The organism is Halobellus inordinatus (assembly GCF_024498335.1).
GTDB classification, from domain to species: Archaea; Halobacteriota; Halobacteria; order Halobacteriales; family Haloferacaceae; genus Haloquadratum; species Haloquadratum inordinatus.
This window is the reverse complement of sequence record NZ_CP101825.1, coordinates 1,675,867-1,787,570: the sequence shown is the minus strand read 5'-3', so window position 1 is coordinate 1,787,570 and position 111,704 is coordinate 1,675,867. Positions and strand designations below refer to the sequence as shown.

Here is a 111,704-nt window from a genome sequence, read left to right as displayed (position 1 = left end):
CCCGCTGGCGGCGCTGGCCGGCGTCGGTGCCGACAACATCCGCTGGCGCGAACCGGTTGCACCGGGCGACCGACTGCACCTCCATACCGAAATTATCGACAAACGTCCGTCCTCGGAACACGACGACCGAGGCTACGTCACGACGTACTTCGAGGGGCTGAACCAAGAGGACGACGTCGTCGTCAGCTACGAGGCCACTGCGCTCGTCAAGCGGCGGAGTTACGAGTAGCGTCTGCGCTGTCGTGCCACCACAGAAACGGGACTCCCGTTCGTGCACTACCCTCTAGCGGCGTTCCCCTGGGCCAGATACGAATATCAGCTGTGAAAACTGTGCGAATCAGTTAAATAGTGACACGGATACGCACCTCGCAATGACACAATCACCCCCGATCGAGACAGCCTCTCTCGCTCCGGACGTCCCGGACGACTACGACGAGGCCGAGCGGTATCGCGCAGAACGCGATTACTGGCGACACCTCTTCGACGAACTCGCCGCGGAGTTTCCCGAGCCGGTGCTCGTCGTCGACGACGACGGCCGACTGACTCACTGGAACGACGAGCACGCGGAGTTTATGGGTCTCTCCCCTGAGGAAGTGCTCGGGCGACCCGCAAACGAAATCATCGGCACTGAGAGCACGACAGAAACGCTCGCCGAGGAGGTCGCTCGCACCGGCGAAACCGTCCGCGAGTCAGAGATCAGGTCCGGGACCAACGAGGAGGGAGAGGAGTGGCACGTCCGCGCGACCGGCATCCCGCTGTCAGCTCCCGACGGGGACGTCGTCGGCGCGTTCGAGGTCGTGAGCCGCGTGACGGACATCGTCGAACAGCGCAAGTCGATGGAGCACGTCCAGAAACAAGTCAGTGAGGACCTCGAAGATACGGTCGGCGAACTCGAAGCGGCGTCCTCACAGGTCACGACGAACGTCGACGTGATCGCCGACGTCGCCGAACAGGAAGCGGCACACGTCAGAGAGGTCGACGACGACATCCAGACGTTCAGCGCCACGACCGAGGAAGTCGCCGCCAGCGTCGAGACGATCAGTTCACAGAGTTCCGAGACGGCCGATCTCGCGACCGAGTCCGAGGAGTCGACCGCGGAACTGCTACGGACCGTCGAAGATGTCGCCGACGCGAGTGACCGGATGGCCGACGACGCCGCGAACCTCGCCGAACGCGTCGAAGAGATCGACGACGTCGTCGCCGTGATCGACGACATTGCGGATCAGATCAACATCCTCGCGCTGAACGCGTCGATCGAAGCGGCTCGGGCCGGCGAAGCGGGCGACGGATTCGCCGTCGTCGCGGACGAAGTGAAGTCGCTTGCGGCCGAGTCGAAGACCGAAGCCGATCGGATCGAAGGGCTCGTCGAGTCGATCGCGACGATCGCGACCGACACGATCGACGGCATCGAACAGACCACAGAACGGGTCGACGAAATCGAACGCCAGATCGAGACGGTCAACGAGAACCAACGGGAGATCCAGTCGGCGATCGCGGACGTCTCAGAGCAGTTAGAGCAGATCGCGACCGCGACCGACGAGCAGGCGACGAGCGCCGAAGACATCTCTGCGATGCTCGGCACCACGGTCGAAGGTGTCGAACGGATCGCCGACGAAGTCGCCGAACTCGCGGCGGCGAACCAACAACAGACCGAACAGGTCGCAGAGATCCGTCGGAGCGTCGAGGCCCTCGAACGGAACCTCGACTCGGCGATCGGCGACCAGTAGCGACGGTCGTCGTCGGATATCTCGGACGAGCGGCGAACGGGACCGGGGTCGATCGACCCTGCGCCGAGTTACTCTTCGTCTTCCTCTTCGCTTCCGCAGACGAGCACGGGTTTGTGTGTCCCGAGAATCACGTCCTGCGTCACGCTGCCGAAGAGGGCTTTCCCCGCTGGCGAGCGCTTTCGACCGCCGACGCAGATCTGATCCACGTCGTACTCCGCTGCGTACTCCAGAATCTCTTCGGAGGGTGACCCGCTCGCTTCGAGCAGTTCGACGTCGACGCCGAGGGCTTCGAGTCGGTCCTGGGCTTCGCGGACGGCTTCGACCTGCTGGACTGACGCGCCTTCCGGATTGTCGCTGAAGACGTGCAGGATGAACACTTCCGCGCCGCTGGCCGTCTCGACCATATCTTCGATCGCGTTCGTCTGTGCGTGCGCCTGCGGGATGTCGTCGTCGAGTGCGAGTAGTACTCGAACCATACCCTCTCTGCATCGGCCACCTACTTATATTTCGGCGGTGAGTTCGGTGATTCCCCGCCTCGGATCCGACGGCCGTACCGCACTCTCCCGAAGGCTGTTCGACGTGGCCGAATTTCGTTCCGGATAACGGGACGGTAGAGCGACACCTCACGTCACCGGACGGCACCTGGGTTTATACTCACGGATCTGGGTAGCAGACGTATGCAACGAGCGTTCGAGGGGTCCGAACCCGAGGTCGCAGACAGTGCCTTCGTCTCCGAGATGGCGTATCTCGTGGGCGACGTCGCCGTCGACGAGCGAGCGAGCATCTGGCCGTACGTCTGCTTGCGTGGCCACGGGACGATGGTCGACGTGGGGAAAGAGACGAACGTCCAGGAGTTCACGACGCTTCACGGCGCGTCGCTGGGCGACAACGTGACTGTCGGCCACGGAGCCGTCGTCGACTACGCCGACGTCGAGGATCACTCGCTGATCGGGATGCAGAGCGCGGTGATGGGTGGTGCGACCGTCGAAGATCACTGTATCGTCGCCGCCAACGCAGTCGTACTGCAAGATCAGACCATTCCCTCTGGACACTTGGCGTACGGCACGCCCGCGGAAACGCGCCCTCTCACCGACTCACAACTGGCGCAGATCGAGGAGACGAACGAGACGTACGTCGAACTGGCTGCGCGGTTCCGCGACGCCGGGTTAGGGCGAGACGCCTCGCCGTGATCTGTTCGATGCTGTCGAACAAATTGCTGTCCCTTAACACGGGACAGATTGTCGTGCAATGAGTGAACATAGCTGAACCGTCGAATTTCGCGCGCCGAGTCGAGAATCCCGTTCGAAAATCTCGAACACGCTCGTGGTAACACCCGTACGGTTGTTATGTTCGCTGCTATACTGCTTCTGTGTTCGATGACATCGAATAATAGTTCTGTCTCCCGGTGAAATTGTAGTGAAGTACCGACTGCCACGTACACGACAAATACTTGTCTATCGTCCAGTGAGAGTTGGTATGGAACAGGGACCGAACGAAGGACGAGGGATCAAGTCCGACGAGACGCTATTCGACATCGTCGAACACATCCAAGATCTCGACGGTGCCGGAGTCACCGAACTGGCTGAGGGGCTCGACATCGCCAAGAGCACGGTTCACGGTCACCTGACGACGCTGCGGGACCGTGGCCTGGTCGTCAAACGAGGCCAACAGTACCACCTCGGGCTGAAGTTCTTCGAGTACGGGCAGTACGTCCGCAGCCAACTCGACATCTTCCAGTCGGGGATGTTCGCCGTCGACCGACTCGAAGCGGAGACTGGCGAGATGTCGTGGCTCATCACCCATCAGAACGGCAAAGCGATCTACGTCTACGGCCGCGGCGGCGACAACGACATCGACGTCAACACGATTCTGGGCACGCAGGTGCATATGCACTTCAACTCCGGCGGGAAAGCGATCCTCGCGCACCTGCCGGACGAGGAAGTCGAACGGATCGTCGACGAGCACGGGCTCCCTGCACGCACGGAGAACACGATCACCGATCGGGAGCGTCTCTACGACGAACTCGAACAGATCCGCGAGCAGGGCTACGCCCTCAACCTCAGTGAGGACCTCGAAGGGATCCAGGCGATCGGCGTCCCGCTGATGGTCAACGGCGAGATACAGGGTGCGCTGAGCGTCGCCGGGCCCGCCCACCGGATGTCGAAAGAGCGGTGTGAGGGCGAGATTCTCGATCACCTGCGGGCGGCGACCGACGAGATCGATCTGACGCTCGCATATCGCTGAGTGTCGTTCCGACCCCATTAGGAGCCGGAGAGCACTTCGAGCGCCCGCTGCAGGAGGTCTAGGCCCGCACACTCGCCGCCGCAGGTCGACAGAAACAGGAGCACGGCGAAGACGTACGTGAGTGCCATCTGGATCTGGACGGCGCGCTCGTCGGTCGCGAGCGCTGTCGCCGCGAGACACCCGACTGGGACGGCCGCAGCGGCGAGCGCGAACGCCGGGACGAGTGCGACCGTGCCGGCGACGCCAGCGGCTCCGAACCCAACAGTGAGGAGTGCGGTCCCACCGAAGACGCCGAACGCGATTCTGTCAGCGTTCGCAGCCCCGTACGCGACGGGGATCGTCCGCTTGTCGATGGTGCTATCGAACGCCGCGTCGAGGCGGTCGATCCCGATCTTGATGCCGGAGAGCAACGCGCCGAAGGCGGCCGCGACGGCGACGACGGCCACGGCGACGCCGCCGGTCTGCGTCGCGTAGCCGCCAACGATCGCGATACCAATCCCGAACGGATAGTCCACTGTCACCGTCAGCGGGTGTCGATCGAGGTATGGCGCGTGCAACAGTGCGAGCGCGAGCAGCGCGATGGCGGAGGCCGCGGCGATCACGCCTCCAGCGACCAGCAGTATCGCGGCGAGCGCGAGAACGACGGCGGCGCCGACACCGATGCTCCAGCGAAACCCTGCGACGGAGAGCAGCGGCGTTTCCTCGCCGCGCTGGTGGCCATCGACGAGTCCGTCCCGAAGGTGTGCGACGAACAGCGCGAGGCCGACAGTTACGGCGTGGAGCACGGCGAGGACGAGAGCGAACGACGACGCGGGAGCGAGCGCAGCACCGTAGGCGGACATCCCGACTGCGGGGAGCATAAACGTCGGTCGGACGTACGCGAGCAGGCGGCCGAGCGCGCCGAAGTCCTCCCACGTCGGTGCCATACGCGCCGATTCCGTGCCGTCGGTGATAAGTGCGACGCGTCGTCTTGGCGTCCCTGCGGGGCCGATATCGCACGTCGTCCGGCGCAAACAATACTGTATACAGCCCGTATCGCGCCGTGTCGGCGGCTGAAACGTGCAAATACTGATATGGGACAATCAAAACAATTAATGTCGCGGTAGGCTTGGTGGTTTCTAACAGACCTACTATGAGACTTGGTGACGCCCTCGAACGGACGGTTCGCTGTTATCCCGACAAACTCGCCCTCGTGACCGACGACGGCCGTTCGTTCACGTACGCCGAACTGGACGAGCGGAGCACGCGGCTGGCGAACGCGCTCACAGAACGGGTCGGTACCGAGCGGTGCGCCGTGCTCGCAATCAACCACGTGTCGGCTATCGAGGCGATGCTGGCCGGCAACAAACGGGGCGTCGCGACGGCGCAACTCTCTTATCGGGCGACCGTTGGCGAACTGGAACGAATGTCCGAGACCGCGGCGGCGGAAGCGCTCCTCTTCGACGACGCCAACGCCGACGACGCGCTGGAACTCCTCGACCGCGGCGCGTTCGACGTCGCCATCCACGCCGGCGACCGGGACGTCGACCACGAGGACGTCGAATCCTACGAGGCGGTCCTCGCCGACGCCGACGCCGATCTCGACGCGTCGCTCCCGGCGGGTGATGAGTGTGCCGTCCTGTACACGAGCGGGACGACGAGCGTCCCGAAAGCCGTCTCGTTCGACCAAGAAAAGCTCTGGTACGGTGCGATCCAGGTGATAATGGAGCACGGCATCGACGAGACCGACGTCGCGCTGTGTACCTCGCCGTGGTACCATATGGTCACAACCGACGCGTGGCTCTATCCGCACTTCGTCGCGGGCGCGACCGTCGTCCTGCACTCGGCGTTCGACCCCGAGGAAGCGCTCGAACTCATCGACGACCACGACGTGACCGGCCTGCTGGCCGTCCCCACACAGCTCAAATCCCTCAACGGCATCCAGCGCGAGGGCGGCGAGCCCTACGACACCGACTCGTTGTCGTACATCCGCACCGGCGGGTCAATCGTCACCGACGACCTCATCGAGGAGACTCACGAGTACCTCAGCGAGCACGTGTACAACACCTACGGGATGACCGAAGCCGGACCGGACCTCACGTTCGCGCACCCGGAGGTTCAGGAGGAGCACCCGGGGACGATCGGCAAGGAGTCGTTCTCCTGGGAGATCCGCGTCGTCGAGTCCGTCTCGCTCGCCGAGGACCCCGACCCCGAGGCGACCGTCGATGCTGGCGAACGCGGCGAGATCATCGCCCGCGGTCCGGGGATGTCGGACGGCTACATCGACAACCCCGACGCCGACGAGAAGACGTACTTCGACGGCTGGCTCCGGACGCGGGACGTCGCCCGCGTCGACGAGGAGGGCTACCTCTACATCGTCGACCGCGTCGACAATATGATCGTCAGCGGCGGCGAGAACGTCTACCCCGCCGAGGTCGAACGCGTCCTCGGCAACCACCCGGACGTCGAGGAGGCGTGCGTCTTCGGTCGGGACGACGACCAGTGGGGCGAGGTCGTCACGGCTGTCGTGGTCGTCGCAGAGGGAGCAGGCGTCTCAGACGAGGATCTCGACCAGTACTGTCTGCAACACGACGGCCTGGCGGACTTCAAGCGTCCCCGCGAGTACGCGATCACCCACGATGCGCTCCCGCGGACGGATACGGGGACAATTATGCGCGAGCAGTTGGTCGAAAAGCACTTCGCCTAACGCGCGTTTTCAGATACAAAATCCGGCTGCGGCGACTGTGTTTTTCCGGGCCGAAGCGCTGCCGACACGGGCGGAATCGGGCGGAGATTCAGAAGAAGAGTACGAACAGCGCGATCTGGATCGGGACCAAGAACACGAGCGTCGCGATCGTACAGACGCTCGCCATCCGGCTCAGTTCGATCGAGTCGACGACGCCGAGGCCGAGGATCGCGACGAGGACGGCCGACTGGTACGGGAAGAAGTAGGCGTTCAGTGCCACGCTCTCGATCATCGCGACCGGCACGAGCGGGATTCCGGCACTGTTCGCGAACGTGACGAAGATGGGCGTGATGACGCTCGCAACGGCCATCCCCTCCATCACGAACGCCAGGAGCATCGAGACGGCCACGACGAAGACGAGCACGAGCGGCAGCGACGGGTCGGCCGGGAGATACGACAGCATCGTCTCCGCGGCGAGGTCGGTGAAGTTCGTCCGCTGGAGGCCTTCGGCGATGGCGAAGATCGCGCCGAGGAAAAAGAGAATCGAGAAGTCCGTCTCGCCGATCGCCTCGTGGTCGATGACGCCGATCCGGGGAGTAAACGAGAGCAGCGCGACCACGACCGCGCCGAAGAGCGGGTGCAGGCCGTGAATGAAGTCTGTCGCCCAGATCGCGACGCCGACGAGCAGGAACACGAGCATTCGGCGCTCCCGCGAGGAGAGCCCCTTCGAGTCGCGCTGTCCGAGCGAGGCTATCGCCTCGCGGTCACTGGGTCGATACAGCAGATACGTGACGGCGACGACGACGACGACGCGCCCGATCCCCATTACAGGTCCCATCCACAGCGTCCACTGGGTCCAACTGATCGCCGGGCCGCCGCCGGACTCGACGAGTCCCGTGACGATGATGTTCGGGAGCGCTCCGGTCAGAATCCCCGAGGCGCCGTAGTACGTCGCAAAGAGCGGGCCGAGGAAGATGCCGACCTTCGCGCCGCGCTCTTCGAACATATCGCCCATCGAGCTGAGGATCGGTGCAAGGATGAGGACGCGCACGAGCGAAGAGGGAACGAGCACCGCGAGAGCGAGGCTCCCGACCGAGAGGACGACGAGCAGATACCGATAGACGGCGACTGCGTCGGTGGCGATGCGATCGGGCATCCACGACAGCGCCGTCCGCTCGACGAGTTCCGCGAGGCCGCTTGCACTCGCCGCTTCGCCGATGAGCAGGCCGACGACGACGAGCCACGTCGCCGGCGAGCGAAAGCCCGTCAGCGCGAGTTCCGTCGAGAAGCCGACGCCGATCAGGCCGATGCCGAGCAGCGCGGTGAACCAGGGGTCGACCGGCGATCCGATCCACAGCACGACACAGAAAAGCGTGATCGCGAGCATCCGCGCGGCGTCGGGCGCCAACGGCGCGAACTGGACGACGCTACCCGCCGCGAGGAGGCCCGCGGGGAGCGTGAGCCAGGCCGCATCGACCGGGAGCGTCTCGGATGCCCGTGCCGAAATTCCATCAGACATACGTATTCGTTGTCACTCGTGTCACCGTGAACCACAATGAGATTGTCGATGCGCTCGCCGTCGCCCGGTCCCCGCTGCCGCCGTCGTCGGTGTCGGTGTACGTTTATCAAGGACGGTGGCGTATGCAGAGACGATGACAGAAGCGCGAGAGATCACAGAGATCGCACCGGACGTGTACGACATCACCGTGAAGGTAGCCGACGACGCGCGCTGGCGCGTCTTCCTCTTCGACGGCGAGACGCCGACGCTCGTCGACGCCGGCTTCGAGGACACCGTCGACGTCGTCGCTGCCGCCGCCGAAGAACTGGGTATCACGCCCGAGCGGGTCGTCATCACGCACGGCGATCCCGACCACGTGGGCGGTCTCGCCGGCCTCGTCGCGCGCTTCGACCTCGAAACGTGGGTCCCTGAGGACGTCGAGGTCGACGTCGACGTGGATCACCGCTTCGGCGACGGTGACCACGTCGGGCCGTTCACCGCTGTCTCCGTCGCCGGGCACGCGACGGGCCACCACTCGCTTGTCGACGAGTCGCGTGGGATCGCCGTCATTGGGGACGCGCTGTTCGGATCGGACGCCCGCGGCCTCCCGGCCGGCTACTTCGTCCTGCCGACGGCGTACTACTCCGAAGACCTCGCGACCGCCGACGCGGAGCTGTCGAACCTCCTCGAATACGACTTCGACGTCGGCCTCGTCTTTCACGGATCGAGCGTGACCGAGGACGCGAGCGAAAAGATCGCGGCGTTCGTCGACTTCGCCGGCAAGCGGTAGTCGCGGGCGACGGACGCGGCTGTCGCCGGACACAACGACGTCCGTTTCGGAACTGAAACCGAGGGGAGAACGAAGAGAAACAGCGACCGCTCACAGTGGTTGCGATAACCGTTATCAGTCGCCAGCGACCGCGTCGGAGAGGTCCTTGCCGGCGTGTTCGCCGAGGTAGGCTTCGATGACCTGATCGTCGTTTTGGATCTCTTCGGGCGTGCCTTCGGCGATGAGTTTCCCGTTGTCCAGCACCATCACGCGCTCGCTGACGGTCATCAGCGCGCGCATCACGTGGTCGATGAGGAAGACGGTCTTGCCCTCGTCGATGATGTCGCCGACGAGGTCGATGATGCCTTCGGTCTCCTCGGGGTCGAGACCGCCGGCGACCTCGTCGAAGAGGACGATCTCGGGGTCAGTCGCGAGCACGCGGGCAATTTCGAGGCGTTTGAGCTGACCGACGCTGAGTTCGCCCGGATCGGCGTGCATCTGCTCTTCGAGGCCGACGAACTCGAGCATCTCGGCCGCCCGGCCACGCGTGTCGTCGAACTCGCGGCCGCCGAACTCGGCGCCGACAGCGACGTTCTCCAGGAGCGAGAGGCTCTCGAAGGGCCGAACGATCTGGTGGGTCTTCGCGAGTCCGCGGTGACAGATCTCGTATTGGGTCTTGCCCGTGATGTCTTCCCCGTCGAAGAACACCTGTCCCTCCGTCGGCGGATGGACTCCCGAGATCGTTCGGAACAGCGTACTCTTTCCTGCTCCGTTCGGCCCAATGAGGCCGACTGCCTCACCCCGATCGACAGTGAAGGAGACGTCTTCGATGGCGACGACCCCGCCGAACTTCTTCGTCAGCCCTCGTCCTTCCAACAACGTCATTATCGATCGGTATCCAAGCCACGCAGATAAACTTACGGAATGTGCAAGCAGGTCACACTGTGGAAAGCACGTCAACCGGATGCCCGGCTGCTTGCTCGTTGACGGTTCGCTCGTCAACGAGTCGGACAGTCGCCGACCGTGAACAGTAGGGAAAACGCTTTGATGGTGTTGAGTATATGTGCGAGCGTGACTCTAACACAGATGTTCGAACCCTCGGCGGTCGCCGTCGTCGGCGCCTCGAAGGTCGAGGGAAAGATCGGGTACGAAGCGATGGCGAACGCCGCCCTATTCGACGGACCGGTGTATCCGGTGAACCCCTCAGCGTCGGGCGAGCTGTTCGGATCGGAGTTCGTCTCGTCAGTGACCGACATCGACGACGACGTGGATCTCGCGCTCTGCTGTGTCCCGGGACCGGCCGTCCCCGACGTGCTCGAAGAGTGCGGTGAGGCGGGCGTCGGCGCCGTCGTCCTCTATTCGAGCGGCTTCGCCGAAGCGGGCGACGAAGGCGAGGAGCTACAGGAGACGATCGTCGAAATCGCCGACGAACACGGTATCTCACTGCTCGGGCCGAACACGAGCGGCTTCCTGGTGCCGGCGCGAAACCTCCGCTGTTCGTTCGCCAGCGGCGTCGAGGAGATCCCGGCCGGGAACACCGCGATCCTCGCGCAAAGCGGTGGCGTCGCGCATACGCTCGCGTACCAGTCGCGACGCCAGGGCCGCGGCATCTCGGCGATGGTTGGACTCGGGAACCGCGCCAACGTCGGCTTCGCCGAGACGATCGAGTACTTCGACGGGGACGAGAACACGGACGCCATCGTCCTGCACGTCGAGGGGACCGACGACGGTCGGGGTCTCCTCGAAGCCTGCCGCGCGAGCGACACGCCGGTCATCGCCTACAAGGTCGGTCAATCCGACGTCGGCGACTTCGCCGAGTCCCACACGGGCGCGCTCACGGGCGATCACGAACTCTACACCGCGGGCTTCGCGCAGTACGGCACGCCGACGGTCGACGCCACCGACGACCTGATGGACGCGGCCGCGGCGCTGGGCGACTGTCCGACGCCGGGCGGACCGAACGTCGGTGTCGTCACTGCGCAGGCCGGCCCGGGGATCATCATCACCGATCGGATCCAGCGCGCCGGCGGCCGGCTGCCGAAGCTCTCGGAATCGACCCAAGAGCGCGTCGACGAGATCCTGCCGGGCGTGACCTACGCCGACAACCCCGTCGACACCGGTCGGCCGATGCCCGAGTTCGGTGAGATCGTGACGGCCGTCGCCGAGGACGACCGCATCGACATCGTGCTCGTCTACGAACTGTTCGAGGAGGCGCTGGGCCTCCCAGTCGAGGACCTCGACGGGCTCGCCGAGCGGGTCGGCAAGCCGGTCCTGTTCGCGACCGAGGGAATCGAGGAGACGCTCGCCGAGGAGCGCGAGGCGCTCGAAGCCGCCGGCGTCCCGACGTTCGCGACGCCCGAGCGCGCCGCCGACGCCGCGGGCACGCTGGCTCGCTACGCGCAACTCCAGGCGGGCCAGCCCGCGACTGACGGGGGGACCGAGACCACGCCCGCTGTAGGCGACGCCGCCGAACCGGAGGTGACCGCCGATGAGTGAGGAGACGCCGGCGCCCATCGCGGCCGCACGGGAAGATGGCCGTCACACGCTGACCGAGGCCGAGGGGAAGGAACTCCTCGCGTCGGCCGGCATCGACACGCCCTCGTTCGCGGTGTGTGCCGACGCCGACGCCGCCGTCGACGCGGCCGAGGATATCGGCTACCCGGTCGTCGTAAAGGTCTCCTCGCCCGCGGTCACGCACAAGAGCGACTGGGCCGGCGGCATCGGTGTCGCGGTCGGACTGGACTCGGCTGACGCGGTTCGGGATGCCGCAGACGAGATCCTCACGACCGCAGACGAGCGCGGGATCGACGCCGACGTCCTCGTCGAGGAGGCGATGGACCTCGACCGCGGGACCGAAGTGATCGTCGGCGGTATCCGCGATCCGTCCTTTGGGCCGGTCGTACTCACGGGGCTCGGAGGCGTGTTCACGGAGATATTCGAGGACACCAGCCACCGGATCGCCCCGATCGACCGCGCCGAGGCCCGCTCGGCGATCGAGGAACTCCAGTCCCTGCCGCTACTCGAAGGGTACAGGGGAAGCGAGCCGGCGGACGTCGATGCGCTCGCGGATGCGATCGCCACCGTCGGCGACCTCGTCACCGAGCACCCGATCGCCGAACTGGACGTCAATCCCGTCTTGGCGACAACCGATGGAGTGATAGCACTCGACGCGCTCGTCGTACTGGAGGATCACTAATGTTCGAACGTATCTGGACAGTCCGGTTCTCGGACACCGATCCCTTCGGCATCGCCCACTATCCGCGTATCGTGGATGCGCTCCACGAGACGTCAGATATGTTTATGCAGGAGATCGGCTACCCATTCTGGGAGCTCTCGCAGGAGCACGACTTCGGGCTGCCGCTGGTCGAGATGAACTTCGAGTTCAGGAACCCCATCAACGCCGGCGACGACGTTCGAGTCACGCTGACGCCGGACGTCGGGAGTCGCAGCGTTCGCTTCAACTACGAGGCCTACGTCGATGACACGCTCGCGTTCGAGGGCTACGAACAGCGAGTCTGTGCGGAGGTCGGCGGCGGGAGCGCGATCGAACTGCCCGAAGACCTCCGAGACTCGCTTCTCGAATACGCCGACGACTAATACTGTCGGTCAGAGCGATGTGAAAATCATCGGCACCCCGTGGGTGCCAAAATGGTTCACGAACCTCCATCCGACAGTATAAGCCCGTCGCGACTCCCTGCTCAGCCATCTCTCGTGTATTCACAAGACCGTACGCCCGACCGAAGACAGTGTTCGATGGGGGGCGCGAAGACCTACAAACGCTACTTTCGCGCCTGCAACTCGCCGCGGATTCGCCGTGTCGATCATCGAAGGTAGCGATACGCTTTTAGGAATTACGTGGGTACGTGAAGGTATGGCGGAGTTCGAGAATCCATACGCAGCGGAGGATCCGTTCGTCGAGGCGCACTTCGATTGTCTGAACTGCGGCGGGAAACTCTGGGAGTACGGGATCCAGCGGCAGATGGTCTGTGAAGACTGCCGAGCGGTCTTCTCGACGGAGGAAGTATTCGAGCAGGCCAAAGCGAACGCGGAAGCAGAAGCGGAAGCCTGAGGGGTCGAAGAGCGGTCGAGACGGGACGATAACCAGACAGCGAAATCGGCATTTGACAGCCTCACAGCCCCCGCAGCGACGGGTCCGTCGATCGTGCAACGTGGCCACGTCCAACACACTTATTATCGCGTTTCACAATTATTTCACTATGGCAGAGCAAGAGCCAGAGGAACTCCTAGAGATGAGTTCTGACACCCGGAGTATTCTCGAGGAGCACGACCTCCAGCCGCTCTGGGAAGTCGAGGACGATATGGGGCACGTCCTCGAGGACCCGGAGGCGGACATCTGGAAGTGGGAAGACATCCAAGAGGCGATCGACGCCATCGAGCGCGACGTCCCGATCGCGGATCTGCCGCCGGGATTCCAGCGACGCGTCGCCGTCCCGATCAACACCGCCAACGCCATCTCGAACACGATCTACGTGGGCGTCCAGACGGTGTCGCCGGGCGAGACGGCACCCTCGCACCGCCACGGCGCTAACGCGCTGCGGTTCACGATCGACGGCCACGAGGATATGAAGACGGTCGTCGCGGGCGAGGAGTTCCCGATGAAGGACAACGACCTCATCACGACGCCGCAGTGGGAGTGGCACGACCACGTCAACGACGGCGACGAGACCGCCGCGTGGCTCGACGTCCTCGACCTCCCGCTCGTCCTCGACTCGCTCAACGCGAAGAACACCTTCGAGTACCACGAACTCGAACGCCAGCCCGTCACGAAGAGCCAGGGCTACTGGGAGTCTCAGTACGGCCGCGGCCGGCCGCAGGAAGACGTGAAGTCCGACGACATCCCCGGCCCGTTCGAGGGCAATATGGAGCCGACGCCGCCGTACCGCTTCAAGTGGGCGGATATGGTCCAGTCGCTCCACCAGCGCGCTGACAACGACGATCCCGACCCCAACGACGGCTACAGCCTCTCGTACGTCAACCCGGCGACGGGTCAGCCGCCGCTGTTCCCGACGATGTCGTTCCGCGCGCAGTTGATGCAGGAAGCGACCGATCCGCACTTCCACAATATGACGGAAGTGTTCTTCGTCATCGACGGTGAGGGCGCGACCCACATCGGTGACGAGGCGTTCGAGTGGAGTCAGTGGGACATCTTCATCGTCCCGCCGGACGAGATCCACCATCACGAACCGGACGGCGAAGCGACGCTGCTCGCGATGACCGATCGGCCGGTCTTCGAGGCGTTCAATCTCTACGCCGAAGCCGAACCCTCCTCGTAATTCCTGGGTAACTCCCTGATCGGACGTCCTCGCTTCGGACGTCCGGCATCGTTTCGGAACGAGCGAACGCGAACGACCGGAGAATAGTCTTTCAGAGATATCACTGGATAGACGCGTTGACGACCTGGTCTATACCATACAGTTTTATATTCCGTTATAATTATTGTCCCACACGGTATGGCTCGTGATGACACATTTCCACGACGGACGTATCTCAAAGGTGCCGGGGCTTCCGGTACGGTCGCACTAACTGGCCTCGCTGGGTGTACGCTCGGCGGCGGCGGTGACGGCGACGGTGGCGACGGTGGCGACGGCGGCGACGGCGGTGGCGATACGGGAACCGGTGGAAGCACCGACAGCGGCGAGGACACCACCCCACTGACGATCGCTGGGACCGTCCCCGAGACCGGGAGTTTCTCTTCGCTCGGACAGGACCTCAAGCGCGGGTACGAACTCGGCGTCGAGCGGATGAACGAGACACTCGACCGCGAGGTCGAACTCATTCTCCGCGACGACGAGAGCGACGCCCAGACGCTGCGCGAGCAGCTTCAGGCCATCGTCAGCAACAACGACGTGAATATGATCTGGGGGAGCTTCTCCAGCCTGCTCGTCACGGCTGGGAGCGCCTTCGCCGAGAATCAGGGCCTCCCGTTCCTCGGCATCGCCTTCGCGTACGAAGAGCCCCACCGCAACAGCAACTACGAGTGGACGTTCGCTCCGTTCCCGAAGTCCCGTGACGTCGCCCGCTCGACGCTCGGGACGATCGAACTCGTCCCCGAGGAGGACCGACCGACCAACATCGGTATCTGGGAGCCCAACTCCGGGTGGGGGAAAGAGCAGGCCGACTACTGGGAAGAGACACTCGGCGACGCGGGCTACGAAATCGTGATGCGCGAGACCTTCGAGATCGGTGCCTCGGACTTCTCGACGCTCATCTCGCAGGCCCAAAGCGCCAACGTCGAGGTGCTGCTGTCGAACCCGACGCCGGGCGGCGGCATCACCGCAGTCAACCAGATGAAGTCGAACAACTGGGCGCCGAAGATGCTCAAGTTCGTCCGCGGTGCCGACCCCTCGGCGTGGTGGTCCGCACTCGGTCAGGACGGCGCGTACGCGCTGATGTGTCCCGGCTGGGTCCCCGGCCTCACGGGCAACGGCAACCAACAGCTCCGAGAGACGTATATGTCGACCTACGAGACCGAGAGCCAGTATATGCCGGCGAACGTCGGCGGCTCGTACAACCTGACGCAGGTCGCCGAACAGGCTGTCGCCGCGGCTGGCTCCGTCGAACCGGAGGCCATTCGGGAGGCGCTCCGCAACGAGGAGTTCCAGACCGTCATCGGCACGTTCGGCTTCGAGGACAACGGACTGCCGACGGAAGGCCAACTGACGGCCCCGACCGGCCAGTGGTGGGAGGGCGCCCAGCGCCTCGCGTACCCGAACACGGACTCCGAACGCGCGCTCGACTTCAAGTACCCCATCCCGCCGTGGAGCGAGCGATGAACGCAGGGGACACCTTCGTACCCACGGCCTGACGATGGTTGCAAGCGATCTTCTGGCGCAGTCGGTCGTCAACGGGCTGCTGTTGGGCGGGATCTACGCCCTCGCAGCCCTGGGCCTCTCGCTCGTCTTCGGGATTATGGACATCGTGAATCTCGCGCACGGCCATATGCTGATGGTCGGCGCCTACGTCGCGATTCTCGTGTTCACGGCGACCGGCATCACCCCGCTCGTCGGGATGCTACTCGCGATGGCGCTGATGTTCGGCCTCGGCGTCCTCTTGCAGAAAGTGCTGCTCAAGCACGTCGTCGACGAGGGGTTAGAACAGCCGATCATCGTGCTGTTCGGCCTCGCGCTCGTCTTGCAGAACCTCGGGCGCGTCATCCTCGGCGGCGACGCCCGAACGGCCGACATCGGGATCCCCGGTAACGGGTTCGACATCGGCATCGCGTTTATGTCGTTCCCGCGGACGGTCACGTTCGTCGTGGCCGTCCTGCTCATCGTCGCCACCTGGGCGTTCCTGCAGTACACCAAGACGGGTCAGGCCATCCGCGCGACCGCCCAGAACCGCACGGCGGCGAAGTATATGGGCATCGACACCGACCAGATCTACGTCATCACGCTCGGCATCGGGACCGCACTCGCCGGCGCGGCCGGCGCGCTGCTCTCGATGCTGTTCCCGATCGACCCCTACGTCGGCTGGTCGTACCTGCTCAAAACGTTCGCCGTGGTCGTCCTCGGTGGGGTTGGCAGCGTCGTCGGGACGCTCGTCGGTGGCCTCGTGCTCGGCGTCTCGGAGAATCTCGGCGCGCTCTATCTCGGTGGCGGCTACCGCAACGTCGTGAGCCTGCTCATCTTCTTGGGCGTGCTGCTCGTCAAACCAGAAGGGCTGTTCGGTAGCTCCGGAGGTGGTGAGTAATGAGCATCTTCCAGCGCGCTCCCGGCGAATCGCTCGCCGAGGACCGTCGCGTCCAGGCGCTCGGCGTCGTCGCCGTGCTAGCGCTCGCAGTCGTCCCGTTCACCACGACCGACTCTCTGACGGGGCTCATCCTGACGGGTCTCGTCTTCGTGATGCTCGGCGTCTCCTGGAATCTGCTCGCCGGATACGCCGGCCAGATTTCGCTGGGGCACGCGGCGTTCTTCGGGATGGGCGCATTCGTTTCGGCGTGGCTGACGACACCCGCCGCAGCGGGCTTCCCCGAATCGATCCAGTTGCCGATCCTCGCGGCGGTCGTCGTCGGGGGAGTCACCGCGGCGCTCATCTCGCTCGTCATCGGGCCGATCATCTTCCGGTTGAGCGGCCACTACTTCGCCATCGGGACGCTCGCGCTGGCGGCCGTCATCGAACTGGTGATGCTGGACCGACGGGACCTGACCGGCGGCGCGACCGGCTACTACGTCAGCGGCGACCTCTCGATCGGCGAGGCCGTCTCCCACGGCGACACGATGTTCTTCCTGACGCTCATCGCTACGATCATCACGGTCGCGGCCACGTACGTCATCGTCCGCGGTCCGGCCGGACTGGGGATGAAAGCGATCCACGACGACGAGGACGCCGCGAGCAGTCTCGGCGTCAACCCGCTGAAGTACAAGATGTACGCGTTCGTCGTCTCCTCGTTCTTCGCGGGGATCGCCGGCGCGCTGTATGGCCACTACACGCTCTACATCAACGCCCAGTCGACGCTCGCCGTCACGTGGACGATCGACTCGCTCGTCATCGTCATTCTTGGCGGGATGGGAACCTTCGCCGGGCCGTTCTTCGGCGCGGCGCTGTTTTTACTCCTCGACAACGGTCTCTCGGCGATCGTTGGTGGGTTCTCCTCTGCGGTCGAGGGGATTCTCATCATCCTCTTCATCATCTTCCTCCCCACGGGGCTCTACGGCCTCATCAAGGAGTATCTCGTCGAGGAAACCACCGACACGGACGCCGCGACCGAGTAGGTCGGCGTGTCACTCCCGACGTCGTTACGAGCCTCTCGTCTTCTCCGTTTGCTCTGCGCTCTCGGTGCGCTATCGCAGCCGCTCTGTGAGATTCGGGGTGGTCTCTCAGGACGATCCGCGAGAAAGCGACTGTGAGTGACGGCCAAACTGATCGCAGAAAAGACTGCTCCGCTCAGGCGCCGAGGTAGGATTCTTCGACGCGTTCGTCGCGTGCGAGTTCTTCGGCCGTTCCTGACAGCGCGATTTCGCCGGTCTTGATGACGTAGCCGCGGTCGGCGACGCGGAGTGCGTTGTAGATGTCCTGCTCGACGAGGAGAACGGTCGTCCCCTCGTCGTTGATGCGCTGGATGGCCTCGAAGACGTCGTCGACGAGGACGGGCGCGAGTCCGAGACTGGCCTCGTCGAGCAGCAGGAGATCGGGTTCGCTCATCAGACCGCGACCGATCGCGAGCATCTGCTGCTCGCCGCCCGAGAGCGTCCCGGCCTGCTGGTTCGAGCGCTCTTCGAGCCGTGGGAAGATGTCGTAGATGTCTTCGAGGCGCTCTTTCAGCCGACTGCGATCGAGATACGCGCCCAGTTCGAGGTTCTCGCGAACGGTACTCTCGGTGAACACCTCGCGGCCCTCGGGGACGTGGGCGACACCCCTGGCGACGACCTCCTCGTGAGGGAGGTCGCCGATCGATTCGCCCTTGTAGCGGATCTCGCCGTCCATCGGGGCGAGGTCGCCACAGATGGTCTTCAGCGTCGTCGTCTTTCCAGCCCCGTTCGCACCGAGCAAGGCCACAGTCTCGCCCTCCTCGACCGTGAGGCTCACGTCCCACAGCACCTGTACGTTGCCGTACGCGACGTCTATCGAATCTACTTCGAGCAGTGACATCGAATACCACGTCATTCGTCGTGACCTTTCTTAAGCCTACCTTTCGGAGATGCAGATCTATGATAGACTGCGCGTCGAGGTAGCGCTGCCGCTCTGTCGGCCGTGCCTGGAAAAAACGAAGAACGGTTCGAACGTCGCCGCGGCGAGCGGCGCGAGGGAGTTACTCCTGTCCGCCCTTCTGGACGTCGGCTTCGGCGTAGCTGACGTCGCGACCGGTGACGTCGACGGTCATCGAGCCGACGTCTTCGATTTCGGCGTCGATGGTGTCGCCGTCGTGGAGTTCGCTCACGCCTTCGGGTGTGCCCGTCGTGATGACGTCGCCGACTTCAAGCGTCGCGCCGAGGGAGGCGTACTGAACGACGTCCGCGCACGTGTAGACCATATCGCCGGTGTTCTCGTACTGGCGGCGCTCGCCGTTGAGCTGGAGCTCCATCTGGAGGTCCTGGGGGTCGTCGATCTCGTCGGCCGTGACGACGCACGGACCGATGACGGTGAACGTGTCGTAGGACTTGCGGTTCGAGCGGTCCTGGTCGCCGCGCAGCGAGATGTCGAGCAGGATCGTGTATCCGAAGATGTGGTCCCACGCTTCCTCGGCGGAGACGTCTTTCGCCTCCTCACCCATTACGAACGCGAGTTCGATCTCGTGGTCCGTCCGACGGTCGTTGAACGGCAGTTCGATGCCGTGGTCGGGGCCGACGACGCTGGAGGGCGCTTTCAGGAAGTAGCCCTTGTCCTTGATCGAGAACCACTCTTCGGTGGTGATGTCCTTGTCGGAGATGGCCTCCTCGATGTGGTTCTCGTAGTTCAGCGGCGCGGCGATGACCTTGCCCGGGCGGCCGACGGGCGAGCCGATCTCGACGTCTTCGACGTCGTAGTCGGGGTCTTCGTCTTCGTACTCGGAGGCGTCGTAGTCGCCCTCCATATACTCGACGAGCGGCTCGTCGCCCTCGAGACCGAGCCGGTCCGAGAGGTCGATGACGCCCTCTCCATCGTCTGTAAGCAGTCCGAGTTTATCGTCGTCGTAGCGGACGAAGCGCATACGCAATTCATCGTCGGAATCAGTGATAAAAGATGCCTTTCGCCTCTCCGAGCGGCGGTGGCTAGAGAGCGGCGTCGGTGCCGACGCGCCCGCACTTACGGGAATAGCGGGCCGAACGCCGGCGTTCTCACAGGTAGCTGTCGGTCCGCGCCAACTCGATGTCCGCGGCGACGTCCTCGCGGAAGTGCTCGACGAGTGAATCGAGCGTCCACCCTTCGGGATTGACACCGACGGCCTCCATCGCCGGGTCCGAGAAGACGCCGACGCGGTCGCCCCCGGCGTACAGCGTACACCCCGTGAGGTCTTCGGCGTGCTCGCTGGCCAGGAACGCGACGAGCGGTGCGACCTTCTCGGGCGGCATCTCCGCCTCGGTGTAGGGGCGGTGCTCTTCGGGCACCGTCTCGGTCATCCGCGTGTAGCCGTTCGGAATCAGGGCGTTGACCCGGACGTCCGAGCGGACCAGTTCAGTCGAAACTGAGCGAACCATCCCGAGGATCCCTGCTTTCGCCGCAGCGTAGTTGGCCTGCCCGAGGCTGCCGCGGGCCGCCCCGGCGCTGACCGCGAGATACGAGCGCTGTCGGTCGAAGCCGTCGTCGCCGGCGGCCTTGTTCGCCTCGCGCCAGTGGGCGGCGGCGGCGCGGAGCGGTGCAAACTGGCCGGTGAGGTTGTTCTCGATGACGGCCGTCCAGTCCTCCGGCGAGAGCTTGTAGCTGAGCCCGTCCCGGAGAATGCCCGCGAAGTTACAGACGAAGTCGACGCGGCCGTACTCCGCGACGGTGTCCGCGATGAGCGTCTCCGCGTACGCGAAGTCGCTCACGTCGCCGTGGTGGGCCATCGCGGTTCCGCCGCGCTCGCGGATCTCGGCGGCGACGCCCTCGGGGACGGACGGGTCGCTGCCTGTCCCGTCGACCTCAGTGCCGAGGTCGTTGACCACGACGCGCGCGCCGTGGTCTGCGAGTTCGTATGCCGCCTGCTCGCCGAGGCCGTTGCCGCCGCCGGCAACGATGCACACCGCGTCTTCGATCATCTTAGAACGGGAACTCGCGCGGCTCGTGCTGCAGCGAGATCCACTTCTTCTCGGTGACCTCGTCGAGGAAGTCCTCGCTGTTGTAGCCGCCGATGCCCGACGCGCCCGTCCCGCTGAACGGGACGTGCGCCTCGTCGTTGACGGGCTGGTCGTTGACGTGGACCATTCCCGTCTCGAGCTGGTTCGCGATGCGCTTGCCCGCGCCGACGTCGCCGGCGTGGACCGAGCCGGAGAGGCCGTACTCGGTGTCGTTTGCGAGTTCGATCGCCTCGTCGACGTCCGAGAACGGAATCACGGGGGCGATGGGGCCGAAGTGCTCGTTGCAGGCGGCCGCCATATCGTTCGTCGCGTCCGAGAGCACCGTCGGCTCGACGACCAGCGAGTCCTCGACGCCGTCGATTTCGACGACGTCGCCGCCGGTTTCGAGCGTCGCGCCCGCTTCGACCGTCCGCTCGACGTAGTCGAGCATCTCGTCGCGCTGGGACTCGTCGATGATGGGGCCGACGACGACGTGCTCGTGAGCGCTCCCGGCCGGGAGCTGGGAGGCGCGCTCGGTTAGCTTCTCGACGTACTCGTCGTAGACGTCCTCGTGGACGAGGTGGCGGTTGATGGAGATGCAGACCTGCCCCTGGTGGATGAACGACCCGAAGACGCCGGCGTCGACCGCGGCGTCGACGTCGGCCTCGTCGGTGACGATGTGGGCGTTGTTGCCGCCGAGTTCCATCGCCGGGACGGCGAGGTTCTCCGCCGCGGTGGCGGCGACCCGGCGACCGACCTCGGTCGAACCGGTGAACGCGACGACGTCGCTCTCCTCGTGGCCGGCGACGCGGTCGCCGATTTCGGAGCCCTTGCCGGTGACGACGTTGACGACGCCCTCGGGGAAGCCGGCCTCCTCGAACAGGCGCGCGAACAGCAGTCCGCCGATGACCGGGGTGTTCGTCGCCGGCTTGAGGACGACCGTGTTACCGGCCGCGACGGCGGGGACGACCGCGCGCGCGGAGAGGTTCAGCGGGAAGTTCCACGGCGAGATGACCGTGACGACGCCCTTCGCCTCGCGCTCGACGATGTTCTCCTTGCCGGGGATGTTCGAGGCGGCGTGCTCGCCTTTCATCCGGCGCGGAAGCGTCGCGGCCTCACCGATCTGGTCCTGCGTGAGCTCGAACCCGGTGTCCGATACACCTTGCATCGCACCCGCTTCGGTGGTGTAGAGCTCGACGATCTCCTCTTTGTGCTCTGCCATCACCTGCTGAAGGCTGTGGATGAGCTGTTCGCGCTCGGCCGGCGGCGTCTGGGCCCATTCGGACTGGGCCTCCGCCGCGGCTTCGTAGGCGGCGTCGACGTCCGCCTCGGTGGCGCGGGGGACCTCCGTGACGACCTCGCGCGTCGAGGGGTCCTCGACTTCGAGCGTCTCGCCGCTCTCAGCGTCGACCCACTCGCCGCCGATATAGAGTTGACTCCAGTCGTCGTCGATACTGTATCCTGACTGGCCTTCGAGTGCCATACTCCTAGAGTCTCGGGATTCACTAATGAAAGTTTGGTCAGATAGCCGTTTTTACCGGCTGTCGTCGGGCTACACTGTCGAATTCTCGTACCGACTGGTGAGACGACGTGTCGAATCTGTCACGCCATTTGGGACACACATCTGTATGGGAAAATAATAAGAGACACTGGAGGGTTCTTACGCCAGAGCCCTCGATTCGCGGTCGCTGTCCGGCGACTCCGCAGCGACGCCCGCGATCGGGATGCGATAGGTCCCAGCGATGAACGACGAACACGACTCCGCGTTCGATTCGGTGACTAGTTGGATCATTGCGGCGCTCGGACTACTCGTACTCGTGCTCGTCTGGGGCGTGATCTTCACGTTTACTGTCTACTCACAGGCACTCGGCAACGCGTTCGGACTGTCGAGTCTCCGGCTCTCGTCCATCTTTTCGATCACGACGGCGGCGTTCTACATCGCGGGCGGGACGATCGGGATCCTGATCGCGCGCGTGCCGCTTCGCCCGGTCGTCGCCACGGCCGGCGCGGTCTTCGGCGTCGCGATCGGACTCTTGCAGATCTCGTCGTCGTATCTCGGACTCGCGGTCGTATTCGGGCTATTGGGGACGGCGGGAGGCACGATGTTCGTGATCGTCATCTCGCTCGTGCCGCAGTGGTTCGAGCAGTACGAGGGCCGCGCAATGGGGATCACGATGGCAGGCAACGGCCTCGGGATTTTCGTGTTGCCGCCGGTCTGGGTGTGGTTGCTCGAACGGACGGGCATCCGGGAGGCGTTCGTCGTCGTCGGGGGCGCGACGGTACTCGTAATTCTCGTCGCCGCCGTCGTCTACCGCCGGCCGCCGGAACTCCGCGCGCAGGGTACCGCACCGGTCGACGTCGCGTGGCTCCGGTCGAACCTGACCGACGGCCGATTCGTGTCCAGCCTCGTCGGCTTCGCGCTCCTGTGGAGTTGGTACTTCCTCCTCTCGGCGGACCTCGTGGGCATTCTCACCACGGGCGGGATCTCCCGAGCGGTCGCCGCCACCGCGTTCGGCATCGTGGGCGGCGTCAGCGTCGTCGCCCGCGTCGCCAGCGGTGAGTTCGCCGATCGCATCGGGATGCGGGTGACGCTGGCCGTCGGAACGCTCCTCGCGGCGGCCGGGATGGTCGTCCTCCCGTGGACGGGCACGAAACCGCTGATGTACGTGCTGCTCGTGACGTTCGGGATCGGACTCGGAGCGATCGCGCCGCTGTTCTCGCCGATCATCATCGAGCGGTTCGGCCCGGCGAACGCGACCGCCATCGTCGGGGTGTTCACGGTCGCCGAAGCGGCGACCGCCTTCCTCGTCCCGATCGGGCTGAACCTCCTCTTGGGAGTGACGAACGGGTACGTCGTCCCGTTGCTTACCGTCGGCGGGCTGACGCTCCTCGGTGCGGGGCTGTTCTACCGGGGGACGGCTCCGAAAACGAGTCCGCAACTGTAACTGCAATCGCACCGGACGAGAACGCCCGCGACCGCGGCCGCGACGAATCGTGTTCCGGCTACCGCCTCTGACCGGCTACCGACCGGCCAGTCCGGCCGCGAGCGCCTCGATCGGCGTCGGCGGCTCGTCGTGGCTTCCGTCGTGACCGGGGAACAAGGCCGGGTCGGCACTCGCCCCGAGATCGTTGAGTTGCGTCCGGCAGGACGCGCCGGGCGCGACGACCGATTCCGCCTCGCTGTCGTCGACTTGGCCCTTGAGCGTCTCGCCGATCGCCTCGCTCATCGCGCGGTGTTCGGACTCGTAGCCGAACGTCCCGGCCATCCCACAGCAGCCCGAGTCCAGCGGATCCACGCGGTAGCCCGCCCGCCGGAGCACGCCGACCGCGTGGTGGTCCTTCTTCGTCGCCTTCTGGTGACAGTGGCCGTGGTACGCGATCGAGCGGTCGGGGGCGTCGAAGTCGATCTGCTCGTCGAGTCGATACGTGTCGAGGTACTCACAGACGCCGTAACTGTTCGCCTGTACCGTCTCGACGTCGCTGCCCGAGAGCAGGTCGCCGTAGTCTGACTGCAGCATCACCGCGTCGGAGGGTTCGGGGACGACGACGTCCCACCCGTTCTCGATCCGCGGGACGAGCGCGTCGACCGTCTCCGCCGCCGTCTCGCGGGCGACGTCGAGGAAGCCCTTCGAGAACGCCGGCCGCCCCACGTCGGTGACGTCTGCGACTTCGACGTGGACGCCCGCGGCTTCGAGCACTTCCACGGACGCCTTCCCGACGTCGGGGTGACTGTAGTTCGTGTACGTGTCCGGGATCAGGAGGACGTGGCGGTCGGCCTCGTCGGCGGTGACCCGGGATCCACCGCGCTTTTTGAACCACTTCTGGACCGTCTCGCGCTCGAACGTGGGGAGCGTGCGGTCGCTCGCGATGCCGATGGTCTGTTCCATCACGGCGCGCGCGCCGGGCACCTTCGACGCCCAGTTCGAGACGGGTGCGAACGTGCTCCCGAGTTTCGCTAAGACGTCGAAGTTGGCGAACATCTTCGAGCGCAGCGAGGAGCCGTGTTCCTCGTGGTAGGCGTGAGTCACCTCGGCTTTGAGCTTCGCGAGGTCGACCTCGCTCGGACAGTCGTTCGCACAGCCCTTACAGCCGATACAGAGGTCCATCACCTCGGTGACGAACTCCTCGTCGGTCGGGTCGTCCGGGAGGTCGCCGCTCATCGCCTGCCGGAGCATATTCGCTCGGCCGCGCGTGGCGGTAATCTCCTCGTCGGCCGCGCGGTAGGTCGGACACATCACGCCGCCCTCGGTCTGCTGGGTGCGGCAGCCACCGCAGCCGTGACAGAGTTCGACCATCCCCTGCATTCCGTTCTCGTTGTCCCACTCCAGCGCCGAGTCGAAGCCGGCGTCGAACTCGTACTCGGGATCGAACCGGAGGTTCTCGGTGAGCGAGACGTCGCCGCAGACCTGGCCGGGGTTGAGCAGCCAGTCGGGGTCGAACGCGGTCTTGAGATCCTGGAACGCGTCCCAGAGCTGATCGCCGTAGAGCTTCCGGTTCCACTGGGTTCGCGCGCGGCCGTCGCCGTGCTCGCCGGAGACCGAGCCACCGAGTTCGACGACGAGGTCGGTCACGGCCTCGCCGATGGCCTGCATCGCGTCCAGATCCGCCTGCGACTTCGTGTTGACGAGCGGGCGGACGTGCAGGACGCCGGGGCCGGCGTGGGCGTAGAACGACGCGAAGGTGTCGTGCTCTTCGAGGACCGACTGGAACTCGGTGACGAACCTCGGGAGGTGCTCCGGCGGAACGGCGCAGTCTTCGAGGAAGCTGATGTGTTTCGCGTCGCTGGTGCGTCCCAGCAGGATCGGGAGGCCGGACTTCCGGAGCTTCCAGAGTTCCTTCCGGTCTGCCTTCTCGTGGGCCTCTAGCGCGTCGAACGCGAATCGTTCGGCGTCGGTATCCGTCGCGTCGTCGCTGTCGCCGCGACCGGGTACGCGGTCTTCGAGGAGCTTCCGAACCTTCTCGCGGCCGTCCTCGTCGTCTTCGGCGTAGAACTCCACGAGGAGTGCGGCCTCCGTCCGGTCGGGGAGTTTCCCGGCGACGTCGGCGAACTCCGTCGTGTTCGAGGCCAGCCCGATGAGTACGTCGTCGATGAGCTCGACCGCCGCGGGATCGTGCTCCAGCACGTGCACGACATCGCTGACGGTGTCGACGACGCTGTCGTACGTCAAGAGCGCGACCGACTTCGTCTCCGGAAGCGGTTCCAGCGAGACGGTCGCCTCGGTGACGACCGCGAGCGTCCCTTCGGAGCCGGCGAGCAGGCGCGCGAGGTTGACGACGCCCTCCTCGCCGTATTCGCCCTCGGCTTCGGCGAGCAGGCGGTCGAGGTTGTAGCCCGAGACGTTCCGCTTCATCTCGGGGTAGCGCTTGTGGATCTCCTCGGCCTGTTCGTCGAGGACCTCGATCACCCCGGCGGCGATCTTCGCCTCGGCGTCGCCGTCGGGGTCGGCCCGCTCGCGTAATTCGTCGACGCTGACCTCACCGAAGGTCGTGACAGTGCCGTCCGAGAGGACGACCTCGACTTCCTCGACGTAGTGATCGGTCTTCTCGTAGACGAGCGAGTGCGCGCCGGTGGAGTTGTTGCCGATCGCGCCGCCGATGGCGCTCCGGTTACCGGCCGCCGGGTCGGGGCCGAACGTCAGGCCGTACTCGGCCGCCTGATCGTTGAGCGTCGCGAGGATGGCCCCAGACTGAACGTGCGCCTCTCGCGCGTCGGGGTCGACGTCGTACACGGCGTCCATATGGCGCGAGAAGTCGAGGACGACGGCCTCGTTGACCGTCTGGCCGGCGAGGCTCGTCCCGCCGCCGCGGGGGAGCACCGGAATCTCCTCTTTGGCGCAGTAGGAGACGACGCTCGCGACGTCGTCGGTCGAAGTCGGGAAGACGACGCCGATAGGCGTCACCTCGAACGCGCTGGCGTCGGTGGCGTACATCTGCCGAGTGTAGGTGTCGAAGCGGACTTCACCGTCGACGCGTTTCGAGAGCGCGTCGACCAGATCCGGCCGTTCGACCTCCTCGGAGACGTACTGGTAGTTCGAACGGGCGTCTCTCGCCGGGTCGGCGGTGGCTACACCGCCGTCGGGAACGGCATCGCTGTCGCGGTCAGACATATGCGTACTACTGAGGGTAACTATCACTTATACCCGCCGTTGTCGGCACACCGTGAACGCTTCTCGTGACGCTCTCTATCACGGACAACCGCCATAGATACTGTTTTCACACGGTAGCGACATTCGGTATGGTACCGTGACACAGTCATCCGAGCCTTCCACCGAGCGGTTGCAAGAACTGGTCGATCAGTTACTCGATCGCGACGCCGACGCGCACGCTGCCGCCATCGACGCGCTCGCCGAGGAGGGCGACGAGCGAGTCGTCCCCCACCTCCTCGAAGTTCTCGTCATCGACGGCATCGCGAACAACTGGGAGCGGTTCGGCTTTCCCGCGGTGCTCCGCGATCGGGACCCACCGCGCTACCTCGAACTCCCCGAAGTTCGGTGGCCGGGCGTTCGCGACGCCCTCGCGACGCTCGCCGAACCGAATTTCGACTCCGAGCACGCGTGGGTCGAGTGGGAGTCGTGGTACTCCCAGCAGGAGATCGACCCGCTGGCGGGGTTCGACGAGTGGAAACTCCGGCTCTATCGATCGTATCTCCCGCCGGTCGGTGGCCTCCTCGATTGTGAGCCGCGTGAGTTCGATCTACAGGGAATCCGCTGGGGTAACTGCGATCGCTCGTTCCTCGCCGCGCTGAACGCCCCATCGTTCGTCCCCGGCGATGCGGTGGAGACCGACGCGAGCGGCGACAGCACGGACCAGCAGGACGACACTCCCGAACGCTATCTCGACGACGACCACGTCGTGTTCGGTTTCGAGATCGAGGGTACGCCGTACGCCGTGCCGCGCTGGGTCCTGTTCCCGCACGAACTGCTGAACGCCGAACTCGACGGCGTGCCGGTGAGTCTCACGTACTGCACGCTCTGTAACGCGCCGATCCTCTACGACCGACGGGTCGAGGTCGACGGCGAGAAGAGAGTCCGAACGTTCGGCAGCACTGGGATGCTGGCATCCGGTAACAAGGTGATGTACGACGAGGAGACCGAGACGCTGTGGGACCAGCACGCCGGCACGCCGATCGGCGGAGAGATGCTCGCCGAGGACCCCGATCGCTTCCTGAATCAGTTCGCCGTCACACAGACCGAGTGGGGCGATTGGAAAGAGCAGTACCCCGACACGCTCGCGCTCGACATCGAGACGGGCTACGGCTACGACTACTCGCACTACGACGGCAACATCGACTTCTTCGAGCACTACTGGAACCGCGAGGAGATCGTCCAACCCGGCGTGCGCCGCGAGGACGGGCCGCTTCCGGAGAAGGCGTCGGTCTACGGGATCACCGACGACGACCCCGACGAGGTGTGGGTCGTCCCGATCGACGACCTGCGTGAGCGTGACGGGGGCGTCCTGGAAGCCGAGGTCGCCGGTCGCGACGTCGTCGCCCTCCTGGATGCTACAGACGACGTCGCTGTCTACGAAGCGCCGTTGACGTCGGTCGAACGCGTCGAAGATGGAGATGGCGTCGCCCTCGTCGGTGTGGACGGGACCCGCTGGGAACTGACGCGCAACGAGCTCCGATCCGACGACGGCGAGACGCGCGCCCGTATCCCCGGCCGCCACGGGCTCTGGTTCGCGTTCCGGACGCACTACGAGACAGCGCACGTGCTCACGTAACGGCTCTACCTCGCCCCCCGATTCGTACCGACTTGTAATCGGAGGAACGCTTATTATGTTTGAGTATTGGAATGTCAGAAGGCGTATGTTCAAAGATAGCGTGTGGTATCCGAATACGCCGCGGAATGCGGCAATCGTCGTAATGCTCGTTGGAATGGTGATTCTGCACCACTCGTCAGTGCTCGGACTGATGGACGCTGGACTGCTGTTCGGCTGGCTGCCCGTTCAGTTGGCCTTCGATCTGGCGTACACCGTCCTCGCGGTGATCCTCCTGTACTGGGTGTACACGGTTGCCCCGAAGGGAGAGGAGCGCGACGACGTGAGCACGCCGAACGACAACCCGATGGATCCCAATCAGTAGGTGACGACGATGGTTGCACTCACCTCCGACATCACGTTGATCCTCGCCATCATCGTCGGATACCTGACTCTCGTCCTCGGGGTCGGGCAGTACGCGTCCAGTCGAACGGGCGGGTCCCGCGAGGAGTACCTGATGGCGAGTCGCTCGTTCGGCACGATTGTCCTCCTGGCCGCACTGTTCGCGACGAATATGTCCGCCGTCGTGATGATCGGCGCGCCAGGGCTGGCTTACAACATCGGCCCCAACGCCTACGGCTACTTCATCGGCCTCCTTGTGTTCACCTTCCCGCTGTTGATGATGACGATCGGTCACCGCATCTGGCTCATCGGGAAGCGTTTCGGCCACATCACGCCAGCACAGGTGTTGAATCACCGCTTCGAGTCGAAGTATCTCGGCCTGTTCGCGATGTTGCTTTTCACGTTCTGGACGGTGCCGTACCTGCTCGTCGGCATCCAGGGCGGCGGCATCGCGTTCCAGTCACTCACCGACGGATTCGTCCCGTACTGGGCTGGCGGCCTGATCATCACGCTCGTCGTCTTGGCGTACGTCTCAACCGGCGGGATGCGCGGAACAGGGTGGACGAACGCCTTCCAGGGTGCGATCTTCGTCGTCGCGCTCGTCGGATTCGCGCTCGTCATCCCGCAGCAACTCGGCGGCTTCCGAGCGGCGACCAGCGCCGCGCTCGAAGTCAATCCAGCGCTCTTGAACCGCGCGGATCTCCCGCCGCTGCAGTGGAAGAGTTACGTGTCGGTCGCGGTCTTGGTCTCGATTGAGACGTTCATCCTCCCGCACCTGTTCATCCGGTATATGACCGGCCGCTCCAGTCGCAAACTCCAGCGGACTGCCGTCGTCTACCCAATCGCGTTGATGCTGACGTGGGGCCCGGCGGTGATGCTCGGATTCTGGGGCGTCGGGCAGTTCCCGAACATCGACAACCCCGACTTCATCCTCCCGGCGCTGATTCAGGCGAACTTCCCGACGTGGCTGGTCGGCCTCGCGCTGGCGGGGATCCTCGCGGCACTGATGTCTACGCTCGACGGCCAGGTGCTCACGCTGGCGACGATGCTCACCGAGGACATCCTCCGGCCGTTCGTCGACATTACCGACCGCGCTGAGGTCTTCGCCACGCGGATCTTTATCGTCCTCATCCTCGCGATCGCCTACGTCGCGGCGCTTCTCACGCGGGAATCGATCATCGATACGACGATCTTCGCGTTCAGCGGCTACGCGCTGATGTTCTTCCCGATTGTCTCGTCGTTCTACTCCGGACGCGTGACGAAAGAAGCCTCGGCCCTCGGGCTCGCGGTCGGCTTCGCCGGGATCTGGGGGTTCCAGTTGGGTCTGCTGCCGGGAAGTCTCACCTTCGGTTTCCTTCCGGTCATCCCCCTCCTGGTCCTTCAGATCGCGTTGATGCTCGTGGTGACGCTTGCGACGTCGCCGCCCAGCGAAGATCGGATCGACGCGTACCGGAATCTGTTCGAAGATTCCTGGTAACCTACTACTAATCCTCTATACTACATTTTATTATACTAAAAACTGGAAAGCGCTACAGAGGCTCCAAGAGTTGAGTTTACAGCGCTCTAATACACTAAGAAAGAGATAAAGAATAACGACGTGTTGTCTAGAGTATCTATATCCAGAGCGAGTTACTCGTGATCCGAAAAAGCGGATTCGAGATCGTCGATTAGTTCCTCGTTGCCAACGTAGACCGGTGTCCGGGCGTGGAGGTCGTCCTTCTCGACGTCGAGCAGCGACTGGTGACCGTCGGAGGTCGCACCGCCGGCGGTTTCGACGATGTAGCCGACCGGATAGCCCTCGAACTGGACCCGTAGTTTGCCCTCTGGGGCGTTCGTCAGCGTCGGGTAGCCGAAGATCCCGCCGTAGGTGAGCACCTGATTCACGTCGCCGATCATCGCACCGCCGTAGCGGAGTTTCATTGACGGGTCTGACTCGATGTCGTCGACGAACGACTGGAACGCCTCGACCCAGTGGGGGACGCGCCCGCCGAATCCGTAGACCGTCGGATCTTCCGGGAGCGTCACGTCCTCGCGAGCGACCTCGTACTCGCCGTCCTGGTGGATGACGTACTCGGTGACGCTGTCCTCACGGGCGACGATCATCGTCGTTGTCGCACCGTAGAGCACGTACGCGGCGGCGACGATGTCGTCGCCGCTCGCCGGCAGGGGACCGTCGTAGATCGCGACGATCGTCCCCATCGCGGCGTTGGGTTCGAGGTTCGACGAGCCGTCGAGCGGGTCGACGCAGACGGAGAGGCCGCTGCCGACGTCGATGCCCTCGGCGCGCTCCTCGCTGGCGTACACGCCGACGTTAGAGATCGAGCCGATCCGATCGAGGAAGAGTTCGTCGGCGTACACGTCGGCCGCTTTTTGGGACTCTCCGGAGGGATTCTCGCCCTCGATGGCGACGCGGCGGCCGGGGAGGCCGCTGCGGACGTCCGGTGCAGAGCGCGCGACGACGTCGAGGACGGCGTCGATGGTGGCGCTGGTCGATTCGGGTTCGGTCGGCGCAGGATTGTCTCTCGTAGCCATCGGATCACTCATTCCGGGGACAGCGGAATCGGTAGTTCAGTGTGCGGTTACAAAAGCCATAAAATCTTTGTTACTGCAGACGAACCCGATTCGACCGCAGAACCACGATAAAGTCTCTCAAAATGGCTTTGACGGCCATCTCGAAACTCGGACTATATTTACTCGGCGAGTAAATAACTCGTCAGGTGGCGGTTTCCTCAGGGTGCTCGTCAGGACTCGTGTTCGCGCGCGAGTCGGTACCAGGATTCGACCCGTTCGCGGTCGACGTCGAGCGCGTCGGCGACGCTTTCGAGGTCGGCAGTCGTGAGCCGGCGGACCGAGCCGATGCCTGCCCGATGAAGGGTCGCCGCTGCCTCCTCGTCGAGACCGTCGACCGCGGTTAGCGGCGTCGGCGCGCTCTGTCGCCGCCAGGCAGACTCCGCATCTCGCGCTGCCGACGACCCGTCTCCGCCCGTATCGGCCGTGTTTTCCGAGCCTCCGTCGTCCGAATCCAGCAGGTCGTCGCTTCCGCCGGCCCGCCACGCCGCCTCACCGTCCGTGGCGGAGGAACCGTCGGCGGCGCTGCGGTCGGTTGCCCGATCTACGGTGTCGTTTCCGCTCGCCGTCTGTTCACGCCAGGCCGCTTCGCCCGCTGTTCCGTCGCCAGACCCGTCGGTCTCGGCTTCGTCGTCCGACCACCCAGAGGAGGCGGCGATCCAGGCGCGTTCGTCGTCGTCGAGGCCGCGCACCTGCGAGGAGCGCCGACCGAGGTCGGTACCGCCGCCATCGAGCGACCACGAGAGGGAGTGCTCACGGCGAATCTTGGCGGCGACGCCCGGGTTGACGCCCGCCGCCGTTAGATCGCGGTAGGCGATGCGCTTCTCGAGAAAGTCCGTGAGCGAAATCTCCGAATCCCGGAGCAGAGCCGCGGTCTTCGGCCCGACGAAGTGAAGATCCTGGAAGCAGTCGGGATCGGCGGCTGTCTCGCGTCTCTCACCGCCGCCTTCGTCTTCGGCGGTCGATTCACCGGCCGAATCGGCGTCGTCGTCTGTCCCGTCCGCATCGTCGTCGCTCGGAATGGTGTTCCACGGGAGCGGAATGTCGAGGCCGCCGTCGTCTTCTCCCTCGTCTCCACCCTCGCCCGCTGCACTGTTCTCGCCTGCCTCACGATCGAGCCCGTCGGGACCGATCGTCCCGCTGAACACACCAGGAGCCTCGTCGGTCGCGTCCGGTTCGGCGGCGTCGCTGCCGATCGGTTCTCGCTCCCCCCCTTCAGACTCCCCATCCTCGTTCACACTTGCCTCCGTCGAGTAGTATCTCCGCAGTCGGCAACTTGAGTATTTCCGTCAGCACACCAACACGCTCGATATGCTGGGGCTCCCGTGATCTCGCCTTCTTCCCCGCAGTGATGCGGTCGAATGGGCCACTCGCCGACGGGTTTTATTTTGGGAGCCTCCGTGGCGCTCGACAATGGCGATGATACGGGTCGAAGGGCTGCGGAAGACGTACGGTGACTTTCCCGCCGTCGTCGGCAGCGACTTCGAGGTCGAGACGGGAGAAATATTCGGCGTCGTCGGCCCGAACGGCGCGGGCAAGACGACGACGCTGAAGATGCTCGCCGGGCTCGTCGAGCCCACGAGTGGGACTGCCGAGGTCGCCGGTCGCGACGCCGGCGACCCGGAGATGCGTCGGAACCTCGGCTTCCTCCCGGAGGAATCACCGCTGTACGAGGATATGACGCCGCGGTCGTATCTGCAGTTCTTCGCCGACCTCTACGACGTCCCGCGCGAGGCGGCGACGGAGCGAACCGAATCGACGCTCGACCGCCTCGAACTCGAACACCGCGAGCGGCGCTTAGGCGATATGTCGAAGGGGATGAAGCGGAAGGTCGCGATCGCCCGTTCGCTGGTCAACGATCCCGACCTCCTCATCTACGACGAGCCCGCCTCGGGGCTGGACCCGCTGACGACGAACTACGTGCTGGAGTTCACTCGCGAACTCGCCGATCAGGGCAAGACCGTCCTCTTCAGCGCGCACAACCTCTATCACGTCGAGAGCGTCTGCGACCGGGTGGTGATTATGAATCGGGGAGAGATCATCGCCCGCGGGACCGTCCCCGAAATCCGCGCGGCCCACGGGAGCACCGACTACCACGTGTTCACCACTGTCTCAGTCGACGGCGCGACGCCCGACCGACGGTCGGAATCGGGGACGGAGCGCTACCGCACCGTCGTCCCCGATATGGACGCCGTCGAGACGGTCCGGGAGCGGGCCACCGCGGCCGGAGGCGAGGTCGTCGACATCCGCACGCGAGAGCAGAGCCTCGAAGACATCTTCCTCGACCTCGCCCGCGAGACGCCGCCCGCCGCGGCCGAGGGGCAGGGCCGAGAGCCGAAAGCGAGCGGCACGCGAGCGCGGGGAGAGAGCGACGGGCGAGCACCTTCCGACGTCGACGCCGACGCCATCCAGACCGACCCCGAGGGGGGTCGCCGGCAGTGACGCGCTCGCTGCGCGAACGCGTCGCGGCGGTCGTCCGGATCGCCCGCTGGGAGGTCGAACGCTCGGCGGGGATCGTCGACCGTCGAACGGCGGTGCTCGGCGTGCTCGCGCTCGTACTCGCGGGAACGATCCTCGGGGCCGGCGCGTTCGCCGGTGGGGTCGCGCTCGACCGCGACATCTACCGTGTCGGCGTCGACCAGGACAGCCCGTATCGAGAGCCCGTCGAGCGGAGCGTCGCACTCGACGCGCGCCCCCCGGATCCGGACGCGCTCCGCGACGGCGACGTCGACGTCCTCGTGCGAGAGGGACAATTCCGCGCCGCCGACACGCCGAAGGGACGCGCCGCGCTTTCGGAACTTCGGTCTGCAGTCCGCGCGTACAACGTCGGCCTGATGCGCTCTCAGGAGAACGGCTCGGCGGCGTTCCCGGTCGTCGTCGTCCTCCAGTACGTCTCGCGCTCGGCGGGGATCCCGGACGCTGCCGTCGCTGACGACGATGGCGGATCCGGAAGTGGGATCGGAAGCGGAGCCGACGGCGGTGCGGGCGGCGCGACCGACGGCGCGGAGACCGGCTCTGACGGCACCACAGACGACGAGGAGACAGCCGCGTCGACTGGATCTGGCGGCCCGCTCGGCGTCCCCGCGCTGAGTGGAATCAATCCGCTCGGCGGCGGAAGCTCCGGGTCGCCGGCGGAGATCCAACCGCCCTTCCCCTTCGGCTCGCTCGTCTTGGCGTTCGCCTTTCTGGTTCCGATGAACTTCGTGGTGCAGGCCTACGGGAGCACGATGCTCAACGAGCGGATCAACCGCCGCGGCGAACTCCTGCTCGTCGCCCCCATCTCGCCGGGCGACATCGTCGCCGGCAAGACCCTCCCGTATCTCGCCGCGATGCTCGCGCTGACGGCGCTCGTCGCGTTAGGCGTCGGCGGCAGCGTCGTCGCCGTCGCGGCCGTGATACCCATCGCGTTGGTGTTTCTCGCGGCGACGTTCGCCGGCGCGATGTTCGCGCGTTCGTTCAAGGAACTCACGTTCGTCACGGTCACGGTGTCGGTGTTCCTGACCGCGTACACGTTCGTGCCCGCGATCTTCGCGAACGTCACGCCGATTGCGCTCATCTCGCCGCTGACGGTCGTGGTCCAGGATCTCCAGCCGCTGGAGTCGGTGACACCGGGCGCGTTCCTCTTCGCGACGGGACCGTTCGTCCTCTGTGCCGGCGTGTTGTTCCTGCTCGGCGTCGGCATCTACAGAGAAGAAGACCTGTTCACCCAGCGTCCCGTCCCGCTGAAATTCCTCGACGCGCTCGACGCGCAGGTGTCGCGCCCGCGGGACGTCGCTGTCCTCTCGGGGCTGTCGATTCCGTTCGTCTTCGTCGCGGAACTGCTCGCGATCGCGGTGCTTTTCGCCCTACCGGTCTCGCTCACTGTGCCCCTCCTCCTCGTGGTCGTCGCACTCGTCGAGGAACTCGCCAAGAGTCTGCACGTCTACGCGGTCTTCGAGAGCGACACGTTCCCGCGAACGCGACGCGTCGCGCTCGTCCTCGGCGCGCTCTCCGGCCTCGGGTTCTTCGTCGGCGAGAAGTTCACCGCGGTCGCGCAGGTGGTCGGGCTCCCCGAGCTGGCGCTCGGACAGGCCGCATTCGCGCCCTCGGGCATCGGCGTGTTCTCGGCGGCGGGACTGCTGTTCGCGCCGCTCGTGCTCCACGTCGTCACCGCGGGACTGACCGCGCTCGGCGCGCGGCGGGACGTCCGCTGGTATGCGGCCGCCTTCGTCGGCAGCGTGCTCGTTCACACGGCCTACAATCTCACGGTGGTGAGCCGCCTTGGGTGATCGCACCGACCCGCGGCTGACGATCGCGCGCCGCGAACTGGGGAGCCTCCGAAAGGAGAAGACGATCGTGCTCGCGCTCGCGCTCCAGTTGTTCATCGCGGCGTTCTCCTCGTTCCTCGTCGTGGGGCTCGTCTCGCTGTACGATCCGGGTCAGGTCGACGGCTACGAGGTAGACGTCGCGGTCACCGGCGACGCCGCCGAGGACCTGATCCGGGCGTCACAGGAGGTGCGCGGCGTCGACGCACAGTTCTACCGCTCCGAGGAGACGGCGATGCGGGCCTTCCAGGAGTATCGGGCGACCGGCATCGACGCCGTCCTCGTCGCGGAGACGCGGGATCAGCGGGTGTTCGTCAGGGCCGTCGCGCCCGACTCGAACGTCCAGACGACCATCGTCGTCGTCCAGCTGCGCGACGTGGTCCGCTCGTTCGAGCGCGCCGAGCGTACTGACCGGGCTGCGTATCTGGACTCGCTCCCCCTCGAACTGCCGCCGGAAGCGACCTCCAGCCCGTACTTTAGCTTCACCTACACCATCCTGCTGCCGCTGTTGCTCTTCCTCCCGGTGTTCATCTCCGGGTCAGTCGCCGTCGACTCTCTGACCGAGGAGATCGACCGCGGCACGCTCGAACTGCTCCGCGTTGCACCCGTCTCGCTCTCCGACGTCGTCGACGGGAAACTGCTCGCGGCCGCCGGTCTCGCGCCGGTGCAGGCCGCGCTGTGGATCGGCCTCCTCGAACTCAACGGCACGAGCGTGCAGAACGTGCCCGCGCTCCTCGCGCTCGTCGCTGCGATGGCGCTTCTGATCTGTGGACTCGGGGCGGCGATCGCGTTGCTCGCGCCCGAACGGCGGGCCGCCCAGTTCCTCTACTCCGTCGGGGTGCTGTTCGTCTTCGGCGGGACGACGCTCTTGCCAAACGGGCCAGTCAACGCTGCCTCACGGCTCGCAATCGGGAGCGCCGGGCGTGCAGAAGTGGCCGCTGTCGGGGTCGCCGTTGCCGTCTCCGTCGCGATCTACGTCGGTCTGCGTCGGCTCGTCGGCCGCGTCGACGCCGACAGCCTCTGAGCCCGCCGGCGCCGTGAGACGGTCTGCGCTGGAGGGACGCCGCTCCGCAGACGAAGCCGGAACGCACACAAAGCCGGGGCGCACAGAGGGCCGTATGGGACTAGGAGGCACGGCGAAGAAGCTCCAGAAGGTGACAGAGATGGCCGAGGACGTCTACACGCGCCTGAACGACCTCCGCGATCAGGTCGTCCAGATGCGTGAGACGACCCAGGAGACCAGCGACCGCGTCGACCGCCTCGAACGCGAGGCCGCGGAGATGCGCGCGCTGCTCGACGCCCTCGCCGAGGAGGAGGGGATCGACGTCGAGAGCGTCACCGCCGAAGCACACATCGCCGAAGCAGAGCAGACCGACGAGGAGGCTGCCTCGGAGACGGGCGAAGGCGAGTCGACGTCGGAGACGACCGAGAGCGAGTCCGCCTCTGAGACGACCGAGAGCGGCTCTGCGTCGTCCAAATAGCGGCTGACGCCGAACAGGGGCGGGAAGCAATTCTCCGCGGTCAGTCGACGAGCCGTGCGTGCTCGACTTTCATACACTTGTCCTGGACGAAGTCGAGGCCGGCGTCGCAGGCCCGCTCGCCCGCCTCGTCGTCGGTGATGTCGAGTTGGAGCCACACTACGTCGACGTCGCCGACGACGTTGTTGCGCTCGATCGCCGCGTCGACGATGTCGCCGGCCTCGTCGCTCGGCCGGAAGACGTTGACGACGTCGACGTCGATCGACTCTGGAACGTCCGCGAGCGAGTCGTAGGCGGTTTCGCCGAGGATCTCGTCGGCGAAGGGATTGACCGGCACGACGTGATACCCGTGCCGCTGGAGATACGCCGGGATGTCGTGGGCGGCCTTTCCAGGCGTCGTCGAGCACCCGACTACGGCGACCGTCTCGTGAGCCAGTACCGATCGCAGTCCGTCGTCGTCGCTGATAGGCATACGTGGAGGAGAGACGCGACCGGGATAAAACGTCTGCCGTGATCGTCGTGGTCGGCTCAGTCGCCCGCCAGCCGAACCGACGGCGGTCCGTCCTCTTGAGTGGTGACGATGCCGTCGAACAACTGCTTCAGCGTGTTCATCGTCTGGTCGTCGTGGGCGCTCGCGTCGATGGCGAACACGCCGAGGCCGTCGACGCTCTGGATGCGGCCGGTGAAGACGTGCAGGAATCGGAACACCGTCTGGAGGTCCGCATACATCAGAAGCGTCGATAGCGAGTGCAGCATCACGCGGTTCTGCTGGATACCCTGATCCTGATAGAACGCCTGGAGGAACTCGGAGAGTTTGATCCCGATCCCGGTCATATCGACGGGTGAGGAGGTGTATTTGATCCGGTCGTCGTCGCGAATGTCGCCGACGCCCTGCTGGCGCGTGACACAGTCTACGACGGCCACCGGGCGGTCCTCGTACGCGATCCGCGTCTCGAAGTCTCTGAGCACGCGGTCGGCGCCGTCCTTGGTAGTGACGATGATCGCTCCCTCGCCTTTCTCCGTGCCCGACGCGAGGATGTCGAGACAGAGCGATCGTTTCCCCGAGAGAGGTGGACCGCTCACCAGGATGTTCGTTCCCGGGGGGACCTCTGCATCGAGGTCCGGGCCGAGGTCATACATCTGATCTCCTCGGCGTCGAGCCGCTAGCTACAAGGAAGGTGTTGATCGTCCGATGGGTCGACTCGCCGGGAGTCATTAGACGAGTAGACCATATCGGGTGCAGATAATATTCTTTTTGATTGCTCCGGTGTGCGGTACGGCAATCGCCGTCCGAATGAACCGGCGCTGTACACCAGATTATCAGGAGGTAGCGCTAGTTTGATGGGGTTTTAGAACACGAGACCGGTCTCAGCTACTCGGCCGGCGACGAACGCCGCAGTCGCGAGAAACATTCCCCGCTTCAGTCGCTGCTGGGCGATCGACGGGCGATCGAAGGACTGCCGCAACGCGGCGAGCATCACGCCGTCCGCGGGGACGACCAAGAGCAGATACACGAGTCCGAACGTTCCCATCACGTACGGGAGCGCGCTCGCCGCCACAGCGACGAGCAAGACGACGGCCCCGATTCGGAGTGCCGTCGGTTCGCCGACGACGATGGGGAGCGTCCGAAGTCCCTCCTCTCTATCGCCTGCGATGTCCTCTACGTCCTTGACGATCTCTCGCGTCAGCGTCGCCAGCGCGGCGAGCGCGAACAACACGAGTGCCGCCGGATCGCCGAGTCGACCGACTGCCGCGGCACCGAAGAGGAACGTCGAGCCGGTCAGGTACGCGACGACGACGTTGCCGACGCCGGGAAGCCCCTTGAACAGTTCCGTGTACGCGAGCAGCGCAAGGAGATTCGCGACCGCGATCGCGATCGCCGCCAGCGGGAGTACGAGTGCAGCCACGACCGCACCGAGGAACAACACGACGCTGAAGACGAGCGCGCCGCGGGGCGACACCGCGCCGCGAGGGATCGGTCTGTCCGGCCGGTTGATCCGGTCGATCTCCCGATCGAAGTAGTCGTTGATCGCGTTTCCGGCGCCCGTCGCGAAGACGGTCGCGAGCACGGCAGCGACGACGGCGACCGGCCCCGAGCCGAACCCCGAGGCGACGAACGCCCCGGTGAACGTGAGAACGCCCGCGGCGACGGCGTTGCCGGGACGAGTGAGTTCGAGGAGTCCCCGAAACGTCGCTGTCCGCTCACGTCCGCCAGATGCCATACGTACCTCGTGTCCGCGGCTTCGAGATAAAGGGCGCGGAGTCCGGCGAGCGACGCTGCGCTCGCCGGGGCGGGGTCGATTCGCGCGCGGATCAGGAGGCGGTCGTCTGTGCGAGGAGCGACTCCGCGAGTTCGATCGCCGTCTCGCGGTCGGAGTCAGTCACGAGGGCGACCGTGTCGCCGTCGGTCTCCCACGTCACCGCGACGCGGCCGTCCATCTCGGTCGCGTTCGCGCTCACGCCACCGATCTCAGTTTCGGTCGCTTCACCGCTCGCGTACGGGAGCGTCTCCGTGTTGCTGGCGAAGACCGTCACGTTGTCGGGACCCACGTAGCGGGCGACGGCCGTCTCGCCGCCGTAGTTCAACACGGCGCCCTCACTGAATTCGTACGCCGAGTCGGTGACTTCGGGGACGGTCACGTCGGTCGCGTTCTGGAGCGCGTCGAAGGAGTCGATCTCCGCGCCGGCCGGCAGTTCCGCGCCCGGCGGCTGGAACGTGCTGTCGGCGACGCTGATGTCGAACCGCGTCTCGGAGTAGGTAATCGTCACGCTGCCGTGTTCGCCGCTGAGCTCCTGTTTGAGAACCTTCGAGGAGTCGACGGCGATCCAGTTGGTGACGGTGCCCGTGCGGCTCTCGTTTTCGGACGTCACTTCGACGACCCAGGCGTCGGTTCCGTCCACGGTCTCACGGCCCGTCCGAGTCGCGGTCATGTTCTCCTCGGTCCAATCATACATCACGGTGCGAGCCCGCTCGCTCGCGTCCTGCCACGCCTGCTTCTGACTCTCGTTGAGCGCATACTCCGTCCCGTGCATCGCGTCCGAGTCGTGCATCGCCCCGTCGGCCGGCATCGACGCATTCGAGACGATCCGGGTCACGCCCGTTCGCTCGTCGTGGATCCAGCCGACGCTGCCGTTCGTTCCGAGAACGACCGTCCGATTGTCGCTCGAAATCGACACGCGAGATCGGTTCTCCTCGGCGACGGTGAACGAGACCCCGTACGTTCGCGTCGCCGTCTCGTTCGTCGCGGTTACGGTCGCCGCGCCGACGACGGTCTCGGCGCTCTCGTATCGCTGCTCCGCGTCGTCGAGAATCTCCGCTCCGGAAGGCGCACCGACGTCGGTGACCGCCATCCCGGCTATCGTCGCAACGCCCAAGAGAGCGACCACCCCGAGGACGACTCCGATTCCGATGCCGCCTCTGTCCTCGCCGTCAGTTCCCACCATTATCAGCGATAAGGACTTCGTCTGTAAATGCGCTGCGGCCGGCGCCATTATGTGCTGTTCCGGCAGATTGGACGACACGGCGTCCCTCATACCGCGGACAGCCGTGAGTTTTTCACCGTTCGAACCCAACCGCTCGTAGTGAGTCCTGTGTCGAACGATTCGCCGGCCACTGGGGCCGCCGGAGCCGACGAATCACCCCCCTCGGAAGCAAGCGAGCGTACGCCGACGCCGCTCGTGGAGTTAGCGGGTGTGACGAAACGATACCAACTCGGCGGGACCGTGACGGCGCTCGACGACGTGTCGCTGTCGCTGGATTCCGGCTCCTACACTGCAGTGATGGGGCCGAGCGGGTCCGGCAAGTCGACGCTTCTCAACCTCGTCGGCGGACTCGACACGGCGGACGAGGGTCGCGTTCGCGTCGCAGACGACGACCTGGGCGCAGTCTCTGAGTCCCGCCGCGCCGAGAAGCGAGGCACTGACATCGGATTCATCTTCCAGACGTTCAATCTGATGCCGCGTCTCACCGCCGTCGAGAACGTCGCGCTGCCGCTCGTCTTCGACGGTTGGGACCGGGACGACCGGCTCGATCGGGCGCGGACGGTCCTCGACGACGTGGGCCTCGGCGCGCGGTACGACCACAGGCCGAACGAACTCTCCGGCGGGCAGCGCCAGCGGGTCGCCATCGCCCGGGCGCTCGCGCCCGAGCCGTCCATCCTACTCGCCGACGAACCGACCGGGAACGTCGACACCGAAACCGGCGCGGAGATTATGCGGCTCCTGGGCGAGATCCACGACCGCGGGAACACGATTATGCTGGTGAGTCACTCCCGGCGGATCGCCGAGCACGCCGAACGGATCGTCCACGTCCGCGACGGTCGAATCGAGGACGTCGAGGAAGTTCCCGACTCGGCGTCGACGCCGGCGTCCGGCGACGATTCGCGCGACACGAGGCGGGGGCGGGACTGACGATGGAGTTCCGCGAGGCGCTGCGGATTGCGGCGCGATCGATCCGAGCACACCGCTTGCGCTCGGGACTGACAGTCGTCGGGATGGTGATCGGGATCGCTTCCGTCGTCGTCTTCGCGACCTTCGGCGCGAGCGTGCAGGCCGCCGTCATCGCCGACATCGGAGACACGAACGCGAACAACGTCTTCGCCACGCCCGCGAGCGGAGACGACGGCCCGCCCGGTCGCGTCTCCGGCTTCGGTCAGCCCGTGTTCACGGAGATCGACGTCGAGACCCTCCGCGAACAGGAAGGCGTCGAGGCCGTCATCCCACAGGGGATCGTCGGCGTCTCGACGATGGCGTACGGCGATCAGACGATCGCCCAGCGGCAAGCGACCGCGACGGTGCCGGCGACATTTACCGACGACAGCCTCGTCAGCGGCGAGGCGTTCGAACTCGGAGCCAACGAGACCGTTCTCAACGAGGCCGCGGCGAGAGCGTTCGAACGGAACGTCACCGTCGGCTCGACGGTCCAACTCACGCTAGCCAAGGGTGAGACGCGGAACGTCACGGTCGTCGGCATCACCTCGGGGACGCGCGGGGGCTTCGTCTCCGGGTTCGGCGAGGTGACTCCGCGCGTGTACCTGCCGGCCGATCCGTTCTACCCGACGACGGTCGAGAGCCCCTCGGTGGGGGCGGACGTCCGGGCTTACCCCCAGGTGACCGTCGTCGCGAACCCGAACGCGGTCGAGTCGGTGAAGCAGGCGACCGAGACGTATCTGACGACGGAGTCCGACGCCGCGGAACTCCTCTCTGACGGCACCGAAATCCAGGTGCAGACCAGCGGCGACATCGTCGAGACGATCCAGCAAGTGATCAATCGGATCACGCGCTTCGTGACCGGGATCGCGGTGATCTCGCTGGTCGTCGCGGCGATCGGCATCGCCAATATCACGCTCGTGTCGGTCACAGAGCGGACCAAGGAGATCGGGATTATGAAAGCAGTCGGGGCGACCAACCGCGACACGATGCAGCTGTTCCTCACGGAGTCGGCCTTGCTGGGGACTGTCGGAGCCGTCGTCGGCGTTCCCGTCGGTCTCGTGGTCGCCTGGGGCGCGACGCGGTTCGCCGAAGTCGGGTTCACGATCGCGGGCGAGTGGGTCGTCTTCGCCGTGATCGTCGGGATCGGCGTCGGCGTCGTCGCCGGACTCTATCCGGCGTGGCGGGCCTCGAAAGTCGATCCCATCGAGGCGCTCCGCTACGAGTGAGCACAACGGTTGGGCGAACCCGGATAAAATTGTTACTTCCTCTCAATCTCGATACCGCCGTCCAGAAGTAAGTAGTTCAAAATACGCCGTATGGCTATCTGAAGCGGGCTCAGATGCATACGAATCATTTTAAGTGTGTTAAGTTATTACAATATCAACAGTGGTTAATACGAAATGAGTGTACAAGAGCAGACAGAAACGAGCAACGAATCGACGCCCGGTGCCGCGACTGTCGTGGCCGGAACGTTCAGCGTGATCGTGCTACTTGCCGCCGTGTCTTACTCTGTAATGGCGAACGTGGTGAACTGGGTCGCAGTCGATCTGCTCACCTACCCCGTCCAGGGCGTCGCGCCGTTCGTCGTCATCAGCGGCGCGATCCTGACGATTCCGATTCTCATCCCGACGGCGCTGGTCTCCGTCCAGTTTCTGAAGTAACCGTCGAACGGCACCGTCCGACGACTGATACTGTCGGACAGCAGTTCGTGAACCATTTTGGCACCCCGTGGGTGCCGATGATTTTCACCTCGTTCTGTCCGACAGTATGAAACGAAAGTGACGTGGGCGTAACCACCTAACACTCGTGTCCGCGATTCGTTAAGTAACACCCGTGACTAGGGTAAATCGTCGAAACCGATCACCCATATGTCACAGCAGAAATCTGACTACGTAGACGACGCAGACATCGACGCAACACTCGACGAGCAGGCCAACGAGGAGACGATCGAGGAGACGGTCGAAAACCTCGAAGCCAACGGGTTCGACGTCGCCGTCGTCGACTCTGCCGACGAGGCGCTCGAAACGCTGCAGTCTCACATCCCGGCGGGCGCGTCCGTGATGAACGGTCACTCGACGACGCTCGAAGAGGTCGGCTTCGCCGAGTACCTGACCGAGGGCGACCACGAGTGGGAGAGCCTCCCGGACGAAATCTGGAGCATCGACGACGACGCCGAGCGACAGGCCGCTCGCCGCGAGTCCCAGACGGCCGATTACTTCCTCGGCGGTATCAACGCCATCTCGCAGACGGGCGAACTCGTCGCCGCGGATCGCTCGGGCAGTCGAATCGGCGCGTATCCCTTCGCCGCGAGCAACGTCGTCATCGTCAGCGGCGTGAACAAGATCGTCCCCACGCTCGAAGACGCACTCGACCGGCTCGAATCCGTCGCGTACCCCCTCGAAAACGAGCGCGCCAAGGAGGCCTACGGCGTCGAGTCCGCGATCGCAAAGCAACTGATCTTCCGGCAGGAACTCGAAGACGGACGCACGACGGTCGTGCTCGTCCGTGACCAGCTCGGATACTAACCAGAGCTCGTGTAGCCCGGCTACTCATCCTGTCGGCCGCACAACGGCGTGTGGCCGAGAGAGAAGCCGTGCCAACGCTACAACCGGACCGATGACACTTACTCACTGACTCCCTCGAAAATCGCCGGTGTGGCGTGCTGGCAATCGCTAAAATCGCCACTGTGAGGTAGTTCTCGGCGCTCTGTTCGATCCGGCTATCGAGTATGTCAACACCGCTGACCGTCAGCGCGGCCGGGGACGTCGCAACGCCTGAGCGCGCCGCGACTCGCTCCGATACGAACCACACGGTCACGCTCCCTTTTCCGACTGGGTGCTCTCGCTCCGCAGCAGTCGCTCGCCGGTGGTCTCTCGACGGCGAACGGCCGGGCAGTTCTAGCAGTCGGGGGCTGTGGTGGACAGTTTGGCACTGTAGGAGGTGATGCGAAGGCTGTCCACAGCCACCCGACCCGGTATGGGGGGTACCGAATTGCGGCGGGCACTCTACTGTGCCCGTTTAAGCATCATCCACCTACGGGAAATAATTACTTGTTTTTCGAATAGCCACTCCAAAGTACAAGAAATAATTGAGGTAAGTTGTGTGTCGATACAGGAGCACGTCGGTAGCGTGGGACGCACTGGCGTTTGATACTGCCGACGGGCGCGCTGCTTCGTTCGCGGGAGCGACCCCCACGGGGTGCCGATACGCTTCACATCGTTCTGTCCGACAGTATGTGGGACAGCCGCTTCGAGCCTCGTCTGCACGTTTCGGACCACAGTGTCTTTGAACCAGCAACGCTAGGTATTCGATACGCGAATGCAATGAACCGGCACGCATCCTCGTCGATATCCCACTGGACGCACAGATGACAGACGCCGATGCTCGTAGTGCAGAGTTCTCTCTTTTTCCGGCCGCTCTCGACGCTCTCGACGATGCCTTCTGCGTGTGCACGCCCGCTGGCGATCTCGTCTACTGGAACGACGCGCTCGCCGCGGTGAGTGGCTTCGATGAAGCCAAACTCGAATCGAGTTCGGCGACGGATCTCTTCGGGGAGCGAGATCGAACGCGCGTTGCGGACGCAATCTCGACTGCACTGGAGGCGGACGACCGCACCACCGTCGAAGCGGATCTCAGAACTGAGGGCGGTGACTACGTCCCATACGAGTTCTCCGTGGTTCCGCTGACGACCGAGGAGGGGACGCGACTGGTCGCTGGCGTGGGACGGGACGTTACCGAGCGGCAGGAGTACGAAGCGCAACTGCGACAGCAACGGGACCGGCTCTCGGTGATGCTCGAGAACGCACCGCTCGTTCTCTTCGCACTCGATACAGACGGCGTGTTCACGTGCTCGCAGGGCAGAGGATTGGACGAACTCCGACTGACAGCGGACGAGGTGGTCGGCGAGTCGATCTTCGATGTCTACGGGGACTCGCCGGCGATACTCGAAAACGTCACTCGCGCACTCGACGGTGCCCGTGTCCGCGACGAAGTGACTGTCAACGACGCGACGTTCGACACGCTGTATCGGCCCGTCTTCGACGAATCGGGGGCTGTCGAGCGTGTCATCGGTGTCGCGGTCGACATCACCGAGCGAAAAGAGCGCGAACGCGAGCTGGAGCGCTACGAGGCTTTCATCGAGAACTCCCAGGACATCGTCACGCTCGTCGCTGCGGACGGGACGGTACTGTACGAGAGTCCGGCGATCGAACGGGTGCTCGGATATTCACCGGACGACCTCGTTGGCGATTCGATCTTCGAGTACGTGCATCCCGAGGACCGCCAGCGCGCTATCGAGCGGTTCTCGGCCGACGTCGAAAGCGGCGGGCCGACCCGTTCGATAGAGCTGCGGTTCAAACACGCGTCGGGGTCCTGGCGGTGTCTCGAATCGGTCGGAACGAACCTTCTCGACGATCCGGTAATCGGCGGCATCGTCGTCACCTCCCGAGACATCACGGAGCGAAAGTCGTACGAAAAAGAACTCGAGATGCGAAACGAACAGCTGTTGGTTCTCAACCGGATCGTTCGACACGACATCCGCAACGACATGTCCGTCTCGCTCGGCTGGAGTGAGATGCTGAAAGAGCACCTCGACGAAGAGGGTCACGAAATCGTCGACCGGATCCGCAAACACGACCAACACGTCATCGATCTCACGAAGACCGTCCGCGACTTCGTCGAGACGCTCGAAGAGGACGCAGAGCCGACGCTGGAGGCCGTGAACGTCGAACGGGTCGTCGAGCAGGTCCTCGAAAGTTGGACGACGGCGTACGTGGACGCCGAACTCGACGCCGCCGAGATACCCGAGGCCGAAGTGAGAGCCAACGAACTGCTCACGTCCGTCTTCCGAAATCTGTTGAACAACGCCGTCCAGCACAACGACAAGGAGACGGCGCGCGTGAGCATCGACGGCGACGTTCGATCGGAGACGGTCGTCGTCCGGGTCGCCGACAACGGACCCGGTATTCCCGATGGGCAGAAAGACGCCGTCTTCGGGCGGACCGAGGCTGGACTGGACGATCCGGCGGCTGGCGTCGGCCTCTATCTCGTGGATACACTCGTCTCACAGTACGACGGCAGCGTCTCCCTGAAAGACAACGAACCGGAGGGAACGGTCGCTGTCGTCGAATTGCCGAGAGCGACCAGTTCGGAAGATTAACACCTCTTCTAGGTGCGACATACGAGCCGCTCACTGTGTGGGTGACGTGCGACAGAAAGAAGCCGGTGGAGGGATTTGAACCCTCGGCCTATTCCTTACGAAGGAATCGCTCTGCCAGCTGAGCTACACCGGCGCGGTCGTTCAGACGCACTCGACCGTACTGCGATGAGTAAGAAAAGGCTTCCGAATCACCGCGACGTGAGCCGAACGTCGAGACAGACGTTGTACTCGTGTGGCGCGTACGAGCGGACGACGTGCTCGGTTTCGACCGCGACGTCGTACGCCGGGTCGGCGGCCGCCGCGGCCTCTCTGATCGCCCGGATTCCCGGGCCGAACGGGTCGTCTTCGTGCTGGATGTCGTAGTAGTGGAGCATACACTCCTCGCCTGCGAGTTCCATCGCCGTCTCGAGGAAGTCGCCGGCGCTGTGCGGGAGGTTCATCACGAGCCGATCGGCCCAGCCGGCGTAGTCGGCGGCGAGGTCGCGGACGTCCCCTTGAATCGCCGTCACGTGTTCTTCGACGCCGTTGCGGCGGGCGTTCTCCCGGAGGTACTCGACGGCGACGGGGTTGAGATCGCAGGCGACGACGTCCGCGTCGCGGCCGGCCATCGGGATCGCGAACGGGCCGACGCCGGCGAACATATCGATCACGCGCTCGCCGGCGCCGACCTGGGAGATCACGCGGTGGCGCTCGGTCGCGAGGCGCGGTGAGAAGTAGACCTCGGCGATGTCGAGTGCGAACTCGTAGCCGTACTCTCGGTGGACGGTCTCGGTCGACTCGCCCACGAGGACGTCCCACTCGCGCACCCGGAGTTCGCCCTTAACTTTCGAGGCGCGATTGACTACCGTCCGCGCGCGGAGATCCGATTCGACGATGGCGTCGGCGATCCGGCGGGCGCGGTCGGCGTCGTCCTCGTCGAGGATGACGACGTCGCCGAGGCGCTCGTAGGAGGGTTCGAAGCCGAGCACCTCCGCAGGCGTCGTCTGCGTCTCCCGGGCGGGGGCGTCGTGATCGACCACGTCGTACGCGGCCGGGACCGCGGCCGCGTCGGTGACGGGGATGTAGAGCGATCCCGACTCGACCGTGATCTCGCGCTCGCGATGGATGAGGTCGCGGTCCGCGAGCGCCTGACGGGTCTCCTCGCCCTCGCTCGTCGGCACGCGGACGCACGGAACGGTCATTACCCGAGGGTGGCGAGCGACCGGAGTAAGCGTGACGTTTCGACGCGAGCGAGGCGAGAGACGAAGACGGGGTCACTACGTCTGTGGACTGTCACCCTCACCCGCTCGCACGAGGATGGGCACGTCGACGAAGACAGTCCCCGTTGGCTCGTTCGCCGGCGGTGTGAACCACTGCGGCGAAGATGTGGTACCACGGAGCATTGTCGTCCGTGTCAACGGACACGGTTTGTAGTTCTCCAGACATAAGCGACCTCGACGAGTGCCAGATTCACTGACCCCCGTCGACAGGTCGTACTCGCCCGGATATCGTTAAACTCAGTAAACATAAACGAAACAATAGTAAATATAATCAGATACGCCGGGGTGCTCGTCTCTAACGGACTGTCACACGATCCGGACCGACTTCGTCGCCGAAGTCGGCGCTTCGGCCTCCGAACCCTGACGCCGAACGACGCTCTAAATCACTCAGTGAGTACTCACAGAGGAGAGCTGACAACTAAAATCCACAGACCGTCCCGATTGCGACGCTACGCGGGGACGACGAGGACGGGCGTCTCCGAGAGACGAACGACCTTCTCTGCGACACTCCCAAGGACGAACCGCTCGACGCCGGTGCGGCCGTGGGTCCCGAGTACGACGAGATCAGCGTCTGTGTCGTCGCAGTATTCGAGGATCGATCGGTGCGGTACGCCGTGTTCGAGCGTCGTCTGAACGACCACTCCCGCTGCCGCCCCGCGCTCGCTGACGCGGTCGAGTGCTTTCTGTGCGGCCTCCTCGTAGGCCGCCTCCGTCTCACTCGATCGGATCCGGCCCCGTGGGACGACCGACAGCGCCCGGACGGTCGCGTCGAACTGGCTGGCGAGATCGACTCCCCATCGCTCGGCGGATGCTGCGGCGTCGCTACCGTCCGTCGGCAGGACGACGTCGCGGTACGGGCGCTCACCCGCGGCGTCGACGCGGGCCGTGAGCACCGGGACGGGCGAGAGGCGAACGACCTTCTCGGCGACGCTCCCGAGGACGTAGCGATCCAGTCCGGTCCGGCCGTGCGTCCCCATCGCGACCAGGTCTACGCCGTAGTCTTCGACCGCGTTCAGGATCTCCTTGTGGGGAAAGCCCGCCTCGACTGCCGTCTCGGCCGTGACACCGGCCTCGCGGACTCGCTCGGCGGCGTCGGCGACGACCGCTTCGAGTTCCGCTTCGACTTCGCGCCGCTCCGTGACGCTCGACAGTCCGTACGGATCGACGACGGCCAGGAGGTGGATCGTCGCGTCCGTCTCCGTCGCGATCGTGACCGCGTGATCGAGCGCCGACGTCGCCCCCTCGCTCCCGTCGGTCGGGACGAGGATCCGGTCGACGTCGACGGCCGCGTGCTGGCTCATAGGTGGCCGTTCGTCGGGTGCGGAGAAAAATCCGGCCCTCGTCAGTCACTTCTCAGGAGGGCGGTCCGTCGGATCGAAGTCTTCGAGACGCTCCGCGGTCGGCGCTGCCTCGACATCGGGATCGTCGACGTCGGACCCGGTGTCGCTCGTCTCGGTCGTGCCGCCTTGTGCGACGCGTTCGATGTAAGCTTCGACTGCCGAGGCGGCGTCCTCGGGATCGGTGTAGCTGTCGCCGAGACCGACTTCGCGGTGTTCCCACCCCTCGTCGTAGACGTAGACGTCGACCCACCAGTAGAGCGACAAGCCCTTCGAGAATTCGACGATTCGGACGCGGTGCTCGCCCGATCCGTTCTGGTAGGCTGTCGTCCCGTCGCGTCGCTGCGCCGACCACCCGGGCGGCAGTTCGACGTCGAACGGGTCCGCGCCTGCGTCGTCGGCGCCGCCGGAGCGTCCCTCGTCGGTCATTACGGTCACTCGACGGTAGGGGGCTCAGAACTTGTAACTCCCGATTCGGGACCCGTGTCCGCTGCTGGCCGCCCGTCGGTGGCGGACGTCGGCACCGACCGCTCGTCCGTCACCGTCCCGGAGTCCAGGTCCGCGATCGAACGCGAGGAGTTGGTGACGACCAGAAGGCTGCTCGCGCCCATCGCGACGGCCGCCAAGAGCGGATTGAGCACGCCCGCGATCGCGAGCGGGACCGCGACCAGATTGTAGACGAACGCCCAACCGAGGTTCTCCCGGATCCGCCGGTGCGTCCCGCTCGCGACGTCGAAGACCGCCGGCACCGCGTGCAGTCCTTCCTCGACGATCACCGCGTCCGCCGCGCTGCCGGCGAGGTCGGTCCCGGAGCCGAGTGCGATTCCGACGTCGGCGCTCGCGAGCGCCGGCGCGTCGTTCGAACCGTCGCCGACCATCGCGACGGTCCCTCGCGAGCGGAGCCGCTGTACCGTCTCGGCTTTTGCCTCGGGCGGCACGCCCGCGAACACCTCGTCGACCGCGGCGTGTCGACGGAACCGTTCGGCGGCGCGCTCGTCGTCCCCCGTGAGCACGACGACCTCGCGGTCCGCGCCGAGGTCATCGACGACCGACTCCCACTCGGCGCGGGGCGCGTCGCCCACGTCGAGAACGGCCCGCGCGCGGCCGTCCCAGGCGACGAACGTCGGGACGCGACCGTCAGCCCGACTCGTCTCTGCGGCGTCGAAAAGCGCGTCGGGAATCGTGATTCCGTGCTCGGAGAGCAGTTCCGAGTGGCCGACGACGACTGTCGTGGATTCGTCGGTGTCGTCGCCGCTCGCTGCACCGTCGGGCAGGTCGACCGTCCCCGTCACGCCTTTCGGATGCGTGCTCGGGTCAGTCACGTCCGGGAGCGCGTCGGGACCGGCGTCGACGACGGCCTGCGCGATCGGATGGGAGGCGTAGCGTTCGACCGCGGCGGCGAGAGCCAGTGCGCGCGCCGCAGTCTCGTCCGACGCGTATCGAACCTCGCCGCCGTCTGCTGCTGTCGGCGGGACGCGGCCCCCACCGTCCGTGTCGTCGCCGTGGACGTACGCGTCGACCACGCGCATCCGGCCGTCGGTCAGCGTCCCGGTCTTGTCGAAGACCACGACGTCGGCGTCGGGCGCGTCCTCGAAGACGGAGTCGGAGGCGACGACGACCCCCGCCTCCGCCGCGTCGCGAACACCCGCCGCGACGGCGAGCGGCGTCGCGAGGCCGAGCGCACACGGACAGGAGACGACGAGCACCGTCAATCCAGTGAGGATCGACTGGGTGAGGGGCGTCCCGGTGAGGACGAAACCGATCGTTGTCAGCACGGCGAGCGTGAGGACGAGCGGAACGAACACCGTCGCCAGCTTGTCCGCGAGCCGCTGGGCGCCCGAGCGCGAGGACTGGATCTCCCAGAGGAGTTCGACCAAGCGATCGAGCGTGCTCGTTGCCGCCTCGCCCACCTCGACCGTGATCGGGTCGTCGGTGACGACGGTGCCGCCGAGGACGTCGTCGCCGGGGCCGCGACGGTCCGGCAGCGACTCTCCGGTGACGAGCGATTCGTCGATCGCTGCGCTGCCATCGACGACGACGCCGTCGACGGGGACCCGTTCTCCCGGTCGCACGAGGACGCTGTCGCCCGCGTCGAGTTCGTCGACGGGAACGGTCTCGGTCCCTCCGTCGGCCGTGAGCCGCGTCGCGTCGCTGACGCGGGCGCTCGTCAGGTCTGTCAGCCGACTCGCGGCGCGCTGTTTGATCCGGTCCTCGTAGTAGTTGCCGACGGTGACCACGAGTACGATGGCGACACTCACGTCGAAGTAGACGTGTGTGCGGCCGGCGAGCATCATACCCATACTGAAGACGTACGCGGAGACGGCCGCGAGCGCGACGAGCAGGTCCATATTCGGCTGGCCGGCTCGGAGGCTGACGTACGCGCCGCGGAGCAGCGGGTAGCCGGTGTAAAAGAGAACGATGGAAGACATCACCCAGACGTTGCCGAGGACGTAGAGTCCGTCGAAGCCGCCGAGGTCGACGAGCGGCTGGAAGCCGAGGTAGGTCGGATACAGGAAGACGGCGTACCAGACCATCACCATCATTCCGAAGACGCCGCCGCCGATGAGGAACGTCGCGAGCCCGGATCGCTCCTCCTCGTCGGTCGCCTCTGGGTCGTCTACGTCGTAGCCGTAGCGGTGCAGGAGCGCTCCCAGATCGTCGACGTCTGTCTGCTCGGGATCGTACGTGACCGAGAGCATATCCGTCGCGTAGGACGCCTCCGCCGCGTAGATTCCCTCGTCGTTCGCAGCGGTGGATTCGATGAACGTCTCGCAGGTCGCACAGTGCATCCCGTCGACCGAGAGGTACGTCTGCTCGGCGTCGTCCGGCGGTTCAACCTCGCTGGTGTCCGTCCCCGCGCCGAGTTCGGATTCGATGTCGGCGTCGGCCGCGTTGTCGGGGCCGCCGAGCGCTCGGGCGACTTCCAGACACCCGCGGCAGCAGTACTCGCCCTCGACTTCGTCGTCGGTGATGGGCGGATCGGGCGTCGGCAGATCACACAGCGAACACACGTCGGCGTCGGTTCTGTCAGTCATCGTGTCACCCAAGCGGTTGATAGACCGGTATCATCGGATGCGGGAGGTGGATCCCGACGAGCATCAGTCCGTGCGCCAGCGGTAAGTACCCAAGGAGGAGAAACGCCGCGCCGAGCACCCGATGCAGCGTGCGACGACGGCCGGTCGACAGCGTTCCCAGCGCCGTCCCGTAGACGAACAGCGTCGGGATCGTCCCCAGTCCGAGCAACGACAGGAGGAATGCCGCCCGCAGTGGGTCGCCGATCACGAACGCATAGAGGTACGCGGGGTACGTGATCGGGCACGGCAGGAAGGCGTGTCCAAAGCCGAGCCCCGCGATACGAGCGTCACCGACGAGCGCGTCGACGCGGCTCGTGAGCGCGGTGCTGACCCGAGAGAACACGGCGGTGAGTCGCCCCGGCAACCGCACCGTCGCCCCAGCACCGCCGCGCAGGTACGACGCGCCGGTCGTCATAATCAGTGCACCGACGAGGATGCCGGTCGCCGCGCGGATGCTGTTGCCGATCGAGACCACGGAATCGGCCGCGCCGACGGTGAGTGCGCCGACGAGAGCGAGAACGGCACCCACGATCGCGTAGCCGCCCGCCCGTCCGAGATTGAACAGGGCGTGCTGGCGGACCTGATGGAGCGAGAGACCGACGTCGCTGTCGTCTGTCGCTTCGATCCGGTCGGCGTAGACGCTCACCAGCGGCCCACACATCCCCAGACAGTGTGCGCCGCCGAGTGCGCCGATGACGAGGAAGACGCCGGTCTCGACGTTTGATGCCGACACCTCGCCGACGCCGACAGCAGAGAGTAACGTTCCGGCAACCGGCGGGAGCGACACAGCCGGCGGTGAGAGCACGACCGATCAGAGCGCCTCGTCGCCCGCCGCGCCGGCCCCGTTTTCGCCGTGGCCGCCGTGTTCTTCCCCCTCTGTCGGAGAAAACAGGAGATACAGCGCGATCGAGATGACGATGACGTTGACGAGAGTGATGAGCCCGGCCCACCACGTCCGGAAGATGCCGAACGCGATCACCGGCAGGATCGACAACAGGCCGATCATTCCTGCGAGTCGCGGCGTGAGTTCCATACTCGACCTTCTGGATCGGTTTGATTCCACATTTCGGCGATTCCCACGGTGTAGGAATCTGACGCCTCGTTCAAGAACGTACGGTCGATACGCTTCGATATGCCAGCGGAATCGAATACTGAGACGGGCGAGGTGGCGACTCCCGCCGGAGATGGCACCGGAGAGACGGGAACTCCGGTACCGGACACGGAATCCATCGACGACGAGGGGTACGTCATCGGGTCGGGGCGATCAGGCGTCGTCAGGCAACTCGGGCACGACGACTTCGACCCCGTGGGGACACTCGTCCTCATCGCGATCTATATGGTTATCGTCGGCGCGATGTGGATATTTATGTACTTCGTCGAGTTCCTCGGCGGCGATCTGACGGTTATCGGGTGACACTATGGAGATACACAGATACGAGAAAATCTGGCTTGCGGGGGCACTGCTTCTCATCGTCGGCTTCATCGCTACCGTCTCGTACGGCGCGGTCGGGGCCGGCATCGAGATGATCAACGACGAAGGGGGCCAGGTGGACTCGACGGCGCTCGACGAGCATCCGAAGTTCAGCGAGCCGGGCACCTACAAGACCGGACCGAACGAGTACGACGTCTACGTGATCGCGAAACAGTTCCTCTACGAGCCCGGAACCTCCGAGCCGATACGGGTTCCGGCGAACTCCAGGGTGACGTTCCACGTGACCTCGGCCGACGTGATCCACGGTTACGAGATCGTCGGCACGAACGCGAACACGATGGCGGTTCCCGGACAGGTCTCGACGATGACCGTCGAGTTCAACGAACCGCGGAAGTACGGGCTACTCTGCAACGAATACTGTGGCTCTGCTCACCACGCGATGGAGGGCAGTATCCAGGTCGTCCCGCAGAGCGAATGGAACGAGACGATGGTGGTGAACTGAGATGGCTACGTTCGTAGATAGGTATCCAGAGGAAGCGAAGGTCGTCCAAGCGACGCTCGTGGTCTCGTTCATCTCGCTCGGGATCGGGGCGTTCTTCGGGCTGATTCAGGCACTGCATCGGACGAACGTCCTCCGGGTCATCGACTCGGTCGACTACTACACCGTCCTGACGGGACACGGCGTCCTGCTCGCGCTGTGGTTCACGATCTTCTTCCTAGTCGGGTTGTTCACGTGGGCGATCGTCAAGGGCTTCGAACGGCCGGTCCCCGACATCCGCCTGACGTGGGCGTGGGTCGGTCTGATGACGACAGGCGCGGTGCTCGCGACGATCGCGATCCTCGCGGGCTTCGTTCCCGAGATCCCCATGAGCGCGGACGTCCTGTACACGTTCTACGCGCCGCTGCAGGCGCACCCGGTGTTTTACATCGGAACCGCGATGTTCATCGTCGGCACGTGGATCGCCGGGGCGGACTGGTTCCTGGCCTACCGCGGCTGGCGGCAGGACAACCCCGACGAGCGGATCCCGCTGCAGGCGTTTATGGTCCTGACGACGATGATTATGTGGTTCGTCTCGACGCTCGGAGTCGCCGTCTCCGTCGTCGTCTTCCTCATCCCGTGGTCGCTCGGGATCATCGACACGGTCAATCCGCTCCTCACGCGGACGCTGTTCTGGTACTTCGGCCACCCGGTCGTGTACTTCTGGCTGATGCCGGCGTACCTGCTGTGGTACACGGTGCTGCCGAAACTCGCCGGCGGTCGACTGTTCAGTGACCCGCTCGCCCGCGTCGTCTTCGTGCTGTTCGTTCTGCTGTCGACGCCGGTCGGGATCCACCACCAGTACCTCGACCCCGGCATCGCGGAGGGCTTCAAGTTCATCGCAATGACGAACACGATGTTCCTCCTGCTCCCGTCGCTCCTGACGGCGTTCACCGTCGTCGCCAGCGTCGAACACGGGGCACGACAGCGCGGTGGCGAGGGCTACCTGCGCTGGCTCGGCGCGCTCCCGTGGCGCGACCCCGCGTTCGCAGGAATGGCGCTCGCCGGACTGATGTTCGCGGCCGGCGGCTTCTCGGGGATGATCAACGCCGGGATGAACATCAACTACCTCGTTCACAACACGCTGTGGGTCCCCGGACACTTCCACATGACCGTGGGGACCGCCGTGGCGCTGACGATGATGGCCGGGACCTACTGGCTGCTGCCGCAACTCACCGGAAAGCCGGTGTACAGCCGCCCGATCGGGCTGCTTCAGGTCATCACCTGGTTCGTCGGGATGGTCTTTATGTCGAACGCGATGCACCGCGGCGGCCTGCTCGGTATCCCGCGCCGGACGGCCGAACCGCAGTATCAGAACTTCGACTTCGTCGCTGCGGTGGGGAGCATCAGCGAGATCCGGATGCAGATCGCGCTCGGTGGCGTGCTGCTGTTCGTCAGCGTCGTGATCTTCCTGTTCAACGTCGCCGCGACGTGGGCTGACGACCGCGTCGACACGCCGGTCGACGACACCATTCCGGAGCCGCTCTCCTCGTCGAGCGGGGCGCCGCTCGTCCTCGACAACCTCGCGCTGTGGACCGGGATCGCCGTCGTCCTCGTGATCCTCGCGTACACGCTGCCGCTCGCGGGAATCATCAGCGACGCCGGGCTCTTCGGTGGGAGCCGCGGCTTCTCGGTCGCCTTCTCGCTGGAGTGGCTCGTCGACGCCACTGTCGCTGCGGTCACGAACGTCTCGCTCGACTCTCTCGCCGGCGTCGCGCCGGTCGATGCCGTCGTTGACAGTCTGCAGGAGGTGAGCCGCTGATGCGGCGGATCTCTCCCGCGCTGTTCTTAGTGCTCGCGGCGTTCACCATCCCGGTCGCGGTCGAACTCCGGACCGTGTTCGGGTTCTTCGGCATCGACCTGCCGTTCATCGCCGTCGTCGTCTTCGAGATCCTACTCCTGGCGATTCTCATCGCCGTCTACGTCCTCGGCCGGCTCTCGCCGGACGACGAGGAAGGCGCGGCGACGCCGTAGCCGGCGCACGAGTCGTCTCGACGGCGAACATCTTTTCCTCCGACCAACACCGATACGAACACACGTTCGCCCCGACACACGATGCCCACGACACCGACGCTCGGACGTTCGCTCCCGCGACCAGCACTGCGGACGATTCGCCTCCTCGGACTCTTACTGGCAGTCGAGCTCGCGCTCGTCGCGGGCTACGTGCTCGCGACCGGGTCGGCGATACTCTCGGTTCGCCACGCGGCGTACCCGTTCGTCTGGGTCAACGTCGCTATCCTCGCCGTCCGCGCCGTCGACGTCCCCGCGCCGACGACCCGCCGGTCCGCCGTGGCCGGGGGCGTCGCGGTCGGCTACCTCGTCGTTCTCGGGTGGACGAGCGGACTGATCGGCGCCGGTTCCGGTGGTGCGCTATCGGCGCGGCTCGTCCCGGCGTTCCCCGGCTGGGGACCAGTCGTGCTCGTCGATGGGCCGATCTCGCTCGCGCTCGTCCCGTTCGAGACCATCGGCTACCTGTCGCTTTCGGTTCTCGTGTACGTGGGAGTCGCTCGTGCCGCAGCAGGAGTGCTCTCGGGGCTCGTCGGACTCGTGACGTGTGTGAGCTGCGTCGGTCCCGTAATCGCGGCGGTGCTCTCGGGGTTCGTCGGCGGTGCGTCGACAGCGATCGTCGGCGCGACGACGGGCGCGTACGCTTACGACCTCTCGACCGCGCTGTTCGTCCTCACAGTCGCCGCACTCTGGCGAACGCTCGGACTCGGACGATAGAATCCGAGCTACTGTCCGTACAGCGAGTTCGATAGCTTCCGCATCGCGTCCGTCTTCTCGTGTGCGTAGACGGGACAGGGGCGCGTTCCGTCGACCTCCCAGACGACCGACTGTCGAAGCTCGTGCGTACAGGTCGCTTTGAACGAATCGCGGTGCGGGCAGGTGGCACAACACTCTGGGAATTCGGGGTCGATACCCTCCATTGTTTGGTACTCGTTACCACGACGAGAAACCTAAGGCTTGCGCTGGCCGTCCCAGAACGAACGAGTCAGCAGCGGCTGGTGGCGTACTACAGTAGCGTTTGCGATTTTTCAGAAAAGTCGTTTTACCGCGCGGGAATGACTCGGCGGACGGCAGCGCCGGTGGCGAGCAGCGCTGCGCCGAAGATGAACGTCATCGCGAGTTCGGGGGGAAGCGCGCTGATGCCGCCGGCCGTCGTGTCGATCAGTGCGTACGCCGCCACAGCCGTCAGGGCGACGCCGACGAGGACGAACACGCCGAGGGCGATCTTGAGGGGGTCGATTCCGACCGATTGGGTGGGGCGTGAGTGGCTCATTACAGTTTCTACTACGGGCCGAAAAGACATATAAACAGAATCCGCTTCTCAATTGCCGGGAATCGTCGTCCTGACGGGTCGTGATAGCCAATTCCGCCCGTGAAGAACGCAGACTGCCACGCGTATGTCGTGCAGAGTCTTTTCACGACTACCGGCCCGCTCGTACTGCCGGACTCGTATCCGACAGTATCATAGGGGTTATCGTAACCGTTCATAGCTTCTCACCGTCCGGGAGAAGCTATGAGGACTCACGATGACCCCTATCAGTCCGCCGCTGAGCCGCCCACGTCTGCCGCCGATCCGAGGCGCTCCTGCGGCGTCAGGTAACACTGCGGATCTGGGCCGAACACGTCGCCGTCGGCCGCGATCGCCCGGAGTCGCGAGCCCCCGCGACAGACGTCCTGATAGCGACAGTTGGCGCACTTTCCTGTGAGGTGGTCTTCGCGGTTCCGCAGCGCGGCCAACAGCGGGTTCGACTCGTCCTCCCAGATCGCGCCGAACGGCCGATCGCGGACGTTGCCGAGGCTGTAGCCCTGCCAGAACTGCGTCAGGTGGACGTTGCCCTGGTAGTCGACGTCGGCGACGCGCTCGCCGGTTGGATCGCCGCCGTTGACTTCGAGATACCGCCTGACGGCGTCGGCCTTCGCCGCCCCGAACTGATCGCGAGCGTACTCGACGAGGAACGCCGCGTCGGCGTAGTTGCCGACGAGGAGCGTCTCGATCTCCTCGCCCTCGTCGTGGTACTCGAGCGTCATCTCACAGAGCTGTTCGACGGCCTCCCGCCGCTCTGTCGGCGAGAGGTCCGCATCGGCGATCTCGCCCCCGCGACCGCCGTAATCGAGGTGATAGAAGCAGAACCGATCGAGGCCGACGTCCGAGAGAAGATCGACGACTGACTCCATATCCGGTGCGTTCTTCTCGGTGATCGTGTAGCGGAGGCCGGTCTTCAGCCCGGCGTCGAGGAAGTTCTCGATGCCGCGGACGGCGGCGTCGAACGCGCCGTCCTGCCCGCGGAAGGCGTCGTTGCGCTCGGGCATCCCGTCGACGGAGACGCCCGCGTACTTCAGGCCCGCCTCGCGAAGCGCGGCGGCCCGTTCCGGCGTCGCGAGCGTCCCATTCGTCGAGAGGACGGGGCGGATGCCGGCGTCTGAGGCGTACGCGACGAGTTCTTCGAGGTCGTCGCGGACGAGCGGCTCCCCGCCCGAAAACAGCACGACTGGCACGCCGTAGTCCGCGAGTTCGTCGAGGAGCTGTTTCCCCTCTGCCGTCGTCAGTTCGCCCGACGCGGCATCGAGGTCTGCACCGGCGTAGCAGTGCTCGCAGTAGAGGTTACAGCGCCGCGTGACGTTCCAGACGACGACCGGCTTCGTCGTTCGCTCCTCGGCGATCTGCTCGCGTGAGGAGTCCGCTCCGTCGTCGTACCGGAGGCCATCACCCTCCGCATCGAGGTCGCACAGGAGTTTGCTGATCGAGATCACTGCGATGCACCCCCCGGGACGTCTGCCCCCGTATCGGGCGTCGATGCGTTCGGCACCGACGCTTCCGGCGGCGCGTCGTCGACGTGCGTCTCGCCCAGGTCACGGTTCGTAAACCGCGCGACGTCGTCCGCACGACAGAGCCACAGCGTGTGCGCCGTCCACTCGAACAGCGACGCCGCCTGCTCGCGGGCGACGGCCTCGCTCGGGGCCGTGACGCTCCCGACGTGCTGTAGCGGTTCGCTCTCTTCGGAGCGCAGGAACACTTCCCACTCCGGAGTCGCGTCGCTCCGCGGTTCGTTCACGCGCATCTCTGTCGAGTCAGTCATTGATCGGAGCGAAGAACCGCATAGGCGAACCGGTTCTGCCCGTTTTCGGAGATTGAGAACGAATGGATGCTCCTTATTATGTGAATCCCCTACCCCAAGCGATGGCACGAACGCAGCTCTCGCGTCGGACGGTCGTCGGGGCGGCCGCGGCACTCGCTGCCGGTCTCGCCGGCTGTTCTGGGGGCAGTACGTCGGGCACCTCCGAAGCGGGTGATTCAAGCGGAGATACGGACGCTGACGGATCCGGGTCGGCCCCCGCTTTCGAGGGCTATCTCTCGAATGCGTCGAACTACGATGGAATCGTCGACGAAACCGGAAATTCGGAAGTCGCCATCACTGTCGGCGCCGAGGCCAACGGTGGCAACTGGGGCTACGGCCCCGCTGCCGTTCGGGTATCGACCGGGACCACTGTCGTCTGGGAGTGGAGCGGCCGCGGCGGCCCACACGACGTCGTGGCCGAAGACGGGTCGTTCAGTTCCGAGCAGCGGAATGGTGCGGGCCACACCTACACGCAGACCTTCGAGGAGTCAGGGGTGGTCAAATACTACTGCACCCCACACCGGACGCTCGGGATGAAGGGCGTGGTCGTCGTCGAAGAATAAATCGTCTCGCCGAAAAGAGACTACTCCAGCGGGAACAGAGACGGACCTATGCCTCGGCCGCGCTGCTGCGACCGCCGTACGGCGAGTCGAGGTCCCAGGCTTCGAGTAGCTCCTGGTAGCGGTTTCGGATCGTGACCTCCGAGATGTCCGTCACGTCACTCACGTCCGCCTGTGTCAGTTCCTCGTTGGTCAACTGGGCTGCGGCGTAGAGCGCGGCGGCTGCGAGGCCGACCGGCGACTTCCCGGAGTGGACGTTCTCGCGCTTCGCGTTCTCCAGCAGCTCGTTGGCCGTTCGCTCGGTCTCTTTGGGAATGTCGAGATCCGAGGCGAACCGCGGGACGTACTCGGCGGGGTCCGCCGGCTGGATTTCCAGCGAGAGCTCGCGTACGACGTAGCGGTACGCCCGCTCGAACTCGTCCTCGTCGACGCGCGAGACGCGCGCGACTTCGTCGATACTCCGCGGTACCTGCGCCATTCGGGCCGCGGCGTGCAGCGATGCGGTCGCGATTCCCTCGATGGAGCGGCCGGGGAGCAGCTCCTCGTCGAGCGCGCGGCGGTAGATGACCGACGCGGTCTCCCGGACGTTCTCCGGGAGCCCGAGCGCCGAGGCCATCCGGTCGATCTCGCCGAGCGCCTGTTTGAGGTTGCGCTCTTTCGAGTCGCGCGTGCGGAAGCGCTCGTTCCAGGTGCGGAGCCGCTGCATCTTCTGGCGCTGATTCGACGACAGCGAGTTGCCGTAGGCGTCTTTGTTCTGCCAGCCGATGTTGGTCGACAGCCCCTTGTCGTGCATCAGGTTCGTCGTCGGTGCGCCGACGCGAGACTTCTCGTCGCGCTCGGCGCTGTCGAAGGCCCGCCACTCGGGGCCGCGGTCGATCGAGTCCTCGTCGACGACGAGGCCACAGTCCGCACAGACCGTCTCGCCGCGCTCGTCGTCCGTGACGATCTCGGCCGAGCCACACTCGGGGCAGTGGAGGGTTTCGTCTTCGCTCTCTGTCGATTCCGATCGCTTCGTCGCTTCGGAGCGGGTCGCATCAGCCGCCGCGTTGTGGTCGCGCCACTTTCGCTCCTGCTCCTCTGTGCTGTCGCGCGTGCGCGCGTGAAGGGCATCACTCATTTTGTTGTACTGGAGGCCGGTGAGAACCGAACCACCGTCTCGTTCTCAACCATACGTTATCAGGCGCGCCTAAAAAATCTGTCGGCCGTGTGCGAACACAATACCGAGCCGATACGTTGGTGGTCGTAGGAAGTAATCGAGGGGAATACAGAACTACCACGGCAATGGTAATTAATCTCACGGTGGCCCGCGTGTAGCCGTCTACCGATTACCCTCGACAGCGGGAACAGTCCCCGCCAGCGAAGACAGACCATTTTATCGACACTTTCGGCCACGTTCGACGTCGATCGGCCACGTTCGGAGTCAGAGATTACGACTCGACGTCGTCTGGCGGCAACTCTTCCGCCACGCGCGTCGACTCCGGTTGGACGCGTGACGCCGAGTCGTCGTCGGAGTCAACGCCGAAGCGGCTCGCATCGCCGCCCGAGAGTGCCGCGGCGACCGCGCGGGGTACGTCCGCGGGATCGACGACCCGAGCCCGGTCGCGCAGCGTCTCGTAGACTCGCTCTGCCTCGGCCCCGACGTAGTTCCGTTCGGCGAACGGACGGTCCTCGACGAGGACGACGCGATCTGCGGCCGTGGCGGCCCGGAGATTCGGGAGATTTCCCGTCCCCACTTCGACGTCGGCGACGACGACGCAGTCGGCCGCCTCGACTCGCCGCTCGACGGCCGCACGGGCTTCCGGTCCGACGCCGGCGAACGGGTCGACTGTCACGACGTCGAGCGCGAGGTTCCGAGCGGCCTCCGTGTCGGTGTCGCCTTCGTTCAACGCGCCTGCAGAGACGTCGAAGCCGGCCGCATCGAGCACGTAGAGGTGCCGTGCGGCCGTTCCGCCGCCGCCGACGACGTGGACGCGACCGCTCCGCTCGTCAGCGTCGGCGCTCGGCTCGCTTTCGGCGACTCTGTCGCCGTCCGGCAGCGCTGTGACGTACACCGAACCCGTGACAGGGTGCTGTGAGACGACGGCGTTGGCGTCGAAGGCGGCTTCGAGCGCGGTCTCCGTCAGGACCGACTCGGGCGGACCGTGGGCGGCGACGCGACCGTTCGAGAGGAGAAGCAGTTCGTCGCAGTAGTGCGCCGCGAGGTTGAGGTCGTGAATCGCCGCGATTGCTGTTTTGTTCTGTGAAACGAGCTCTCGCACCAGTTCGAGCGTTCGGACCTGGTGGTTGATGTCGAGACTCGCCGTCGGCTCGTCCAAAAGCAGGAGTGGCGTCTCCTGTGCGAGCGCTCGCGCGAGCAGGACGCGCTGTCGTTCGCCGCCAGAGAGCGTCGTCACCGGCCGGTCCGCGAAGCGCTGCGCGTCTGTTCGGTCGAGGGCGCGTTCGACGGCCGCGGTGTCGTCCGCTGTCCAGCCGCCGAAGCGCGACCGGTGTGGGTTTCGTCCCATCTCGACGACGGCGCGGGCATCGAACTCGAAGGCGACGGTCGTGTCCTGGGGGACGGTCGCGACGAGTCGGCTGGCGGCCTTCGAGGAGAGGTCGGGGACGGATTCGTCGGCCACGCGGACGGTTCCGGAGGTCGGACTGAGCGTCCCGTTGAGCGCCCGGAGCAGCGTCGTCTTGCCCGCCCCGTTCGGCCCGACGAGTCCGACGAACGTGCCGGAGTCGATGGCGACGTCGAGTCCGTCGAGCACGGTCGTGTCGCCGAATCCGATCTGTAGGTCTTCGACCCGGACGAGCGGCTCCTCCGGCGCCGCAGCCGGGCTGTCAGCCGAGGGGTCGTGAGGGCCGTTTGGATCGTTCATAGCCGTGTCACCTCCCGCGAGCGGAGGAGATACAGGAAGAACGGGGCCCCGAGAGCGGCCGTCACGATGCCGACCGGAATCTCTGTCGCACCGGAGCGCGCGAGCGTGTCGGTGGCCACAAGGAACGATGCACCGGCGAGCGCGCTCGTCGGGAGGAGGATGCGATGATCCGGGCCGACGATCAGGCGCATCGCGTGCGGGACGATGAGGCCGACGAAGCCGATCACGCCGGTCACGGCGACGGCCGCCGCGGTGACGACGCTCGACGCCGCGAGCAGCAGTCGCTTCGTGCGCTCGACCTCGATGCCGAGCGCGTGGGCGTCTTCCTCACCGAGCAGGAGTACGTTCAGGTCCCGCGCGTAGAGCAGCAAGAGCACGAACAGCGGCGGCAGGATGACGGCGATCACGAGCACGTCGTCCCAGGTCGTGCCCCCGAGGTGGCCCATCAGCCAGTAGACGACGCGGCGGAGGCTCTGGCCGCTATGGATGAGCAGCAGCGAGATCATCGCACCGAGAAACGTCTGAACAGCGACGCCGGCGAGCAAAAGCGTCGCCGTCGGTGTGTGGCCGTCGCGCGTGGCGATGAGGTAGACGCCGAACGCGGTGAGAATTGCAGAGACGAACGCCGCACCCTGTAGTTCGAGCCCGAACGGGAACGCGAACGGGAGCACGATAGTCGCGACCGCGCCGACGGCCGCGCCCGAGGAGACGCCGACGATCGAGGGATCGGCCATCGGATTGCGGAAGAAACCCTGCATCACGACGCCCGCCGTCGCGAGCGCGAATCCGACGAACGCCGCGAGGACGATCCGCGGCAGCCGAACGTCGAGGACGATGATCCGACTGGTGTCGGCGGCGGCGAATCCGAACGGAAACGGGTCTGCCGAGAGCAGTATCTTCGCGACCGTGACTGGCGGGATCGACACCGGACCGATGCCGGCGCTGACGACGACGACGCCGGCGAGAGCGACTGTCAGCGCGCTCGACCACCCGATCGTGCGTGTTCGGAGGGTCACGGTACGTTCACAAACTCACTTGGATTAGGCAAATACTTGTTGCAACGGCGGTCTGGCTAGGGTATGCAATTCCGCGTGCTCGTGCTCGCAGTGCTACTCGTCGTCGCGGCCGCCGGGCCGGCGTCGGGTGTCGCTGCGGGCGCGACTCCCACCGCTGTCGGCGACGCATCGCACACAGGGCCGTCTGTGACCTGTTCGTTCCCGTACACGGCAACCGACGCGACCGGGACCGAGGTGACGCTCGATGCCGACCCCGAACGGATCGTGACGCTCAACCCGAGCGCCGCGCAGACGATGTGGGAAATCGGTGCCCGCGACGAAGTCGTCGGGTTCTCACAGTACGCGACCTATCTCGAAGGGGCCGGATCGGGCGACCGCGTCAACGTCTCCGGCGCGGGCGGGCCGAGCGTCGAGAAGGTGCTCGCCGCCGATCCGGACCTCGTCTTGGTGCCGAACAGCACCTACGGCTTCGCGGCCGATCGCGTCGAGCAGATCCGTGATCAGGGCGTTCCGGTGTTCGTGTTCGGACAGCCCACGTCGCTGGCAGCCGTCGCTAACAAAACCGAACGCATCGGCCGCCTCACCGGAAACTGCGAGGGTGGTGTCGAACGCGCCGACGAGATGCGGCAGTCGATCGCGCTGATGGAGCAGGCGCTCGAAGACGAAGACCGGCCGCTCGCGCTCAACGTCTTCCACGGCTACACCTCGGGGGCGAACACGTTCATCGGCGACGTGATGGAGAGCGCCGGTGTGCGGAACGGTGCCGCAGAAGCCGGCATCACGGGCTTTCAGATGATCAACGACGAGACGGTCGTCGAACTCGACCCGCAGTGGATCGTGGCCCCCGAAGATAGCCCGATCCCCGAGAACGAGGCGTACAACAGCACGAGGGCAATTCAAGAGGGCAACGTCGTCCGCGTGAACACGAACTACCTCCAGCAGCCCGCGCCCCGTTCGGTTCGCGCGGCGGAGACGATTCTCGAAGCGGTCCATCCCGACGCCTACGAGGAGTACCAGACGCTCCAGAGTCAGGCGGAGACGTCGACCACAGAGGCGGCGACCACTGAGGCGGCGACCACGACAACGACGGCCGAGACTGACGCGCCCGCGACGACGTCGACCGACTCCCCCGGGTTCGGTCTCTCGGTGTCAGTTGTCGCGCTCGCGGCCGCCGCACTCCTGGCGCTCCGTCGATAACGGCGACGCACCCCTTTCGATTCCGTGCGGTGATAGGGGTTATCGTAAGTCTCCATAGATGTCTCGCCGGACGGTACGGCGAGAATCTCCGAACAGGTACGATAATCCCTATGAGGAATAGAGCGAACAGCCGGCACCTCCACTCCCGCACCGACGTGCCGGGCAACCGCTGACCGGTGCGGGGTCGTCGTTACGTCACGGGAGCGCTGGCCGCGTCTTCCGGTATAAATCCCCGCCCACTCGACAGTAAGTATCATACCCACGCCAGCGAGAACGACCCGTATGGACGTCACTATCTCGCAGTCGCGCGTCGAGGGACGCGTGCGGGCGCCGCCCTCGAAGAGTTACACGCACCGGGCAATTCTCGCAGCGGGCTACGGCGACGACGCGGTCGTCACAGACCCACTCGTGAGCGCCGACACCCGCGCGACGATGCGGGCGGTCGAAGCGTTCGGCGGCACGGTCGACCGCGCAGACGACGACGCCGAACTCGCCGTCTCGGGGTTCGACGGTCGTCCCGAGGTCCCCGACGACGTGATCGACTGTGCGAACTCGGGGACGACGACGCGACTCGTCACGGCCTGTGGCGCGCTCGCCGCCGGGCTCTGCGTCTTCACCGGCGACGAGTCCCTCCGCTCGCGCCCGCAGGGACCGCTGCTCGACGCGGTCCAACAGCTCGGCGGGCGCGCGGAATCGACCCGCGGCAACGGCCAAGCGCCGCTCGTCGTCGGCGGCAACACGCCCGGGGGGAGTGTCTCGATCCCCGGCGACGTCTCCTCACAGTACATCACGGCGCTCCTGATGGCCGGCGCCGTCACCGACGAGGGCATCGATGTGGAACTGGAAACGGAGCTAAAGTCCGCGCCGTACGTCGACATCACGCTCGAAGTGCTCGCGGATTTCGGCGTCGAGGCCGAGCGGACCGAGGACGGATTCTCGGTGCCGGGCGGGCAGTCCTACGACCCTGCGGGCGGTGAGTACGCCGTCCCCGGCGACTTCTCGTCGATGTCGTACCTCCTCGCGGCCGGTGCCGTCGCCGCCGCCGACGGTGAAACGGTCGTCGTCGAGGGCGCACGCCCGAGCGCACAGGGCGACAGCGCCATCGTCGACGTCCTCGACGCGATGGGAGCAGACATCGAGTGGGACCGCGAGGCGGGCGAAATCTCGATCTCGCGCGCGTCGCTGTCGGGGACCGCCGTGGACGTCGGCGACACGCCGGACCTCCTGCCGACGATCGCCGCGCTCGGTGCGATCGCCGACGGCGACACCGTCATCGAGAACTGCGAGCACGTCCGCTACAAAGAGACCGATCGCGTGAGCGCGATGGCCGAAGAGCTCGGCAAGATGGGCGCGTCGGTGACAGAAGAGCAGGACCGACTGACGATCCACGGCGGCGAGAGTGACCTCGTCGGCGCGCGCGTCGACGGTCGCGGCGACCACCGGATCGTGATGTCGCTGGCCGTCGCGGGCCTCGTCGCCGACGGCGACACCGTCATCGAGGGCGGTGAGCACGTCGACGTGTCGTTCCCGAACTTCTTCGACGCGATGGCGTCGCTCGGCGTCGGCGTCGAGCGGGCCGAGTAGCCCGGCGAGATTCCGCTCGGATCAGGCCTCCGGCGTGTGGCGTCCGGTGATCGACTCGATTTCGAGTTCGACGATGACGATCTCCATCTCGTCGATGTCCTCGTCGAACACGCGGATCGGCGAGAACTGCTCGTTTATCTCGGCGGTGTCGAACCGCTCGTGCTCGGACTCCGGGAGTTCGGTAAGGTGGCCGGTCACGAGGATGCTCCAAGTCTCTATGCCCCGTGGATCGTCAGTGTCCTCCGTCCCGTAGAGGACGTAGCACGCGGTGTCTGTCGTCTCGAGGAGTTCCTGTTTCCGGCTCCCGTCTGTGACTCCGAGACGGAAGTAGAGCCCGTCGCCGTCGTAGTAGTGCGCCAGCGGGATGGCGTAGCTGTCGTCGCCGTCAGCGAGCGAGAGGACGCCCGTCCCTGTCGTCTCCAGTCGCTCTTCGACCGCCGCGTCGTCCATTCCGAGGGTGTATGCGTATTCGATGTGATCCATACGGTGCTCCGAAAAATTCGGTGTGTCACGCTTCGTCGCCTGGAAGTATATTCGTTCCCCCGCCCGGCGATTGCGCCTTTCTGCAACGTATATATGGCCGGAACCACGACGGCGAGGTAATGAACGGGAACCGATTCGGCCGGCTCTTCCAGGTCACCACCTACGGCGAGAGCCACGGCGATGCGATGGGCGTGACTGTCTCGGGCTGTCCGGCAGGGCTCGAACTCGACGAAGACGACGTGCAGGCCGAACTCGACCGGCGCAAGCCGGGACAGTCGATGATCACGACCTCCCGGGGCGAACCCGACGCGGTCGTGATCAACTCCGGCGTCCAGGACGGCTACACGACGGGGACGCCGATCGGGATGGTCATCGAGAACAAGGACGCCCGCTCGGGCAAGTACGAGCCCTACGTCACGGCTCCGCGCCCGAGCCACGGCGACTTCACCTACTCGGCGAAGTTCGGCACGCGCAACTGGGGCGGCGGCGGCCGCTCGTCGGCGCGCGAGACGGTGAACTGGGTCGCGGCCGGCGCGGTCGCGAAGAAACTCCTCGAAACGCAGGACGTACAGGTCAAAGCGCACGTGAACCAGATCGGCGACATCGAGGCGCCGGAAGTGTCGTTCGAGGAGATGCTCGAACACACAGAGGAGAACGAGGTTCGCTGTGCGGACCCCGAGACCGCAGAAGAAATGCGCGACCTGATCGACGAGTACCAGACAGAGGGCGACTCGATCGGAGGGTCGATCTACTTCGAGGCGCGCGGCGTCCCGCGCGGCCTGGGCGCGCCGCGATTCGACTCGTTCCCCTCTCGGCTCGGCCAGGCGATGATGTCGATTCCGGCGACGACGGCGTTCGAGTTCGGTCTCGGGACGGAAGCCCGCGAGTGGACCGGCAAAGACCGTAACGAGGACTGGGAGTTCGACGAGAACGGCGACCCGGTGCCCGAAGGAAACAAACACGGCGGCCTCCAGGGCGGCATCACGACCGGCCAGCCGATCTACGGCGAGGTCACCTGGCACGCCCCGACCTCGATCCCGAAAGAGCAGAAGACCGTCGACTGGGAGACCGGAGAGGAGAAAGACATCCAGGTCGTCGGCCGTCACGACCCCGTCCTGCCGCCGCGTGCCGTCCCGGTCGTCGAGGCGATGCTGAATCTCACGATACTCGACTTTATGCTGCTCAGCGGCCGGATGAACCCCGATCGGCTCGACGATCAGCCGGGCGAATACGACACCGAGTATCACCCCTCAAGCCCCGACAACGAGTGACGGTCTAGCGGGCGAGCGACGGGAATAACAAATAATTGCTGGGTCTTTTTGCAAAACGGTTGTGAACGTCCAGTTATTTTGCCGACTAGCGTGCTAAACGTTCACATATTAGGTCCATCATCATCTTTCCTTGGTAACTTATAGCAAAGGCTTTAATCGATTCCTTCCGAAAGTTTTCGGTAGTGGCCCACACGGGCCGTGAGCTCAGATATGACTGACGACGAACTCATCTGGCGAATCGCGGGTGGTTCCGGCGACGGGATCGCCTCGACGAGCCAGAATTTCGCGAAGGCCCTGATGCGAGCGGGCCTGCACGTATTCACGCATCGTCACTACCCGTCGCGCATCCGTGGTGGCCACACCTATACGGAAGTCCGCGTCTCCGCGGACAACGTGAAATCGCGCGGTGACGGGTACAACTTCCTCCTGGCGCTGGGCGACTCCTTCGCTCGGAACCCCCAGGAGAACGCATACTACGGCAACGAGGAGGTCAAACCGCTCTCGGAGAACCTAGACGAACTCAACGAAGGCGGCGTCATCGTCTACGACTCCGGACTGCTCGACACCGACGACATCCCGAACTTCGACGAGCGCGTCGAGGAGAACGGCTGGCACGTCTACGACATCGACCTCCGCACGATCGCCCGCGAGCACGGCCGCGAAGTGATGCGGAACACCGCGGGCGTCGCCGTCACCTGCGCCATCGCCGGCATCGAACCCGAGGTCATCAAGAGCCTGATGGACGACACGATGCCCGAGAAGATCTTCGAGCCGAATATGGCCGTCTTCGACGACGCCTACGAGACTGTGCTCGAAGAGTACGACGCCGACGCACCCGACGTGTCGGTTCCGGAGGGCGAACACGACGAAGAGCAGGTCCTCATCTCCGGCTCGGACGCCATCGCCTACGGCGCACTCGACGAGGGATGTCGCTTCATCGCTGGCTACCCGATGACGCCGTGGACCGAGGTCTTCACTATTATGTCGCAGAACCTCCCCGAGGTCGGCGGCATCTCCGAGCAGGTCGAAGACGAAATCGCGGCGGCGGCGCTGGCACTCGGTGCCTCACACGCCGGCGTGAAGGCGATGTCCGGATCTTCGGGCGGCGGCTTCGCGCTGATGTCCGAACCGCTCGGCCTCGCCGAGATGACCGAGACGCCGGTCGTCCTCGTCGAAGCGATGCGCGCCGGTCCCTCGACCGGGATGCCGACGAAGCCCGAACAGGCCGACCTCGAACACGTCCTCTACACCTCGCAGGGCGACTCCCACCGCGTCGTCTTCGCGCCGTCTGACGCCGTGGAGGCGTACAAACAGACGCGCCGCGCGTTCCAGATCGCCTACGAGTACCAGATCCCGTCGATCGTCCTCTACGACCAGAAGAACGGCGGCGAGCTTCAGAACGTGCCGGCGAGCGTCTTCGACGAGGAGCCGAACGCGGACCTCGGCTCTGTCATCACCGAGGAGGAACTGGTCGACGCACCGCACGACCCCTCCGGGAAGTACAACCGCTTCCAGCACGACGTCGAGGACGGCGTCAGCCCCCGGTCCATTCCGGGCCAGAAGGGCGGCCGCTACCTCGCGACCGGGAACGAGCATATGCCCGCCGGGCACATCGCAGAGGACCCCGACAACCGCGTCAATCAGGTCGACCGACGGATGGAGAAGATGGAAGCCATCCGCGCCGACCTCGACGCCGACGAGGAGACGAACACCCACTACGGGCCCGAAGAAGCCGAATACGGCATTATGACGTTCGGCTCCCAGCAGGGTACCGTCGAGGAGGCCGTCGACCGACTGAACGACGATGGCCACTCGGTGAAGATGCTCGGCGTCTCCGAGATGGCCCCGTACCCGGTCGAAGAAGTCACCGAGTTCGTCGAGAGCGTCGACGAGGTGCTCGTCGTCGAGATGAACGCCTCCGCGCAGTTCCGCGGCCTGACCCAGAAGGAACTCGGTCGCTACGGCGAGAAGCTCTCGAGTCTCCTGAAGTACAACGGCAACCCCTTCGAGCCCGCCGAGATCGTCGACGGGTTCGTCACCAGCATCGTCGAGGACGGGACGCTGCCCGGCCACGAGACCAAGTTCGTCCCCGCAGCGAGTGATTAACTATGAGCGCATTCAGTGCAATCGGCGAACACGCCGAACACGACCGTAACGAGTACACGCCCGGCCTCGAACCGCAGCCTACCTGGTGTCCCGGCTGTGGCGACTTCGGGGTCCTGAAGGCCCTGAAGGGCGCGGCGGCCGAACTGGGCCTCTCCCCCGAGGAGATGCTCGTCTCCACCGGCATCGGCTGCTCGGGCAAACTGAACAGTTACTTCGACAGCTACGGCTTCCACACGATCCACGGCCGATCGCTCCCGATCGCGCGCGCGGCCAAACTCGCCAACCCCGGCCTGACGGTCGTCGCGGCCGGCGGCGACGGCGACGGCTACGGTATCGGTGGCAACCACTTCATGCACACAGCTCGTGAGAACCACGACATCACCTACATCGTGTTCAACAACGAGATCTTCGGGCTGACGAAGGGCCAGACGTCGCCGACGTCGCCGAAGGGCCACAAGTCGAAGACCCAACCGCACGGGTCCGCGAAGGACCCGATCCGGCCGCTGTCGATGTCGCTGAACGCCGGCGCATCGTACGTCGCCCGGACGGCCGCAGTCAACCCCAACCAGGCGAAAGACATCATCGTCGAGGCGATCGAACACGACGGGTTCTCCCACGTCGACTTCCTCACCCAGTGTCCGACGTGGAACAAGGACGCAAAGCAGTACGTCCCCTACATCGACGTCAACGAGTCCGACGACTACGAGTTCGACAACACCGACCGCTCGGAAGCGTCCGAGATGATGTTCGAGACCGAAAACGTGCTCCACGAGGGCACCGTCCTCACGGGCCGGTACTACGTCGACGAGGACCGCCCGTCCTACCAGCAGGAGAAACAGCGCATCGGTGAGCTCCCCGAAGAACCGCTCGCAGAGCGATACTTCGACGACGACTACGAGTGGGAACGCGTCTACGACACGTTCCTCGACAAGCACAAGTAACAGCGCTGAATCGGCGGTATCGACGGCTCACGCGCCCCGTTTCGGTGGTGTTTCGGCGTCGGGAGTTCGGTTTTTCTATTCGGAAGGTATTTTTTCCGGCAACCGAAACATACCGGTATGGAGACTACCTCGACGGAGGGCCGGATCCTCGACGTTCTCGAGGACGACGCCCAAGCGTCGTACGCTGAGATCGCAGAGCGGGCGGACGTCTCGAAGCCGACGGTTCGAAAGTACATCCGGAAGATGGAAGAGGAAGGTATCATCGTCGGCTACTCGGCCGACGTCGACCCGAAGAAACTCTCGGAGACGTCTATCGCTCTCGTGGGACTCGACGTCGCCTCCGAGCGGTACGTCGAAGCGACGCGTGAACTCAAGGAACTGGACGCCGTCGAGTCGCTGTACACCTCCTCGGGCGATCATATGCTGATGGCCGAAGTTCGTGCGCCCGACGGCGACGCGCTCGGCGAAGTCATCTCCGAGCGGGTGCTCTCGATCGAGGGGATCACGGCGGCACACCCCTCGTTCTTACAGGAACGGCTGAAGTAACTCGATTGACCGCCCGCTGCAGCGACGCACGTCGAGGATCTCGGACGTCGCGACCGCGCCGCTCCTCTATTCGCTCTACTTTCACTCCGCTTTGAGAACGCTATAGTGCGCTCGCCGTCTACGTCCCGACGTTCGTTTCACGACGGGCGAAAGACCGTGATGGCTTCCGACCGCTCCCGCTGTCGACGGACCGAGCGCACTCTGCATAGCGTGCGGGTCGTCCGGGGGCGCCGATGAGCGGCGAAACCCTGCCGGGGGTCACAGAGCGCGATTCATCGCGGATCGTTCTCCACGTGGATATGGACTGCTTTTATGCCTCCTGTGAACGCCTTCGCGAACCCCTGTTGCGAGGCGAGCCCGTCGTCGTCGGGATGGGCTACGAGCGCGGCGAGACGTTCGGGGCGGTCGCCACCGCGAGCTACGAGGCCCGCGAATACGGCGTCGAGAGCGCCCAACCGATCTCACAGGCGCTCGATCGACTCCCGCGCGCCGAGAGCCAGGAGAGAGACAGCGACGATGCCGGCGAGGTGGCCACTGCCGGCGAGGCGGCCCCCACCGGCGAGGCAGCCCCTACTGACGAGACAGCCGTCAGCGACACCGATGCCGAAGCAGTCGGCTACTACCGGCCGGTCGATTTGGAGTTCTACCGCTCGGTTGCAGCGTCGGTCAAAGAGATCCTTCACGAGTGCGCAGACGTCGTCCGGGAGGTCAGCATCGACGAGGCGTACCTCGACGTGACCGACCGAACCGCCTGGCAACGCGCCCCGGACGGCGACCGGACGCTCGCGGAGGGCTACGCGCGGCACGTGAAACAGCGGATCGCCCGCGAGGTCGGCGTTCCCGCGAGCGTCGGCGTCGCACCGAATATGTCCGCCGCGAAGATCGCCTCCGATCACGACAAACCGAACGGTCTCGTCGTCGTCGAACCGGGGACCGTCCGCGACTTCCTGGCCCCGCTCTCAGTCGACGCCGTCCACGGCGTCGGCCCCGTGACGGCGGACCGGCTCGCGTCGATGGGCGTCGAGACCGCGGGCGACCTCGCCGAGGCCGATCCGACCGCGCTTCGGGACGCGTTCGGCTCGCGCGGGCCGGAACTCCACGACCGCGCCCGCGGCATCGACGACCGTGAGGTCACGCCGACCGGCCGACCCAAGAGCCTCTCTCGGGAGTCGGCGTTCTCGGAGGCGACCGACGACGACGAACGAAAGCGCGAGACGGTGACGGCGCTCGCGGCCGACGTCGCTGCACGCGCTCGCAACCGCGGCGCGACGTACCGTACGATCGGGATCAAAGTGGTCGTGCCGCCGTACGACGTCAACACCCGCGAGCGGTCGCTTCCCGGTCCGGTCGACGACCCCGCGCTCGTCGAGGAGGTCGCCTTAGAGTTGCTCGCGGAGTTCGAAGACGACGACGCCCGCAAGGTCGGCGTCCGCGTCTCGAATCTCTCCTTCGCGGACGGCGAACAGTCCCAACTCGACGGGTGGGAGGGGGCCGGGTCAGCGGCCGCCGACGTCGACGGCAGCGTCGACGGCGACGCCGACAGCGAGGTCGGTGCCGAGACCCGCTCCGACGGACGCGGCGTCGCCGAGGAACCAGGGTACGGCGACGGCCAATCGTCGCTGGATCAGTTCGATCCCGGCGAGTAGTCGGGGAGGCGCGCATCGCCGAGCGGCCAGCGTCGTCGCCGCACGGGGAAGGAACTATGCCCCGCGAGGGCGAGCACCCGATAGATGACCGAGGATACGGAGACGATCGCCGTCGCGAACGTCAGCGCGGGTCCGGGTGGCGACGGGGACCACGAACCGGGGACGTCCGTCGAGCTGCCAGTCGTCGACATCCTCACCGGACGAGGGTTCATCACGGGCAAATCCGGGTCCGGGAAGTCGAACACGGCGTCCGTGATGATCGAGAATCTGCTCTCGAACAACTTTCCAGTGCTCATCGTCGACACCGACGGCGAGTACTACGGCCTCAAAGAGCAGTTCGAGCTACTGCACGCGGGCGCCGACGACGAGTGCGACATCGTCGTCAGCCCCGAGCACGCCGAAAAGCTCGCGAACCTCGCGCTCGAACAGAACGTCCCGATCATCCTCGACGTCTCCGGCTACCTCGACGAGGACGAAGCTCAAGAGTTGCTGACGGAGGTCGCGAAGAAACTCTTCGCGAAAGAGAAGAAGCTCAAGAAGCCCTTCCTGATGCTCGTCGAGGAGTGCCACGAGTACATCCCCGAGGGCGGCGGGATGACCGAGGCGGGCAAGATGCTCATCAAGATCGGCAAGCGCGGGCGGAAACACGGCCTCGGGATCGTCGGCATCTCTCAGCGCCCCGCCGACGTCAAGAAGGACTTCATTACCCAGTGCGACTGGCTCGTCTGGCATCGCCTGACCTGGAACAACGACACGAAAGTCGTCGGGCGGATCCTCGGCTCGGAGTACGCGGACGCGATCGAGGAGATGGACGACGGCGAGGCGTTCCTCGTCACCGACTGGTCGGAGTCGCTTCGGCGGGTCAAATTCCACAAGAAGCAGACGTTCGACGCGGGCGCGACGCCCGGCCTCGACGACTTCGAGCGCCCGGATCTGAAGTCCGTCGACGGCGACCTCGTCTCCGAACTGCAGGACATCTCCGACGAGAAAGCCCGCCGCGAAAGCGAGATCGCCGATCTCAAACAGGAGTTAGAGAAGAAGGAGGCGAAGATCCGACAGCTCGAGCGCGAACTCGAAGAGGCGAAAGACCTCTCGCAGATGGCCGACCAGTTCGCCCAAGCGATGTTCCAGACGGCCGAAGCGCCGTACCGCGGCGGCGACGGCCGGAACCTGGCCCGGACTGAAGACCAGCAGGCCGCGCTCGATCAGTACGACGAAGGGGAACGAGCCGGGGCGTCGAGCGACGGCGGGACCGAGGAGGCGCCCACGACTGCCACGGCAGACGCCAGTCAAGAGCAAGAGGAGGCCGTCACAGCGGCCGCCGCCGGCGCGTACCCGGGACTCGACGCCGACGTCGGCGCCGACGGCGACGTTGAGCTCCAACCGTCGACGGACGCCGACACGGCACCCGAGCGCGCTCACGAGGGGACGGCGATGCTGACCGGGCGAGCAGACGTCATCGAACGCTTGCGGAACGTCGTGTCGTCGTTGCCGCCGGCGTCCCGACGGATGCTCGCGTTCTACCGCGAGATCGACGCCTGCGATCCGGTCGACGCCCACGTCGCCGCCGGCGAGGTCGGCGACAAACAACTCGCCTACAGTCGCAACCGGCCGCTCCGTCGCGCGGGGTTCGTCGAACACGTCGGCCGCGGCCGCTACGCGTACGCCCTCCCGGACCTCGTTCGCCAGGAGTTCGCCGACCGGCTCGACGACGAAGAGCTACGGGAGGTCGTCACGGCCGTCGAAGCCGCGTTCCGCCCCGGAACGTCTGAGCAAGCAGCAGGCGAGGCCACTGTAAACGGACAGGACAGAGATGTCGAAGCCGGCGACGACTGATACTGAGTTCGGGAGTCCGCATCGATTCTCGCCGAGCGGCATAGCGAAAAATCGAGGAACAGTCGCGATAACCACTACGAGCGGGGAGTCCGCCCCCTTGGTCACAACTGACGGATGATGTACTCGTTGATCTCATCCACCAGCGACGGCCGGTACGTCCAGAATCCGGTCCACTCGTTTGGGCTTTCTTCGAGCGCGAGCAGCGCGACGTGTTCGTCGCCGCCCGCCGGCGGCGTGTAGACGACGAACCACGATTCCAGAAAGTCCTGTTCGTATCCCGCGTGAATCGTGATCGTCGACTGCGGCGACGGTTCCCATCCCGGCGCGCCGTAGACGTGGACATCGACTGGAGCGTCGTCCAGTCGCCGGTAGACCTGGTGCGTTCCGATCTCGTCTTCGATCCGCGAGAGAGATTGAAACGACGCGCGCAGCGTCCCCGACTGCTGCTCCCACGCGGTCTGTTCGATGTATCGGGAAACCAGGATCAAGAGCAGCTTTTCGGAGTGCGATTCGGGGTAGCCGCGAAGGAAGAAGGGGATCTCGTCTAGCTCCTGCAGGACGGCTGGAAGTTCGACGTCCTCTAACTGCCGTGCGCCGGTGACGAAGAGATCGGAGTTGACCAACAGGATCGCGTCCTGGAGGTCTCGGAGCGACGACCTGGCGACGACAGTCCCGTCTTCGACGATCACGACCACGTCCTCACCTTCGTCGTCGAGATCGACCTCGTCGACGTCGATCGGCTGGTCCGCGAACGTCTTCTCCAGCATTCGTTGAACTGGCTCCGGCGCGTCTCGATCGAGCACGACGAGGGACCGCTCCGGCGACTCGATCGCGTCGAGGAACTGTCTCAGTGACATCAGAATTACCGAATGAGGGTCTGTGCGGGTCTTAAAGCGGTTCGACGAGGGATTCGAGCGCCGCGCGCGGGTCGTCCGCCTTCGCAACGCCCGAAGCGAGGAGGATTCCGGACGCACCCAGGTCGCCCGCGGTCGCGACGTCCTCCCCCGAGGAGATGCCCGCGCCGCAGTAGACGTCGACCGCCTCGTCGACGTTCCCGGCGGCGGTGACAGCGTCCTCGACAATTTCGGGATCGGCCGTCGCCACCGAGACGTCGCCGCCGATCAGTTCCGGCGGTTCGACGGCGACGCTGTCGGGGGCGAGCGCGGCCGCGGCACCGATCTGCGCGGGGTTGTTCGCACAGACGCACGTTTCCAGGCCAGCGCGCTCGGCCGCGCGGACGGCGGCGTCGATGTCCGCGAGTTTCAGCCGCTTTTCGGAGTGGTTGATGAGCGTGCCGACCGCGCCGGCGTCGGCGACGGACTCTGCCAGTGTGCTACCGGTGTGGCTCCCGTAACCGTTCGGATCGACGTGCTGGGCCCACGTCTCGACGCCGGTGTCTGCGACGCGGGCGATGTCGGCCGCCTGCGGGGAGACGGCGATTTGGACGCCGGAGGCCTCCGAAACGTCGCGCGCGGCGGTCGCGACCTCGATGGGGTCACAGGGATAGGCTTTGAGATTGACTAAGATGAACACGTTCCCTTCTGGGCCCCACGACACAAAATAGGTTGCTCCTCACGTGCTGGCTCTGGGTCGGAGCGAGCGCGTCGCTCCCGCTCCCTGAAACGCACTGAAAGCGCAACACCGAGACAGAGCCGCGTCAGTCCTTGCGCTTGACGACGTCGCCGAGCGTCGTGGTCGTCGACGAACCGCCAGACCACTCACTGTCCTCGCCGTCGCCGCCTTCGACGAGCGAGATTTCGAGTTTGCGTTCGAGTTTCTTCTGTACCTCGTCGGAGGGGAGAATATCGCCGCGTTCGAGCTTGCGGATGAGACTCGCCTTCTCGTTGAGCGATTGTGCGAGGTCCTCCTGGCTCAGTCCGCGGTCTTCGCGCGCCTCGCGGATCCGGCGGTCGTAGTCCGAAGCGATCTCGTCCATATCGTCGAACATATCGCGTCGGCGTCGGCTGGAGCCGCCGGACGACCCGCCGCCGGCAGACGAGGACGTGCTCGACGCGCTGGAGGACCCCGACGACTCGCCTGAGGAACTCGACGTCGAGTACTTCGTCGACTGAGAGGAACTCGACTCAGTGCGGACCTCGGTGCCGAACTCCTTGCAGTCGTCGCACAGTTCGAGTTCGGCCCCTTCGACCTTGACCGTCGTCAGGGACGGCCGTTCCTTGCCGCACATCTCGCACTGGGGCATATACTCCGTCGTAGTCGAGGGGGCGATATAAAGGACACGCCGGCCGTGCGCCCGCGGCGCCAGACAGCGCCACGAACGCGGACGGCGACACGGAACAGATACGGGCGCAATACAGCACGAACGCGGGCGACGACAGCGACTCAGGCGGGTCGCGCCCCGAGTTCGACCTCGACTGTCAGTTCGGTCCCGTCGCGGAGCAGTGTCAGTTCGACCGTGTCGCCGGGGCGCGTCTGGAGCGCGAGGTAGCTCCCGAGGTCCTCTGTCGTCTGCATCCGCTCGCCGTCGATCGCTAGGAGCACGTCGCCGCCGACTCGCACGCGCCGCCCGTCAACGACGCGGATTTCGGTGCCGCCGCGAACGACGCCCGCGGCGGGGCCGTCCTCGTCGACCGCGGTCACGAGGACCCCGCGGGGCGTCGCCATCCCGTTGGCGCGAGCCAGATCGGGCGTCAGGCCGAGCAGCGTGACGCCGATGTAGGGGTGCTCGAAGCGGCCGTCCTCGACGAGCGCCGGCACGACCCGACGAGCGAGGGCTGCCGAGATACCGAACGCGATGTTCTCGCCGCCCCCGGAGCTGATCACGGCGACCACCCGACCGTCGAGCGACACGAGCGGGCCGCCGCTGTTCCCCGGGTTGACGGCCGCGTCAGTCTGGATGGCATCCGGGATGCGCGACCCCGTCGGGGCCGGGATCCACCTATCAGTGCCGCTGACGATCCCGGCCGTGACGGAGCCGTCCAGATCGAACGGGTTCCCGATCGCGACGACCTCCTGGCCGACGACGGCAGGTTCCTCGGCGAACGAGAGCGCCTCGGCGTCCGGCGCCGACCCTGGGAGCGCGATCACCGCCAGGTCGCTGTGGGGATCCGTGCCGACGATCTCTCCCCGGCTCCACCGGCCGCCGCTGAATCTGATCTCTGCCGTCGCGGCATCGTCGACGACGTGCGCGTTGGTGACGACGTACGAGGAGCGGGCGACGAACCCGCTTCCCTGCCCGGTGTCGGTGCGCACGAGCACGACCGAGTCGCTGACCTGGCGATACACGCGAGTGTAGGGGCTCGTCGCTGTCTCGGTCGGCGTTTCGGTCGCCGTCTCAGTCCCCGGCGTCTCCGACGACGTCGCGCTGGCGGGCGTGTCGGTCCCCGTACGCGGTGCCGCCGTGTTACAGCCCGCGAGCGCGGCGAGTATCGCGGTCCCGCCGAGTTCGAGCAGGCGCCTGCGTGTCGTGGTCGGACCGGCCATCCTTGTTAGCGGTTCGGGGGACGGGCTTTTGTGTACTCCGGACTCGCCGGCAGACGTGCCGTTCGAGGCCCGACGCGCTAAGAGAGGTCGGACCACGCGCCCCAGAAGCGCTGGAGCGCCGTGAGGTGTCCCACGACGGCGAAGAACACCAACAGCCAGCCGACGACGCTCAGGCCGACGACGCGGACCGGCACGGCAGCCAGCGCGAGCGAGACGGCAGCGACGACTGCAGCCACGCCGATGAGTGCGAGGCGGTCCGCGCGCCCCACGAGGCCGCCGTACTCGCGGCCGAGTCCCACGGCCTGGATCTGCGTGCCCAGATACGAGGTCATCAGGACGCCCGTGACCGCCGCGAGACCGAGGGCGTAGCCGTCGATGCCGGCGGCGAGGCCGACGAGCATCGCGATGTCGGCGTAGCGGTCGAGGACGTGATCGAGCAGGTCGCCGCCCTCGCTGGAGACGCCCTGCGCCCGTGCGAGCGCGCCGTCGACCAGGTCGAGCCAGCCGTTGGCGAAGACGAACAACGCGCCGAGGGCGTACCAAAGCGGCGTCGCGAGGTAGAAGGCGCCGCCGGCCGCGACCGCGAACCCGAAGGCGACGACGCTTACGCCGTCGGGACTCAGCCCGAGTCGGTCGGCGGCGGCGACGAACGGCGCGAGCAGTCGGTCTGCGAGGTCCCGGTACTGATCGAGGGTCACAGGTAGTCGATGAAGTCGACGATTCCCACTCGGGGCTCTACTTCGCCCTCCATCGCGGCGACGACGTCGTCGGCGACCGCGTCGGGCGTTCGATCGGTCGTATCGATCTCCCAGACGTCTCCCTCACCGTGGCGCTCGACCGCCTCGGCGAGAATCACGTCGAGTGCCTCGCTCTCGGCGTTCTCAGCCACGGAAGCTTCGGACTCGCCGCGCTCGCGGAGCCGGGGCTTCAGCACGTCGGGACGACAGCGCAACACGATCACCTGGTCGGCGTCCAAGAGGTGCGACAGGTGTGACTCGACGAGCGTATCCGCGTCGCTCTCGTCGGCGACGCGGTCCTCGTGCTCGTCGAGCCACGCTTCGACGGCGTCGAGATCGGCGACCAGCGAGTCGCGCTCGACGTCGCGCTCCTCGAAGAGGTCTGCCTCGCGTATCGCGTCGTTGAGGTGGACGACGTCGACGCCCGCCCGTTCGGCGACCAGTTCGGAGACGGTCGTCTTTCCCGTTCCGGGGGTTCCGGTGAGCGCGACGCGCGTCACGGCTCGGTCGCCTCCGGCCGGACGTCGGCGACGACTTCGTTGAGGACCGCCACGGCGCGCTCGGTCTCCTCACGGGTGCCGCAGGAGATCCGGACGCACTCTGGCAGGCCGAAACTGGAGGTATCGCGGACGATGACGCCGCGCTCCTGGGTCGCCTCGGCGACCGCGGTCGCGTCACCGACCTCACAGAGGACGAAGTTGCCGCCAGAGGGCCACGTCGGCACGTCGAGGTGTTCGTGGTAGTACTCGCGGGCCCACTGGGCGGTCTCGACCGAGCGTTCGAGGTGCTCGTCGTCGTCGAGCGCGGCGAGCGCGGCGCGACAGGCGATCTCGTTGGCAGCGAAAGGCGTATTCACGCGGGCGTAGGCGTCGGCCCAGGCCTCCGGGACGGCGGCGTAACCGATCCGCACACCGGCGAGGCCGTAGGCCTTCGAGAACGTCCGCAGGACGGCCATGTTCTCGTACTCGTCGAGGAGGTCGATCGAAGAGGGCTCGTCGGCGTACTCGGCGTACGCCTCGTCGACGACGAGGAGCGTGTGGTCCGCGACGCCCTCGGCGAGCGCGCGGATCTCCTCGCGCGGCAGGACCGAGCCAGTCGGATTGTGCGGCGTCGTGACGAAGACGATCCGCTCGCCGTCGTACGCCGAGAGGACACCGTCGGCCGTCTGCTCGAAGTCGTCGGCCTTCGAGATGCGGTACGACGACGCCTCGCCGTGGTGGTACCGCGCCGACATCGGATAGTACGAAAAGCCCGGTTCGGGGACGAGAATCTCGTCGCCAGGCTCCAGAAACGCCCGGGAGAGGTAGTCGATCGCGCCGTCGGCGCCGGCGCTCACCCACACCTGCGGGGAGTCGAGGCCCCACTGCTCGGCGATCCGGTCGGTGAGATCCGTGTGTGACGCCTTCGGATAGACGTTCACGTCGGGTGCGGCGGCCTCGACGGCCGCGACCGCGTCCGGACTCGGTCCGTGCGGGTTCTCGTTGGACGACAGTTTCGTCAGTTCCTCGGGGTCCATCCCGAGGTCGCGGGCCACCTCCTCGGCTCCGCGTCCGGGTACGTACGCCTCGTGCGCGGAGAGGTCCCTCGGTTGCATACTCGTACGCTGTCGCCCGCGGGTCTTTAAGGGTGCGTCTCAGTAGCGGCTGGCGCTCTCGGAACGACCCGCGGATTCCCGGTGTCAACAGAGATTTATATACGAAGACGCGGCCAGCGACCCCCGTGACGTAGCGTCTACCCCGCGTCGGGCCGCGGTCGTTCGGCACGTCGACGCGGGATTTCATAGGGATTATCGTACGTCCTCATAGAGTTCTCGCCGGACGGTACGGCGAGAATCTCCGAATAGTTACGATAATCCCTATCAGCCTCTGTGCCGACTGCTCGCCAATAGAAGCCACTAGGGGTCCGACAGCGACGCCGACAGCGCCTCGGCAGTCCGTAACGAGAGCGCGGCGATGGTCAGCGTCGGGTTCATCGCACCGCCCGTGGGGAACACTGACGACCCGACGATCCAGAGGTTCGAGAGGTCGTGCGTCCGGCAGTCGACGTCGACGACGCTCTGTCCGGGATCCGACCCCATCCGCGTGGTTCCCATCTGGTGGTACGCGGGACCGGTGCTCTCGGGGCCGACCGTCCACTCGATCGACGCGCCGAGTTCCTCCAAGATCGCGTGCTGGATCTCGTTCGCGCGCCGGATCGCTCGCTCGGTTCGCTCACCCAGCGACCACTCGACGTGCGGGACCGGGTTCCCGTGGTCGTCGCGGCGGTCCGGATCGAGCGTGATCCGGTTCTCGGCGTCGGGCACCTGCTCGACGAGACCGCCGACCGCGACGTGGGTGCCGTACGACTCGTTGAGTTGCTCTGCGAGCTCGTCGCCCCAGGTGTCCGCACCGAGCGCCTCGATGACGGGCGAGGGGCCAGCGTAGTTGAGGAACTCCAGCTTCAGCCCTTCGACCGGCTCCGTGTCGTCGTAGAACTGGTGCGTCTCGCTGGTGTTGAAGCCGACGTGATTCTGCCGAGTCGGTTCGTCGAGACGCCCGCCAGCGCCAGCGAACAGGTGATCCATAAAGAAGCGTCCGACAGCGCCCGAGGAGTTCGCTAACCCGTCGGGATGCTGCTCGGACGCCGACAGCAGCAACAGCCGCGCGTTCTCGACGCCGCCACAGGCGAGGACGAACTGCCCCGCAGTCTGTCGGTGTTCGGTCCCATCGGGCGTCGCATACACCGCGGCCTCGATCGTCTCGCCCGCGTCGTCGTGTTCGAGGCGCTGGACCGGCACCCGGTCGATCACCCGTGCGCCGGCTGCTTCGGCTTTCGCGACGTGCGATTCCGCGGTGTACTTCGCCCCTGAGGGACAGACCGGCTTACACGTCCCGTAGCCTAGACACGGGGCACGGTCATCGTAGGGCTCGGAGTTCCGCGCGTTCGGCACCGAGTGCATATCGATCTCTAGACGCTCGCAGGCCTCCGCAAAGAGGGAATCCGAGTACGACGGGGGGAACGCCGGGAGCGGGAACGGCTCCTCGCGTGGCGGCGCGTAGGGGTTGTCCATCGCGCCTGCGACGCCGAATGCGCGCTCCGCGTCGGCGTAGTAGGGCTGGAGGTCGTCGTAGTCGATCGGCCAGTCAGTGCCGACGCCGTAGCGCGTCTGCATCTCGAAGTCGCGCTCGTGGAGCCGCATCACCATCCCCTGCCAGTGTAGCGTCGACCCGCCGACGCCCTTCACGCGCGCCGCGTTCAGCGGATAGTGTCGTCCCTCGGTGCTGTAGGCGTCGCGCGGACCGCCCATCTCCCACGGGTCTTCCATCCCCGGGCGGATGTGCTGTTCCTGCTGTGCAGTGCGTTCGGAGAACTCGAAGCGCGGTCCCGCTTCGAGGACGACGACGTTCGCGCCCTCGTCTGCGAGTCGGTGCGCGACGAGCGCACCCGCTGGCCCTGAGCCGACGACACAGACGTCCGCGCTGGGCGAGGGCGTTCGGTCGATACCGTCGCCGACACCACCGTCAGATCCGCCACTGGCGCCGTCAGCGCTCATTCGTCCCCCCCACTGCGCTCGGTCGACGAGGGCGACGTCGACGCGCGCTGGTAGCTCTCGATGCCGCCGGGGTGGCCGATCGGGTTCTCGATGCCGACGAGTCGGCCGCCCGCCGGCGACGAGTAGAACGCGAAGAGCAGGTCGTTGACGACGTAGAACCGGATCCGTTCGGTGATCGTCCCGTCAGCCACCGGCTCTGCCGTCTCGACACCCAGATCGCGGAGCAGTTTGTCTCGGACGTCGGCGTCGAGGTCGGCGTAGGGCTGCCCGCGCCAGTCACGTGCCACGGCGTCGAGTTGGGCCGCCGCCTCCTGAAGTCCCTCGCGGTACGCCGGTCGGTTCTCGGTCCGGCCCAAGACGTACGTTTCGACGAACGTGCGGCGACCGTCGACGCCGCTCGGATAGACGACCTCGGCGGCCGCGTCCAGTAGATCGAGAAGGTCTGTCGAGAGCGTCGGCTCCGCTGCCGACCCGCTACCGGCGTCCGATGCGGCGTCTGCCCGTGGTGGATCGTACCGTCCGGCGAGAACGCCGCCACCGACAGTCGCCCCCACAGCGGCCAGCGCCGCCAGCGCATCGCGTCGAGTCAGTTCCACGAAACCGGATTAGGCGAGCCTAAACTTATGGATTTTCCTTCGTCGGCGCCGAGGTGAGTCGCTCGGACGTGTCCGCTCGTCCTCGAAATACCGGAGAATGTCGACGGAGAACGTTGGTGGCCGCTACGGGATTCGGACGTCGTGTTCGAGGACGCCGACCCCTTCGACTTCCACTTCGACGGTGTCGCCGTCCGAGAGCGGGCCGACGCCCGCGGGCGTGCCAGTCGCGATGACGTCGCCCGGTTCCAGCGTCAGATACGTCGTGATCTCCTCGATCAGTTCGGGAACGGGGAACGCGAGATGGTCACGCGAGGACGACTGCTTCGTCTCGCCGTTGACGCGGAGTTCGATGTCGGCGTCGGCGGGGACCTCGTCGGGACTCGCGAGGACCGGTCCCATCGGCGCGGCGTTATCGAACGCCTTCCCGCGGACCCAGTTCTTCTCCTTGCGCTGGTCGTCGCGATTCGAGAGATCGTTCAGGCAGGTGAAGCCCGCGACGTAGTCCATCGCGTCCGCGGCATCGACGTTCCGGGCCTGCTTGCCGATGACGACAGCGATCTCGGCCTCGTGGTCGATCTGGTCCTTCCCGGCCGGCAGCGTTACCGTATCGCCGTGGCCCGCGAGTGTGTTCGGGGGCTTCAGGAACAGGAGCGGTCGGTCCGGGATCTCGTTGTCCATCTCAGCCGCGTGGTCGGCGTAATTCCGGCCGATGCAGACGATCTTGTCCGGATCGCTCGGTGGGAGTACGTCGACCTCCTCTAGGTCGTACGTCTCGCCGCCGAAGGAGACTTCCTCACCGTGCCATTCGCCCTGTCGGATCGACCCTGCCGGGTCTCGGAATCTAACGGTGTGCACGTCGGAACCGACGGCGCGGCGGTGTTTCGTTCTTTCTATCTCGGAAACGACGAGGGGCTTCCACACCCGTATGTCGAGTTTCACGAAAGAGTTTCGGAGGCTGTCGGCGAAGCGTGGGCAGCGCTGCGAGGGCGTCGTCGCTGCCGACGCTCATAGGGGTTATCGTACGTCTCCATAGATTTCTCGCCGGACGGTACGGCGAGAATCTCCGAACAGTTACGATAATCCCTATCAGTTGCCACTCGACTGCGCCGGTAACTGCGGCGCGAGCCATGCGACGAACGCGTCCATACTCCGCGATTGGAGCCAGACTGTTCCGGTGCCGCTGAACTCACAGACCAGGCCCTCGCCGCTCGTGAGCGTCGATCGCAGGCCACCGACCCGACGGACGGTGAAGTCGAGCGACTCCTCGAAGGCGACGATGTGGCCCGTATCGATGACGAACGGCGCTTCCTCTGCGACGTCGACCGGGTGGATTGCCCCGTAACTCGACAGGAACAGCGGGCCGCTCCCACTCACCTTCAGGAGGAACAACCCTTCGCTGCCGAAGAACGTGCGTCCGCCGCCGAACTCCGTGTCGACGTCGAGGTCGGCGTCACCCGCGAGGTACGACCCGGACTGGACGTACACTGTCTCGCCACTGAGGTCGAGGTGAGTGATGTCGCCTGGCAGCGGGGGCGCGAACTGGACGTCGCCGGCGGCATTCGCCGTGAAGGTGTTCTGGAAGAAACTCTCGCCGGCGAGCGAGCGCTTGATCGAGGACAGAAAGCCGCCCGTGGCGTTCGTCTGCATCTCGATCGTCGTGTCGTGGGAAACCATCGCGCCCGCCTCCGCTCGAATCGACTCCTCGGCGTCGAGTGAAACAGTCAGGAGGGCGAACGAGGGTTGGTAGTCGATCACGTGGTCCATACTCACACGTCGACGGCCGAGGATATATACGTGATCGACGAGTGTCACTTGTGCGCATTTCTCTCTATCGACAGTACGCTTTATTGTCGATCCGGAAGAATATGCTAGCGGACGATGACGATGAAACTCACTTGGCACGGCCACTCCACGTGGCACGTCGACGTCGACGGCACGACTTTCCTGATCGACCCGTTCTTCTCGAACCCGAAGACCGAACTCTCGGCTTCGGACGTCGAGACGCCGGATTACGTCCTCTTGACGCACGGCCACGCCGATCACATCGGCGACGCCGACGCGTTCACCGACGCGACAGTCGTCGCTGTCCCGGAGCTGACCGGGTATATGGAGGAGGAAGTCGGCTTTACAGACAGCATCGGGATGAACATCGGCGGTACCGTCGAGTGCGGCGACGCGTTCGTGACGATGCACCGCGCGGATCACACGAACGGACTCAATACGGGCTATGAACACAGCCTCGGGATGCCCGCCGGCTTCATCATCAGCGACAAGAAGCCGACCCAGGAGTCGGACGCGGACGCGACGACGTTCTATCACGCCGGCGACACCGGCCTGATGTCCGAGATGAAAGACGTCATCGGACCCTACCTCGAACCCGACGCCGCTGCGCTCCCGGTCGGCGATCACTTCACGATGGGGCCGGCGCAGGCCGCCATCGCGACCGATTGGCTCGGCGTCGATCACCTCTTGCCGATGCACTACGACTCGTTCCCGCCGATCGAGATCGACACCGACGACGTCGTCCGCGAGGTCAAAGCGACGGGATCCTCCGCGGAGGTCCACGTCCTCGACGGCGACGAATCGTTCACGCTGGAGTGAGTCCCGAAACAGCCGTCACAGTACAGTCCGAGCGCCACCGCTCGGTCCGGTAAGTAACCTTTAGGGCTGTCCCTTCCGTCCCTCCGGACGGAATGAGCGACATTCAGACTTCGACCGTCAGCGAGGAAGGCTTCGCGAGTACCAGTCAGGTGGGCGAATTCGAACTCACCATCGACGCGCTCGACGAGGCTGGACCGAACCCGAACGCGGTACTCGTCGCCGACTACGCCTCCTGTTTCCTCCCCGCGTTCCGCGTGGGTGGCCAGCAGCGCGGCCACGACGACCTCGGGAAGGTCCAGATCGACGCCGACGCCGACCTCGACGAGGACGACGACCTCGAAGCCATCCGGTTCGACATCTACGTCGAAGCGGATCTCGACGACGAGACGCTCGCGACGATCCTCGAGCGCGCGAAGGACATCTGTCACGTCCACTCCGCGCTCCGAGAAGAACTCCGCGCGGACGCCACCGTTCACGGCGACGCCTTCTAATAGGGATTATCGTACGTCCGCATAGATTTCTCGCCGGACGGTACGGCGGGAATCTCCGAACGGTGACGCTAAGCCCGATAACTACGACCGACTCGAAACCCGCGTTCAGCGCCGGTGATAGGCGCGGAAACTCATCGCCTGACCGTCGGCGATGATCACGTCTCGGCCCTCCGGATCCGGTAGGGCCGCTTCTTCGACTTCGTCGTGTGAGACGTACGGTTCGGCGGGCTCCGGGGCGTCCTCGGAGTAGACGTACGGACTGTTCGGCTGACTTTCCATACTGTGGGGAACGTCACGATAGTATATAAATATTTGTCAGACGTTACCACACGGCAACCATCAGTCGTCTGCGGCGGCCGGAACGCCAGCGTCGATCTCGGTCCCGAGGAGGTCGAGGAACGCGGCGAGCCACTCCGGATGGTCGGGCCACGCCTGCCCCGTCACGAGGTTGCCGTCGACGGTCACCTCGTCGACCCACGAACAGCCGGCGGCCTCGACTTCGGCGCGTACCGCCGGATAAGCGGTCATCTCGTAACCGTCGAGGACGCCCGCGGCCGCGAGGATCTGCGGCCCGTGGCAGACTGCCGCCACCGGTTTGTCCTCCTCGAAGAAGTGCCTGACTGCGTCGAGGACCGCGTCGTACGTGCGGAGATATTCGGGTGCCCGCCCGCCGGGGACGACGAGCGCGTCGTAGTCGCTGGGGGCGATCTCCGCGAACGTCGTGTTCACCTCGAAGTCGTGCCCGCGCTCTTCGAGGTACGTCTGATCCCCGCGGAAGTCGTGGATCGCCGTCTTGACCGTCTCGCCCGCTTCTTTCTCCGGACAGACCGTGTCTACGTCGTGGCCGACCATCTCCAGCGCCTGGTACGGAACCATCGTCTCGTAGTCTTCACCGAAGTCGCCGACGATCATCAGGATCTTCTTGCCCATAATCCATCGCGCTAGACGGACCGAGATCTGTTATACTTATTGTCCGAAACGAATGTGTACTCGAACTACACGTCTCCCGTATCCGCGAGAAGTTCCGGAAGTTCCGCGAGCGAGTCGAGCACGTAATCCGGTTCGATCGGCGACGCTGCGAGGTCTGCCTCGTCGGTCACGCCGGTCCGGACGAGCGCGGTCGTCATTCCGGCGCGCTCGCCGAGAGCGACGTCGGTGTCGAGTCGGTCGCCGACGACGAGCACGTCCTCGGGCGGGAGGTCCAGGTGATCGAGCGCCATCGTCCGCACCGTGTCGCTCGGTTTGCCCAGAACGATCGAGGGATCTCGCCCGGCGACGTTCGCGATCGCGTCGATCACCGCACCCGATCCGGGAACGTCACCCTCCGGCGCGGGGATGACGATATCGGGATCCGTGCCGACGAACGTGACAGAGGAGTCTTCGAGGAGCCACAGCGACTCCCGGAGCGTCTCGTAGTTGAAGTCCCGGTCGACCGATGCGACCAAGACGTCGGGAGCGGCACCGCCGTCCATCTGTGCTTCGGCGTCGCGGTCGGTCGAAGACGCGGCACCCGCGGTGTCCGCCCCGGACCCGACTACGGTCACTGAGAGGCCGGCCGAGCGAAGGAGGTCGACGAGGCCGGATTCGCCGACCACGGCGATCTCGTCGCTCGAGTGGTGCTCGGTGAGGTAGGCCGCAGTCACGGTGCCCGCAGTGATGACGTCGGAGGCCTCCGCTGTGATTCCGGCGCGACCGAGTCGCCGTTCGTACGCTGCGGGCGGCTTCGTCGGATTGTTCGACACGAACAGTCGGCGGAGGCCGGCGCGTTCGACGGCCGCGAGGCCGGCGTCTGCTCCCGTGATCGGTTCGTTCCCCCGCACTAGCGTCCCGTCCACGTCGAAAATGACTCCGCGAACACCCATTGGCGGTGGTAGGGACCTGGTGGTGTTGAACGTAGCGGGTGCGACGGTGGAGTCGACCGGCCGGTACTGTCGTCGTTCGTTAGCAGACAACGCGTTCCAGAAGTGAGACGGTAAACTAATCTGATACGGAAAGAACGATATACACTACGTCCCAGAGGACAGATGTGACGAACTCCCAGCTCACTCTCGTTCAGATCGACAACTACGGGCCGTGGACCGTGACGCCCGAACCGCGACGCGAGATGGACCTCCAGACCCTCCAGTCTCGCCTCTTCGCCGACCTCGCGCAGTTCATCGGGAGTCGCGACGGCTACGCCTTCTTCACGCGCTTCGACAATATGGTCGCGATCACCAACGGGCTCGACGAGGCGGACCACGAACTCCTCCAGGAGTCGATCGGCAACCGCTATCCCGTCACCATCAGTCTGGGAACGGGGACCGATCCATCGCCGGTCGAGGCGCTCGAATCGGCAACAGCAGGACTCCAGCGCGCCGGTTCCGCACAGGACGGCGACCGCCGCGAGGTGCTCGCGGGTGAGTACCTCACCGAGAGCCGCCGAACGCCCGGCGACGTCCAGATCGCTCACTTCGACGTCAACGACGCGACGGGCAAGTACACAGACCGGCTCAACGAGTTCGACTCCTTCATCCAGATCGAACAGGGGTACGCGGCGGTGATGCGCTACCTCCGCGAGGAGTACGGCGCGCTCTCGTTCTTCGTCGGCGGCGACAACATCATCTCGATCTGTCCAGCGATGGACGAGGCCGACTACCGCGACGCGATCGAGCACGTCGAGGCCGAGGCCGGCGTCGAGCTCAAAGTCGGCGTCGGGATCGCCGACAACCCGCATACCGCGGGAATGGACGCCAAGCACGCGCTCGAAGAGTGCCGCCACCACGAGACGATCGTGGAGATGAGCTACCCGCAGGAAGATATCGGCATCACGACCGACTGATAGGGTTATCGTCACTGTTCGGAGATTCTCGTCGTACCGTCCGGCGAGACATCTATGCGGACTTGCGGTACTCCCTACGATCGGTACTCTCGACGGCAGGACTCGATCTGCCGTCGCTGGTCCCACCGGGCATAGAATATATTTGTTTTTACCAAAAAGATGTTTCTGTAGGTCGAAGTATTAAGTCCGTCGCGAACCAACCGTTGGCTGCGATGAGCACCCAAGAGACGGTCCGACAGCACGCCGACGAAGTCGAGGGAAGCGAGGCGCTCCGCATCGACGCTGAGAAAGCATCACAGCTCGTCGACGCGCTGAATACGGACCTCGCGTCGACGTACGTTCTCTACCACCAGTTGAAAAAGCACCACTGGAACGTCGAGGGTGCGGAGTTCCGCGACCTTCACTTGTACCTCGGCGATGCGGCCGAAGACGCCGAGGAGTTCGCCGACGAACTCGCAGAGCGCGTGCAGGCGCTCGGCGGCGTCCCCATAGCCGGAATGACGACACTCACCGAGCACGCGCCGGTCGAAGCCGAGGACGAGGACGTCTACGACGTCCGCACGTCGCTCCGGAACGATATGGAGATGTACGGCGACATCATCGAGACGCTCCGCGAGCACATCGAACTCGCGGCGAACCTCGGCGATCAGACGACCGCACATCTCCTCCGGGAGAATCTCATCGAGGTCGAAGAAGCGGCCCACCACATCGAACACTACCTCGAAGACGACACGCTCGTCAGTACGGAGTCGGAGTAGCGTCGTTCAGGGGGGTACCGTCGTCCGAGCGCGCTCCTCAGCGGTGGAGTGCGACGACGGATTCGGCGTCGAACGCGATCCATCCATCGCTGTTGCCGTCTTCGGTGAAGACGACACGGTCGGGTGAGGACTGGTGTGCTGAGATGTCAACCGTCGAATCGGCGGCCGCTTCGTCACGTTCGTTCGTGGGTTCGGAGTTCACCGCGTCGGTACTATCCATTATCGGAAAGTGACGCTCCACCGGATATAACGGTTTTGGTGGGCCTAAAATACTGCCACGAGCAGTCGAGAGGGGGGCTTCTCAGCTCCGTGAGGTCTGCTACTACGGAGATGACCCTCAGAAATGAGACGCTGTGAAATTATTTCCGACAGATCTGCTCCCCTTCGAAAAGACGATCAGATAATCACCCGCAACTGTGTGTTTTAGGCCGTTCGAGCGTTAAAACTAGATATGAGTCAACTGGGTTCGCTGCGGCAGGACCGAGACCGAATCAACAGTTCGCTGTTCGTCGCCGGCGTCGCGGTCATCCTCGCGAGCGTCATCGGAGCCGCCTGGATGCTCAGCCTCGGTGACATCGTAACAGCGCTGGGCCTCGGCCTTCTCATCGCCGCCGGCGTATTGATGAGCGGCATCGGGCTCTCGAAGAAGGCGACGCTCTGAGCCGTCTCCGAGGCCGATCGGTATCGACGACGTACCACGACGACGAACCGACGCCTCCCGGGAGGTGTCGTCCCCCACGATTTACTCGTTCCCCTCCCTGTCCCATCCCAGCGATGATACCCGTCTCCTTCCATCAGCACCGATCCGCAGCGACGACGTACTGGTCACCGACTGCGTCGAAGCCGACACCGACGCGCGAGCACCGCGACACGACGGAGGTGCTGTCGTCGTGAGTGACCGCGGCGCCTTCGAGACCGAGACGCTGATGCTACTGCTGTCACTCCTGGTGATCGGGTTCTTGATCGGCGTGGGCGTGCTCCAGTACACGCTCACTGGCGACCCCGGGAACCTGTTCCGCAACCTCGGGATCGGCGTGATCCTGTTGGCGTTCAGCGTCGGGTTCTATCGGCGCTGGAGCGAGTAAAAAAAGCGGCGGGCGGCGTTCAGGCGTAGGATTCTGCTTCTTCGACCGGACCGCTGAACGCCGAGTAGAGGACATAGAAGTACGTCGCAATGAGGGGCAGCAAGAACGCGGCCCCGATCGACGTGAGATTGAGCGGCAGCGTCGAGACGATGGCCTCTCCGACGGCGAGTTCGGTGACCGGATCGATCATCGGATACAGGAGTGTCGCGACGAGGGCGACGAGTCCGTACACCTGCCCGGCGACGGCCACGAACGCGACGTACCAGCGGCCGAATCGGCTGGCGACAGCGTACGTGGCCGCGAGCAGGACCGTCGCGCCGAGCAGCGCGAGCACCGGTCCGGAGAGCAACGCGACGTGATCTGCGGTCTGTGAGCCGACGACCACGGCAGCCACCGCGAGCAGAAGGTACACGACCTGTGCGAGCAGCCCCATCGCCCGCGTCTCGCTTCGGACGTCACCACGCGTCTTCACGCCGAGGTACGCCGCGCCGTCGACGATCGTGAGCGCGACGACTGCGAGGCCGACGAGCAGGCTCGCGACCGACACGAAGCCGTCGACGCCGAACAGCCAGTTGCCGGTGAAGATCCCCAAAAAGAGGGGCGCGGTGACGCTGCCGACGACGAACGAGCGGCCCCACCACCGCTGCCAGGCCTCGTCGTGCCGCTGTTCGTACATCTCCGGCGCGAGCCCGCGGAGGATGAGCGCGCCGAGGATGCCGAACATCAGCAGGTAGTGCCGGCTGAACAGGTCGGCGTAGATGGTCGGGAAGACGGCAAAGAGCATCCCGCCGAAGACGACGAGCCACACTTCGTTCCCGTCCCAGAACGGCCCGATCGCCGCCAGCAACTGCTCGCGCTCGGCGTCCGTCTTCCGCGTCGCGAACAGCGCCCCGACGCCGAAGTCGAAGCCGTCGAGGAACAGAAACGTCCCGAGCACGGCGAAGATGAGACCGAACCAGAGCTTCGCTAACGGGAGCCCGAACAGCGGGCCGTCCGCGAGCGTGGAGAGCGTCGTCGCAGCGAGGAGGTCAGTCATCGCTCGGGACGACCCCCACGGAATCGGGCGCGTCGCGCTCGCGTTCGGGCGTCGGCGGCTTCGTCGGTGCTTCGTTGCGGATGATGCGCGCGATGACGTACGTGTAGAGTACGAGCAGGGCGGCGTACACGCCGACGAAGCCGGCCAGCGTCACGAGCGCTTCAGCGCCCGTTAGCCCCGGCGAGACGCCAGCGTGCGTCTTCAACACGTCCTGGATGACCCAGGGCTGTCTGCCGACCTCGGTGACGATCCAGCCCAACTCTACGGTCAGGATGCCGAGGACCGACGAGCCGACGAGCGCTTTCGCCAGCAGGTCGTCCTCGAACAGCGTTCCCTGGTACCAGCGGAAGCCACCCCAGAACGCGAGCAGGATGAACCACATCCCGAGGCCGACCATCGCGCGGAACGCCCAGAAGACGATGGCGACCGGCGGAGCTTCCGTCGGAACGTCGTTCAAGCCCGTGATGGTGGCTTCCGGATCACCCCCGCTGGCCAGGATCGACGCGAGGAACGGCAGTTCCACGACGAAGAGGTTCTCCGCGCGCGGATCGGTGAGACTCTCCACGCTCGTCGGGAACGCGAGGAGTTTCAACCCGACCGAGGAGTCGGTCTCGTATTGGGCCTCCATCGCGGCGAACTTCTGCGGTTGGGTCTCTGCGACGTGTCGCCCGTAGGCGTCGCCGTGGATGGCCTGGAACGGTGCCGAGACCAGGAGCACCGCGATCGCGATCTTCATCGTCTTGCGCCAAAACTCCGTGTCGCGGTTCTGCCAGACGAAGTAGGCGGCGACGCCGGCCATAAACAGCGCGACCGAGAGGACGGCCGCGTTCTGCATATGGACGTACATCCACGGGAACCGCGGATTGGCGTAGGCGGCGATCGGGTCGACCAGCGAGACGATCGGCTGGCCGCTCTCCATCGCGACCTCGAAGCCGCGTGGGGTCTGCATCCAGGAGTTCGCGATCAGGATCCAGACCGCCGACAGCCACGTGCCGAGGCCGACGAGGACGCTCGACAGCATATACAGTCGATCGGAGACGCGCTCGCGGCCGAAGATGAAGATGCCGAGGAACGTCGCCTCGAGCATAAACGCCATCATCCCTTCGATCGCGAGCGGCCCGCCGAACAGTTCGCCCGCAGTCTTCGAGAACGCGGCGAAGTTCGTCCCGAACTCGAACTCCAGGACGATTCCTGTGACGGTACCGACGACGAAGCTGATCGCGAAGATCTTCGTCCAAAAGGATCTGAGTTGTTCGTATATCTGTTCGTTCGTCCGAATCTCTTTCCACGTGAAGTAGATGAGGAAGGGCGCGAGACCCATACTCATCACTGGGAAGATGATGTGGACGATCGTCGTCACCGCAAACTGAAGTCTGCTGGCGATGACTGGGTCGATCATTCTCGTGTGGGAGTGCGGATGGATTTCGGTTGACTGGCTGTACTACGTGCGACGCCGTTTCGTGGGCAGCGTTACTGCTGCTTGGTGACGAACCACCAGTCGTAGTAGTCGAGTTCGTCGTCGTCTTCGGCTTCGGCTGTCCGCTTTTCGGCGTCGGCGTCGGTGCCGGGCGGCGACAGGAGGACGCGGTCGCCGAATTTCTCGTTTTCGGGCCAGTCAGCGGGCGCGGCGACGCCTTCCTCGTCGCTCATCTGGAGCGCGCGCAGCGAGCGGAGGATCTCGTCGATGTTGCGGCCGATCTCCATCGGGTACGTGAGGACGATGCGGACGGTACCCTCGGGGTCGATGAGGAAGACGCTCCGGACGGTGGAGGTGCCTGCGCCCGGGTGGATCATCCCGAGGCGCTTTCCGACCGAGCCCTGGTCGTCAGCGATGATCGGGAACTGAATGTCGACGTCGAGGTTCTCCTCGATCCACTCGGTCCACTTGATGTGCGAGTGTACGCGGTCGACCGACAGCCCGAGCAGTTCCGCATTGAGTTCCTCGAACTCCTCGCGGCGCTGCTCGAAGGCGACGAACTCCGAGGTACAGACGGGCGTGAAGTCGCCGGGGTGGCTGAACAGGACGAGCCACTTGCCCTCGTAGTCGTCGGGGATGGTCAGTTCGCCGTGGCTCGTCTCCACGGTGAGCTGGGGGAACTGATCGCCGATTCCTGGGGCGCCGGCCGATTCGTCGGGGTCTGCCGTAGGCTCTGTCATTGCAGTTCGGCCTTAGGACGTTGTGTATTAAGCCGGCGCTATAGGGCCTATTTTTTCGTCCTCTGGTGGCGAATCTTCGAAGAATAGAACAAAACTTCCGCAGAAGCGAAATTCTGTTTTCGTAGTACCGAATTATAACGACCCAAGGAATAAAAACCGATCGGTTTCCGTTACTCGGAGTCGTCGAAGTCGACGCTCCCGAGACCCCGAGCTGCGGCGAGCAGCCGTCCGAGCGCACGTCGCACGTCGGCGTCGAACAGCGCGCCGATGAGCCCGAAGAACCCGACCGGCTTGGGATCGTCCTGTGCGAGCCCTTCTACTGTCTCGTCGAGCGCCTTGGTGACCTTCGGGTCGCCGAGCGTCTCGACGAGTGCGACCATATTGCCCGCGTTCCGCCCCAGCTCGTACATCTCGACGTCGCTTTCGGCGTGGGCGTCTGCGAACCCGGCGGCCGCCATCCGGAAGTCGCGGATGACGTCGCGGTTGTCCTGGGCGACGTCGCGAAGCTCCGGCGTGAGCTCCATCGCGAGGTCGTGGGTCGCATCGAGCAGATCGAGCATCTCGATCAGCGTGTCCGCGTTCTCGCCCAGGCGTTCGAGCAGGATGATCGTCTCTTCTTTCTCTAGAGAGAGCCGGAGCCGTTCGAGGACATCCCGGTTCTCTTGGACGACGATACGAAGCTCCGGAATGAGGTCGTCGGCGAGTCCCTTCGACGCCGCGAGGACGTCGAGGAGTTCCAAGAGCGTGTCCGATTCCTCACCGACCTTCGTCAGCAGCGTGAGTGTCTCCTCGCGCTCGAACGCCACGCGCAGCTCGCGGATCGGTTCGCGGTTCTCGCGAACCGTCTCGCGGAGTTCGGGGACGAGGTCCTCGGCGAGGTCCTCCGTCTGTGCGAGCATCCGGAGGAGCTCTGCGAGTTCGTCCGCGTTCTCGTCGATCGTCCGGAGTAGTTCTTCCCGGTTCTCGATCTCCATCTCGCTGTCGGCGTCGAGGGATCGATTTTCGCTCGCCATAGTCAGGGGAGTGGGTCGTACCCGTGGAGCCAGGCGTTCCAGTAGAAACTGGGTAGGATGTTGATGTCCATAATCCAGTTCATCCGGCTCTCGACGGGTGCGGAGATGCTTTCTTCGTAGTCGAACTCAGCGACCATCGCCTTACCCTTCTTCGTGAGGAGCGGACAGGCAGCGTAGCCCTTGTACTTGGCCGTCTGCGGGCGTCCCTCCATATGCGATTCGAGGTTGTCGACGACGACGTGTGCCTGCTTGCGGGCCGCGGCGGCCGTCTTGGCGTTCGGCGTGTTGCCGGCGTCGCCGAGCGCGAAGACGTCCTCGTACTCGGTGTGCTGGAGCGTGTGCTTGTCGACGGTGACGTACTCGCCGTCGTACTCGTCGTCGCCCTCCGTCAACGGCGAGTTGTCGGTGAGCGCCGGCTGGCCGTACTGCGGCGGGACGGGCGCGTAGAAGTCGTACTCCTGGGTTTCGCCGTCCTCGGAGTGGATGACCTGTTCGTCGGGGTCGACTTCGCTGACGGTGAAGCCGCCACGGAACTCGATGTCGCGGTCGCTCCAGATCTCTTCGAGTTTCTCGCGGTACGGCGAGACGCCGAAGACGGCGTCGCCGCCCTTCGTCATCACCACGTCGACGTCGTCGCGGATGCCCTGTCGCTGGAAGTAGTCTTCCGCGAGCATAGTCATCTTCAGCGGCGCGCCGCCGCACTTGATCGGCGTGTCGGGAACGGAGACGACAAACGTGCCGCCGTCGAAATCCTGGAGTGCCTCGCGCATCTCCATCGCCGCGTCGAAGTAGTAGAACGGGAACACCGAGTCGGTGTCTTCCCATCCTTCCATCATTCCGGGCGTCGCCTCGGCCGCGAGGCGGTGTCCCAGCGAGACGACGAGGTAGTCGTACGACAGTTCGTCGTCGGCGAGTTGGACTGTTTTGGCGTCCGGATCGACGCCTGTTACCTCACCTTGCAGGAACTCGACGCCGCTCTGCATTACCTCGCTGACGTCGCGGAACTGGTCTTCCGGCTCCATATAGCCGAACGGCAGCAGGTAGTACGATGGCTGATAGGCGTGTTGGGTACTCTTGTCGACGATAGTGATCTCCGCGTCACTACTATCCAGTCGACGCCGGAGCATATTGGCGGACATCGCGCCACCGACCCCAGCACCGAGAACTACTATCTGATCCATAGCCATCCGTTCTTAGTTTGAGATCCACCTGAATGGTGACATACACCACGTATTTTGCATAATCTATCCCACATTACGGAGTTTTTGGGAAATAATTGCTGCATTCCGGCGGCGGGTCGCAGCAATCTGTCTGGTGACAATCTATTCATACGTATACTAAATCATCGATTACTACAAATACCTAGTGGAAATTATTGCAGATAGTACAGCGTGACAGGGCGCGGTGGGCAAAAAGAGGGAGAACACTGCTGATCGGTCAGTCGCCGACACACGAGACGGCGAAGGGGCTTGGGGGCGTTACTCTTCGTCCGGAGTTTCGACGGGTGCGTCGACGAGGTTGCCCCACTCGGACCACGAGCCGTCGTAGTTCGAGACGTCGGGGTAGCCGAGCAGTTCCGAGAGGGCGAACCACACGAGCGCCGAGCGTTCACCGATGTTGCAGTAGACGATGATGTCGTCTGTCGGATCGATGTCGGCCTCGGCGAAGGGTCGTTCGAGGGCCCGAGCGTGCTCGAAACGGCCGCACTCGCGGACGACGCTCGTCCACTCGATGTTGACGGTGTGAGGGATGTGGCCGCTCGCACGCGCCGGGTCGTCGGCTTCGCCGCGGTACTCCTCGGGCGAGCGGACGTCGACGATGGCGACGTCGTCCGAGAGCGCATCGCGGACGTCCCGGCGGTGGGCGCGGATCCGGTCGTTCGGGGGATACGCCTCGTACTCGACGGGCGTGACCGTCGGCTCCGACGTCGTCGTCGGGTAGTCGTTCTCCGTCCAGTAGCGTTTGCCGCCGTTGAGGAGACGGACGTCCCGGTGCTGGTAGTACTTGAGCGTCCAGTAGACGAACGCGGCGAACTCGTTGTAACCGTCGCTGTAGAGGACGACCGTCGAGTCCGGTGTGATACCGCGCTCGCCCAGTACGCTTTCGAGGCGATCGGCGTCCGGGATGACGCGACGCCCCGACGCCGAGAAGTCGCGGCGGGGGTCGAGTTCGATCGCGCCGGGGATGTGCCCCTCGTCGTACTTCGTCGAGACCTCGACTAAGCGGAGATCCGGATCGTCTTCCTCGAAGTCCGGGATCTCTCGTGCAAGGAAGTCGGGTTTGACCAGTACCGACTCCGAGTAGCCGGTCCTGTCGTCCCCGATCGACCGCTGCTGAATGCTGTAGCAGGTCTGTCGACCGTCGTGGAGGGCGGGTGCCGACTGGATGAGGTCGGCGTCTTCCAGTTCGTTGAGCCCGTATCTGGCCGTCCGCGAGGACAGGAGCGTCTCTTCTGTGATCTGTTTCAACGTCATCGACCCTTCGTGTGAGAGGACGTGATAGATAAACTTCGAGCTGGGCGGCAGCTCTGACAGTGATTCCTCAGCCCCATTATATTGCATTTTCAGTACAATACGAATTTGGGAGTACGGATACAAGACGTTATTGGTGCTTCCCACGGTCTTAAACCACTATCTCGAACGTCCCGCGACGCACACGATGAAAATATATACACAATAATTTCTGGTTCTTTGCCGCAATCGCCCCGCCTGGGCCGGTTTTGCACAAAATATTCTCCCTGCTGGAAATGGTTTAGGTACACGCCTACAATATCGCACCGACGATGGTCGAGACAATCACCGCCGAAGAACTGCGAGATATGATCGACGCCGACGAGGACTTCATCCTCTATGACTCGCGTGATCCGGAGTCCTTCGAGGACTGGCACATCGCCGAAGCCGAGAACGTCGAGTACTCCGGCTCGAACGACGAACTCGTCGGCGAGTTCGACGAGGACGACATCGGCGCCGGCGACACCGTCGTGACGATCTGTGCGACGGGGAACTCCGCCGAAAGCTTCGCGGAGTACCTCGAGCGCGAGGGCTACGCCCACGACGTCAAGACCGTCGAGGGCGGAATGGAGGCCTGGAGTATGGTCTACGACGTGGCCCCGATCGCCACGTCCAACGACGACCTGGTCATCCTGCAGCTCCAGCGGCGCTCGAAGGGCTGTCTGGGCTACGTGGTCGGCTCGAAGTCCGCCGGTGAGGCGGCGCTCATCGACGTCACCCGCGCGAGCGACGAGTTCGTCGCAGCGGCCAACGAGCGCGGTCTGAAGGTCACGCACGTCTTCGACACGCACATCCACGCCGACCACATCTCCGGTGGTCGAAAGCTCGCGAACAAGCTCGACGTGCCGTACCACCTGGGTGCGCCCGCCGAGACGCGCGACCCGCAGTTCGAGTTCGACGCCATCGAGCCGAACGACGCCGTCGAACTCGGCGACGTAGAGATCAAGGCCGTCCACACGCCCGGGCACACGACGGGGATGACGTCGTACCTCGTCGACGACGAGGCCCTGATGACGGGCGACACGCTGTTCGTCGAGTCCATCGGCCGGACGGAGCTCCAGTTCGCCGACAAGGACGCCCGCGACGGCGCCCGCGTCCAGTACAACACGCTCCAGAACGTCATCATGACCGAGCCGAACGACGTGAAGATCCTGCCGGGTCACTTCTCGGTCACCAACGACGGCGAGTACGTCGACGTCACGCCCGGCCAGCCGATGTTCTCAACGGTCGGCTACATCTGGGAGAACAACACGCTCATCCGGCAGTCCGAAGACGAGTTCGTCGAGCACATGTTCGAGAACCTCCCGTCGAAGCCGCCGAACTACGAGCAGGTCATCGCGACGAACGCCGGCGAGTACGAGCCCGAAGACGAGAGCGAGGAGACCGAGCTCGAACTGGGCCCGAACCGCTGTGCGGCGACCGAAGAGAGCACCGTCGCCGACGACTAATCGGCGCGACCTTCCCGTAGTCCCCATTTAGCAGGTATCGTCTGCGAGTCTCCCGCTCGGCCGCACGCCACGTGCGATCGACCGAGGACACCATCGCACTCGATACCGCACCTCGACCACCTCTCTCCCTGGTGCGTCGAGCCGTCGTTCCACACGAGCGTCAGTCCCGGCTCGGAACGGCTGTCCTTTTGTGCGCTGCCCGTGCGGCAGTCAAGATTCATCTACCCGTGAGCGCTCGTCTCCTCGTGAACTGATCCGCGAGCGGCGCACACGCTTTTCAGCGCCCGAGACGTAGATCGAATATGGCCTCAAGAGACCCCGCAGACGAGGACCTTCCGGCGCTCCTCGACGATCTTGACCGGACGCTCGCAGCGCTTCGTGACGAACTTCGCGAGGCCGACGATCCCTCCCGACAGCGCGCCGAGACGGCCGACGACAGCCGCCTCGAAGGCGAGCGGGGGCGACGGAGAGGCACTCGTCCGCGCCCGCCGTCGCTCTCGGAACTGTTCCGGTTCACCGAGCAGTACACTCTCCCGACGCTCATCGCCACGCTGGAGACGGCGATCCAGTCGCTCGAACTGCTCCGCGGAATGCTCCGGCTCGCGGACCCCGAGCGGTCGGCGTTCGAGCGGAGCGACCGAGCGAGCGGGTCGTCGACGGTGCGCCTGAGCGACGGCGTCGCGGGCGTGGGCCGGGGCGCTGTCTCGGGCGTCGAGCGCGCGCTCTCGGAGCTTCAGACCGCGCTCTCGGAGTCCGACCTGCCGGAAGATCAGTCCTCGCGGGAACTGCTCGAAGACGCCCGTCGGCTCTCCGCGGAGGTGTCGACGCGCCTCGCAGAGACGTCCCGCGAGAGCGACGCCGAGCGGTACGGGTACCGCCGCGATGAGAGTTCTCAGGGGAGAGACGACTCTCTCGACCGGGGCGGCTCCGAATCCGGGGGGGTCGAAATCGACGTTATGGACGAGCGTGACCGTCGCGAGCGCGGAAGTCACGAACGCGAAAGTGTAGCCGACGGCGAGGAAGAGACCGGTAACGGAGAGCGGGCCGACGAGACGTCTGCTGAGGCGCCCGAAGTCGACGTCGAAGCCGAACTCGCCTCGATCAAAGAGGACGTCGAACCGCGCGAGGAGCGATCGGAGGAGAGCGACGACGACACGCCGGCGACGTCGGATTCAGCGGAGACAGCGGGCGACGACGAAGACGAGGCATCGGAGCCCTGAATCTGGCGGCAGTCCGTCCGCGCTATGGCGCGACGAGACGAGCGACGCGACCGCTGTCGCCCTCGCCACCGGTTCGCCCGGTCGTGAGGACGTAGAGGTCGCCGTCCTGGTCGCGACCGAACCCGAGCACGTACTGTCCGAGGTCGGCGTCGCCGACCACCGAGACGGGCGCGATATCCCACGGCGGCCGTGCACCCGTATCGACGGCAAAGAGTCGACCGCGCGCGAGGTAATCCGCGAAGACGTACGCGCCGCGCAGGTCGGGGAGCGTCTCGGCGTTCACGACGAAGCCGCCGATGATCGAGACGCCCGAAATTCCGCCCTCGTCGTGTGAATATTCGGCGACAGGGTCGACTAGGGGGGTGCCATCGGGCGTCGCCGTCGGGCAGGAGTCCCGGCGGAAGCAGTGTGCGCCCTCGCGCACGTTCCAGCCGTAGTTGCCGCCGCGTTCGACGAGGTTCAGCTCCTCCCAGGCGCCTTGGCCGACGTCGGCGACGTAGAGGTCCTCGCCGAAAAAGGAGAGTCGCCAGGGGTTCCGAAAGCCCCAAGCGTACTGCTCGTCGAGTCCCTCGCGACCGACGAGCGGGTTGTCCGACGGGATCGCGTAGGGTTTGTCGCCGTCGGCCCCGTCGACGCCGCCGCGCCCGTCGACGTCGATCCGGAGGACGCTCCCCAGCAGATTCTCCGTGACGTCCTGGCCGTTCCCGCCGTCGACCGCGTCGTACCAGTCTCCGACGTGGCCCGTCCCGACGTCGTTGGCCGCGCCGCCGTCGCCGAACGGCACGTAGAGGTAGCCGTTCGGGCCGAACGCGACCGCGCCGGCGTTGTGATTGCCCTGGGGTTGGGGGACTTCGAGTACAGTGCGCTCTCGGTCGGCGGCGGCAGTGCGTGCGTCCGGGTCGACGGTGAACTCCGCCAGAACTGCTGTGTGGCTGTAGTTGCCGGGCGTTCCCGCTCGCGGCGCTGCGCTGTAGCGAACGTACAGCCGACCGTTGTCGGCGAAGTCCGGATGCGCGGCGACGCCGAGGAGGCCGCGTTCGCTCCCGAGCACGACGCGATCGGAGATGTCGAGAAACGGCCTTTCGCGCCGCCCCTCGTCGGTGAGCTCCCAGATCCGGCCGTCGCGGTCGACGACGGATCGACGGTCGGTGCCCGCGGGCGCGACGAAATCCAGCGGCGCTGCGAAGCCCGACGCCACGGGGTCGAGCGCGACCCGCGAGTCGGCGAGTTCGGGTCGCGGCCCGTCAGTCTCCGTCGGTTTCGGGACTCGAGTCCCTGCCCCACCCGTCTCGTCGGTCGTCGACCCGTCCGTCGCCGTCCCGCCCTCGTCAGTTCCCGCGCCCGGCCCATCTGTCTCGGTTGTCTCGTCAGATCCGCTCGGAGCGCTACAGCCAGCGAACGACGCGAATCCGGCGGCGACGCCCGCGCGAAGGAATCGGCGTCTGCGGAGTCGATCCATACGGCGAGGGAAGGGCCGAACCTACAAGGGTAGTTCGTCCGAGTCGTAACAGGGATTCTCGTAACTGTTCGGAGTTTCTCGCCGTATCGTCCGGCGAGACATCTATGGAGACTCACGATAATCCCTATAAGAACTCGTCCGTCGGAAGGTACTCATCCGTCGGAGAGGGCTCGTCCGTTCGGAGCCAACTCGTCCGTCCGGGCTCCGGTCCCGATCACCCGTCGCTCGGAGAGCGAATCCGAACCCCTTACCACCCGACGGACCCGACGCAGAAGTATGACAGCGGCACTCGTCGCCGAGGACGTTCGGAAGTCCTACGGCGACGTGACGGCCCTCGACGGCGTTTCGCTGGAGATCGACCCCGGGGAGGTGTTCGGCCTCGTCGGCCCCAACGGGGCCGGAAAGACGACGCTGGTCCGGGCGTTGACCGGGACCACCGAAGTCGAAGGAGAGATCTCCGTGCTGGGGAGTGCCCCCGACCGAGTCGAGGAGTCACAGATCGGACTCCTCCCGCAGTCGTTCTCGCCGGCGGGCCGACTCACGGCGCGCGAACTGGCCCGGCAGTACGCCGGCCTCTACGACGAGGCACGCGATCCCGACGCCGTCCTCGCCGACGTCGGCATCGACGGCGAGACGGCCGAGCAGTGGTACGAGACGCTCTCGGGCGGGCAACAGCGTCGCGTCTGCGTCGCCATCGCGCTCGTGAACGACCCCGACGTGCTGTTTCTCGACGAACCGACCACCGGGATCGACCCCGCGGGGCGGCGCGCGCTGTGGGGGCTACTCGAAGACCTCGCGTCCGGGGGGACGACGGTGCTTCTCACGAGCCACTCGATGGCGGAGGTCGAGCGGCTTTCGGACCGCGTCGGCTTCTTGAGCGACGGTCGCCTCGTCGCGCGCGGACCCCCGCGTGAACTGGTCGAGGCCCACGGCGGGCGGAGCCGACTCCTCTTCGAGACTGACGCGCCGCCGACGACTCTCGACGCGTCCGGCGCCGGCTACGACGTGTCGGCGCGGAACGGCCACCTCGTCGTCGAGGACGTCGGCCCGCGCGAGATCGGTGACGTCGTCGCCGCCTTCGAGAGCCAGGGCGTCGAATTCGAATCGCTGACGTGGAAACAGCCCGATCTCGAAGACGTGTATCTCGAACTCACCGGAACGTCGTTCGAGGAGGCGGAACGATGACTCGGCTGGGTCGGATCCGCGCGGAGTTCACCGCCTCCTGGCACGCCTTCCTCCGGCGCCGGACTGCGGTGTTCTTCACGTTCTTCTTCCCGGCGATCATCGTCGTGATCTTCGGCGCGCTGGTACAGACCCAGCCGACCGGGGGCGGCCTGTTCGCCGAGCCGAAGGGCTACTACATCGCGGGCTATCTCGCGGTCGTCGTGCTGTTCACCCCGCTGTCGCGCGTCGGGAGCACGGTCGCTCGCTATCGAGAGGGTCGCCGCTTCGAGAAACTGGCGACGACGCCGCTTTCTCGCGTCGAGTGGCTGCTCGCGCAGGCGCTCGTGAACGTCGTGGTGATCGGCGTCGCGGCGCTGCTGCTGCTCGCGCTCTCGATCCTCGTCACCGGAACGGCCATTCCGGCGACGCCGGCGACGCTGCTCGTGGTCCCGTTCGTCGCGCTCGGCGTCGTCCTGTTCTGCGGGCTCGGGGCGATCATCGGCCGCGTCGCGGACTCACAGGACGGCGTCATCGCGGCCTCGAACGCGATCGCGCTGCCGCTTTTGTTCCTCTCGGAGACGTTCGTCACGCCCGATCTCCTGCCCGCGTGGTTCCGCCCGGCGCTCGGCTTCTCGCCGCTGACGTACGTCGCCCGCGGCATCCGCGCAGTGACGTACGCCGACGCGACGACGGTCGCGCTCCCGAACCTCGCCGCCGTCGTCGTGCTCGCGACCGCGTTCTTCGTCGCCGGCGCATTCGCGGTGCCGCGGACAGACTGACGCGTCGGCTGACGCGTGCGGTGCCGCGGACGGGCCGTAGGCGACGCACGCCGGACCGCGCGCACGCTGGACTGCGGCCATCGCGCCGCCGGGGTTTATTCTCGCAGACGCCGAGTCCGTAGACGAGATGGTCACTCCCGACACGAACGAGGATGTACAACGACTGGTGGACAGCGGCGTCGTCGCAGTGATGCGGGGTGCCGACGCGGACACGATCATCGACGTCGCGTCGGCGCTGGCTGACGGGGGCGTGACCGCCTTCGAGATCACGGCCGACAACCCGGACGCGATGGACCTCATCGCGGAGGTGTCGGCGTCGTTCTCGGCCGAGGAGGCGATCGTCGGCGCGGGGACGGTCCTCGACGCCGCGACGGCGCGCGCGGCCATCGCCAGCGGTGCTGAGTTCGTGGTTGGCCCGACGTTCGACGAAGGGGTCGTCGAGACGTGCAACCGCTACGGGACGGTGGTCGCGCCGGGCGCTCTCACACCGACCGAGGCGCTCGACGCCTTCGAGGCGGGCGCCGATCTCGTCAAAGTCTTTCCCGCATCGTCGATGGGGTCGGACCACCTGTCGAGCATCGCCGGCCCGCTGCCGCAGATTCCACTGATGCCGACCGGCGGTATCGACGTCGACAACGCCGCCGACTACATCGACGCCGGCGCGGTGGTCGTCGGCGCTGGCAGTGCGTTGATGGACGACGAGGCGATCGCTGCGGGCGATTTCGAATCGATCACCGAGACCGCACGGGAGTTCACGCGCGTCATCGACGCGGCACGTGAGAACTGACAGACCGGAGGAGTGGAATCCGTTCGGGCAGCGCTGTCTCCGCTTGCCGCCGGTTCCGCCGTCACGCGTCTGTGGAGCCGGACTCGTCCGGAGCGCCTGAATCGTCCGGTCCGCCCTCCGCGGACGAGCCTGAGACCGAGCCGTTCGACGTCGCGTCTGCGGCTTCGTCGACGCCGATACCCGCCCGTCCCGCCCGATAGGCGTCGACGGCGCGACCGAGGCGGGCTTCGAGTTCTGCGCGCAGTTCGTCGGCGCGCTCGCCCGAGACGTCGACAGCGGCGGCGTCTTGTCCTCCGAGCGAGAGTGACCCTGCGGTATCGACGGTAACCGTCGCGAGACCGAGTCGCCGCTGGAAGACCGTCCGGGAGTCGATCACGGTCTGGATCCGGTAGTAGGGGACGATCTTGGTCTCCCGCTGGAGCACGCCATTCCGGGTGACGACGTGCTGGTCGCCGAGCCAGTGGCCCCGATGCTTCCAGGTCGCGTGCGCGAACCCGGCCGCGGCCGGAACCAACAGCAACAGCGGCCACAGCGGGAACGAGACTGGGAGTAGCGATCGAGCGGCGTAGAGCACGGCCGCGAAGACGCCGACGACAAGCAGATATCGGACCAGATAGCGACGCCGCGCCCGCGTTGGCGGCCGTTGGAAGTCGACATCGCCGAGGGGTTCGAGTTCTTCGACGAGAGTCAGGACGTGCTCGCGCTTGGCGAGCGGGATCGCCGCTTCCGAGCCGCGTGACCCGCCGCCAGAGCTTCCGCCGGGGGCGTACCCGGCCGTCTCGATGTACAGCGTCGCGTAGCCGAAGTGCCGCTTGAGGGGATTGTCGGCGATCGTCAGCGTCTGGATCTTGTCGAACGGGATCGACCCGTCGTAGCGCTGGAGAAGACCCCGCTCGTACTGTAACTCGTCGCCCGAGCGAACGAGGCGGAAGTCGTAGTACTCCACGATGGCCGCGACGGCCCCGACGATCCAGGAGACGACCGCGACGCCGACGAGCACGGCCGCGGCGACGCCAACGAGCGTCGTCCCGCGGACCGTCGTGAGATACGCCGGGACGATCGTGGACCCGACAGTCGAGACGAGCACGAAGAGGACACCCGGAACGCGGGGATCGACCGAGAGCGCGCCGAGGATGGCGAGTTCGCTTCGATCGAGCGCGAACAGTTCCTCGAGTTCCGGTTCGACGGCGCCACGTTCGGCCGCTTCGGTCGCCTCGCCCTCCTCGCCAGTGCGCTCTGCCTGCCGTTTCAGCCGCGGGAGCTCCCGCTGGAGGCGCTTTGCCTCCTCGAAGGACACGAACCGAAGTTGGGCTTCGGTGTCGCCCCCTCCGGCCGTCTCGAATGAGACGACGGCGATCCCGAGGACGCGCTGTATGACGTTCCGCGAGATGTCGACGTTCTGAATCCGGCGAAGCGGAATCTCGCGGCTGCGCCGGGAGAACACGCCGGAGTCGATATCGAGCGTGTCGGCGGTGAGTTCGTAGCTGAACCGCCGGACATAGGCCGTCTCGTAGGCGATGAGGCCGAGGGCGGCAAGACCGGCGACCAGCAAGAGGACGATCGGGCCGGCCGGGCCGAGGCCCGGGATCTCGAAGCCGCCGCCGAGGCCGAACGCGAGCGCGACGGCGATGCCGCTTCCCCGCTGCAGCACGCGATAGGGGACCGACAGCGGTGAGAGCGACTGCGGCATCTCAGACCGCGTCCTCGCCCTCCGAGCGGATCGCCAGCCGTTTCAGCCGCTCGCGAAGGTCGTCTGCATCGTCCGGTGCGAGTCCCGGAATCGACACGTCGGCCCCGCGGGAGCCGGCGGTGTAGACCACGGTGCTCGCGAGACCGACCACGCGCTCGATCGGCGACCGGGCGGTGTCGACGTGCTGGACGCGGACGAACGGCACGACTGTCCGAACTCGCGTGAGCACCCCGCGTTCGAGATACAGCGAGTCCTCTCGGACCTCGTAGCGCCAGACGCGGTAGCGGGCGAGCGCGACGACGACGCCGAGCGCACCGAAGCCGACGAAGACCGCGATCGGAGTCCACCCGGGGAGCCACGGCGGCGCGAGGATCCGCTGGACGGCGAGCGCGACGCCACCCAGGATGGCTGCGGTCAGGACGGCCCGCGCGACCCAGAGAAGTCGGACGCGGGGATGCAGACGGTTCATTGTTGTGTTCAGTACGGGACGAGGCCAGCCGAAAGCAGGCCGGCGTCGACGAGCAGGAGGACGCCGACCACCGCGGCGGCCCGGAAGATCGTCGTCACCGACTTGGCGGGCGTGCGGACGCGCTTCTCCTGTAGCCCGTCGACGAGTCGGCTCCGGCCGATCTCGACGAGCGCGGTGAACACAAGCCACAGCGCGAGCATCGCGAGCACGAGGTGGCCGCGTCCGGTGCCGGTGAGCGATTCGATCGTGTAGCCCGTCCCGGCGAGGTGGCCGCCGGTCAGGAACATCACGACCGAGGCCCCACGCGATAGATAGACGAGGCGATCGGCGATCTTCTCTAAGGGCGCCGCGTCCAGCGCACCTTCGACTGCGGCCGGAAGAATCGCTCCGGCGACGAAGACGACGCTGCCGACCCACAACGCCCCCACGAGGACGTGCAGGGTCGTCATAACCGTGTCAATTACCATACTGGCGCAAAAGGATCGACGGCGCTTGAAACCCGGCGGTTCGTGTCGGTGTCGATGTCCACGTCTGGTCGGCGCCGCGTGTCGCGTGCCGACGCCGCGTGCAACACCCGCACCTGGAGAAACTCATACTGTCGGACAGAACGATGTGAAAATTATCAGCTCCCCGTGGGTGCCAACATAATTCACGAACTGCTGTCCGACAGCATCAGACACCGAAAGACTCAGACCGTCCGGATTCGCTCGGCCGTCACTTCCGTGCCCGGCGAGTAGTGGACGAGTGGGTCGCCGGCGGGCCGCTCGAATCCGTCGGCCTCGAACAGCGTGTTCGTCTCGATCTCGACGGTTCCCTCGACGAGCGGCCACGGCGGGTGGGCGATGTCGCCGTAGTAGAGGCTCGCGCCGTCCGTATAGAAGCGGTAGTTCTCAGTCAGGAAGTGTTCCAGCGTCCCCGCCTCTGGCGTAAACTGCTCACCGGTCGGGCGATACGTAGCCTCGAAGTGCGCCGGCCGAGCGCCGGACTGCGTGCGGCGACTACGGAGGGTCACGGCGTCGTCTTCCCGCGAAACACGCATCTCGGCACTGAAATACGGGAGCCGAAAGAGCCCCCGGGCGACGAGCACGCCGAGGCGGTCGTCCGCGTCGAGGCTGAAGAAGTAGACGCTGTGGTCGTCGCGTCCGGGACGCGTGACGTACGTTCGGAGGTTCAACTCCGGAAACGAGAGGCCGAGCGGGGCCCCTCGCGGCCGAATGTCCTCCATCACGAAGCCGACGACGCCCAGCCACGCGTCGCCGTCGTACGTCGCCACCTGGAGACCCTCTGGTAGCCGAGCCGACACGACGGCGGGGTCGACCGGCCAGTGTGCGAACAGCGCGTCGCGCCACCGCATCTGGAGGAGGTCCATACTGAGCGTAGGCACCCCGGACACTTGCGGCTTCCCTGTGTGTGAGTCCCTTTCGCACTCTCCTGTCGCCTCACTCGATCGCTCCGGACGCTGCGTCGACGAGCTGATCCAGTTTCGTCCGGTCGGTCGCGGCGACGTAGAGCCCGCCGACGCCGGTCTCCGTGGTGCCGTGTTCCGTTGCAGCGTCCGTTGACTCGTCGGCGTCGTCCAGTGCGGCGACGTCGACATCGAGCACCCGGCTCTCGACGCCGCTCTCCGCCGCGAGGAGTTCGCCCGCGTACTGCTCGTAGACGTCCGGCAGGAAGGCGACGAGGCCCTCGATCCCGCCGCGGGCGAGGAGACCCCAGTCGACGCAGGGCGACCACGTGTTGATGACGCGCTTGCAGCGCGCGTCGACCGCCGCTTCGACGCGCTCGGCAGCCGCACGGCGCTCGTCGTCGCGGACGGCCGGCAGCCCGACGACGAATGAGACGGTCGACTGTGAGAGCGAGAGATCGCTCTCGGTGCTGAGGGGTTCGCCGTCGGCAGTCGCCCCGCCGTCGCGTCGGGCGAGATACAGCGAGTCCGGGAGGGGTTCGTAGATCGCCGAGACGAGCGGCTGGCCGTCGCACAGCACGCAGGCGGCCGTGGCGAACGAGGGGATCCCGGCCGCGAAGTTGTTCGTCCCGTCGAGCGGGTCGACGACCCACTCGTAGCGGTGCTCGCCCGCGCGGCCGGACTCCTCGCCGTGGACGGCGTGGTCGGGGTACGCGTCGTGGATCACGTCGAGCGCGCGGGCCTCGGCTTCCCGGTCTGCGGCCGACTTCACGTCGTCGGTGCCGTACTCGGCCTCGATCGAGAGGTCGCGGAAGGCGTCCGCCAGATAGTCGCCGCTGGCGCGGACCGCCCGCGCGGCGACGGCCTCCAGCAACGCCAGGTCCGACGATCGACCGTTCATACCCGCGACACGGAGCGAACGCGACAAGAACTGTTCGGTTTGTGAACGTGTTTGGATCCTACGCTTCGTCGTCCGTTCGCGGGACAGAATCCCGCTGCCGCGCGCGTCCGCTGCTGGCACCGACGCTTTTCACGACGCCGGCGTAAGAGAGCGTATGGAGTTCACAGTCGTTCAAGGCGACATCGCGGCGGAGTCCGCGGACGCCCTCGTCAACGCGGCGGGAACGAGCCTCCAGATGGGATCCGGCGTCGCTGGCGCGCTCCGTCGGGGCGGTGGTGAGGCGCTCAATCACGCCGCAGTTGCGAAGGGGCCCATCGACCTCGGCGAAGTCGCCGTCACCGACGCGTACGACCTCGACGCCGACTACGTGATCCACGCCGCCGCGATGCCGCACTACGGCGACGGGCAGGCAACGGCCGAGAGCATCCGCGAGGCGACGCGTCACGCGCTGGAACGCGCCGACGAACTCGGCTGTGAGTCGCTCGTGATCCCGGCGCTCGGCTGTGGCGTCGCTGGCTTCGCACTGGAAGATGGAGCGCGAATTATCGCCGAGACGATCCGGGCGTTCGACCCCCGGTCGCTCACCGACGTGCGGTTCATCACGTACGGCGACGACGAATACGAGACAGTCTCCCGCGTCGCCAGCGAACTCCGCGAGGAGCACGCCTGACTGCCGGGGCCGTGCACGTTCCAGACGACGCCCCCGCGCGCTGTCCGGTGTGTGAGGTCGAGTACGATTCGGTGTCGGAACACGACGCCGGCCTCCTGGTGAACCTCCTCGACAACCAACGGTACCGGCGGGTCTGTTTCGATCCGGTTCTCGTCGATGGCGAAGCCCGTGTTCGGTTTTATCATCACACACACGAACAGACAGCGCCTACCGACACCCGGGGGACGACGCCGGTCGACGGCCACCTCGAATAGCAAGGGCCTCGAAATTACGACCTCGGATATACAACACAGTTAATTATATTATATTTAATAGCCTTGAGTCGTACAAACATTCAGATTAAACAGTAATAACATAGTTTGTAAGTAAAATTTATTACTCAGTGCCGTGTTCTTCTTTCTCAGACCGGGGGCAGACGCAGAACGCGTTCCGTCCCGAGAGCACACAATGGCAGACACGTATATCGGTTCGATCGACCAGGGAACGACAGGAACGCGATTTATTATCTTCGACCACGACGGGAACGTGGTCGCCAACGCCTACGAGAAACACGAACAACACTACCCGAACCCCGGATGGGTCGAACACGACCCAATGGAAATCTGGGAGAACACGCAGGACGTCGTCGTCCGCGCGATCGAGGAGGCAGGCATCGAGGCGACGCAACTGGAGGCACTCGGCATCACGAACCAACGGGAGACGACGGTGGTCTGGGACGCCAACAGCGGTCGACCGGTCTGTAACGCGTTAGTTTGGCAGGACCGCCGGACGACCGAGCGGATCGAGGAGTTGGAGGCGGCCGAAAAGATCGAGTGGATCAGAGAGAAGACGGGCCTCGAAGCCGACGCGTACTTTTCGGCGACCAAGACCGAGTGGATCCTCGACAACGCCGACCCGCTGAAGATGCAGCACTCGCGCAGTGACGACCTCCGCGAGCGCGCCGAGGCAGGCGAGCTGATGATGGGGACGATCGACACCTGGCTCATCTACAACCTCACCGGCAACCACATCACGGACGTCACGAACGCCTCGCGAACGATGCTGTACAACATCTGGGATATGGAGTGGGACGAGGACCTCCTCGCGGAGTTCGACGTACCTGCCGCGATGCTCCCGGAAGTCCGTCCGTCGTCTGACGAACGCCTGTATGGACACACGAACCCGGACGGGTTCTTGGATGCATCCGTTCCCGTGGCTGCCGCACTGGGTGACCAACAGGCCGCGCTGTTCGGGCAGACCTGTTTCGACGAAGGGGACGCGAAGAACACCTACGGCACCGGCTCGTTCTACCTGATGAACACTGGGACGGAGGCTGTCAAGTCCGATCACGGCCTCCTGACGACGGTCGGGTTCCAGCTCTCCGGCGAACCCGTTCAGTATGCCCTCGAGGGCTCGATCTTCATCACGGGGGCCGCGATCGAGTGGCTCGAAGACGTCGACCTGATCAACAACGCGGCACAGACCGCAGAGCTCGCTCGATCGGTCGATT

112 protein-coding genes and 1 tRNA gene (2 of these 113 only partly in view) are annotated in these 111,704 nt (G+C 65.4%); 56 read left to right on the top strand and 57 right to left on the bottom strand.

Going from position 1 to position 111,704, the window contains the following annotated elements; all coding sequences use genetic code 11:
- Both NO362_RS09225 and NO362_RS09220 read left to right on the top strand, forming a co-directional pair.
- Positions 1–229, top strand: the 3' portion of a protein-coding gene (locus NO362_RS09225; RefSeq protein ID WP_256544998.1) for a MaoC family dehydratase. 215 nt of this gene lie to the left of the window's left edge; 229 of the gene's 444 nt are visible here — the last part of the coding sequence; its start codon lies beyond the left edge, outside the window; the stop codon is at positions 227–229.
- 142 nt (positions 230–371) lie between these two features.
- On the top strand, positions 372–1,727 hold the full coding sequence (locus NO362_RS09220; RefSeq protein WP_256544997.1) for a methyl-accepting chemotaxis protein: 1,356 nt from the start codon (positions 372–374) through the stop codon (positions 1,725–1,727).
- 68 nt (positions 1,728–1,795) lie between these two features.
- Here the strand turns inward: NO362_RS09220 and NO362_RS09215 are convergent, their stop codons facing one another.
- Positions 1,796–2,203 (bottom strand): universal stress protein, encoded by a 408-nt coding sequence (locus NO362_RS09215; protein WP_121570212.1) that lies wholly within the window; start codon positions 2,201–2,203, stop codon positions 1,796–1,798.
- 201 nt (positions 2,204–2,404) lie between these two features.
- Here NO362_RS09215 and NO362_RS09210 point away from each other — a divergent pair, with 201 nt between their 5' ends.
- Together NO362_RS09210 and NO362_RS09205 are read left to right on the top strand one after the other, a co-directional pair.
- Positions 2,405–2,917 carry a gamma carbonic anhydrase family protein gene (locus NO362_RS09210; RefSeq protein WP_256290666.1) on the top strand — a complete coding sequence of 171 codons (513 nt, stop codon included), beginning with the start codon at positions 2,405–2,407 and terminating at the stop codon, positions 2,915–2,917.
- A 286-nt stretch (positions 2,918–3,203) separates the two neighbouring features.
- The gene (locus tag NO362_RS09205) at positions 3,204–3,971 is read left to right on the top strand and encodes an IclR family transcriptional regulator (RefSeq protein ID WP_256290665.1); all 768 of its coding nucleotides are present in this window, start codon (positions 3,204–3,206) and stop codon (positions 3,969–3,971) included.
- Positions 3,972–3,988: 17 nt separating this feature from the next.
- Here the strand turns inward: NO362_RS09205 and NO362_RS09200 are convergent, their stop codons facing one another.
- Positions 3,989–4,897 carry a UbiA prenyltransferase family protein gene (locus NO362_RS09200; RefSeq protein WP_256544996.1) on the bottom strand — a complete coding sequence of 303 codons (909 nt, stop codon included), beginning with the start codon at positions 4,895–4,897 and terminating at the stop codon, positions 3,989–3,991.
- Positions 4,898–5,103: 206 nt separating this feature from the next.
- Here NO362_RS09200 and NO362_RS09195 point away from each other — a divergent pair, with 206 nt between their 5' ends.
- Complete coding sequence (locus NO362_RS09195; protein WP_256544995.1) at positions 5,104–6,657, top strand: class I adenylate-forming enzyme family protein; 1,554 nt, start codon at positions 5,104–5,106, stop codon at positions 6,655–6,657.
- 88 nt (positions 6,658–6,745) lie between these two features.
- Here the strand turns inward: NO362_RS09195 and NO362_RS09190 are convergent, their stop codons facing one another.
- Entirely contained in the window at positions 6,746–8,155 is a 1,410-nt protein-coding gene (locus NO362_RS09190; RefSeq protein WP_256544994.1) for an SLC13 family permease, read from the bottom strand.
- A 133-nt stretch (positions 8,156–8,288) separates the two neighbouring features.
- Between NO362_RS09190 and NO362_RS09185 the strand changes: the two genes are divergently transcribed.
- Positions 8,289–8,924, top strand: a complete 636-nt coding sequence (locus NO362_RS09185; RefSeq protein WP_256544993.1) for an MBL fold metallo-hydrolase — start codon at positions 8,289–8,291, stop codon at positions 8,922–8,924.
- 114 nt (positions 8,925–9,038) lie between these two features.
- On the opposite strand, the gene NO362_RS09180 is transcribed toward NO362_RS09185, so the two are convergent.
- The gene (locus tag NO362_RS09180) at positions 9,039–9,788 is read right to left on the bottom strand and encodes an ABC transporter ATP-binding protein (protein WP_121570207.1); all 750 of its coding nucleotides are present in this window, start codon (positions 9,786–9,788) and stop codon (positions 9,039–9,041) included.
- Between the two features lie 186 nt (positions 9,789–9,974).
- On the opposite strand from NO362_RS09180, the gene NO362_RS09175 reads away from it, so the two are divergent.
- The 8 genes from NO362_RS09175 (at position 9,975) to NO362_RS09140 (ending at position 17,635) form a co-directional block, all read left to right on the top strand.
- Entirely contained in the window at positions 9,975–11,399 is a 1,425-nt protein-coding gene (locus NO362_RS09175; protein WP_256544992.1) for an acetate--CoA ligase family protein, read from the top strand.
- A complete protein-coding gene (locus tag NO362_RS09170) occupies positions 11,392–12,099 on the top strand; it encodes an acetate--CoA ligase family protein (protein ID WP_256290658.1) in 708 nt (235 codons plus the stop codon). The genes NO362_RS09175 and NO362_RS09170 overlap by 8 nt, the downstream gene beginning before the upstream one ends.
- Positions 12,099–12,500 (top strand): acyl-CoA thioesterase, encoded by a 402-nt coding sequence (locus NO362_RS09165; protein WP_256544991.1) that lies wholly within the window; start codon positions 12,099–12,101, stop codon positions 12,498–12,500. The genes NO362_RS09170 and NO362_RS09165 overlap by 1 nt, the downstream gene beginning before the upstream one ends.
- A gap of 274 nt (positions 12,501–12,774) precedes the next feature.
- Positions 12,775–12,972, top strand: coding sequence for a hypothetical protein (locus tag NO362_RS09160; RefSeq protein ID WP_256544990.1), 198 nt, complete (start codon positions 12,775–12,777; stop codon positions 12,970–12,972).
- Positions 12,973–13,120: 148 nt separating this feature from the next.
- Positions 13,121–14,197: a cupin domain-containing protein gene (locus NO362_RS09155; RefSeq protein ID WP_256544989.1), complete on the top strand. Its 1,077-nt coding sequence runs from the start codon at positions 13,121–13,123 to the stop codon at positions 14,195–14,197.
- Between the two features lie 177 nt (positions 14,198–14,374).
- A complete protein-coding gene (locus NO362_RS09150) occupies positions 14,375–15,697 on the top strand; it encodes an ABC transporter substrate-binding protein (RefSeq protein WP_256544988.1) in 1,323 nt (440 codons plus the stop codon).
- Between the two features lie 34 nt (positions 15,698–15,731).
- Positions 15,732–16,613, top strand: coding sequence for a branched-chain amino acid ABC transporter permease (locus NO362_RS09145; RefSeq protein WP_256544987.1), 882 nt, complete (start codon positions 15,732–15,734; stop codon positions 16,611–16,613).
- A complete protein-coding gene (locus NO362_RS09140; protein ID WP_256544986.1) occupies positions 16,613–17,635 on the top strand; it encodes a branched-chain amino acid ABC transporter permease in 1,023 nt (340 codons plus the stop codon). Before NO362_RS09145 ends, NO362_RS09140 begins: the two co-directional genes overlap by 1 nt.
- Positions 17,636–17,807: 172 nt before the next feature.
- Here NO362_RS09140 and NO362_RS09135 read toward each other — a convergent pair whose 3' ends face one another.
- From NO362_RS09135 to NO362_RS09120, 4 genes are all read right to left on the bottom strand, one after another.
- Positions 17,808–18,506, bottom strand: coding sequence for an ABC transporter ATP-binding protein (locus NO362_RS09135; protein ID WP_343218096.1), 699 nt, complete (start codon positions 18,504–18,506; stop codon positions 17,808–17,810).
- Positions 18,507–18,672: 166 nt separating this feature from the next.
- On the bottom strand, positions 18,673–19,551 hold the full coding sequence (locus tag NO362_RS09130) for a fumarylacetoacetate hydrolase family protein (protein ID WP_121570199.1): 879 nt from the start codon (positions 19,549–19,551) through the stop codon (positions 18,673–18,675).
- A 127-nt stretch (positions 19,552–19,678) separates the two neighbouring features.
- Positions 19,679–20,578, bottom strand: a complete 900-nt coding sequence (locus NO362_RS09125; RefSeq protein ID WP_256544984.1) for an SDR family oxidoreductase — start codon at positions 20,576–20,578, stop codon at positions 19,679–19,681.
- A 1-nt stretch (position 20,579) separates the two neighbouring features.
- Entirely contained in the window at positions 20,580–22,079 is a 1,500-nt protein-coding gene (locus tag NO362_RS09120) for an aldehyde dehydrogenase family protein (RefSeq protein ID WP_256544983.1), read from the bottom strand.
- Positions 22,080–22,338: 259 nt separating this feature from the next.
- On the opposite strand from NO362_RS09120, the gene NO362_RS09115 reads away from it, so the two are divergent.
- On the top strand, positions 22,339–23,541 hold the full coding sequence (locus NO362_RS09115; protein WP_256544982.1) for an MFS transporter: 1,203 nt from the start codon (positions 22,339–22,341) through the stop codon (positions 23,539–23,541).
- Positions 23,542–23,616: 75 nt separating this feature from the next.
- Here the strand turns inward: NO362_RS09115 and NO362_RS09110 are convergent, their stop codons facing one another.
- The gene (locus NO362_RS09110; RefSeq protein ID WP_256544981.1) at positions 23,617–26,703 is read right to left on the bottom strand and encodes an FAD-binding and (Fe-S)-binding domain-containing protein; all 3,087 of its coding nucleotides are present in this window, start codon (positions 26,701–26,703) and stop codon (positions 23,617–23,619) included.
- 136 nt (positions 26,704–26,839) lie between these two features.
- Here NO362_RS09110 and NO362_RS09105 point away from each other — a divergent pair, with 136 nt between their 5' ends.
- From NO362_RS09105 to NO362_RS09095, 3 genes are all read left to right on the top strand, one after another.
- Positions 26,840–28,318, top strand: coding sequence for a DUF3179 domain-containing (seleno)protein (locus NO362_RS09105; protein ID WP_256544980.1), 1,479 nt, complete (start codon positions 26,840–26,842; stop codon positions 28,316–28,318).
- Between the two features lie 85 nt (positions 28,319–28,403).
- The gene (locus NO362_RS09100) at positions 28,404–28,679 is read left to right on the top strand and encodes a hypothetical protein (RefSeq protein WP_256544979.1); all 276 of its coding nucleotides are present in this window, start codon (positions 28,404–28,406) and stop codon (positions 28,677–28,679) included.
- 9 nt (positions 28,680–28,688) lie between these two features.
- Positions 28,689–30,173 (top strand): sodium:solute symporter family protein, encoded by a 1,485-nt coding sequence (locus tag NO362_RS09095; protein ID WP_256544978.1) that lies wholly within the window; start codon positions 28,689–28,691, stop codon positions 30,171–30,173.
- A gap of 152 nt (positions 30,174–30,325) precedes the next feature.
- Here the strand turns inward: NO362_RS09095 and NO362_RS09090 are convergent, their stop codons facing one another.
- Together NO362_RS09090 and NO362_RS09085 are read right to left on the bottom strand one after the other, a co-directional pair.
- Positions 30,326–31,228, bottom strand: coding sequence for a class 1 fructose-bisphosphatase (locus NO362_RS09090; protein WP_256290644.1), 903 nt, complete (start codon positions 31,226–31,228; stop codon positions 30,326–30,328).
- 209 nt (positions 31,229–31,437) lie between these two features.
- Complete coding sequence (locus NO362_RS09085) at positions 31,438–32,502, bottom strand: DUF7409 domain-containing protein (protein ID WP_256544977.1); 1,065 nt, start codon at positions 32,500–32,502, stop codon at positions 31,438–31,440.
- Positions 32,503–32,683: 181 nt separating this feature from the next.
- Here NO362_RS09085 and NO362_RS09080 point away from each other — a divergent pair, with 181 nt between their 5' ends.
- From NO362_RS09080 to NO362_RS09065, 4 genes are all read left to right on the top strand, one after another.
- Complete coding sequence (locus tag NO362_RS09080; protein WP_256546623.1) at positions 32,684–33,706, top strand: ABC transporter ATP-binding protein; 1,023 nt, start codon at positions 32,684–32,686, stop codon at positions 33,704–33,706.
- Positions 33,703–35,532, top strand: coding sequence for an ABC transporter permease family protein (locus tag NO362_RS09075; RefSeq protein WP_256544976.1), 1,830 nt, complete (start codon positions 33,703–33,705; stop codon positions 35,530–35,532). Before NO362_RS09080 ends, NO362_RS09075 begins: the two co-directional genes overlap by 4 nt.
- A complete protein-coding gene (locus NO362_RS09070) occupies positions 35,525–36,592 on the top strand; it encodes an ABC transporter permease (protein WP_256544975.1) in 1,068 nt (355 codons plus the stop codon). The genes NO362_RS09075 and NO362_RS09070 overlap by 8 nt, the downstream gene beginning before the upstream one ends.
- A gap of 94 nt (positions 36,593–36,686) precedes the next feature.
- Entirely contained in the window at positions 36,687–37,049 is a 363-nt protein-coding gene (locus NO362_RS09065) for a DUF5798 family protein (RefSeq protein ID WP_256544974.1), read from the top strand.
- A 40-nt stretch (positions 37,050–37,089) separates the two neighbouring features.
- On the opposite strand, the gene NO362_RS09060 is transcribed toward NO362_RS09065, so the two are convergent.
- The 4 genes from NO362_RS09060 to NO362_RS09045 form a co-directional block, all read right to left on the bottom strand.
- The gene (locus NO362_RS09060) at positions 37,090–37,518 is read right to left on the bottom strand and encodes a CoA-binding protein (protein WP_256544973.1); all 429 of its coding nucleotides are present in this window, start codon (positions 37,516–37,518) and stop codon (positions 37,090–37,092) included.
- A gap of 56 nt (positions 37,519–37,574) precedes the next feature.
- Entirely contained in the window at positions 37,575–38,186 is a 612-nt protein-coding gene (locus tag NO362_RS09055) for an RAD55 family ATPase (RefSeq protein WP_256544972.1), read from the bottom strand.
- Between the two features lie 209 nt (positions 38,187–38,395).
- Positions 38,396–39,268: a geranylgeranylglycerol-phosphate geranylgeranyltransferase gene (locus NO362_RS09050; protein WP_256544971.1), complete on the bottom strand. Its 873-nt coding sequence runs from the start codon at positions 39,266–39,268 to the stop codon at positions 38,396–38,398.
- 91 nt (positions 39,269–39,359) lie between these two features.
- The gene (locus tag NO362_RS09045; RefSeq protein WP_256544970.1) at positions 39,360–40,490 is read right to left on the bottom strand and encodes a LolA family protein; all 1,131 of its coding nucleotides are present in this window, start codon (positions 40,488–40,490) and stop codon (positions 39,360–39,362) included.
- A 234-nt stretch (positions 40,491–40,724) separates the two neighbouring features.
- Between NO362_RS09045 and NO362_RS09040 the strand changes: the two genes are divergently transcribed.
- The 5 genes from NO362_RS09040 to NO362_RS09020 all read left to right on the top strand — a co-directional run bounded on the left by NO362_RS09040 (position 40,725) and on the right by NO362_RS09020 (position 46,635).
- Positions 40,725–41,456 carry an ABC transporter ATP-binding protein gene (locus tag NO362_RS09040; protein ID WP_369335102.1) on the top strand — a complete coding sequence of 244 codons (732 nt, stop codon included), beginning with the start codon at positions 40,725–40,727 and terminating at the stop codon, positions 41,454–41,456.
- Positions 41,457–41,458: 2 nt separating this feature from the next.
- Positions 41,459–42,703, top strand: coding sequence for an ABC transporter permease (locus NO362_RS09035; RefSeq protein ID WP_256544968.1), 1,245 nt, complete (start codon positions 41,459–41,461; stop codon positions 42,701–42,703).
- 174 nt (positions 42,704–42,877) lie between these two features.
- Positions 42,878–43,138 carry a hypothetical protein gene (locus tag NO362_RS09030; RefSeq protein WP_256544967.1) on the top strand — a complete coding sequence of 87 codons (261 nt, stop codon included), beginning with the start codon at positions 42,878–42,880 and terminating at the stop codon, positions 43,136–43,138.
- 207 nt (positions 43,139–43,345) lie between these two features.
- On the top strand, positions 43,346–44,002 hold the full coding sequence (locus NO362_RS09025; protein ID WP_256544966.1) for a lactate utilization protein: 657 nt from the start codon (positions 43,346–43,348) through the stop codon (positions 44,000–44,002).
- Between the two features lie 842 nt (positions 44,003–44,844).
- Positions 44,845–46,635: a PAS domain-containing protein gene (locus tag NO362_RS09020; RefSeq protein ID WP_256544965.1), complete on the top strand. Its 1,791-nt coding sequence runs from the start codon at positions 44,845–44,847 to the stop codon at positions 46,633–46,635.
- Between the two features lie 60 nt (positions 46,636–46,695).
- On the opposite strand, the gene NO362_RS09015 is transcribed toward NO362_RS09020, so the two are convergent.
- From NO362_RS09015 to NO362_RS08985, 7 genes are all read right to left on the bottom strand, one after another.
- Positions 46,696–46,768 (bottom strand) — tRNA-Thr (locus NO362_RS09015).
- A 55-nt stretch (positions 46,769–46,823) separates the two neighbouring features.
- Positions 46,824–47,816: a class I SAM-dependent methyltransferase gene (locus tag NO362_RS09010; protein WP_256544963.1), complete on the bottom strand. Its 993-nt coding sequence runs from the start codon at positions 47,814–47,816 to the stop codon at positions 46,824–46,826.
- Between the two features lie 527 nt (positions 47,817–48,343).
- Positions 48,344–49,195: a universal stress protein gene (locus tag NO362_RS09005; RefSeq protein WP_256544962.1), complete on the bottom strand. Its 852-nt coding sequence runs from the start codon at positions 49,193–49,195 to the stop codon at positions 48,344–48,346.
- A 45-nt stretch (positions 49,196–49,240) separates the two neighbouring features.
- The gene (locus tag NO362_RS09000) at positions 49,241–49,660 is read right to left on the bottom strand and encodes a hypothetical protein (protein WP_256544960.1); all 420 of its coding nucleotides are present in this window, start codon (positions 49,658–49,660) and stop codon (positions 49,241–49,243) included.
- Between the two features lie 5 nt (positions 49,661–49,665).
- Complete coding sequence (locus tag NO362_RS08995; protein ID WP_256544959.1) at positions 49,666–52,266, bottom strand: heavy metal translocating P-type ATPase; 2,601 nt, start codon at positions 52,264–52,266, stop codon at positions 49,666–49,668.
- Positions 52,267–52,270: 4 nt separating this feature from the next.
- Positions 52,271–53,092 carry a sulfite exporter TauE/SafE family protein gene (locus NO362_RS08990; RefSeq protein ID WP_256544958.1) on the bottom strand — a complete coding sequence of 274 codons (822 nt, stop codon included), beginning with the start codon at positions 53,090–53,092 and terminating at the stop codon, positions 52,271–52,273.
- A 24-nt stretch (positions 53,093–53,116) separates the two neighbouring features.
- Complete coding sequence (locus NO362_RS08985) at positions 53,117–53,338, bottom strand: DUF8131 family protein (protein WP_121570867.1); 222 nt, start codon at positions 53,336–53,338, stop codon at positions 53,117–53,119.
- A 99-nt stretch (positions 53,339–53,437) separates the two neighbouring features.
- Between NO362_RS08985 and NO362_RS08980 the strand changes: the two genes are divergently transcribed.
- The 5 genes from NO362_RS08980 to NO362_RS08960 all read left to right on the top strand — a co-directional run bounded on the left by NO362_RS08980 (position 53,438) and on the right by NO362_RS08960 (position 56,999).
- Positions 53,438–53,719 (top strand): ba3-type terminal oxidase subunit CbaD, encoded by a 282-nt coding sequence (locus NO362_RS08980; protein WP_256544957.1) that lies wholly within the window; start codon positions 53,438–53,440, stop codon positions 53,717–53,719.
- A gap of 4 nt (positions 53,720–53,723) precedes the next feature.
- Positions 53,724–54,239 (top strand): cytochrome c oxidase subunit II, encoded by a 516-nt coding sequence (locus NO362_RS08975; protein ID WP_256290623.1) that lies wholly within the window; start codon positions 53,724–53,726, stop codon positions 54,237–54,239.
- Between the two features lies 1 nt (position 54,240).
- Entirely contained in the window at positions 54,241–56,037 is a 1,797-nt protein-coding gene (locus NO362_RS08970; RefSeq protein ID WP_256544956.1) for a b(o/a)3-type cytochrome-c oxidase subunit 1, read from the top strand.
- The gene (locus NO362_RS08965) at positions 56,037–56,249 is read left to right on the top strand and encodes a CbaC protein (protein ID WP_121570864.1); all 213 of its coding nucleotides are present in this window, start codon (positions 56,037–56,039) and stop codon (positions 56,247–56,249) included. Before NO362_RS08970 ends, NO362_RS08965 begins: the two co-directional genes overlap by 1 nt.
- 81 nt (positions 56,250–56,330) lie before the next feature.
- A complete protein-coding gene (locus NO362_RS08960) occupies positions 56,331–56,999 on the top strand; it encodes a DUF7546 family protein (protein WP_256544955.1) in 669 nt (222 codons plus the stop codon).
- 8 nt (positions 57,000–57,007) lie between these two features.
- On the opposite strand, the gene NO362_RS08955 is transcribed toward NO362_RS08960, so the two are convergent.
- The 4 genes from NO362_RS08955 to NO362_RS08940 all read right to left on the bottom strand — a co-directional run bounded on the left by NO362_RS08955 (position 57,008) and on the right by NO362_RS08940 (position 59,359).
- Positions 57,008–57,202 (bottom strand): hypothetical protein, encoded by a 195-nt coding sequence (locus tag NO362_RS08955; protein WP_256544954.1) that lies wholly within the window; start codon positions 57,200–57,202, stop codon positions 57,008–57,010.
- A 122-nt stretch (positions 57,203–57,324) separates the two neighbouring features.
- Positions 57,325–57,555: a hypothetical protein gene (locus NO362_RS08950; RefSeq protein WP_256544953.1), complete on the bottom strand. Its 231-nt coding sequence runs from the start codon at positions 57,553–57,555 to the stop codon at positions 57,325–57,327.
- Positions 57,556–57,818: 263 nt separating this feature from the next.
- Positions 57,819–59,033 carry a TIGR04347 family pseudo-SAM/SPASM protein gene (locus tag NO362_RS08945; protein ID WP_256544952.1) on the bottom strand — a complete coding sequence of 405 codons (1,215 nt, stop codon included), beginning with the start codon at positions 59,031–59,033 and terminating at the stop codon, positions 57,819–57,821.
- Positions 59,030–59,359 carry an Htur_1727 family rSAM-partnered candidate RiPP gene (locus NO362_RS08940; RefSeq protein WP_256544951.1) on the bottom strand — a complete coding sequence of 110 codons (330 nt, stop codon included), beginning with the start codon at positions 59,357–59,359 and terminating at the stop codon, positions 59,030–59,032. The genes NO362_RS08945 and NO362_RS08940 overlap by 4 nt, the downstream gene beginning before the upstream one ends.
- Before the next feature lie 101 nt (positions 59,360–59,460).
- On the opposite strand from NO362_RS08940, the gene NO362_RS08935 reads away from it, so the two are divergent.
- Positions 59,461–59,961: a halocyanin domain-containing protein gene (locus tag NO362_RS08935; RefSeq protein ID WP_256544950.1), complete on the top strand. Its 501-nt coding sequence runs from the start codon at positions 59,461–59,463 to the stop codon at positions 59,959–59,961.
- Positions 59,962–60,007: 46 nt separating this feature from the next.
- Here NO362_RS08935 and NO362_RS08930 read toward each other — a convergent pair whose 3' ends face one another.
- The 3 genes from NO362_RS08930 to btuC form a co-directional block, all read right to left on the bottom strand.
- On the bottom strand, positions 60,008–61,075 hold the full coding sequence (locus tag NO362_RS08930; RefSeq protein WP_256544949.1) for a transcription initiation factor IIB: 1,068 nt from the start codon (positions 61,073–61,075) through the stop codon (positions 60,008–60,010).
- A gap of 310 nt (positions 61,076–61,385) precedes the next feature.
- Positions 61,386–62,819, bottom strand: a complete 1,434-nt coding sequence (locus tag NO362_RS08925; RefSeq protein ID WP_256544948.1) for a heme ABC transporter ATP-binding protein — start codon at positions 62,817–62,819, stop codon at positions 61,386–61,388.
- The gene (gene btuC / locus NO362_RS08920) at positions 62,816–63,835 is read right to left on the bottom strand and encodes a vitamin B12 ABC transporter permease BtuC (protein ID WP_256544947.1); all 1,020 of its coding nucleotides are present in this window, start codon (positions 63,833–63,835) and stop codon (positions 62,816–62,818) included. The genes NO362_RS08925 and btuC overlap by 4 nt, the downstream gene beginning before the upstream one ends.
- 63 nt (positions 63,836–63,898) lie before the next feature.
- On the opposite strand from btuC, the gene NO362_RS08915 reads away from it, so the two are divergent.
- Together NO362_RS08915 and aroA are read left to right on the top strand one after the other, a co-directional pair.
- Positions 63,899–65,032 (top strand): PGF-CTERM-anchored ABC transporter substrate-binding protein, encoded by a 1,134-nt coding sequence (locus NO362_RS08915; protein ID WP_256544946.1) that lies wholly within the window; start codon positions 63,899–63,901, stop codon positions 65,030–65,032.
- Positions 65,033–65,314: 282 nt separating this feature from the next.
- On the top strand, positions 65,315–66,616 hold the full coding sequence (aroA, locus tag NO362_RS08910; protein WP_256544945.1) for a 3-phosphoshikimate 1-carboxyvinyltransferase: 1,302 nt from the start codon (positions 65,315–65,317) through the stop codon (positions 66,614–66,616).
- A 21-nt stretch (positions 66,617–66,637) separates the two neighbouring features.
- On the opposite strand, the gene NO362_RS08905 is transcribed toward aroA, so the two are convergent.
- A complete protein-coding gene (locus NO362_RS08905; protein ID WP_256544944.1) occupies positions 66,638–67,099 on the bottom strand; it encodes a pyridoxamine 5'-phosphate oxidase family protein in 462 nt (153 codons plus the stop codon).
- A gap of 119 nt (positions 67,100–67,218) precedes the next feature.
- Here NO362_RS08905 and aroC point away from each other — a divergent pair, with 119 nt between their 5' ends.
- The 6 genes from aroC to NO362_RS08875 all read left to right on the top strand — a co-directional run bounded on the left by aroC (position 67,219) and on the right by NO362_RS08875 (position 75,445).
- On the top strand, positions 67,219–68,370 hold the full coding sequence (gene aroC, locus NO362_RS08900; protein WP_256544943.1) for a chorismate synthase: 1,152 nt from the start codon (positions 67,219–67,221) through the stop codon (positions 68,368–68,370).
- A 210-nt stretch (positions 68,371–68,580) separates the two neighbouring features.
- Positions 68,581–70,476: a 2-oxoacid:acceptor oxidoreductase subunit alpha gene (locus tag NO362_RS08895; protein ID WP_256290607.1), complete on the top strand. Its 1,896-nt coding sequence runs from the start codon at positions 68,581–68,583 to the stop codon at positions 70,474–70,476.
- A 2-nt stretch (positions 70,477–70,478) separates the two neighbouring features.
- Complete coding sequence (locus NO362_RS08890) at positions 70,479–71,417, top strand: thiamine pyrophosphate-dependent enzyme (RefSeq protein ID WP_256544942.1); 939 nt, start codon at positions 70,479–70,481, stop codon at positions 71,415–71,417.
- Between the two features lie 117 nt (positions 71,418–71,534).
- Positions 71,535–71,963 (top strand): HTH-type transcriptional regulator LrpA1, encoded by a 429-nt coding sequence (lrpA1, locus tag NO362_RS08885; protein ID WP_256290605.1) that lies wholly within the window; start codon positions 71,535–71,537, stop codon positions 71,961–71,963.
- 233 nt (positions 71,964–72,196) lie between these two features.
- Positions 72,197–73,609: a DNA polymerase Y family protein gene (locus NO362_RS08880; protein WP_256544941.1), complete on the top strand. Its 1,413-nt coding sequence runs from the start codon at positions 72,197–72,199 to the stop codon at positions 73,607–73,609.
- An 84-nt stretch (positions 73,610–73,693) separates the two neighbouring features.
- Entirely contained in the window at positions 73,694–75,445 is a 1,752-nt protein-coding gene (locus tag NO362_RS08875; protein WP_256544940.1) for an ATP-binding protein, read from the top strand.
- 101 nt (positions 75,446–75,546) lie between these two features.
- On the opposite strand, the gene NO362_RS08870 is transcribed toward NO362_RS08875, so the two are convergent.
- The 3 genes from NO362_RS08870 to NO362_RS08860 all read right to left on the bottom strand — a co-directional run bounded on the left by NO362_RS08870 (position 75,547) and on the right by NO362_RS08860 (position 77,609).
- Entirely contained in the window at positions 75,547–76,302 is a 756-nt protein-coding gene (locus tag NO362_RS08870) for a DICT sensory domain-containing protein (RefSeq protein WP_256544939.1), read from the bottom strand.
- Positions 76,303–76,333: 31 nt separating this feature from the next.
- Complete coding sequence (gene tpiA, locus NO362_RS08865; protein WP_256546622.1) at positions 76,334–76,978, bottom strand: triose-phosphate isomerase; 645 nt, start codon at positions 76,976–76,978, stop codon at positions 76,334–76,336.
- Positions 76,979–77,102: 124 nt separating this feature from the next.
- Entirely contained in the window at positions 77,103–77,609 is a 507-nt protein-coding gene (locus NO362_RS08860; protein ID WP_500683726.1) for a multiprotein bridging factor aMBF1, read from the bottom strand.
- On the opposite strand from NO362_RS08860, the gene NO362_RS14695 reads away from it, so the two are divergent.
- Positions 77,545–77,679: a DUF8138 family protein gene (locus tag NO362_RS14695; protein ID WP_484494535.1), complete on the top strand. Its 135-nt coding sequence runs from the start codon at positions 77,545–77,547 to the stop codon at positions 77,677–77,679. The genes NO362_RS08860 and NO362_RS14695 overlap by 65 nt on opposite strands.
- 109 nt (positions 77,680–77,788) lie before the next feature.
- On the opposite strand, the gene NO362_RS08855 is transcribed toward NO362_RS14695, so the two are convergent.
- The 8 genes from NO362_RS08855 to NO362_RS08820 form a co-directional block, all read right to left on the bottom strand.
- On the bottom strand, positions 77,789–78,889 hold the full coding sequence (locus NO362_RS08855; protein WP_256544938.1) for a S1C family serine protease: 1,101 nt from the start codon (positions 78,887–78,889) through the stop codon (positions 77,789–77,791).
- 77 nt (positions 78,890–78,966) lie between these two features.
- Positions 78,967–79,587: a CDP-alcohol phosphatidyltransferase family protein gene (locus tag NO362_RS08850; protein WP_121570841.1), complete on the bottom strand. Its 621-nt coding sequence runs from the start codon at positions 79,585–79,587 to the stop codon at positions 78,967–78,969.
- A complete protein-coding gene (locus NO362_RS08845; protein WP_256544937.1) occupies positions 79,584–80,126 on the bottom strand; it encodes an adenylate kinase family protein in 543 nt (180 codons plus the stop codon). Before NO362_RS08845 ends, NO362_RS08850 begins: the two co-directional genes overlap by 4 nt.
- The gene (gene hisC, locus NO362_RS08840) at positions 80,123–81,220 is read right to left on the bottom strand and encodes a histidinol-phosphate transaminase (RefSeq protein ID WP_256544936.1); all 1,098 of its coding nucleotides are present in this window, start codon (positions 81,218–81,220) and stop codon (positions 80,123–80,125) included. Before hisC ends, NO362_RS08845 begins: the two co-directional genes overlap by 4 nt.
- Before the next feature lie 300 nt (positions 81,221–81,520).
- Positions 81,521–83,158 (bottom strand): GMC family oxidoreductase, encoded by a 1,638-nt coding sequence (locus NO362_RS08835; protein ID WP_369335085.1) that lies wholly within the window; start codon positions 83,156–83,158, stop codon positions 81,521–81,523.
- Positions 83,155–83,754 carry a gluconate 2-dehydrogenase subunit 3 family protein gene (locus NO362_RS08830; protein WP_256544934.1) on the bottom strand — a complete coding sequence of 200 codons (600 nt, stop codon included), beginning with the start codon at positions 83,752–83,754 and terminating at the stop codon, positions 83,155–83,157. Before NO362_RS08830 ends, NO362_RS08835 begins: the two co-directional genes overlap by 4 nt.
- Positions 83,755–83,877: 123 nt before the next feature.
- Positions 83,878–84,609, bottom strand: coding sequence for a fumarylacetoacetate hydrolase family protein (locus tag NO362_RS08825; RefSeq protein WP_256544933.1), 732 nt, complete (start codon positions 84,607–84,609; stop codon positions 83,878–83,880).
- A gap of 231 nt (positions 84,610–84,840) precedes the next feature.
- The gene (locus NO362_RS08820) at positions 84,841–85,518 is read right to left on the bottom strand and encodes a TIGR00266 family protein (protein WP_256544932.1); all 678 of its coding nucleotides are present in this window, start codon (positions 85,516–85,518) and stop codon (positions 84,841–84,843) included.
- A 120-nt stretch (positions 85,519–85,638) separates the two neighbouring features.
- Here NO362_RS08820 and NO362_RS08815 point away from each other — a divergent pair, with 120 nt between their 5' ends.
- Positions 85,639–86,355 (top strand): metal-dependent hydrolase, encoded by a 717-nt coding sequence (locus tag NO362_RS08815; RefSeq protein WP_256544931.1) that lies wholly within the window; start codon positions 85,639–85,641, stop codon positions 86,353–86,355.
- Between the two features lie 92 nt (positions 86,356–86,447).
- Complete coding sequence (locus NO362_RS08810; protein ID WP_256544930.1) at positions 86,448–86,846, top strand: OsmC family protein; 399 nt, start codon at positions 86,448–86,450, stop codon at positions 86,844–86,846.
- 105 nt (positions 86,847–86,951) lie between these two features.
- On the opposite strand, the gene NO362_RS08805 is transcribed toward NO362_RS08810, so the two are convergent.
- The 3 genes from NO362_RS08805 to NO362_RS08795 form a co-directional block, all read right to left on the bottom strand.
- Positions 86,952–87,125 (bottom strand): hypothetical protein, encoded by a 174-nt coding sequence (locus NO362_RS08805; RefSeq protein WP_199723118.1) that lies wholly within the window; start codon positions 87,123–87,125, stop codon positions 86,952–86,954.
- A 60-nt stretch (positions 87,126–87,185) separates the two neighbouring features.
- Positions 87,186–87,776, bottom strand: a complete 591-nt coding sequence (locus NO362_RS08800) for a DJ-1/PfpI family protein (RefSeq protein WP_369335084.1) — start codon at positions 87,774–87,776, stop codon at positions 87,186–87,188.
- A 65-nt stretch (positions 87,777–87,841) separates the two neighbouring features.
- Positions 87,842–88,708 (bottom strand): HAD-IIA family hydrolase, encoded by an 867-nt coding sequence (locus tag NO362_RS08795; RefSeq protein WP_256544929.1) that lies wholly within the window; start codon positions 88,706–88,708, stop codon positions 87,842–87,844.
- A gap of 164 nt (positions 88,709–88,872) precedes the next feature.
- Between NO362_RS08795 and NO362_RS08790 the strand changes: the two genes are divergently transcribed.
- Positions 88,873–89,664: a GTP cyclohydrolase III gene (locus NO362_RS08790; RefSeq protein WP_121570832.1), complete on the top strand. Its 792-nt coding sequence runs from the start codon at positions 88,873–88,875 to the stop codon at positions 89,662–89,664.
- A 212-nt stretch (positions 89,665–89,876) separates the two neighbouring features.
- A complete protein-coding gene (gene dpsA, locus NO362_RS08785; RefSeq protein WP_256544928.1) occupies positions 89,877–90,422 on the top strand; it encodes a DNA starvation/stationary phase protection protein DpsA in 546 nt (181 codons plus the stop codon).
- Positions 90,423–90,459: 37 nt separating this feature from the next.
- On the opposite strand, the gene NO362_RS08780 is transcribed toward dpsA, so the two are convergent.
- Positions 90,460–90,642, bottom strand: a complete 183-nt coding sequence (locus NO362_RS08780) for a hypothetical protein (protein ID WP_256290586.1) — start codon at positions 90,640–90,642, stop codon at positions 90,460–90,462.
- Positions 90,643–90,873: 231 nt separating this feature from the next.
- Between NO362_RS08780 and NO362_RS08775 the strand changes: the two genes are divergently transcribed.
- Both NO362_RS08775 and NO362_RS08770 read left to right on the top strand, forming a co-directional pair.
- Positions 90,874–91,083, top strand: coding sequence for a hypothetical protein (locus tag NO362_RS08775; protein ID WP_256290585.1), 210 nt, complete (start codon positions 90,874–90,876; stop codon positions 91,081–91,083).
- A gap of 229 nt (positions 91,084–91,312) precedes the next feature.
- Entirely contained in the window at positions 91,313–91,507 is a 195-nt protein-coding gene (locus NO362_RS08770) for a DUF8073 family membrane protein (RefSeq protein WP_256290584.1), read from the top strand.
- 19 nt (positions 91,508–91,526) lie between these two features.
- Here NO362_RS08770 and cydB read toward each other — a convergent pair whose 3' ends face one another.
- The 6 genes from cydB to NO362_RS08740 all read right to left on the bottom strand — a co-directional run bounded on the left by cydB (position 91,527) and on the right by NO362_RS08740 (position 98,187).
- Complete coding sequence (gene cydB, locus NO362_RS08765; RefSeq protein WP_256544927.1) at positions 91,527–92,543, bottom strand: cytochrome d ubiquinol oxidase subunit II; 1,017 nt, start codon at positions 92,541–92,543, stop codon at positions 91,527–91,529.
- A complete protein-coding gene (locus NO362_RS08760) occupies positions 92,536–93,942 on the bottom strand; it encodes a cytochrome ubiquinol oxidase subunit I (protein WP_256544926.1) in 1,407 nt (468 codons plus the stop codon). Before NO362_RS08760 ends, cydB begins: the two co-directional genes overlap by 8 nt.
- Positions 93,943–94,013: 71 nt before the next feature.
- On the bottom strand, positions 94,014–94,700 hold the full coding sequence (locus tag NO362_RS08755) for a peroxiredoxin (protein ID WP_256544925.1): 687 nt from the start codon (positions 94,698–94,700) through the stop codon (positions 94,014–94,016).
- Between the two features lie 170 nt (positions 94,701–94,870).
- Positions 94,871–95,713 (bottom strand): helical membrane plugin domain-containing protein, encoded by an 843-nt coding sequence (locus NO362_RS08750; RefSeq protein ID WP_256288403.1) that lies wholly within the window; start codon positions 95,711–95,713, stop codon positions 94,871–94,873.
- Positions 95,714–95,715: 2 nt separating this feature from the next.
- Positions 95,716–96,894 (bottom strand): NAD(P)/FAD-dependent oxidoreductase, encoded by a 1,179-nt coding sequence (locus NO362_RS08745; protein ID WP_256544924.1) that lies wholly within the window; start codon positions 96,892–96,894, stop codon positions 95,716–95,718.
- A 297-nt stretch (positions 96,895–97,191) separates the two neighbouring features.
- Positions 97,192–98,187 (bottom strand): sulfurtransferase, encoded by a 996-nt coding sequence (locus tag NO362_RS08740; protein ID WP_256288402.1) that lies wholly within the window; start codon positions 98,185–98,187, stop codon positions 97,192–97,194.
- 308 nt (positions 98,188–98,495) lie between these two features.
- Here NO362_RS08740 and NO362_RS08735 point away from each other — a divergent pair, with 308 nt between their 5' ends.
- Together NO362_RS08735 and NO362_RS08730 are read left to right on the top strand one after the other, a co-directional pair.
- Positions 98,496–99,671, top strand: a complete 1,176-nt coding sequence (locus NO362_RS08735) for an MBL fold metallo-hydrolase (RefSeq protein WP_256288401.1) — start codon at positions 98,496–98,498, stop codon at positions 99,669–99,671.
- Between the two features lie 302 nt (positions 99,672–99,973).
- Positions 99,974–100,891: a DUF7547 family protein gene (locus tag NO362_RS08730; protein ID WP_256544923.1), complete on the top strand. Its 918-nt coding sequence runs from the start codon at positions 99,974–99,976 to the stop codon at positions 100,889–100,891.
- Between the two features lie 22 nt (positions 100,892–100,913).
- Here NO362_RS08730 and NO362_RS08725 read toward each other — a convergent pair whose 3' ends face one another.
- Complete coding sequence (locus NO362_RS08725; RefSeq protein WP_256544922.1) at positions 100,914–102,350, bottom strand: PQQ-dependent sugar dehydrogenase; 1,437 nt, start codon at positions 102,348–102,350, stop codon at positions 100,914–100,916.
- Between the two features lie 276 nt (positions 102,351–102,626).
- On the opposite strand from NO362_RS08725, the gene NO362_RS08720 reads away from it, so the two are divergent.
- The 3 genes from NO362_RS08720 to NO362_RS08710 all read left to right on the top strand — a co-directional run bounded on the left by NO362_RS08720 (position 102,627) and on the right by NO362_RS08710 (position 105,080).
- Positions 102,627–103,535 carry an ABC transporter ATP-binding protein gene (locus NO362_RS08720; RefSeq protein WP_256544921.1) on the top strand — a complete coding sequence of 303 codons (909 nt, stop codon included), beginning with the start codon at positions 102,627–102,629 and terminating at the stop codon, positions 103,533–103,535.
- Positions 103,532–104,293, top strand: a complete 762-nt coding sequence (locus NO362_RS08715) for an ABC transporter permease (RefSeq protein ID WP_256544920.1) — start codon at positions 103,532–103,534, stop codon at positions 104,291–104,293. The genes NO362_RS08720 and NO362_RS08715 overlap by 4 nt, the downstream gene beginning before the upstream one ends.
- A 127-nt stretch (positions 104,294–104,420) precedes the next feature.
- On the top strand, positions 104,421–105,080 hold the full coding sequence (locus NO362_RS08710) for a bifunctional 4-hydroxy-2-oxoglutarate aldolase/2-dehydro-3-deoxy-phosphogluconate aldolase (RefSeq protein WP_256544919.1): 660 nt from the start codon (positions 104,421–104,423) through the stop codon (positions 105,078–105,080).
- 61 nt (positions 105,081–105,141) lie between these two features.
- Here NO362_RS08710 and NO362_RS08705 read toward each other — a convergent pair whose 3' ends face one another.
- The 5 genes from NO362_RS08705 to NO362_RS08685 all read right to left on the bottom strand — a co-directional run bounded on the left by NO362_RS08705 (position 105,142) and on the right by NO362_RS08685 (position 109,545).
- Complete coding sequence (locus tag NO362_RS08705; protein ID WP_256544918.1) at positions 105,142–106,770, bottom strand: PH domain-containing protein; 1,629 nt, start codon at positions 106,768–106,770, stop codon at positions 105,142–105,144.
- A gap of 1 nt (position 106,771) precedes the next feature.
- A complete protein-coding gene (locus NO362_RS08700; RefSeq protein WP_256544917.1) occupies positions 106,772–107,239 on the bottom strand; it encodes a PH domain-containing protein in 468 nt (155 codons plus the stop codon).
- 8 nt (positions 107,240–107,247) lie between these two features.
- Positions 107,248–107,706: a CopD family protein gene (locus NO362_RS08695; protein ID WP_121568401.1), complete on the bottom strand. Its 459-nt coding sequence runs from the start codon at positions 107,704–107,706 to the stop codon at positions 107,248–107,250.
- 221 nt (positions 107,707–107,927) lie between these two features.
- Positions 107,928–108,608, bottom strand: coding sequence for a YqjF family protein (locus NO362_RS08690; RefSeq protein WP_256288392.1), 681 nt, complete (start codon positions 108,606–108,608; stop codon positions 107,928–107,930).
- Positions 108,609–108,678: 70 nt separating this feature from the next.
- Positions 108,679–109,545 (bottom strand): inositol monophosphatase family protein, encoded by an 867-nt coding sequence (locus NO362_RS08685; RefSeq protein WP_256544915.1) that lies wholly within the window; start codon positions 109,543–109,545, stop codon positions 108,679–108,681.
- A 154-nt stretch (positions 109,546–109,699) separates the two neighbouring features.
- Between NO362_RS08685 and NO362_RS08680 the strand changes: the two genes are divergently transcribed.
- The 3 genes from NO362_RS08680 to glpK all read left to right on the top strand — a co-directional run.
- Positions 109,700–110,215 carry a macro domain-containing protein gene (locus NO362_RS08680; protein WP_256544914.1) on the top strand — a complete coding sequence of 172 codons (516 nt, stop codon included), beginning with the start codon at positions 109,700–109,702 and terminating at the stop codon, positions 110,213–110,215.
- A gap of 11 nt (positions 110,216–110,226) precedes the next feature.
- Positions 110,227–110,469, top strand: a complete 243-nt coding sequence (locus NO362_RS08675) for a DUF8145 family protein (protein ID WP_256544913.1) — start codon at positions 110,227–110,229, stop codon at positions 110,467–110,469.
- Between the two features lie 193 nt (positions 110,470–110,662).
- Positions 110,663–111,704, top strand: the 5' portion of a protein-coding gene (gene glpK, locus NO362_RS08670) for a glycerol kinase GlpK (protein WP_256544912.1). Its footprint extends 491 nt past the window's final position; 1,042 of the gene's 1,533 nt are visible here — the first part of the coding sequence; it begins with the start codon at positions 110,663–110,665; its stop codon lies beyond the right edge, outside the window.

Excerpts from the sequence above, each read along its gene's own strand:
- NO362_RS08950 (WP_256544953.1), bottom strand. The coding sequence starts at position 57,555 with ATGAGCCACTCACGCCCCACCCAATCGGTCGGAATCGACCCCCTCAAG.
- NO362_RS08960 (WP_256544955.1), top strand. The coding sequence starts at position 56,331 with ATGCCCACGACACCGACGCTCGGACGTTCGCTCCCGCGACCAGCACTG.
- NO362_RS08985 (WP_121570867.1), bottom strand. The coding sequence starts at position 53,338 with ATGGAACTCACGCCGCGACTCGCAGGAATGATCGGCCTGTTGTCGATC.
- NO362_RS09220 (WP_256544997.1), top strand. The coding sequence starts at position 372 with ATGACACAATCACCCCCGATCGAGACAGCCTCTCTCGCTCCGGACGTC.
- NO362_RS08895 (WP_256290607.1), top strand. The coding sequence starts at position 68,581 with ATGACTGACGACGAACTCATCTGGCGAATCGCGGGTGGTTCCGGCGAC.
- NO362_RS08820 (WP_256544932.1), bottom strand. The coding sequence starts at position 85,518 with ATGGACCACGTGATCGACTACCAACCCTCGTTCGCCCTCCTGACTGTT.
- NO362_RS08915 (WP_256544946.1), top strand. The coding sequence starts at position 63,899 with ATGCAATTCCGCGTGCTCGTGCTCGCAGTGCTACTCGTCGTCGCGGCC.
- NO362_RS09165 (WP_256544991.1), top strand. The coding sequence starts at position 12,099 with ATGTTCGAACGTATCTGGACAGTCCGGTTCTCGGACACCGATCCCTTC.
- NO362_RS08735 (WP_256288401.1), top strand. The coding sequence starts at position 98,496 with ATGGTCGAGACAATCACCGCCGAAGAACTGCGAGATATGATCGACGCC.
- NO362_RS08955 (WP_256544954.1), bottom strand. The coding sequence starts at position 57,202 with ATGGAGGGTATCGACCCCGAATTCCCAGAGTGTTGTGCCACCTGCCCG.
- NO362_RS09210 (WP_256290666.1), top strand. The coding sequence starts at position 2,405 with ATGCAACGAGCGTTCGAGGGGTCCGAACCCGAGGTCGCAGACAGTGCC.
- NO362_RS09095 (WP_256544978.1), top strand. The coding sequence starts at position 28,689 with ATGGTTGCACTCACCTCCGACATCACGTTGATCCTCGCCATCATCGTC.
- NO362_RS08720 (WP_256544921.1), top strand. The coding sequence starts at position 102,627 with ATGACAGCGGCACTCGTCGCCGAGGACGTTCGGAAGTCCTACGGCGAC.
- NO362_RS09185 (WP_256544993.1), top strand. The coding sequence starts at position 8,289 with ATGACAGAAGCGCGAGAGATCACAGAGATCGCACCGGACGTGTACGAC.
- dpsA (WP_256544928.1), top strand. The coding sequence starts at position 89,877 with ATGAGCACCCAAGAGACGGTCCGACAGCACGCCGACGAAGTCGAGGGA.
- NO362_RS08810 (WP_256544930.1), top strand. The coding sequence starts at position 86,448 with ATGAGCGACATTCAGACTTCGACCGTCAGCGAGGAAGGCTTCGCGAGT.
- NO362_RS08940 (WP_256544951.1), bottom strand. The coding sequence starts at position 59,359 with ATGACTGACTCGACAGAGATGCGCGTGAACGAACCGCGGAGCGACGCG.
- NO362_RS08935 (WP_256544950.1), top strand. The coding sequence starts at position 59,461 with ATGGCACGAACGCAGCTCTCGCGTCGGACGGTCGTCGGGGCGGCCGCG.
- NO362_RS08750 (WP_256288403.1), bottom strand. The coding sequence starts at position 95,713 with ATGGCGAGCGAAAATCGATCCCTCGACGCCGACAGCGAGATGGAGATC.
- NO362_RS09155 (WP_256544989.1), top strand. The coding sequence starts at position 13,121 with ATGGCAGAGCAAGAGCCAGAGGAACTCCTAGAGATGAGTTCTGACACC.
- NO362_RS09060 (WP_256544973.1), bottom strand. The coding sequence starts at position 37,518 with ATGCCTATCAGCGACGACGACGGACTGCGATCGGTACTGGCTCACGAG.
- NO362_RS09200 (WP_256544996.1), bottom strand. The coding sequence starts at position 4,897 with ATGGCACCGACGTGGGAGGACTTCGGCGCGCTCGGCCGCCTGCTCGCG.
- NO362_RS08905 (WP_256544944.1), bottom strand. The coding sequence starts at position 67,099 with ATGGATCACATCGAATACGCATACACCCTCGGAATGGACGACGCGGCG.
- NO362_RS08780 (WP_256290586.1), bottom strand. The coding sequence starts at position 90,642 with ATGGATAGTACCGACGCGGTGAACTCCGAACCCACGAACGAACGTGAC.
- NO362_RS08930 (WP_256544949.1), bottom strand. The coding sequence starts at position 61,075 with ATGAGTGATGCCCTTCACGCGCGCACGCGCGACAGCACAGAGGAGCAG.
- cydB (WP_256544927.1), bottom strand. The coding sequence starts at position 92,543 with ATGACTGACCTCCTCGCTGCGACGACGCTCTCCACGCTCGCGGACGGC.
- NO362_RS09030 (WP_256544967.1), top strand. The coding sequence starts at position 42,878 with ATGAGTGTACAAGAGCAGACAGAAACGAGCAACGAATCGACGCCCGGT.
- NO362_RS08740 (WP_256288402.1), bottom strand. The coding sequence starts at position 98,187 with ATGACGTTGAAACAGATCACAGAAGAGACGCTCCTGTCCTCGCGGACG.
- NO362_RS08775 (WP_256290585.1), top strand. The coding sequence starts at position 90,874 with ATGAGTCAACTGGGTTCGCTGCGGCAGGACCGAGACCGAATCAACAGT.
- NO362_RS08965 (WP_121570864.1), top strand. The coding sequence starts at position 56,037 with ATGCGGCGGATCTCTCCCGCGCTGTTCTTAGTGCTCGCGGCGTTCACC.
- NO362_RS09120 (WP_256544983.1), bottom strand. The coding sequence starts at position 22,079 with ATGGCACTCGAAGGCCAGTCAGGATACAGTATCGACGACGACTGGAGT.
- NO362_RS08730 (WP_256544923.1), top strand. The coding sequence starts at position 99,974 with ATGGCCTCAAGAGACCCCGCAGACGAGGACCTTCCGGCGCTCCTCGAC.
- NO362_RS09080 (WP_256546623.1), top strand. The coding sequence starts at position 32,684 with ATGATACGGGTCGAAGGGCTGCGGAAGACGTACGGTGACTTTCCCGCC.
- NO362_RS09190 (WP_256544994.1), bottom strand. The coding sequence starts at position 8,155 with ATGTCTGATGGAATTTCGGCACGGGCATCCGAGACGCTCCCGGTCGAT.
- NO362_RS09205 (WP_256290665.1), top strand. The coding sequence starts at position 3,204 with ATGGAACAGGGACCGAACGAAGGACGAGGGATCAAGTCCGACGAGACG.
- NO362_RS09160 (WP_256544990.1), top strand. The coding sequence starts at position 12,775 with ATGGCGGAGTTCGAGAATCCATACGCAGCGGAGGATCCGTTCGTCGAG.
- NO362_RS08705 (WP_256544918.1), bottom strand. The coding sequence starts at position 106,770 with ATGCCGCAGTCGCTCTCACCGCTGTCGGTCCCCTATCGCGTGCTGCAG.
- NO362_RS08880 (WP_256544941.1), top strand. The coding sequence starts at position 72,197 with ATGAGCGGCGAAACCCTGCCGGGGGTCACAGAGCGCGATTCATCGCGG.
- NO362_RS09010 (WP_256544963.1), bottom strand. The coding sequence starts at position 47,816 with ATGACCGTTCCGTGCGTCCGCGTGCCGACGAGCGAGGGCGAGGAGACC.
- NO362_RS09065 (WP_256544974.1), top strand. The coding sequence starts at position 36,687 with ATGGGACTAGGAGGCACGGCGAAGAAGCTCCAGAAGGTGACAGAGATG.
- NO362_RS09130 (WP_121570199.1), bottom strand. The coding sequence starts at position 19,551 with ATGCGCTTCGTCCGCTACGACGACGATAAACTCGGACTGCTTACAGAC.
- NO362_RS09005 (WP_256544962.1), bottom strand. The coding sequence starts at position 49,195 with ATGAGCCAGCACGCGGCCGTCGACGTCGACCGGATCCTCGTCCCGACC.
- NO362_RS08745 (WP_256544924.1), bottom strand. The coding sequence starts at position 96,894 with ATGGATCAGATAGTAGTTCTCGGTGCTGGGGTCGGTGGCGCGATGTCC.
- NO362_RS08800 (WP_369335084.1), bottom strand. The coding sequence starts at position 87,776 with ATGGGCAAGAAGATCCTGATGATCGTCGGCGACTTCGGTGAAGACTAC.
- NO362_RS08980 (WP_256544957.1), top strand. The coding sequence starts at position 53,438 with ATGCCAGCGGAATCGAATACTGAGACGGGCGAGGTGGCGACTCCCGCC.
- NO362_RS09050 (WP_256544971.1), bottom strand. The coding sequence starts at position 39,268 with ATGGCATCTGGCGGACGTGAGCGGACAGCGACGTTTCGGGGACTCCTC.
- NO362_RS09170 (WP_256290658.1), top strand. The coding sequence starts at position 11,392 with ATGAGTGAGGAGACGCCGGCGCCCATCGCGGCCGCACGGGAAGATGGC.
- NO362_RS09110 (WP_256544981.1), bottom strand. The coding sequence starts at position 26,703 with ATGTCTGACCGCGACAGCGATGCCGTTCCCGACGGCGGTGTAGCCACC.
- NO362_RS09195 (WP_256544995.1), top strand. The coding sequence starts at position 5,104 with ATGAGACTTGGTGACGCCCTCGAACGGACGGTTCGCTGTTATCCCGAC.
- NO362_RS08715 (WP_256544920.1), top strand. The coding sequence starts at position 103,532 with ATGACTCGGCTGGGTCGGATCCGCGCGGAGTTCACCGCCTCCTGGCAC.
- NO362_RS08690 (WP_256288392.1), bottom strand. The coding sequence starts at position 108,608 with ATGGACCTCCTCCAGATGCGGTGGCGCGACGCGCTGTTCGCACACTGG.
- NO362_RS08815 (WP_256544931.1), top strand. The coding sequence starts at position 85,639 with ATGAAACTCACTTGGCACGGCCACTCCACGTGGCACGTCGACGTCGAC.
- NO362_RS08855 (WP_256544938.1), bottom strand. The coding sequence starts at position 78,889 with ATGGCCGGTCCGACCACGACACGCAGGCGCCTGCTCGAACTCGGCGGG.
- NO362_RS08835 (WP_369335085.1), bottom strand. The coding sequence starts at position 83,158 with ATGAGCGCTGACGGCGCCAGTGGCGGATCTGACGGTGGTGTCGGCGAC.
- NO362_RS08795 (WP_256544929.1), bottom strand. The coding sequence starts at position 88,708 with ATGGGTGTTCGCGGAGTCATTTTCGACGTGGACGGGACGCTAGTGCGG.
- NO362_RS09000 (WP_256544960.1), bottom strand. The coding sequence starts at position 49,660 with ATGACCGACGAGGGACGCTCCGGCGGCGCCGACGACGCAGGCGCGGAC.
- NO362_RS09020 (WP_256544965.1), top strand. The coding sequence starts at position 44,845 with ATGACAGACGCCGATGCTCGTAGTGCAGAGTTCTCTCTTTTTCCGGCC.
- NO362_RS08685 (WP_256544915.1), bottom strand. The coding sequence starts at position 109,545 with ATGAACGGTCGATCGTCGGACCTGGCGTTGCTGGAGGCCGTCGCCGCG.
- NO362_RS09145 (WP_256544987.1), top strand. The coding sequence starts at position 15,732 with ATGGTTGCAAGCGATCTTCTGGCGCAGTCGGTCGTCAACGGGCTGCTG.
- NO362_RS09215 (WP_121570212.1), bottom strand. The coding sequence starts at position 2,203 with ATGGTTCGAGTACTACTCGCACTCGACGACGACATCCCGCAGGCGCAC.
- NO362_RS09115 (WP_256544982.1), top strand. The coding sequence starts at position 22,339 with ATGAACGACGAACACGACTCCGCGTTCGATTCGGTGACTAGTTGGATC.
- NO362_RS09180 (WP_121570207.1), bottom strand. The coding sequence starts at position 9,788 with ATGACGTTGTTGGAAGGACGAGGGCTGACGAAGAAGTTCGGCGGGGTC.
- NO362_RS08875 (WP_256544940.1), top strand. The coding sequence starts at position 73,694 with ATGACCGAGGATACGGAGACGATCGCCGTCGCGAACGTCAGCGCGGGT.
- NO362_RS08760 (WP_256544926.1), bottom strand. The coding sequence starts at position 93,942 with ATGATCGACCCAGTCATCGCCAGCAGACTTCAGTTTGCGGTGACGACG.
- NO362_RS09025 (WP_256544966.1), top strand. The coding sequence starts at position 43,346 with ATGTCACAGCAGAAATCTGACTACGTAGACGACGCAGACATCGACGCA.
- NO362_RS09150 (WP_256544988.1), top strand. The coding sequence starts at position 14,375 with ATGGCTCGTGATGACACATTTCCACGACGGACGTATCTCAAAGGTGCC.
- aroC (WP_256544943.1), top strand. The coding sequence starts at position 67,219 with ATGAACGGGAACCGATTCGGCCGGCTCTTCCAGGTCACCACCTACGGC.
- NO362_RS08890 (WP_256544942.1), top strand. The coding sequence starts at position 70,479 with ATGAGCGCATTCAGTGCAATCGGCGAACACGCCGAACACGACCGTAAC.
- NO362_RS09125 (WP_256544984.1), bottom strand. The coding sequence starts at position 20,578 with ATGATCGAAGACGCGGTGTGCATCGTTGCCGGCGGCGGCAACGGCCTC.
- aroA (WP_256544945.1), top strand. The coding sequence starts at position 65,315 with ATGGACGTCACTATCTCGCAGTCGCGCGTCGAGGGACGCGTGCGGGCG.
- NO362_RS09055 (WP_256544972.1), bottom strand. The coding sequence starts at position 38,186 with ATGTATGACCTCGGCCCGGACCTCGATGCAGAGGTCCCCCCGGGAACG.
- NO362_RS09045 (WP_256544970.1), bottom strand. The coding sequence starts at position 40,490 with ATGGTGGGAACTGACGGCGAGGACAGAGGCGGCATCGGAATCGGAGTC.
- NO362_RS08755 (WP_256544925.1), bottom strand. The coding sequence starts at position 94,700 with ATGACAGAGCCTACGGCAGACCCCGACGAATCGGCCGGCGCCCCAGGA.
- hisC (WP_256544936.1), bottom strand. The coding sequence starts at position 81,220 with ATGCAACCGAGGGACCTCTCCGCGCACGAGGCGTACGTACCCGGACGC.
- NO362_RS09100 (WP_256544979.1), top strand. The coding sequence starts at position 28,404 with ATGTTCAAAGATAGCGTGTGGTATCCGAATACGCCGCGGAATGCGGCA.
- NO362_RS08725 (WP_256544922.1), bottom strand. The coding sequence starts at position 102,350 with ATGGATCGACTCCGCAGACGCCGATTCCTTCGCGCGGGCGTCGCCGCC.
- NO362_RS08700 (WP_256544917.1), bottom strand. The coding sequence starts at position 107,239 with ATGAACCGTCTGCATCCCCGCGTCCGACTTCTCTGGGTCGCGCGGGCC.
- NO362_RS08975 (WP_256290623.1), top strand. The coding sequence starts at position 53,724 with ATGGAGATACACAGATACGAGAAAATCTGGCTTGCGGGGGCACTGCTT.
- NO362_RS08710 (WP_256544919.1), top strand. The coding sequence starts at position 104,421 with ATGGTCACTCCCGACACGAACGAGGATGTACAACGACTGGTGGACAGC.
- NO362_RS09140 (WP_256544986.1), top strand. The coding sequence starts at position 16,613 with ATGAGCATCTTCCAGCGCGCTCCCGGCGAATCGCTCGCCGAGGACCGT.
- NO362_RS08970 (WP_256544956.1), top strand. The coding sequence starts at position 54,241 with ATGGCTACGTTCGTAGATAGGTATCCAGAGGAAGCGAAGGTCGTCCAA.
- NO362_RS08925 (WP_256544948.1), bottom strand. The coding sequence starts at position 62,819 with ATGAACGATCCAAACGGCCCTCACGACCCCTCGGCTGACAGCCCGGCT.
- NO362_RS08680 (WP_256544914.1), top strand. The coding sequence starts at position 109,700 with ATGGAGTTCACAGTCGTTCAAGGCGACATCGCGGCGGAGTCCGCGGAC.
- NO362_RS08870 (WP_256544939.1), bottom strand. The coding sequence starts at position 76,302 with ATGTCACTGAGACAGTTCCTCGACGCGATCGAGTCGCCGGAGCGGTCC.
- NO362_RS08995 (WP_256544959.1), bottom strand. The coding sequence starts at position 52,266 with ATGACTGACAGAACCGACGCCGACGTGTGTTCGCTGTGTGATCTGCCG.
- lrpA1 (WP_256290605.1), top strand. The coding sequence starts at position 71,535 with ATGGAGACTACCTCGACGGAGGGCCGGATCCTCGACGTTCTCGAGGAC.
- NO362_RS08805 (WP_199723118.1), bottom strand. The coding sequence starts at position 87,125 with ATGGAAAGTCAGCCGAACAGTCCGTACGTCTACTCCGAGGACGCCCCG.
- NO362_RS08695 (WP_121568401.1), bottom strand. The coding sequence starts at position 107,706 with ATGGTAATTGACACGGTTATGACGACCCTGCACGTCCTCGTGGGGGCG.
- NO362_RS09035 (WP_256544968.1), top strand. The coding sequence starts at position 41,459 with ATGGAGTTCCGCGAGGCGCTGCGGATTGCGGCGCGATCGATCCGAGCA.
- NO362_RS09090 (WP_256290644.1), bottom strand. The coding sequence starts at position 31,228 with ATGGCTACGAGAGACAATCCTGCGCCGACCGAACCCGAATCGACCAGC.